Consider the following 115,343-nt stretch of genomic DNA (forward strand, 5'->3'; position numbering starts at 1 on the left):
GCTGCGCGAATATCACGATCAGTGATTGATACTAAACACCATTCCCTGAGCAAGCTCAGGTCCCACAGGAATAGCGCAAGAGCCAAAGGCCCCAAAACATTATCCGGTATTCGTAACATGGAGTTATTGCCAGAGGCCATTGAAGCACTAACAAGCCAACAGGCCATCACCGAAGCCAAAAGCGAGTTTGTGTTTGAAGAGCCCAAGCAAGGCAAGCCACTCACTGGTGCCGACCAAATCAGAAAGAACATTTGGGTGCAGGTACTCGAGCGTTCAAACGTCCGCTACCGCCACCCCTACCAAACAAGGCACACCTTCGCCACCATGCTGATCAGCCGCGGTGCTAACCTATGGTGGGTAGCCGACCAAATGGGCCACAATGGACCTGAAATGCTGTTCAGGCATTATGGCAATTACATTAAAGAGCATGACAAAAAGAGCGGACGGGGTTCAGTTCTCAGATAGATACCCATACTTAAACTAAACTAAATTACCCCCATTAGCTTTTGAATGTAAAACATTGATACAGTCACAGAAATGACTTCAGCAACTAATGAAATAATATGCCAAACCCCATTCAGCTTTAATTCAAATCAACTTGATTATTGTTTACATGTAACGAGCCTGTAGATTTTATCTTGAATAAAATTTAGTGATTTTTTGAGTCTCTTTATCGCACTCTAAGCCTTTAAAAATGGCCTTGCTAATGCATTTCCAACCCTGACATCACACTTTTTTTAAATCGAGTAATTCTACAGCTTCAATGCCTAAAACCGCGGCGAATTTATGCGTCCGACTGCTTTTGATTGTTATATGGTTTCATATCTAAGATCATGTTGAAGACAAATTCCTTCGCTTCTGAATTTGAAAAACACTGATAATCCCAGTTCTTTTCAAGATGGTAAAACTTAAAAAAACTCCAGAAATACTCATAGTTCTCATTTTCGGTAAAATCATATTCGTCATCATCGAACGTTGGAATAATGAAAACATACTTTAAAAACGTAAATTGAAACTCGCCTACAGCAAAAGGAAGTCGAGCGTCATCATCTTTTCTTAAATAGACTTTAAGCTCGGCTCCTTTTGAGAAACAATGATAGGATTTCAGCAACGCAATTTTAGGAAGATTCTTATAAAAAAAATCGTTTGATATCCAGCTTATAGTTTTACCGAACTTATTAACATCATCATTATCGATAACACTAAGTGAATACTTAACAAGTGCTTTATATATATTTTGCATTTTCACTTTGGCATTAAATTCAAGAGAGAATTTTTTAGGGGGTGTTGATTTATCGCGCTCCTCATTGTCGTCAGAAGGCATGTACATTAATATATGGTCTGGACCAAAACCTGTTGAATCATGAAAAAACTCGAAATTTTTTCCTTTTATTTTAGGAACTTTGTTATCCTTATTCTGCACCTTAAAAAAAGTTATCAAGGTTTTCAGATACGTATCTATGTCTCGCTCTATTGTTTCAGAAAAGTATTTATTGCAACCATCACATTCCTCATTAAGGATAATAGTTTTATTTCCCAATGATTCAGATATGGCATGAGCTTCCTGAGAGAATCTAGTCACCTTATCTCGTGTGTTATTGCAAAAGCGACAAACTCGATTACTTTTCAGCCCTTCCCCTATTTTTATCTTTTTATCTGAAATCTTCCCCTCTATTGAGTACTTATCAAGAAAGTCATCAAATGTTTCGGAGAACTTTTCTTTAATGTAAGTAAAGTCTACATCACCCCTTACATGAGATAAAAGCTCGTTGTAAGTCTCCATTTGTTGTTTTTGAGTAAGTTCTTTTATTCCAGGTAATAAGTAGAATTTTTCATTCTCATCAAGCAATCGAAAGAAGTCATTTAGTTTATTTATGACTGGAGAGTGACCTCGGTGCTTAGACACGTATTCATTAACGCGCTTTCTCAATGAACCAGTATTTTCTAAAAGAGAAGTTATTGTTATTTTAAAGCTATCCCTGTCAATTTCCGCACCAAAAACATGAAGTATTTCTAATATATGACCACCAATTTCATCAGGATGACCTGTTAAAGAAAAGCTTGATGTCTTTTTTAATGAAACTAGTGTAATCCATTCTTCAGTACTCATTGGAAAATCCTTTAATTGTGTGTACCAACATATAACACCTTATTAGACACCAAAGTGGGTTGATAAAACGCCCCAAAACGGCGCCTAAACCATACTCCCGATATTTACACTATTTTTATCCAAGGTAAACAGATGCTTACCAGTTTAGTTCAGCATCTCTGTTATATTCCGACAGAACGGTGATCAATAATGTTATGCTTCAGGGGCAGGCGTTAACTCATTTCTGTAAGAGAGTATTATTGAGGGTAAATTGTAAGATTGGGGCGCACTAGATAAACTGGATCATCGGAAGGCTTATGAATTGCTGTATCTGAACTTAGCCGCGCAATAGAGCCAAGCGCAAACCAAATAGCACGTTAGTAGCACGAACTTTTTGGTCAACGCGAATACTACTTTTAAAACAATCAGTTAAAAAGTTACTGATGCGGGTTCAACTCCCGCCAGCTCCACCACCTACACGATTAAAGACGCTTTCGGGCGTCTTTTTTTGTGCCTGAAATCCTTGTAACCACTGGCTTTATAGCAATTATTTATTCCTGATACGGTTATTAGCGTCTGGCCCGAAATCTTAAAGCAGACAATAAGTAAGCCCTATTCCCTGAGCAAGCTCAGGTCCCACAGGGGCTGCCCACTGCGCGAATATCACGATTAGTGATTGAAACTAAGCACCACTCCCTGAGCAAGCTCAACTCCCACAGGCGCAGCTCGCTGCGCGAATATTGCGATTAGTGATTGAGACTAAGCCCATTCCCTGAGCAAGCTCAACTCCCACAGGGCTCAGCTCGCTGCGCGAATAGCACGATTAGTGATTGATACTAAGCACCATTCCCTGAGCAAGCTCAACTCCCACAGTCGCAGCTCGCTGCGCGAATATCACGATTAGTGATTGATACTAAGCGCCATTCCCTGAGCAAGCTCAGGACCCACAGGCTACACTGGGTTAACAGCAAATGGGGATTTGCAAGGAAAAGGTAGCACCGCCGATGTCCGTTAGTTCAATGTCGCGAACCAACTCAATGAGTACTCCTTGCTCATCTAACACCAATCCTTGCTGCTCGGCGCAGCTAAACAAGGCTTCGATGGCGCTGCTGTAGCCCACATCCGACACCACATACACCTCGGCGCATAGGTAATACCCTTCGTTGATGGTGATGTCGTATTGGCGCGGCGCTACTTGCCAGTCACCTATTAGGGTGTGGATTTGTGACCAGCAGTTATCCAGCTGGTTAATCGGAGTCACGCCAAGTAGGCGCGCGGATTTTTTGCCAAAGCGCTCAAATAACTTGTCCCAATCGGGATTGGCTTTTTTTAGCTGTTTCATGCCGCGTTGCGGATACCAAATTAGCTCGGTTGGCATGGCTTGGCCTAGCTCGGCTTCGATGTTGCCATTGGCGCTATCCGTTGCACCAGCACTGGGGTGAGCCAGCTGCGCCATCAAGGCGATGGTTTGTTGCGGCGTGGCCTGTGTTGCCATGGTTTTAATTTGACTGGCGGTCAGTCCTAACTCGCGCTTTAGCGCCTTGGCCAAGGCTTGTGAGGAGGAAAACCCCGCCTCTTGGGCGATTTCTGTGGTGCTACGCGCTTGGTCACTGAGTAAGTAACTGACCGCGACTTGCAACCGATAGCGGCTTAGATAATGGCCCGGCGTTTCATTAAACAAGGCACTAAATTGGCGATGAAAATGATACGGTGAGATAGCGCTGGCGGTGGCGATTTGCTCCCATGTCAGCCCCTTATCGCCCGCTTGATGCATTAAGCTTAAGGCATGGTAAAACCGCTTGCGTTGATGGCTGGGTAAACGCTCCAATAGGGCGATTTCTGGCACCAATTGGTAGGGCTGAGGTGGCTCGTCGGCATGGTTTTTGATCATAGCTAGGTGTTCGCTGGCTCTCTCGGTTAGCTCATCAAGCATTTCGGCGCTTATCTTTTGCAGGGGCTCATCGGCAAATTCATGCTCAAGCGCCTCAACAAAGTCATCCACTTGCTCGCTGATAAATTCAGCTAACTCACTATTATCTGTTTTGCAGATAAAATCAATTAAGCTCAGCATGTTGAACTCCTTGCAGGTTATTTTCTTTGGCTGCCATGGGTGCAGTTTTTGCTGCTCGGCTAAACAATTTAAGTAACACGGGGATCAGCACTAAGGTAACTAAGGTGGCAAACAGCTCACCAAACACCAGCGATACCGCAGCGGGTTTAAGGTATTGCGCCTGCTCTGCGGTTTCCGCCAATAACGGCAATAAGCCACACACCGTGGTTAAGGTGGTTAAAAATATCGCGTTCAATCGCTGGCTGCCCGCATTCATTAGTGCTTGGTTAACATCCACGCCACGGCGGCGTTCATCATTAAATCGAGTCAGTAACACCAAAGAGTCATTAATCACTATGCCGGTCATTGCCATCATGCCAAACATAGATAATAAGCTAATGGGTAAGTCCATCAGGTAATGACCAAATATTGCCCCCGCAAAACCAAAGGGGATCACCACCATGATGATCAATGGTTGCCAATAGGATTGCAGCGGCACTGCCAACAACACATAAATCAGCACTAAGGTCAGCAACATGGCCGAGTTAAACCCTTCGCTCACCTCGGCTAGTTCGGCAAATTCGCCACCCGGCTTAATGTCGACTTGCGGATAGCGCAGCGCTAACTGAGCTAATGGCTCACTTAGCTGGGCTAAGGTTTGCTCCGGCGCTTGAATATCACGATCTTGTCGCCAATAAAGATTAATCACTTGGGCGCGATCGCGCCGATGGATCACTTGTGGCTGTTGCAGCGATTCAAACTCGGCCACATCCGCCAGTAATACGCTGCTGCCATCGTCTAATGACAGCCTAGTTTGCGCAAGTTGCGCCAAGCTGGCGGCGCGCTCTTTGGGGTATTTCAGTAGAACCTTGGTTTCTTGGCCTTGTTCTAGCAAACGATATAACTCACGCTCACCAAAGGCCTCACCCGCAAGCTCAGCCAGCTTAGCTTGGCTTAATCCCAACTGCTTGCCATATGGATTTAACCGTAAGTGCACTTCAGCTTGGCCGACTTTGGCGTCGTCATACACATCGGCAACGCCGGGTAAGGCGGATAAATACTGCGCTAACTCTTGGCTAACTTGCTTGGCCAGCGCGCGATCATGGGCTTGAATCGAGAGTAAAGGCTTGCCCGCAGGCGCTTCGGCAGCGCTAAATTGCACCGCATAAGCCCCCTCTATCACACCGGTTTGGCTGCGCCAACGTTGCAGTAAGATATTGGCGGGTAACAAGGTTAATGCTTCGCTGGTCAGCTCGGCGGTCACCTCTATTTCACCTGCGCCATCAGACCAAGCTAATAAGTTAACCACTGGCGATTGGCTCAGTTCAAACTCCTGTTGCAACGCCATCGCTACCTTGGTCATTTGCTGCTCTAGCTGGCTTAGCGCACGCTGTTGCAGTGGCGCGGGCGCATCATCTTCAAGCTCTACCTGAGCGCTAATATAGCGACCGGGAATATCGGGAAACACGGCGCTGCGAATAGTGCCCGTCGCCCACATGCCGTAGGCCAAGATCACCATGGCAATAAAACCCAATAAAAACGCCAGCGGATATTTAATGGCCTTGGCTAGCACAGGTTGATAGCAGCGCTGATTAAATGCGCGCAGCGCCCCCTGGGCTTTAGCTTGAGCGCGCCCCCACCAGCCAATGTCAAACTCACGCGCCGGCAAGTTAGCCAAATGCGCAGGCAAAATAAATTTACTTTCAAGCAGCGAAAACAGCAGCGCCAAAATCACCACCAGCGAAAACCCCGACAGCACCTTGGCCACTTCGTTATCTATCCACAGCATGGGCGAAAACGCCGCTATGGTGGTCAACACGCCAAACACCGTGGCCAGTGACACAGATTTCACCCCCAGCCACGCTGCTTTGCGGCTGTCGTTTTGCACTGCCCCTTGGCGAGTGCGCTGATGATGAATGGCTTCGCCCACCACCACGGCATCATCAACCAAAATCCCCAGCACCAAAATAAAGCCAAACAGAGTAATATCGTTAATACTGTGCGGGGTTAATTGCAGCGCCGCTAAGGTGCCCGCAAGGGCAATCGGAATACCCATGGCAACCCAAAAGGCCAGTCGCAATTGCAAAAACAGCCCTAATATCACCAATACGATCAACAGCCCCTGCCACGCATTATCGCCAAGACGAAACAGCTGCTCTTCGATGTAGGGAGCCATATCGGCCATGGTGGTTAGCATGATGTCATCGGGCAGGATTTTTTGTTGCTGCGCCAAGGTTTGCGCAATGGCATCGCTAACCTTTAATAAGTTATCGTTTTGGCTGGTACTGACCAAGAGAGCAATGGCGCTCTCACCGTTATTGCGCACTATCGCGCCGCTGTCTTCATAACCACGGCTTAGCTTAGCAATATCCCCCAGATAAACCGTGCCTTGCGGGCCAGATAAAATGGTTAAGCGCTGCAGCTTTTGCATATCATCGGCATAACCATCGCCGCGGATCACTATCTTGCCGCTGGCACTTTGCAGCTCGCCGCTGCGCGACAGCAGTGACATTTGCTCTATGGTTTGCGCCAATTGCGCTAGGCTCAAACCATACTTTTGCATCTTATCGGGATCAGGCTCAATCAGCAGCTGCGCATCGCGTTTGCCCCAGTTTGTAACATTGGAAATGGCCGGATGGCGCGTTAAGGCTTGCTCTACTTGCTGAGCAATGGGCTGCAATTCGCTGTCGCTGCGCGGCCCCGACACAATCACAAACGCGGCTAAGTTGGTAAACTCGTTGCGTGTTACTTGCGGTTTTTCTGCCTGCTGGGGAAAGCCATTAATGGCATCAACGCGATTGCGCACCTCATCCAATAATCTGTCTAAGTCGGAGCTGCTGGTTTTACGCACCACCACGCTAGCCAACCCTTCACTGGATTGACTGGTGACTTGCTTAATCCCTGCAATGCCACTGATGGCTTGTTCAATTCTTTGGGTAATGCTGGCATCAATTTGGCTGGCAGTGGCGCCCGGATAAGCCACATTGATCACCACCGCCGAGGGCGCAATTTGTGGAAACGACTCGACCCGTAATTTGGTCAGCGCCAATAGCCCGCTGATAATAATGGCGACCATTAATAAATTCGCGGCCACCTTATGCTCAATAAACCATTTTGTTAACGCGCCCATTAACGGCCTCCTTGCTGGGCGAGTAATGACGACTGTGCCAAGGGCTCAACGTGTTTGCCCGCTAACATAGACACCAAGGGATATTGCACCACTTGGCGCGTTGCACTGGGGTTTTGCGCAAAGCGCACTTGCACTTGTTCATTGGCTTGACCGTGCACACTGACCCATTCTTGTTGCAGTTGATTGTCTTTGCTTAAGGTCCACACATAACCGTCACGGGTGAGCGCACTGGCGGGCACGCTGGCAATATCCGCCAACTCGCCAAGGGTAACGCGCACCTGTACTTGTTGGTTTGGCAAGAGTGGCTGCTGCGCGCGATAAGGCTCACGCACGCTCAGCACCACTTGGCGCTGGCGGGTAACAGCATCGGCCTGAGGCGAAATATAACGCACCGTGGCCGGCCACTCCTGACCGTCTCGACTGATCACACTCAGCTTAGGTTTAGTCAGGGCATTTTGTACCTGTTGCCAATGCATTTCAGAAACCGGCAGCGCCACATTCAAAGAATCACTGGCGGCTATCTCAAAGGTCACTTGGCCTGCTTCTAGCCATTCGCCGGGACTAACATGGCGCGCCATGATCACCGCATCAAACGGCGCGCTAAGGGTCGCTTCTGCCAGTAACTTTTCGGCGCTGGCATAGTTTTGCTGCGCCCTCGCAAGCTCTGCCTTGGCCGCGGCCACTTGCGGTTTACGTCTGGCAAAATCAGAGCGTTGATTAGGTGACAGCATTTTTAACGCCACGGTTTGCTCATGCTTGGCTTGCAAAAGGTTAAGCTCGGCTTGTTTAACCTCGCTAAGAGCCTGCGCTAAATTAGCTTGCAGGGCTTGGCTATTTAACCTTGCCAAGGGCGTACCTTGCTTAACTAAGCTGCCCGGCTCGATGTTGGGATCTAGCCATGCCAATTGACCACTGCTGGACACCTTTAGCTGCATCGGCCAGCGCATCGAAGTGGTGGCTAACAGTTGCAAGCTGCCTTGATACGCCGCTGGCGTGACTTGAATAACGCTAACAACCGGCAAAGGCGGCGCACTGGTCGCCACAGCTAGCGGCTCGGGAGCCAGCTCATCGACCACAACAAGGGCGAACAAGATGGCGCTGCATCCTAACATCAGGGCAACGAGTTTTTTATACTTCATGAGAGTGTTCCTCGCTGAGCAAAATGGGCGTCGGCTGATTAAGGCGTTCGGTAATCTCCCATAATCGGGTTAAGGTTTGCAGCGCCATCGGCAATAGCACCGCGGCATCGACAAACTCAAGAGAGTAAGTCACGATGGCAAACACCTGCCCCGTGCTAGGCGCATCGAGTGCGCTGACCAGCCACAAGTTGACTAATACCGAAGATAACAGCACGGTAAAAATAAGACCGTAAACAACGGATTCCGTATCGGAGAGCTTGATTTCACAGCTTTTGAGGCGCTCAAAATGCTGCGCCAATAAACGCCAGCTGCGCCGCCCTAGCAAGGTCACTTGACGCTCTCGCTGATCATTTAGCGCGCTGTTTAGCTGTTTAAATTTCAAGCTAAACAAAGCAAACACCAACAAGCTGATTATCCCAGCGAGCAGCACCGACCAAGCCAGCCCAGCAGCAAAGCTGGCTAAGATAACAACCGTGGCAATAAGCTGGATGACAGCGGTCAACACCGTAGGAAGCTCATGTTCAAAAAAGTCCACCAGCTCGCGTGACATAGTCAAGCGCGCATCGGTTATCGACACCGAAGCACTGCGCAATTTACGCTCCACCCGCTGCGCCAACTTAACCCGAATAGCGCCATACACTCGGGTATCGTAAAAACGCCTTGCCACACTCACCGCCACTAGTATCAAGAGTAAGGCAGCAAACATCAGCAGCGGCTGCATTTGCTGTTGCAACACCCCATCAATGGCTTTGCCAATGAATAAGGGCAGCATAATTAATAGAAGGTTTTCAACTAGCACCATTAACCAAGTAACGGCCAGTTTAAAGGGGGCTAACGCCAACACCATAGACAATGAAATAGCTTGATTGAACAAAACCCACGCTCCGTTGTTGCAGATAACGTCAGTATTGCCCATCAAGCGGATGAAAAAGTGTCCCAGATTGCGGTGTTGCTGTGTCACTTGTCAGGGGGGATATTTTGAGCAGTTATGCCCCTTTTCAAGCTTCACAGAGTTATATGAGCACTAAAGCTTGATCATTATTAAGGCGAATAGCTACCAACAGGACGAAGGAAGGGGCAATCAAGATTGATCAATCTCTAAATCGTTTTTGGACAAAAATGAGTTAACACCTGCCGCATAACATTATTAGTCGCCGTTTTGTCGGAATATCATATTGATACCACAACCACATCGGTAAACTGCTGTTTACCCAAGATAAAATAAATGTAAATATTGTGGATATGTTTTAGTCGCCGTTTTGGGGCGTTTGATCCTCCCCTTTATAGGGTCTAATAAGCTGTTAGCAATAATCGAGTGGGTATATGGAAATTAGCTTTAGAGTAGCAACCGTGAATGATGTAGATTTAATAGGTTCTTTAGTTGTAGATCTTACTGCTGAAATATGTGAATTAACCAATACCGCACATTTTGATATAGATTTATCAGGCACAATTGAACGTTGTAAAACGTTAATTAACGATGGTCACTATGCCGCAATTATTGGAAGTCATAACGATACTCCCATTGCAGTCGCAACTATGTCAGAAACATATGCATTATATGCCGGTGGTAAAATCGGTGTCATACAGGAGTTTTACGTTTCACCTGATTTTAGAGCTTCAGGAATAGGTTCAATGTTAATTGAACAGGTGAAAAAGTATGGTAATAAGAATGAATGGTCATGTATTGAATTATGTACGCCGCCTCTACCTGAATTTGAACGTACGTTAAACTTTTATCAAAAAAACGGTTTGAGTCCTGTTGGTGGTCGTAAAATGAGACAAGCATTGTCGTAAGTTATTGCTAACAGAAAAGAATAGATGTCGCGCAGCCGACACGTTATTCGGGTGTTGGACAACGCAGGATTATCCCCGGAGCCTCGATAAGCTCGATTCCCCTCTTTATTAAGTAAATTACGCGATGCTGCGTTGGCCGCGCTTAGCCTGAGTGCTTTTTTCAAGGCGAGCGGGATGGATGCAAGGGGCGAGCATGTTTTTTATGCCAGCCTTATTGCGTCCTTGCGGGGGTGATTATCTCGGTCGCAGGATACAGATGCCGCGCATGCTGTCTTGGCAGCAAGGGCAAGTGCGCGAGGTTTGGCTCGGTGGCTCAATCCCCAGTAGCTGTTGCAACAACGGCAATAGCAAGCGCTGTATTTGGTGCAAGATGGCTTTAGCGTTACTCAGCATTTTTCTAGTCAGCTCAACTCATAATTGGGCAAAAACATTTTAGCTTACCTCCCACCTATGACCCGTTAGTACTTAGAAATGATCAACCTCGATTGTAAATGATCAAAGGATTTGAAGTCGTTCAGATATGATGACTTACCAACATCACTTAAAAGTGTGGCCATTGGCTTGCTGTTTAAGCCATCAATATTGGTCATAAAACCACCATCAAAGTTTAACCAAGTGGACATATCTAGATAAGCTGACTGTCACATTTTCTGCCTAGTTTATAACCAAATCACAGCAGAAGTTGATGTCATTATGTCGGTCATTTCAGTTCAGCAGCTCAACAAACATTTTAGTGATAACCATGCCCTTAAAGATATTTCTCTTGAGGTAGCACAAGGTGAAATGGTGGCGCTACTAGGGCCTTCTGGCTCGGGAAAATCTACCTTACTTCGTCACTTAAACGGCCTTGTTTGCGCCGACAAGACCTCTCCAAGCCAAGGTCAAGTTACCGTGCTTGGATTGGCAGTACAACAAGGCGGGCGCTATTGTCGCACGGTACGCGCCAGTCGCGGCCAAACCGGTTATATCTTTCAACAATTTAACTTGGTTAACCGGCTTACGGTATTGCAAAACGTGCTGATTGGCGCACTCAACTCAACACCGTTATGGCGCAGTTTAACCGGTCAATTTAGCCGCGACCAAAAAATACGGGCCATGGCAGCCCTGCAGCGGGTTGGCTTAGCCGAATTTGCTCAGCAGCGGGTTTCCAATTTGTCCGGCGGTCAACAGCAGCGCGTTGCCATTGCGCGCGCCTTAATGCAACAGGCCAAAATCATCTTGGCCGATGAGCCCATCGCCTCGTTAGATCCCGAATCGTCACGCATCGTGATGGAAATCTTACGCGACATAAATCAACAAGAAGGCATCGCCGTGGTGGTGACCTTACACCAAGTCGATTACGCCCTACGCTATTGCCCACGGGTAGTCGCCCTTAAACAAGGTGAGATTTTCTTTGATGGCAACAGCCAGCAACTAGACGAGGCCACGCTGGCCGCTTTGTATGGTAGCCAAGCCCCGAATACCCCTGAAACCGATTCTGTACCTCAACTCTGGGCCAAAACGGCCTAATAAAATAAAGGAACTGTGTAGATATGTTAAAGCTGATTAAAAATGCCACCTTGGCAACCACCTTGGCGCTAACTACCGCGGCTGCAAGCCCTGTTTTTGCCCAAGAAGAAATGGATACCATTAACTTCGGGATCATCTCGACCGAATCACAGCAAAACCTGAAAACTACTTGGCAGCCGTTTTTAGCCGCAATGGAGCAAAAAACCGGTTACAAGGTAAAAGCATTTTTTGCCCCTGACTACGCCGGCATTATCCAAGGCATGCGCTTTAACAAGGTAGACGTGGCATGGTATGGCAACAAATCAGCGATGGAAGCGGTGGATCGCGCGGGTGGCGAAATCTTTGCCCAAACCGTTGATGTAACGGGTAACCCAGGTTACTGGAGCGTATTGGTTACACACAAGGACAGCAAACTAAACAGCCTTGAAGACGTGCTAGCAAACCGCCAAGAGCTGATCTTTGGTAATGGCGATCCAAACTCAACATCGGGCTTTTTGGTGCCATCTTACTATGTGTTTGCCAAAAACAATGTTGATGTTTCTGAGTTTAAACGCTCGATGAACTCAAGCCATGAAGCCAACGCCCTTGCCGCTGCTGCTAAGCAAGTAGACGTAGCCACGGGTAACACCGAAAACATGGATCGCCTAAAAATGACGGCGCCGGAAAAGTTTGCCCAACTCAAAGTGATTTGGAAGTCGCCTCTGATCCCATCCGATCCGATTGTATGGCGTAAAAACCTACCCGAAGATGCCAAAGAAAAAGTCTACAACTTCTTTATGACTTACGGCACAACCGGCGACAAAGAAGAGTTAGCGATTTTAGAAAAACTACAATGGGCTCCGTTTAAAGCCTCTAGCGACCTGCAACTCATCCCTATTCGTCAGCTAGTGCTGTTTAAAAACCGCCTTAAGATCGAAAACGACCCAGAGCTGGCAGCGGCCAAAAAACAACAGCAACTTAGCGTTATCGATGCCGAGCTAGCTGAGCTAACACGCCAACAAAACGCCCTGATGGCCATGGCTAACTAAGCCACTTCCATCACACGGGTTAAGTTAGGCTGGCCTGCTGGACACTGCTTTGGCAATGCTGTCGGCAATGCCATCGGCGATGCTGTCGCCAAGGCCTAGCTTAACCTCACGCTAATCAATCAACGTCGGACTTGGCACCAATGCACAAGCTCCGACGGTTTTAAGTGGTATTTGCATGAACACTAACGTTACCGAGCCGCGCAGCGACGACTACTCATCTCACTTTGATCAACGCCGACTTTCTTGGTGGCAATTGTTTGCGATGGCGCTGCTTATCGCCATCTTATCTTGGTCTTGGCAAGGCGCCGAAATTGCGCCGATGAAAATTTATCACGATGCCGGCAATATGCTTGAACTGGGTGCTGATTTCTTTCGCCTAATTTCACCGATTTTGGTTACTACCTTGAAGAAATGTTAGTGACCTTACACATCGCCATTTGGGGCACGTTATTTGCCATTGTGTTGTCCATTCCGCTGGGATTAATGTGCGCCGAAAACATGGTGCCAGCTTGGGTTTATCAACCCACACGACGCTTAATGGATGCCGCCAGAGCCATTAATGAAATGGTCTTTGCCATGCTATTTGTGGTTACCGTGGGTCTTGGCCCCTTTGCTGGAGTGATGGCGTTATTTATCCATACCACAGGGGTATTAGCCAAGCTGTTTTCCGAAGCGGTCGAAGCCATCGACCCCGGCCAAGTCGAGGGCGTGAGAGCCACCGGCGCCAATAAACTCGAAGAAATCGTCTACGGCGTTATCCCGCAAGTATTGCCTTTGTGGATTTCATTTTCCCTGTATCGCTTTGAATCTAATGTGCGCTCGGCCACGGTGGTCGGCATGGTTGGGGCTGGCGGCATTGGCGTCATTTTATGGGAAAGTATTCGCGGCTTTATGTTTCCGCAAACCTGCGCCGTGATGCTGATCATTATTGTCACGGTCAGTTTATTAGACTTTGGCTCTCAACGTATTCGCAAACACTTTATTTAACAGCATTAGTGAACGAGACCTGCCATGGCACGCTATCAAGAAATCGCCCATAGCCTAGAGCAAGAAATTAGCCAGCGCTATCAAGCGGGTGAGTATCTACCGCCCGAGCAACATTTGGCCGACCGCTATCAAGTTAATCGCCATACCCTGCGCCGCGCGGTGGATCAGCTGGTGGCCAAGGGCTGGCTATTACGCCAACAAGGTAAGGGCATTAAAGTGATTAATAGCCCGATCCGTTACCCGCTGCATGCTGGCGCTAAATTCACCGATAACATTTTAACCTTGGGCGCCGCCCCCAGTAGTACTAGGCTGAGCTTAACCACATGTCCAGCCAGTGCTGAAGTGGCCGACGCATTAGCCATACCTGTACAAACCGACGTGATACAACTCACCACCTTACGCTGTTTAGACCAGCGCCCGGTCAGTGTCATTGTTCATCACTTTGTCTGCGGCCCTCATCAGGCGGCGCTGGCCCAGTATCAAACGGGCTCGGTGCACCAGTTATTGCGCAATCAATGCCATATTCAGCTAAGGCGTAAGCACACCTTGATTGGCGCGGCCATGCCCAGCGCCAGTGATTGTGACCACTTACACATGCCTATCAACCGTCCTTTGCTCACTTTGCGTAGCGTGAATATTAATCAGCAAGGTGAGCCGTTTGAGTTTTCTATTTCACACACCCGAGCTGAGCTGCTCGAACTGAGTTTGGAGCACCCATTATGACCGACCAAGCTAATCACCAATCTAATAGCCAAGCTAATAGCCAAGGTTACCACCAGCCAAGCCGCCAACATTGGCTATCGGTACTGGCTTGCGCCCCTTACGAGGCGGTGCTGAGCCATTGGCAAGATTTAAATTTAGATCCTGAATGTGAAGTGATACGCCAACCCGAAATTGGCCTAGCCCGCATTCAGGGCCGTGTTGGCGGCAGTGGCGAACGGTTTAATTTTGCCGATACCACGGTTACCCGCGCCGCCATTCGCTTAGCCGATGGCACCACCGGCTATGGCTATTTGCAAGGTAGAAATAAACACCATGCCTTGCTGATTGCCGTGGCCGATGCCCTATTACAGCAAAACCAAGGCCAAGGACAGTTACAAACGCAGCTAATAGCCCCGTTAGCCAACTTGATCAAACAACAACAGCAACAAGTGGCCGAGCAAATGGCCACCACTCAAGTTGATTTTTTCACCGTTGTCAGAGGAGAAGACGCATGAGCATCATCGCCCCCGGCTTTAGCCAGCCAGTTGAAAACAGCCAAGCCTGCTTTCGCCAATTGCTCAGTGCGATGAGTGAGCCAGGACGTGAGGTGAAGTTAGATAAACATGCGGGATTTCGCCCGCTCAGCGCCGCTGCCTCACAGATCATTTTATGCTTATGCGATCAGCAAACCCCGCTGTATTTAAGCCCCTATTTAGAAAACTTCGCCGTCGATAGCGATATCACCCAAGCGCAGCGCAACTTTACTTTTCATTGCAACACTAAGCCAAGCAGCTTGATCAACGCGCATTTTGCGGTGGTTGCCAGCCAAGAAAGTATTAACTTTGCCAAGCTTAATGCCGGTAGCGACGAACAGCCCGAGCACAGCACCACCTTAGTCATTGAATCAACGTCATTTAACCAAGGGCCAGCATTCACCTTATCTGGCCCCGGCATTGCTCAGCCACGCACCGTGCAACTGGGCGAACTGCACCCCAAAATCATTCATTATCTAACTCAGCCCAGTCACGCTTATCCCCTTGGCATTGATATGTTGTTCTGCTGTGAGCAGTCCGTTATCGCCATTAGTCGTACCACCAAAGTGGAGCTAGCCCCATGTATGTAGCAGTAAAAGGGGGTGAAAAAGCCATTAAAGCCGCCCACCAGCAGCAAGCCAAGCGACGTCGCGGTGATACTCGCATTGCCGAGTTAAGCGTGGCGCAAATTGCCGAGCAACTTAGCCTCGCGGTTGAGCGGGTTATGACAGAAGGCGGTATTTATGATCGCGAATTGGCAGCGCTGGCAATCAAACAAGCCAGTGGCGATCAAGTTGAGGCGATATTTTTACTGCGCGCCTATCGCACCACCTTGCCGATGTTGCTGACTTGTGCGCCACTGGATTGCGCCAAAATGCGAGTGCAGCGACGCATTTCCGCCATCTATAAAGACTTGCCCGGCGGCCAGCAACTGGGGCCAAGCTATGACTATAGCCACCGTTTATTAGACTTTTCATTACTGGCGCAAGCGTCGACAACCCAAGGCGCGCAAGACAGGTACTCACAAGAGAGCCTCGAGCAAGCAAACTCTGCCTGTTCCGAGTCAGCCTCAACCAAGCAGCAAAGCTTTAGTAAAGTGTTTCAAGCCCTTGAGCAACAGCAGCTTGCTCAACCCGAAGTAGACAGCGGTGCAACACCTGAAGATATCACCGCCCACGCCATAAGTTACCCTTGTTCGCGCTCGGCGCGACTGCAGCAACTAAGCAGAGGCGATGAAGGATATTTATTAGCGCTGGCTTATTCAACGCAACGGGGCTATGGCCGCAATCATCCCTTTGCCGGGGAAATTCGCTGTGGCGAAGTCGCACTGGAAATTAGCCCTGAAGAGCTTGGCTTTAGCATTGAAATTGGCAGTGTGCTGCTCACCGAGTGTGAGATGGTCAATGGCTTTCATAAACCCAAACAAGCTCCCGCCCACTTTACCCGTGGCTATGGTTTAGCCTTTGGCTTTAATGAACGCAAAGCCATGGCCGTGGCGCTGCTCGATCGCGCACTACAAGCTAAACGCTACGACGAGCCGGTTAACAGCCCAGCCCAAGATGAAGAATTTGTGTTAGCCCATGCCGACAACGTGGAAGCGGCAGGCTTTGTGTCTCACTTGAAGCTGCCGCACTATGTCGACTTTCAATCTGAGTTGGTGCTGCTAAGACAAATGCATCAAGCAGGTGATGAAGCAAGCGCTAGCAGCACGGCTACAACATCGACCAAAACCCATGCCGCCATCACAGATGCGCCCACACCTCATGTCACCTCAGCCCCTATCAGTGAGACCGCAGATGAAAAGCCTTAGTCAGCACCTAAACAATCAAAGCGCCAATACCGGATTTAATGAAGGGTACTTAGATGAGCACAGTAAACGCATGATCCGCCGCGCACTCCTAAAAGGGGTGGCCATACCGGGTTACCAAGTGCCTTTTGGTGGTCGAGAAATGCCCATGCCTTATGGTTGGGGCACGGGCGGGATCATGATCAGCGCCGCCATTTTAGGCCAGCAAGATACGTTTAAGGTCATCGACCAAGGCGCCGATGACACCACCAATGCGGTGTCGATTCGCCAATTTTTTGCCAAGGTCTGCCAAGTCAATACCACCACTCACACCGAGGCCGCCACTGTCATTCAAACTCGCCATCGGATCCCCGAACAAGACTTAAAAGCGGGGCAAATACTGGTATTTCAAGTGCCGATCCCCGAGCCCCTTCGATTTATTGAGCCGCGTGAAACAGAAACCAAGAAAATGCACGCCTTAGGCGAGTATGGGGTGATGCAGGTAAAACTCTATGAAGACATTGTTAAATACGGCTATATCGCCACCAGCTATGCCTACCCTGTGATGGTGAATCAACGTTATTTAATGGATCCCTCACCCATTCCTAAATTTGATAATCCCAAACTGCATCAGTCGAGCGCGTTAATGCTATTTGGTGCGGGGCGCGAAAAGCGCATTTATTGCATTCCGCCCTATACCGATGTCAGTAGCCTCGACTTTGACGACCACCCTTTTGCCATTCAGCAATGGCATGAGCCATGCCACTTATGTGGCAGTCGTGACAGCTTTTTGGATGAAGTGTTAGTCGATGATCAGGGTAGCCGTATGTTTGTTTGCTCAGACACCGATTATTGCCAACAACAACTCAACGCCGCGCAGGAGCCGCAACATGGATAACCTCGCTTACCCGCTAAGCCATGGCGAACAACAAGCACCCAGCCAAGCCGGGCTGCTTAGCACCGAGCAACCTTTGTTATGGGCCAACCAAATAGCCAAGCTCTATGGCCCAAATAAAGGCTTTAGTGCCCTTGATTTAACCTTATATCGCGGTGAGGTATTGGCCATCGTTGGCGAATCAGGCTCAGGCAAAACTACCTTATTGAAGACCTTGTCGGGACGCTTAGCGCCGCAACAAGGCGAAGTGTTCTACCAAAACCAAACCCAGTGCGCCAGCTTGTATCAAATATCGCAAGCGCAGCGACGTAAAATTATGCGCCATGAGTTTGGCATAGTGCATCAACACCCTATGGACGGTTTACGACCACGCATTTCTGCTGGTGGCAATATTGGTGAGCGCTTAATGGAAGTGGGTCATCGCCATTTTGGTGACATTCGCAGCCAAGCCAAGCATTGGCTTGAAGCGGTTGAGATTGATGTTACGCGCATGGACGATTTACCGATTACCTTTTCTGGCGGCATGGCTCAGCGCCTGCAAATTGCCCGCAATCTAGTTACCCAGCCCAATGTGGTGTTTATGGACGAGCCCACTGGCGGCCTTGATGTTTCGGTACAAGCTCGGTTGCTGGATCTGATTCGTAAGCTAGTCAGTGAGCTGCAACTGGCGGTGGTGATTGTGACCCATGATCTGGCGGTCGCCCGTTTATTGGGTCATCGCATCATGGTGATGAAACAAGGCCAAGTGGTTGAATCAGGGTTAACCGATCGGGTGTTAGATGACCCGCAACATCCCTACACCCAACTGCTTGTTTCTTCTGTGTTACAGCAATAAGGACACCGCCATGACACCATTAATCATCGCCAAGAACATTCATAAAACCTTTGTCTTGCATAACCAAGGCGGCGTGCAATTAACCGTGCTCGCCAATCACGAACTCACTGTGGCCAGCGGTGAATGCGTGGTGCTGAGCGGCAGCTCGGGTGCCGGTAAATCAAGCTTGTTGCGAACCTTATACGGCAACTATCAGGTCGATCAGGGTGAAATTTTACTGCGCCATCAAGACCAATGGCTGGATCTCGCCAAGGCCAGCCCAAGACAAATTTTACAATTGCGCCAACAAACCATCGGCTGGGTCAGTCAGTTTTTAAGGGTGATCCCGCGCTTATCCGCGCTCGACATCGTAATGCAGCCACAGCTAGAGGTAGGGATTGACCCAGTACAAGCCAAGGCTAAAGCCAGCCAGTTATTGAGCCACCTTAATGTACCCGAACGACTCTGGCATTTAGCCCCCGCCACTTTCTCAGGCGGCGAGCAACAGCGGGTGAATATCGCCCGCGGCTTTGCTTTGGATTATCCGCTGTTGCTTTTAGATGAGCCCACAGCATCGCTCGATCAACATAACGCCAATCAAGTCATCACCCTGATTGAACAAGCAAAAGCCAATGGCGCTGCCATCGTTGGCATTTTTCATGACACTTGGGTGCGCGATCGCGTGGCGGATCGCATTCACCCGATGCAATCCACCCCAGCCCCCATCAGCCAATAGGAAAACAAGATGATCATTACCAATGTCCACATGGTGCTAGCCAATCAGGTTATCCATGGCTCAGTTGAAATCAGTGATGGCGTGATCCGCACCTTAAGCGATCAACCAAGTCACGCTCCCAGCGCCATTGATGGCCAAGGCGGCTATTTACTACCGGGGCTGGTTGAGCTGCACACCGATAATTTAGAGAAGTTTTTTACCCCGCGACCTAAGGTTAATTGGCCCGGTGAATCGGCCATGGCCAGCCATGATGCCTTGATGATAGCCAGTGGCATTACCACCGTGCTTGATGCCGTTGCTATCGGTTACATTAACGATCAAGGCACCCGTTTGGCGAACTTAGATCGCATGCTAACCACCATAGTTAACAGCCAACATGCCGGCCATAACCGCGCCGAGCATAAGCTGCATTTACGCTGTGAATTGCCCAATGCCGATACCTTCGACATGTTCACTACCTTAGTGGATAAATTCCATGGCGAAGATTCTAGCATTGCCATGGTGTCATTGATGGATCACACACCGGGCCAACGACAGTTTGTTGACAGTGACAAATACCGCACTTACTACATGGGCAAGTATGGCCTCAATGATCAAGAAATGGCTGCCTTTGAGGCCGAACAAACCCAAGCCGCCCTGCGCTGGTCTGATAGCAATCGCCGCGCCATTGCCGAGCAAGCAAGAGCGCGACATTTAACCTTAGCCAGCCATGACGATGCCACCGTCGCCCACGCCCAAGAATCGGCGGAATTGGGCTGCCAAGTTGCCGAGTTTCCCACCACGGTTGCTGCGGCTAGCGCTTCTCATCAGCTCGGCTTAAAAGTCATGATGGGAGCTCCCAATATTATTCGCGGCGGCTCACACTCAGGTAACGTGGCGGCATCAACCTTAGCCGATGCTGGCGTGTTAGATTTGCTGTCATCGGATTATTATCCTGCCAGCTTATTGGATGCCGCCTACCAAGTCGCACTGTCCAATAGCAATCAATATACGTTAAGTCAGGCCATTAACATGGTGAGCCTTACTCCAGCTCAGGTAATTGGGCTTAACGATCGCGGTGAGATAGCCGAAGGCAAGCGCGCCGATTTGGTGCTGGCAATGCCCTATCAGCAACGTCTGCGCGTGATCCAAGTATGGCGTCAAGGAATGCGGGTGTTTTAATGGCACAGGTATCCACGCGCGGCTATTTGTTTTACCTTGTCGGCCCCTCGGGGGCTGGCAAGGATAGCTTGCTGGACTGGTTACGCCAGCAACCCAGCATGCAACAGCTGTATTTTGCACCGCGCACTATTTCGCGCCCATGCGATAACGGCATTGAACAACACCATTATTTACCGGCGGCTGAATTTGCCACCCAGTCACATCGTTTTGCTTTGCAATGGCAAGCCAATGGCCACCGCTATGGCATTGATAAACAGGTACTTGAGCGGCTAGCACAAGGTCAAAGCGTGCTCGTCAATGGCTCGCGCGCCGAGATAGCGCAAGCAAAGCGCGTCGCTGGTGAGCAGCTCAAGGTGATCCTGATTAATGTCTCTGCCGCCACCCTAGCCACGCGATTAGCCCAACGCGGGCGGGAAGACCACCAGCAAATTGCCCATCGTTTGGCGCGCCATCAAGACTTGCAGCATTGCCCTGCCGACATAGTGATAGACAATAATACTTCCCTTGAGCACGCCGGAAACTTATTGTTAACCTACATAAAGCAAACCTGCGACGCTATGCCTACTACGGCGAGCAGTTGCTCAAGGTGCTGATATCAGTTGCAAAATTATCGGCGACATTCATTAATCACGGGAAAGGATACTATGCAGCTGACGTTATTGGGAACCGGTAATGTGCAAGGCGCGCCGGTCTACGGCTGTGATTGCCTTGCTTGCCAACGGGCAATCGCACAGCCGCAATGGGCTCGCCAGTTATGCTCAGCGCAGCTAACTGTGGCGGGACGACACATTTTACTTGACGCTAATCACCCTCAATTGATGCAGCGTTTTCCCGCTGGGAGCATTGACGCTATCTTACTGACCCATTTTCACATGGATCATGTTCATGCCTTGTTTTCATTGCGCTGGGGCTTAGCCCCTAAGATCCCAGTTTATCGCCCCGACGATCCATTAGGTTGTGACGATTTGTACAAGCATCCCGGTTTACTGGCGTTCCAACCCGCCAATCAAGTGGGCATGCCATTTCATCTTAGCAATCTGCCTGAATTAACCATTACCCCGCTGGCGCTAAACCATTCACGGCCTTGTCAGGGTTATCTATTTGAATATGAATCAAACCAGCAACGAGATTGCCTAGCCTACCTCACGGATACCCAAGGTTTGCCCGATGCAACTTGGCAGCAGTTAATCCAATGCGCCCCTCGATTGATAGTGATTGATTGCTCTTACTCCCCCTTGATTGTGAATAGCAATCACAATAATTTAACTCAAGTCATCGATTTTGCTCGACGCTTACCGGACTCACAATGGGTGCTCACCCATATCAGCCATGAGCTGGATAGCTTTTTGTTAAACTCGACGCTGAACTCGGCTTATCCATTACCGCCTAATATCACTGTCGGCATGGATGAAATGATACTCTATATACCTTAATTCGTGGGGCTCAAGCGCCAGTATCGAGCGCCTTGGTTAATCAAGAGTGCGATCAGTACCATGAGTATCGAGCCTGCTAGCACAGGGTTTACTAAAAACGACCAAGCGGGCATCAACAGCATGATTAATATGGGGTTGGCTCCTGCGGGTGGATGGGTGGTTTTAGTCGCTAACATAGCAAACACGCCAAGCCCTGTTGCAACAGCAAGCGACCACGGCGTAACGCCGACCCAATGGGAAAAACATAATCCAATCATACTGGTTATTAAATGGCCAAAGATAACATTCTTAGGCTGGGCTAAAGGGCTCGCTGGCACACCAAAAACCAATACTGCGGTAGCACCAAAGGGAGCCATTAACCAAAGGTCGACGCCTTGCCAAGCGCGTAAGATGGCCAACAATAAAATAGCAATACCGGCTCCCACGCCTGCAAGCAAAGGTTGAATTAACTGTTTCATTATTCGTTCCTAGTTTTTGTAGAGTCAAGCTGTGTATGTCTTCCCCTGTCAGCTCAACCAATCACACTTAACCAGCCTTGGGGTTGACCTAGTCATAGTGACAAAATACGATTAGTAAAAGAATAACCAAGATAAACAAATCAGTGTTTCACATAATGAAACAATAGGAGCCCAGCTTGGACCAGTTACACTTGATGAGAGTATTTGTTGCCGTGGCTGAAAACGAAAGTTTTGCCGCAGCAGCCAAAGCCCTTGATACATCAACACCAACGGTCTCGCGCGCCATTGCCAGTTTAGAAGCGAACTTAGGTGTCACCTTGCTAAAGCGCACCACGCGCTGCGTGAGAGCAACCCAAGCAGGGCTACACTATGTTGAGGATGCTCGCCGTATTCTTGAAGACATTGAGCGCACTAATCAAGCAATTATGGGCATAAACTCTGAACCTAAGGGCAATTTGTCCATCACTGCACCTGTGTTGTTTGGTCAGCAGCATGTGTTACCTGTGGTATTAGAGTATTTACAAAGCTACCCCGAAACTAAGGTCAATGCCGCTTTTGTTGATCGTACTGTAAATCTATTGGAAGAAGGGTTTGATCTTGCTATTCGCATAGGCGAGCTTAAAGACTCAGGAATGCGAGCGCGAAAAGTCGGTGAAGTTAGCTTAGTCACGGTAGCCTCACCCGATTACTTAAAACGCCATGGCCAGCCAAGTCATCCCAATCAGCTAAAGCACCATACCTTGATAGCTTCTAATTCCAATGACTTTTCACGAGATTGGCAATTTATGGATAAGAGCAACAAATTCGCACAGCGGATCCAACCTAGATTAACCGTCACCACTAATCAAGCAGCCATTGAAGCCGCTATTTCCGGCTTAGGTATTACTCGTGCAGTTTCCTATCAAGTCGCAGACGCAATTGCGAATAAGCAACTCTGTTTACTGTTAAACGACTATCAAACTCGGGCGTTACCCATACATATTATCCATCAAGAATCCCACCATTCCTCCTCTAAGGTTCGCGCCTTCATTGATCTCATGGTACAACGCTTTCAACACCAAGTTTTTTTATCGCCGTCAGATTAAGATTTTAGGGCTGAGCGTATCAATAGCAGCCCTTGTTAGCCGACTACTATTAAAGACATCAACAAATATAACCAAGATATCATTTTTCTCATGTAGGATACTTGCATTTGCTGCCGTTACGGGGCAACCTCTTATGCTTAAAAAATCTCTCCTTAGGATGTCATTTATGAATTCTTTCAAGTTATTAACTTGTGCCGTGTCGCTAGCTTTAAGCGCCAGCGCGCTGGCTGAAGTACAACTAACTGTACCCAGTGATGTAGAAATATTAGCGGCCAATGAAGCAGACGCCGAACTCTCAGGCGGTTTGTTCGCCAGCGACAAAAAGCTGACTCTACCCGATGGCGAAAACCAAATCGTGTTTCGCTACGCACCTATTTACAGCCAAGGTGGCGATGACATTCAGTTGCAAAGTAAAACCATCATAGCCACATTTGAAGCGAGCGATGCTCGTTTAAACTTTGACTTACCTAAATACCGCAGTGCCCTTGAAGCTAAAAATAACATTGAAAACCTAGACTGGCGGCTACTTGATCAAGCCGGTAAGGTAGTGGCTGTTAAGGAAGATGTCTTAACAAAAGAAGGCTTTCAGATAGGTCGCAACTACGATGACGAAGCCAAAGCTTATAACCAAGCGGGCGGTAAAGCGGCGTTAACCTCGGCTTCAACCTCGGCAGTTGCAACAACCAGTGCTATTGCAGCAACCACTGTCGCTGCAACCACAGCTGCCGCGACAACCAAGTCAAGCACCTCAGCAAAGACCGCTGACAGCACTCATTCTTCAGCTAAACAAGCTGCACCCAAAGCGGATAATACCGCCGAGGAAATGTTGCACTTTTGGTACCAAAAAGCCGACAAAGAAACTCAAGAGCGCTTTAAGCAATACATTAATCAGCTTTAACCATTAAGTTGTTATGATATCTAGCGTCCCTTTTATTCAAAGGGGCGCTGTTAGCATGTCCCTGTTATCCGGCTCATCCAGCGCTATTAACTGACGCTCACCGAGCAAAAGCCACTCTCTACTCTTCAAAAAAAAACAGATTGTTAACTTCTAAAATTGTTGACATTAACCTTCCCTACAAGCCTCAAAATAAGTTAGTGCTGTAACAACTTACATTCATCTAGCCATTGAGATTATGTATCGCTTGCTCTTTATTAAGTAAACAACTTAAGAACACAGCTATGTTATCTAAGCATAGTTCTGTTATTGAGCAAGCTAAAATTATTTAGATAACTAAACATAAAATTTGAGTGTTAGCTTTGAGTATGAACTTTAGTATTAACTCGTTTTTAAGGAATCAACAAAAGCAGGCTGCTTTAGCAAAGAGGCCAAAGCCGGATCTTGTTTTAATTCCTCACGATAGCTTTCACTGCGACTAATGGCTTCTAATAAGTATTTTATCGCTTCATCAAACTGCCCCATGGCGGTATAAGCACAAGCTAGTTGATAAAAAGCATGACTATTTTCCTCATCTATCTTCAGCGCTTGGTGACAAAGATTGGCAGCCCATTGCGGTTCATCTAGCTCCAATACCGCATCCGCTTTATACGTTAAGGCCTCGCAATCATTGGGTCTGAGCTTTAATAGCTCGTCGTAAATAAGAATTTTATTAGCCGATGAGCTCTCTTGCTGCGCCCGTAACCAAAGGGATTGCACCTCTTGGGTTCGCTCTATTTCTTCACGGTTTTCTTCAATGTGCTGAGTTTTTTGCTGTAGTTGAGCCTCGATAGCTGCAAGACGTTTTTCATATTCATTGATCAGCTTGCTAATTTCTTCGTCAGCCAAGGTATGCACGCGGTCTTTGATTTCTCTAATCGATGACCAGCCAACTATCACTAATACCGATGTGGCTGCGGCGATCAAATAAAAGAAGTAAGTGACGGTATCAGTAGCATAGGCAACCGCCCGATCCACCGATTGATGTTCACGATCGACAATTTGCTGGATCAGCTCATGTTTGGTTTGCGCTTGTTCACTGCGTAATTGCTTTAATTCATCCAGTACATAACGCTCAACAAATGGGTTGTATAAGGGCTCTTCTAGCTGCTCGATAACTTGCTCGGCTTGCGAACTGATGTCCTGAGAAGTTTGGTCGGCTGCAGGATTAGCCAAGGTGCTCAAACTCACCCCAGCTAACACAATAGCCAACGCTAGCTTAATCCTTAGGATTAACTGGCTAGGCATATGGCTTGCCCATGATTATGCACTTCAACTAACGCTGCATGCAGGCTTTTCACTGCCACATCATAATCGGCTTCATTGACGACAAATTGCATATCCACTTCACGCATTGACTGATGCATGGCCAATACACTGATATTGCGGGTCGCAATGGCCTGAACCGTACGCGCTAAAATACCCGGAATTTTCAAGTCGCTACCTATCGCCGACACGATAGCCACGCGCTGCTGGTTAACCTCGGCTTCAGGAAACCGAGCTTCGATAGCGGCGCGAATTCTTTTCACGGTTTTTAAATTAGCCGATAAATAATGCGTTAAGGTATTGGCATTCATATCTTTAGAAACAATATGGCCTTTAAATCTGGCGATAATATCCAGCACCTCACGCTCATAGTGATACAAATTACCCGCCATATCTTGGTCATATAACTCAAGCGCATAGATGCGTTTACACCCTGCAATGATCTCAACACACGGAGATTCACTAACATAGTCACCGGTGATCAAGGTACCCGCGTGCTCTGGCTCAAAGGTATTCTTAACCCGTAATGGGATATTTTGTTGGCGCAGCCCTTTCGCCGCCTTTGGATGAATAGCTTCCATGCCTAAGTTAGCCAACTGATCGGCAACATCATAGTTAGTGCGCCCAATTGGAACCGCGTTGCGCTCACCAACCAAACGTGGATCTGCGCTGCTTAGGTGAAACTCTTTATGGATGATGGCTTCTTTTGCGCCCGTCAACACCGCAATTCGGCTGAAGGTCATTTCACTGTAACCACGATCAAAGGTCGACATTAAGCCCTTTTCGCTATGGGCATAACCTGTCACTATCGGCAGCTCAGCACTTAGATCTAGCTGCTTAAAAGCCTGCTGGACTCTTTGGTCTAGCGAAATATGTTGCTCACTTCTCCAGCCCGTTAAATCAACAAACTTGGCATTAACCCCATCTCGTTGCAACAAGGCTGCTGTGTTCCACGCACTGTGCGCTTCACCGATACTGGCCAGCATTTCACGAACCGTACTTAAATGTGATGCCAACTCAAAATGACCATGTTGACATAAGCTTTTTAAATCAAGTAGACATTGCTCGGCGTCGTCGAGTTTTACGGTGATAAAATCATTAGCCTGCTCTAGTAGCTCTCCAGCAGCAAATAATGACGCGTTGATATCCAGCAACTGCTGCTTTAATTCAACCAACTTTTGCTGCCAACCTGTATCCACCATGCTGTTGGCAAAAAGTGCATAAACGCCTGCTTGGCCTGTCTTTTTGTATTCCAATAATTGATCGGTTATGCCGCCGTATGCAGATACGACAAAGACACGTTGGTAAAGCTGATTGGCGCCGGGTTTTAGGATGATATTGTCGCGCACCGATTCGTAATCACTCATCGATGTGCCACCAATTTTTTCTACGGTATGCATGCTACTCCTATCTATCATTTAACATTCAATCAATGGCAATCATGGCCCTCAAACCTAGGTGGTTACTCAGTTAACCCTGAGTGACCGAAATTTGGCCACGATAGCGAAGTTAGATCACTTCAGCTTCTAGCTCATAAGCGCCTTGCGCGTTATGCACTTCTTTACCGTTTAGGGGTGGATTGAACACACAAGCGAGCTGCATTTCTTCGCTGCAACGTAAGATGTGTTTGTCATGCTTATCAAGAATATAAATGGTGCCAGGGGCGATACTGTGCTTGCTGCCGTCTTCTAGACTTTCAATTTCACCTTTACCTGAAATACAGTAAACAGATTCCAAGTGATTTTGATAATGCATTTGGAAATCGGCCCCCTTGTAAATAGTGGTGATATGAAATGAAAAGCCCATCTCATCTTGCTTAAGCAATAAGCGGGTACTTTCCCAATTACCATCTGGCGACACGATCCGACGATTTGATTGATTGGCTGTGGCTAAATCTCTAACTATCATGATTTCTTTCTTCTAATTTGGTTATCAACAGGGTCATGGGTGAACGCGCTGATACGGTGGCTATCTCTGTTGCCGGTATCGTTAATTTTGCGCCATTGCCCAATGACAAGATCTGGCTACGAGACATGATGCGCAAAGCACCTTGACCTCGTAGGCAAGTAAGCTGGTATGAGCCTGAGCTAGAGCAGCCATTTGGTAACAAACGGCGTTCGCCAGGCCCAACTTGTATGGTTTTGGTGGTGGTCATATTTGCGTTATGACGCTTTGAAATACACCACAGAAGCGGGAATATCGTCGACCTTAGCGCAAACCTCAGCGATGGCGGATTCAACGATATCGATACCTTTGCGTAAGTTATCGTCACTAATGGTCAATGGACAAAAGAACTTAATAATGTGATCGTCTGCGCCACTGGTTTCTATGATGACACCTTTGGCAAAAGCGGCTTTGGTAATTTTTCCTGCTAATTCACCGCTCACACAGTTGATGCCTTGAAATAAGCCTCGCCCCTTAATGGTAAAATTGCCGGTGCCATATTGCTCTACAATCTCGCTTAAACGCTCGGTAATGTAGCGGCCTTTGCGCTTGATATCATTGGCGAACTTATTGTCGCTCCAGTAATGGTCAATGGCCGCTTTGGCAGCGACAAAGGCCAAGTTATTACCACGGAAAGTACCGTTATGCTCACCCGGTTTCCATTGATCTAGCTCTGGTTTCATTAACACCACAGCCATTGGCAAACCGTAACCACCTAGGGATTTAGATAAGGTGATAATATCGGGCTCTATGCCCGCTTCTTCAAAACTAAAGAAATCACCAGTACGACCACAACCTGCTTGGATGTCATCGATGATCATTAAAATGTTATGCTTACGACACACCGTTTGCAGGTTACGTAGCCATTCAATGCTAGCGGCATTGATACCGCCCTCGCCTTGCACGGTTTCAACCAATACTGCAGCCGGTGAATTGATGCCGCTGCTTGAATCACTCAACACCTTGTCTAAGTATTCCGTGGTGTCAATGTTGTCACCTAGGTAGCCATCAAATGGCATGCGGTGCACCCCACTTAAGCTAACCCCTGCAGCATTTCGATGATGTGAATTACCCGTGGCAGCCAGAGCACCTAAGCTCACACCGTGAAAGCCATTGGTAAAGGTAACGATATTTTGCTGGCCGGTCACATTACGGGCAATTTTCATCGCCGCTTCAACCGCATTGGTGCCGGTTGGGCCGGTGAATTGCATCACGTATTCCATGCCACGCGGCTTTAGGATCTTGTCATTAAAGGTTTGTAGGAATTCACCTTTGGCCTTAGTGTGCATATCCAAGCCATGAGTAATGCCATCTTCTTTAATGTAATCCATCAAGGCTTGCTTAAATAAGTCATTGTTATGACCGTAGTTTAAGGTACCCGCACCCGCTAGGAAGTCGAGGTAGCGATTGCCAAATTCGTCCCACATAAATTCGCCTTTGGCACGGTTAAATACGCGCGGAAATGAACGTGCATAACTTTGCACTTCGGATTCCATTTCTTTGAATATATCCATCACTTGCGGGCAGTGATTAACCGGTTGATTATTGAATGGGCCAATGCGAACCAAAGATTCTGACGCATGCTCCCCTTCAAAATGCTCTTGCTCTTTTAGCCACACCTTAGATGTCATCTCGGCGCTGAGCTTATTGGCAAAACTTTCAAATAAAGACCATGAAGCTAGATTGTCTTGGGTGATAGTGGTTTCAATGTAGTGCACCCCTTTACAATCGGTACGATCTAAAATGTGCTGCAACATATCCGAAGCCAAACCTTGGCCACGAACAGAAGTGGATACAGCAACCTGCCAAATAAACAAGGTATCAGGGCGCTCAGGTACTAAGTAGCCCGAGATAAAGCCAACTAGCTCATCATCTAGCTTAGCTGCTACTGAAGTACTTAAAAAATGACCGCATTGTAGAAAGTTACAGTATCCGGAATTGGTATCTAGGGGGGGGCAAGATGCAACAAGTCGAGAAACAGCCATACCATCTGATAAATCCGGTTGGCTTAACACTATCTTTTGCATGGAAGACAAAATAACTCCTTATTTAGAACTGAAATAGTTAGGGTTAAATAATCTTTATAGATGTAAAAGAAAAACTATTGATTACAGCAATTTCATCCTTGGTAACCTTCCAACTAACTAGAAGTAAAGAAACAAAAAAACCAGGATAAAAGCATTCATTTATCCGTTTAAACCTATAAAAATAACTTAGAACACTAAATATAGTACACAAAGTATTTTCATTTCTCTACCCCTGATCTTTTTGCTCTCTTTGAAAACCCTGCTTCTTTTCGGATAATTTAGCCCACCAACAGCTAATGAATAAATCGTCTAAAACCAGGTTTAAACCATTAAAAATCAATCAACTATATAGAGTTGACACATTAAAGCTTGGGTCTCCTGAACTCACCGCCCCAGTAATGATTAATTTTTTATTAATTTAGTGAAAGTGATAGGCCTTAGATACCACGAAAATTTACTTAGTATTAAAACTAATTCGTTTTATACTCGCTGCTACGCTTAATGATTAGTGCTTGATTGGAGCCAAGATGAATAGCATAGAAGAAGTGTTGATAGCACTACGTCGAGTGATCCGCGCCACAGACCTACACTCAAAACATTTGGCCAAAACGACCGGTCTTACCGCACCGCAAATTTTGCTGCTGCAAACCATACGCGATAAAGGTCAAGTGACCATAGGTGAAATAGCCAATGATATGAGCCTAAGCCAAGCGACGGTAACCACCATCATAGACAGATTAGAAAAGCGGAACTTGGTATTTCGTGAGCGCTCTACGACAGACAAACGTAAGGTTCATGCCTTACTCACTGATCAAGCCTATGAAGTGTTAAAAGAAGCACCACTGCCGCTACAAGATCACTTTGCTAAACAGTTTCACGATTTAAAAGATTGGGAACAAACCATGATCATTTCATCCTTACAGCGGGTGGCGCAGATGATGAATGCGCAGCATATCGATGCTTCTCCCGTGCTAGATGTGGGGATGTTAGATCGCAGCAGCACAGTTTTGGATAAGCATGACGCCTTTGATGATAATGAATCACAGCCATAGCTGAGCCGATTATCCGCCTAATAACAGTACTCTAACCTCAATTCTGGTTAATGGTTCCAGCCAATGAATATCGTATGAATATGTAGCAAAACTTCGTTTTCAGGGATGAAAACTCAGAGCGTATAGGGATATATTCACCGCGTTTTTGCGGATTATTTATACGATAAAGCTTATCCAAAGCTCAGGTTACTCTACTAAACGTAAAAAGCCGAAGTTAATGCTTCGGCTTTTTCGTTGTTAGGTCACGCTTAGCGACTATTTTTTAGTCCAAGCGTCTTTCCATGCTGAGCCTTCGCCCGGTGCGTAAGCGGAGCCGCTACACCACAGACCAAATGGCCAGCCTTTACATTCGTAAACACTGCTTAAATTGCTTACAACGTCTCCCGGACCATAGCTGTTACCCGCTACATAAGGTTGAACTCCAGCAGGAGGCGCAGTAGGCGTTACCGTCGGAGCGATGGTTGGTACGACTGTTGGTGCAACTGTAGGCGCGATGGTTGGAGTAATAGTCGGTGCCACGGTAGGAACCGGCGTTGGCTCAGGCGTTGGTTGTGGAGTTGGCTCTGTGCCACATGATGCATTACCTACCGCTTTCCATACACCCCATGGGCCAGCATCTGAAGGATTATCGCCTTGAGTCCACCATTGTGCTTGCCATAATTTACCCGCCCAAACGACTTGCTGTTTAGCTTGATAAATTGAGTTGGCATTCCATTCATTTGAACAGCCACCTGTTGGCGGTGGTGTAGGCTCAACTTGTAGCTTAGCGGTTGCACTTACAACTGCGGTGTAAGCCGTGGTATTTTTATCAATTCCGAAGTTTAACGCCACCCCAGCTGTACCTGGGTTAGCCGCGCCAAATTCAACTCCAACCGAACAAGTTGCGTTAGGTTGTAGGGTTTTTGCACTACAGTAATCAAACGTAACAACAAGATCACTCGCTGTGCCTGTCGCCTTAGCGTTAATCGCATCCAAGGTAAATTCAACATTACCGGCGTTGTTTAGTTTAAAGGTGTGTTGCTTAGTCTCACCAACAATGAATGAGCTAAGTGTCTGTGCTTTGGTATAACCCACACTTACTAAATCTGTTTGGTCGTTGCCGACGATGCCATCAACCCAAGAGCGCAGGGCGGCGATATCGCTGTAAACACCGTATTTGCCGGGACGTGCACAACCAATACCCCAGCTAACAATACCTAATTGGATTACTTCACCGCCTTGGTTAATAACAATCGGGCCACCGCTATCACCTTGACAAGAATCTTTACCGCCTTGTGGATAGCCCGCACAGAAAGCAACATCACCTACATTTTGATAACTGCCACCGGCTTGACGACACACAGCATCAGACACAAGCGGCACATCCACTTCTTGCAATACCGTCGGTGATAAGCCACCTTCTTGAGTGCGACCTAAGCCAGCAACCGTTAATAGGTCGCCTTCACGAACGTATTGACTCAAAGCACCTTCTGCAATTTGCACTGTAACCGCACCTGGCAACTGGCGATCCAGCTTAAGTACCGCGATATCATGAGCTAAGGTGCTGGTATTGTATTGGGGATGAACAAAAATTTGCTCTACATTGGCACGTTGACCATCGGTTGCCCCATAACGATAACCACCCACTTTAACCGCAACTTTACTTGGTGCATCCCCCACCACACAGTGCGCAGCAGTTAATACATAACCATTACCTAGGTAACTCGCACCACAGTAAGAACGGTTGCCGGTACGACTCACTAATTGAGTATAAAATCCCCAATCAGCTTGATTCGCCGTGCCACCGCCAACGATACGAGGAGTCACCACTTGATCAGCATCAGAGGCCATCACTTGAGTTGGCGCTAATACGGCCGCGATCACCGCCGCTAATGCGGTGTGCTTAAACATCCTTGTTGAACTCATTTTTACCTTCCTTGTTATTACAATTAGCAATATTTCACTGCTGGATTAATCAGCAAAAATGATAGTTTTCATGCTATGGAACAACAAGTTCAAAAAGTATGAGTTTGCCACCACAGATGTAACAAGCGTCACAGAAATGTAAAAAACTTTAAACCAGACATGCTTTCATCAGTACGCACATATCTCAAATGATTAATTTCGCTTAGACATTGATACCAAGAAAACCACTAAAAACAGTGCATTATTCAACGCCTTTTGACAAACCTAACAAGCGAAACATTTAGTTAACATACCAATAACAAAGTCAGCCGTAGATTGCTGATCGTTCAGTTGATGACTAAAAATAAATTCTACTTGGCTGCGGGCTTGGGGAGCGATATCAGCAATATCAATTTCTTTGCCTATTTGATTAATGCGAATAGCGCCAAGCTCTGTATTCATAACACCTTTTATGCGCACAACATCAAGCTCTGCGAATAAAGCCAATAACCGTTTTTGGTCGAATCTAACCGTCGATTCAAACTGCCACCCCATACTAAAAAAGTCATTCTGCCTCGGCGGTTGAGTTAATGCAGAACTGCTAAGCTTGAGCATATCATGGGACAATTGCTGTACCGCAGGCTTAGCCACACTGAATTTGGGCAAAGGTTGGGGCGCAGATTTAACCAGCGCTCTATTACCTTGAGGCAACCAAGCTAGCGAAAGTTGAGCATGATGCAAAGGCCTTAACTGATAGGGCTTGTTAAACGTTAACTGTGATAAAAAGGTCTCTAGCTCGGCATACTCTTGAGCGAGATACAAATCGGCCTTACTGGCTAACACTAAATCAGCAATTTCAATTTGTTGGCGAAAAAGTTCATGATCTCGATAGCGAGGCTGGCTCAACACCCTAGCATCAACTAAGGTGGTAACCCCTTGAACATCCAGCACGCCTTGATACTCAGGTTTTAACAAAGCAGCTAACACCTGTCTAGGATGTCCCAGCCCCGTAGGCTCGATAAATAAGCGATGGGGTTTCACTGCGGCTAATAATTTATTGAGAGCAATAACCATAGGCACACCGGCAGCGCAACACATACACCCCCCCGCCACTTGCTGGATCTCGATGTTATCGGAACTGCCTTGTGCAGACGTCAGTAACGCCTTATCCAAGCCAATTTCGCCAAACTCATTAACCAATACCGCCCAACGTTCATCAGCTGGCCGCTGAGACAGCAAATGCGCAATGGCACTGGTTTTACCTGCCCCTAAGAAGCCGCAGATTAAATGGGTTTTCACATTTCTTATCATCGAGGAACTCTCTTGGATTGCAATATATTGATTTATCTAAAGAGAAATTAAGTATAATAATTTGACTTCACATCAAGGTGTTTAATAATAGCGCCTAGCCATTCAACCGCTCAACCACAGGGAACGTTTATGCTGCGAATCATTATCGCTGCCATTGCCTTAGCTATCGTTGATGCCGCCTTATTAGGTGGTAGCTTCTACTTTCAAGGTGCCAGCTTAGCACAAGAGTTAACACTGCAATTTAATCAAACCATGGAGTCATCCCTAACCGCATTGGGGCTAATTTTACAAAATACCTTACTCGGTGGCGATGAAGTGATGGCCGAAACCATTATCAATGCCATGTTTGATGGCAGCATGTTACAAAGTGTCACCCTGAAAGATTTGGATGCTCAGGTCGCCTTCAGTCGTACCTTTGCAGAGCCTATGGGTAATTACCCTCATTGGCTAGCCGAGCTTTACCCTATCACAGAGCTCAGCCGTGAGATGGAAATGACCGATGGCTGGAATATATTGGGGGATTTACATGTGGCCAGTCACCCTCACCACTTATACCAAGCCATGTGGAACGTGCTTAGCGATCGCTTACCGATCCAAGCAGCATTAGCATTGGGCGCTTGGCTACTCCAAGTGAGTATTCTTATTTGGCTAGCAGCAAGGAAACGCTAATCATGATCAAATCTACTTTTATTGCTTTGGGTTTTGCTACCTTAAGTATCATCAGCAACCCATTAGCTGCAGAGCAAATTCCACCTAAGTTAGTGACCATAGCGTCAGGCTCTACTCAAGGTATTTACTTTCAAGTAGCCTCTGAAATTTGTCGCCTCACCAGTGCCAACAAAGTTGAACATGGTTACCGTTGCGGTGCCATTCCAACCGATGGTTCAGAAGAAAATTTAAAACTATTACTGGCAGGTGAAGTTGACTTTGCCCTGGTGCAATCTGACACCCTTTTCTTTGCGGCGAAGCAATATCCAGATCAGTTTAAAGCCGTACTGGCAACCCACGCCGAGCCGTTAACCATAGTCACAACACCCGATACCGAAATTAAGCGGGCGATGGATCTAAGTGGTAAAACCCTAAATATCGGCAGCCAAGGCTCAGGTACCAACACTTCACTACAGCGCTTAATCAAGGTGCCCCAATGGGATGAGCAACCGCAAATTACTGAAGATAACTACCAAGATGCCTTTGAAAATCTTTGCCTTGGAGAAATAGATGCGTATGCGGTGATCATAGGCCACCCTAACCGCTTAGTGAATAACACCAGCAAGCGCTGTGATATCAAATTTATCAGCGTTGATAGCAAGGCATTAACCGATGCCGATGGCAAGCTACCACCTTATCTCATGGCAGGCTATATTCCTGGGCGCTTGTATCGCGGTAATAAAGAAAAAACCCCGACTATCTCTTTTTCGGCCAACTTAATCACCCGTAAAGATGTTGACCCAAATTATGTTGCTGCCGTGGCCAAGGCCATTTTTGACCAAGAGAAGTCATTTGGCAAAAACATTACCGCTTATGCCAATGTATTTCGCTCGATTGAAACCATGACCGGCGATGCGGTTGTGATCCCGCTTCACCCTCAAGTTGAACAACTGAAAGCTCAATCCGCCTCAGCGGAATAAGACTTACCGCCAATTTCAATTGGCGCTTAAAGATGAAAAAAGGAGGCTTAGCCTCCTTTTTTCATCTTTAACCCGTCTCGCCATCAAGTTATAAGACAGTGCGCGGCGATTTTAAGTTCTGTGAAGAAAAGCGAGACTTTACGCTTTTCCACTCCGATAATTTATCTGCATTACCCACCGGCTCACCTTTTTTGGCCTTGCCCATTACCCAAAGATGCTTGGCATTAAAACTGTAAACTGGGATAAGATCTTTGCGCTTTGATGCTGGTTTAATGTCGTACTCTAAGTTATCAAGGATGAAAGGGTTGGCTCTGCGACTTGGGTAATAAGCCAACACCATATGGAATTGGTCATATTTGACGGCTTTGACATAAACAAGACGAAGTTGATCTTCGGCGACGCCTAACTCCATCAAGCTGTAATATTTTGCAATCGCGTAATCTTCACAGTCCCCCCCTTTCGCACCAACAAATTCAAGTGGTGAAGCCCAGTAGTCATTTTGACCCCAGAGCTTTTTGTCTTGGGCATAAACTAACATATTAAAGAAGTTATTAATTTCAGATAACTTTTCTTTATCCGACATGGCTTGCGCATCACGCAAGGTATTGATTAACGCATCGGTACGCATAATGGCTTTATCACCATAGGTATCAGCCATCCGCTGACGGATAGATTCTTGGCTAAGAAAAGCCTCAAGATCCAAGGCTTGCACAACCGCAGGGAGAGCCAACAAACAACACAACATCGCTTTAACTAAAACCGAGGGGAGTAATTTCAAAATGCGCTTCCTTAGCATGTTCAACACAAATGATGGGTACACTTCCATGTCTTTACATTAGGTAAAGTATGTACTGCAAATTGTTAAGCATGAAAATCATAGCTCATTAAAGGTCAATTTTGAATCAAGCATTAATACCAAGGCATGAAAAAAGCGCCAATTGGCGCTTTTATTAGGGTCATACTTTGTAACATTAAAGCAGTGAATCCAATGTCATCACTATCATGTCGTTAAAGGTGGTTTGACGCTCATCTGAAGTGGTTTGCTCGCCGGTACGAATATGATCCGATACAGTCACCACACATAAAGCATTAGCACCGTATTCGGCGGCAACACCGTACAAACCCGCGGCTTCCATCTCGACCCCTAAAATCCCCATCTTTTCCATGTAATCAAACATTTCTGGATCAGGCGTGTAAAACAAATCGGCTGAAAACACGTTGCCAACTTGCACCGGAATATTGGCCTGCTCTGCGGCATTAACCACATTACGCAATAGGCCAAAATCGGCAATGGCGGCAAAATCATGATCTTTAAAGCGCATCCGGTTTACTTTCGAGTCGGTGCATGCGCCCATGGCCACGATAACATCGCGCACCTTAATTTTTTCACTCACTGCGCCGCAACTGCCTACGCGAATAAGATTTTTTACCCCGTATTCGGTGATCAGCTCTTTCGCATAAATTGAGCATGAAGGGATGCCCATACCTGAGCCCATTACGGAAACTCTTTTCCCTTTATAAGTGCCCGTAAAGCCTAACATGTTACGCACATCGGTCACTTGTACTGGGTTTTCTAGAAACGTTTCGGCAATGTATTTCGCACGCAGTGGATCGCCTGGAAATAACACGGTTTCAGCAAAGTCGCCTGCTTTAGCATTAATATGTGGAGTAGCCAATTTCAATATCCTCTCAATTCGTTTCGCAAAAATTAATAACCGCTGCTGTTTAGCTCATGCTGCACATCTAAGGTGGTTAGCAGATCTGCTAGCAGGCTAGAAGCACCAAATCTGAAGTGCGCTGCGCTGATCCACTCTTGCCCTAAAATATCCGCGACTAGGCTTAAATATTGCTCTGCTTGCGCCGCCGTTTTTACGCCACCAGCGGGTTTAAAACCGACATTAGGGTTAGTGTCTCGAATCACTTCGAGCATGACTTTGGCTGCTGCTAAGGTGGCATTTTCGGCGACCTTACCTGTGCTGGTTTTGATAAAATCAGCCCCCGCAGCAATGGCTATTTCACTGGCTTGTTTGATGAGTTCCGGCGATTTAATTTCGCCAGTTTCTAAAATCACTTTGAGTAATACTTGGTCACCACAAGCTTGCTTACAGGCTTTAACTAGCTCAAAACCTATCTCTTTATCGCCCGCTAAAAATGCACGATAAGGAAATACCACATCCACTTCATCGGCACCGTATGCCACAGCAGCCTTGGTTTCAGCCAGTGCAATGTCGATATCATCATTGCCATGAGGGAAATTGGTCACGGTCGCAATTTTGATATCCTTTGCACCGATTTGATGCAGGGTTTTTCGGGCGATAGGAATAAAGCGCGGGTAGATACAAATCGCTGCCGTATTTCCAGCTGGACTTTTGGCTTGATGACACAATTTAATCACATCCGCATCGGTGTCATTATCGTTAAGGGTGGTGAGATCCATAAGTCCCAACGCGGTGCGCGCGACTGATTTAAGATCTGTCATGTCTCTTCTCCATTCAAAAAAATGCACCTAAGGTGCAACGCTGACGGACTTGGTTCCTTGAAGACAGTTATTCCCTAACTATTTGAGGCAGCAGCTTTGTTAGCAAACTTGCTGCCACAACAAATGGTTGGGCTTATCATCAACTGTTGACGTAGCTATGCTGGTTTTAAAGCATGTTGTTGAATACATTGTTAAATCCATTTAACCGATCATGATTGATTTACAAGCCCAAATAGGCCTATTCATCTTACTTGTGACAACATAATTGACTTAATACCAATTATTTCAAAGTAGAAATAACTCGGCATAGGCCAATAAAAAACACAAGACGCTTACAATAGCGCCAGTTGTGAACCGACACAAGAGCGATATTTATGGGATTGATGAACTCTTAATCAAAAGTGATAAGGTTTGAATATAGCTCAAATTTAGCGCTGAAATACGCTTTGACTGGTTTGCCAAAGCACTGACTGAATATGCTCGCTAGACTCAGGTCTTAGCTGACACAAGGCTGCAAAAATGAGGGGGATATTTTGCGGCGTATTAAAGCGCCCCACTTGATTGGACAGTGGCATATCAGGGGCATCGGTTTCTAGCACTAACGCTTCTAAAGGGACACGGGCAAGGGTGGCACGGGTTTTCGCCGCTCGCGGGTAGGTTATCACGCCGCCGACCCCCAGCTTAAAGCCTAATTTGATAAAAGCTATGGCCATTTCATAGCTGCCCGAAAAGGCGTGCAAAACACCGCCGTGAGGAAAGCTTTTTAGTTCAGCAAGTAAATTGGCAGCGGTTTTGCGCTGATGCAATATCAGCGGTAATTGATGTGTGTGCGCCATGGTCACTTGGGCGCGAAACACCGATAGTTGCAATGCCATGGGGATATCAATGCAAGCATCAAGGCCAATTTCGCCCAAGGCTAATGGCCGCTCATCGGTTAACAGCTGCTCCAATTGAGTTAAATGCTCATCTTGAAAGGCATTTAAAAAATAGGGATGTAAGCCTAAGGCATAGTCGAGCGAAGGCCAGTGCTTACATAGCTCAATAAGCGCAGGCCAAGTGGCAGCCTTGACCCCTGGCACCATGATTTTTTGTACGCCTAATGCCGAAGCCTTAGCTAATACCTGATCACGGCAATCATCAAATTGGGCAAAATCAAGGTGGCAATGGGTATCCATAAAAGCTGACATAAGCTAGCTCGCAGGTTGATTGGATATAGACCAAACAATAACGGCGCCATTGGCGCCGCTGTGACTAAACAAACGAGAGCGATTAGTGCTCGCGGGTTTTTCTAAACTTGATATCTGGGTAGCGCTCAATAGCTAAGTTTAGATTAACCATGGTAGGTGCGATATATGTCAGGTTGTCGCCGCCATCAAGAGCCAAGTTATCATAAGCTTTTTTCTCAAACTCATTCATCTTGGTTTGATTGTCGCTTTCTACCCAACGCGCCGTTGCTACGCTGATGCTTTCGTAGATAGCTTCTACCTTGTATTCCGATTTCAAGCGGGCGGTGACCACTTCAAACTGCAGCACACCTACCGCACCAACAATTAAGTCGTTGTTACGAAGCGGTCTAAATACTTGCACCGCGCCTTCTTCAGACAACTGCACTAGGCCCTTAAGTAATTGCTTTTGCTTAAGTGGATCTTTTAAACGAATACGACGGAACATTTCAGGCGCAAAGTTAGGAATACCGCTAAATTTCAGATCTTCACCTTGAGTAAAGGTATCACCAATTTGGATAGTGCCGTGGTTATGCAGACCAATAATGTCACCTGCGTAGGCCTCTTCAGCCGCACTGCGATCGCCTGCCATAAAGGTTACAGCGTCAGAAATAGTGACATCCTTACCAAGGCGGACGTGGCGCATCTTCATGCTCTTTTCGTACTTACCTGATACCACACGCATAAAGGCAATGCGGTCACGGTGTTTGGGATCCATGTTTGCTTGGATCTTAAATACAAAACCACTGAACTTCTCTTCACTGGCCGCCACGGTACGCGCTTGGGTTTCGCGCGACATAGGAGCAGGCGCCCACTCGGTTAGACCTTCTAGCATATGATCAACACCAAAGTTACCCAATGCGGTACCGAAGTAAACCGGCGTTAACTCACCGGCTAAAAATAGCTCTTTATCAAATTCATGGGCTGCACCTAATACCAGCTCGATCTCTTCACGTACCGATTCTGCTAGCACAGAGCCAATTGCGGCGGTGACTTCAGGGTTATCTATGCCCTTAATAACACGACGCTCTTGAATGGTATGACCTTGACCCGATTGGTATAAGATCACTTCATCACGATGAATGTGGTAAACACCTTTAAATTCCTTACCACAGCCAATCGGCCAAGTGACCGGCGCACAAGCCATTTTCAGTTCGTTTTCAACTTCGTCAAGCAGTTCCATTGGGTCGCGTGTATCGCGGTCCAATTTGTTCATAAAGGTAACGATAGGCGTATCACGTAAACGCGTGACTTCCATTAATTTGCGGGTCCTGTCCTCAACACCTTTAGCGGCATCGATAACCATAAGACACGAGTCTACCGCCGTTAATGTACGGTAAGTATCTTCCGAGAAGTCTTCGTGTCCTGGAGTATCTAGTAGGTTAACCAGACAATTATTGAACGGAAATTGCATCACCGAGGTCGTGACCGAGATGCCACGCTCTTTTTCCATTTCCATCCAGTCCGACTTAGCATGTTGGCTACTGCCCTTACCTTTTACACTTCCCGCAGTTTGAATAGCGCGCCCGTGCAATAGCACTTTTTCGGTGATGGTGGTTTTACCCGCATCCGGGTGCGAGATGATAGCGAATGTTCTTCGCTTATTGATTTCATTAAGAAATTGCTTGTCGGCCATGGAATAGTTCTTTTTTTTGCAACAGCTAGAACAGAGTTTACACGCCAGAAAATGGCGGCATTTGGTGTCAAAACTGTTTTGTTAATCGAAATTGCCGGCTATTTTCGCTTATCTAGCTTGTATAAACAATCAATGCTTCCTGAATCGTTTGCATTTGCTTCTTAGCAAACGCCATGACTCAGCCTGCTTTGTGCGCAAAGTGCAGCCACTACTTGAGGTAGAGCCGCACTAAAGGCTTTATCACCATGAGCCTAAATACTGGCTACTTCTAGTGGTGACAATGTGAAACATTCGTCACACCTTACTCCTATTGCGGTAACCATTGACCCTGATAAAACCGCTCTATCGCGCCATTTTCATCCCAACGCAGCAGATATAACCATTCGTTATCAATGAGGTGGCGCACGTTGTCATGCTTAGCACTGATTTGCTCAATCGGCTCACGAGGAGCGGCTACATACACAGCTAAGCGTTGTGGTTGGTGCATCCATTTTTCACCGTTGTGCAGCGATTGCATAGATAGACCAATGCGTAAGTCGCCGCCATTACCTTCAAATACGCCGATATGTCCGCCGACCGCGTTATGTAACACCTTGTTACCACTGCCGTATTTATCATTATCTGTCACGGAGGCATTGTATTGACTGTTGATCCAGTTAGTGACCACCATAGGTGCAGTTAAAATCAACTCAAGCACTGAAAAATCAGGGTCTTGCTGGTATTGGTAATCATGTAAAAATGCGCGGCCATGTAAGTTTACTTGGCGACTCCAACTGCGCGGCGCAACAATAAAAGCGGCATTGTTGGCCAGCCCCCATTCAGGGCGCACCTGCGACCAGTCTTGACTGCGCTTGATCAACGCTTTATCTCGTTCTTCATCGGTTGCATTAACCAAGCCCGTATCCAATAAGGGCGCGCGCTCTCTTTGTGCAGCCGCTGTCGCCCCTTTTAACCAACATCTCACCGTGTCACTTAGCTCGGGCGCAAAACAATCAATATGATCTGTGGTGGTGTTATGCAGCGCCGCGACAAAGCGAGTCTGCTCTGGGATCTCCACCCCTTGAAGAGCTAAGCCTTGGCGCACTTCTGGCTCATTTAATAACTGCGCCAATACACGCACGTTCACTTCCCCTGTTTGGCCACCGCAAGCGCCGCAATCAAGGCCTGCAGCATGCAGGTTATTGGCGCTGTGACTCCCGTGACCAACTAATAGCACAGTGGGCGCAAAGCAAGTTAGCCCGATGCCATGTAGTATGCCTTTTGCCAAGCTCGTTTTATCGGCAATAGACAGCACCTCACCTTGCTTGCTCATCTCCCAATTCGTTTGATGTGAGAGACGATTGACTGGATTGGCTTCGCCGCTGGCAAAAAACGCTTGTTTGAGCATTTTTAAGCTATAAAGCCAACCGCTAGATTCCACCATGGAAAATGCCGAAGGCGCGGCTTTGGACCAGCTTTGCCAGCGCGCACGCAAATTTAATTTCGCTTTCTCGCGTTGATTATCACAGCGCTCCGTGACACGAATAACTGGCTTTAATAAACCGGGCAGTTGCGGTCGCGTCAGCTCACTTGGGCTCGGTTGATATTCCAAAGGTAAGCCAAAGAAACCTGCAAAACCAAGGGTTTGAATATTCTTATTTTGTGACTCTAATGCTCTTCGCATCACTTCTGAACGCACATCAATACAAAATACAGCTTGCAGCTCAGGTGCAGCCACTGGCTGAACAATGGCGTTTTGTAGCTGTTGATTGAGCTGATGTTGATAGCTCAACTCGGCGGCTTTTACCCATATCCAAATAGGTTGTTGTCTTTGCTGATCCCCTTGAACCATTGCCGACAGCTGCGCTTTCTCACGCTGCCATGACACATTCAAATGCGCAAATTGCAGTGGTGATTGCGCTTTTAAATAGCGCCAAATAACCAGATCCCATGCCATGCGAATAGCAAGAAGTTGGCACATTTCATCGTTAGGTTGCTGATTAAGCTCGCCCTGCCAACGTAAGTAAGCAACCCAAGACGCCCATCCATTTACATCAAGTAATAATGCATGGCTATAGGCGGCCAAGGTGTCATTATCCAGCTCAAATAACTCGATAGCTTGCGCCAACAAAGCCTCGTGCGTATCGGGTAATTGGGCAAAAAACTGATGTAAGCCGGGCTCATCCATGACAATACTAAGCCCTTTGTCACAACGCGTTACATCTAACCAATGACGATATAAATCAATCTGCTTACGGGTATCACCGCGGCGTAATAACGGCTCTAATTCTTGATAATGGGCAGCGCAAAACTGACTGATCTGATGAATGATTTCGTCGCGCCACGCCATTTTATGTGGGTCTCGCTGACTGTCTAACAAATCGGCAATATTATGCCAGTGCACACTTTTATCTTGCTGCTTTAAAAACTGCTCTAATTGTTGCACCGACAAGTCACTTGCTAGCTCTCGAGCCGCCTGCTGCAATGCAGCTTGGCTTATCTCACCTGATTGATACAGGTGGAGATAATATTGTTTAGGCATGTTTAACTGTGCGCGGCCTAATACACCTAATTGGGCTGCAACTTGCTCAATGCGCTGATCACGCATTTGCCAAAATGGATTCACCGCGATCATTTGATCTAATGGCCAGCTTGGCGCAATCTTTTGCGTAGCAGCAAATACGATTGCCTGTTGCTGCTTTGATAATGACGGCTTCGACAATGACGGGTTGATAAGTGATGCGCTTGCATTATTCATTGATACAGCTCCTTTAGGTTCTTTTCTTGCTCGACTGCTAACACTTTCCCCTTGGCTCTTACTGGTAACCGCACCGGCCACAGTTTTAGTGTCAGGCGCGTGAGCCATTCATCAAGATACAATCCGGCAAACAGCGCGATGGATATCCGCTGCATGGCAGCCTTATGCCCTTGGTAGCGAAGTAAATTGCTCATCACAAACAAGCTAATAAACAAGCTCGCCACCCAAATATCCGCCATACTGAGGCTGGCAACGCTTAACCCCGATGACGATGGAATAAACTGCGCGATCAAGGTTTTCATTAGGCTATAACTAACAATCACCAATGCCGCTAAGCCTAAAATGGTCAATAAATGGGTTTTATTATTGCTGCCACTGCGCTGGGCTATTAATAGGGTTAATGCAACAATCAATAGCACCCAGATACTCCAAGCACCTTGATATTCAAGGGCTGTGATTGCGATAAGTACGAAAACCGTGGCAAAGGTACCTGCTAAAAACCAGTCAAGCCGTGATGGATTTTTTGACGGTGCTAAGCGGCGTTGCATGTCTTCATTCACTGCATTACCGGCATTTAAAAAGGCATAGGCCTTGTAAGCGGAATGGGCAATCAAGTGCAGTAATGCCAATTCGAATAAACCAAGAGCACATTGCAGCAACATCAATCCCATTTGCGCACTGGTTGACCAGGCTAAACGCACCTTAACGCTGATCCTTGTGGTCATAATAAGTGCGCATATCACCGTAGAGCCCCCCGCAACCACCAGCACCAACCACTGAGCTAGCGGCACTTGAATGAACAAAGGGGCAAATAAGATAAGCAGCACACCACCAAGATTTATCACGCCCGCATGCAATAAAGCACTGATTGGCGTCGGTGCCTCAACCACTTGCATTAACCAACCGTGAACCGGTAATTGCGCGCACTTGATCAGCGCAGCAAGGGCAATCAACACACCAGCAAAGTGATCAAAAGGGGTTAACACCAATGCACTATCGAACTTAACTTGAACAAAATGTGCCAGTAAGTAGTCAATAAATAAGGTGCCATGTTGTAAATAAAGTAGCGTAAAAGCGCCTAACAACAGCAACTCTGCTAACCGCGCCAATAGAAACTTTTTATGGGCAGCCAGCACCGCGCGTGGTCTCTGGGGATAAAAGGTCAGTAATTTGTGCAAAGACAAACTAATGGCGACCCAGCCCAGCCAAAACATCAGCAGATGATTACTAATCAGCACCAAGGTGACTGCCGCCAGCGTATTAAGAAGCCAGCGCCAATAAAAACCAAGGCGCGCCTCTCCCGCCATATAGTTGGTAGAGAATTTGATCAGTATAAGAGCCATAAACAGCACCAGCCCTAATATCACCGCACTAAGGTTGGAAAAGCTAATCAAATGCGCCACTGGCATCTCGGTTGATAAAGTCGGTCGAAGGGCAACGCCAGCAATATATACGACGATCAAAACAAGGCTCAATCGCAATAGGATCGCCCCCACTTTTTCCTTTGGTGCTTGTAAGGCCCACCATCCTGCTAAAGCAAGGCTCAGTGGGATACTGAAAAATAAGAGTGAAGATACCAACATAGTTTTTTGCTCCCTATTTAAGTCGGAGCAAGTATGTCAGAGCTGTAAATATTAAAAAAATAGATATAATAAAAACATTCGTTCTATAAAAGTGAACCAAAAATGAGTCGTCTTAACTATCATCACTTGTTCTACTTTTGGCGTGTTGCTGTTGTTGGCAACTTAACCCAAGTCGCGCGCGAGCTGCATATTTCACAATCAGCCTTATCGGTACAAATAAAACAGCTTGAGCACAATATGGATGTCACCTTGTTCGAGCGCAGCGGGCGCAGCCTAAAGCTAACCGACATGGGCACACGGGTGTTAGCTTATGCCAATGATATTTTCAGCAAAGGTGAAGAGCTGGAATCGTTTCTAAATAAGGGCATGGAAGCCGAGATACAGCATATCTCGATTGGCGTGCTAACCACCCTATCAAGAAATTTTGTTGAGCATTTCATCACTCCCTTATTAGCAAATCCTAAGGTGAGCTTTTCTCTAACAGCGAGACGAATGAACAACTTACTGGTTGGGCTCGCCAATCACGAGTTAGATCTGGTGCTGACCAATCGCCCTGTTGCATTAGATAATCAAGATGCCCTATGGCAAACCCAGCTAGTCTCCCGCCAACCGCTGTCGATTGTCGGGCCAAAGGCCAACAAAATTGACACCCCATTTCCCCAAGGTTATGAGGATGTGCGCTGGGTTTTACCTGGCAAAACCACTGAAATTCGCAGTGCCTTCAATTCACTTTGTGCCAGTTGGCAATACCAACCCGATGTGAAAGCCGAGGCCGATGACATGGCAATGCTGCGCCTACTCGCTCGTGACAGTGGAGCCCTCGCTGTATTGCCCACTGTGGTGGTCAAAGATGAAATAGCACAAGGCATATTAGAAGAGTATCAATGCTTGCCTAATGCATTTGAACATTTCTACGCGATCACAGCGCAACGTAAGTTTCTTCCAGAAGCGCTGCTGTTGTTATTGCAACAGCAGCGCAGTTAACATGACTCGAGTAGGATTGGAACAATGTGGGCTACGCCTCACCAAACATGATCACCTAACAAAGTTAACCTCAATCATTCAACACCTTGAGATTTAGCCGCAGTAAGGCACAAGTTGGCGAGCAAAAATAACCTTACTCTTTATGGGTGGTTTGACTTGCGGCTAAAGGTTAGCTGGTTGCGCGAGATAAGCGATCATTCACGGCGCGCCACTCGTCACCTTGCGGCGGTTGCTCGATGATAATTTGCGCTGCACCTAGTTGATCAATTTGATACAAGGTGACATACAGCTGCTGGCCAAATTCGGCCGCCGTGGTTGGCATCACGCGCCACTGCACTTTGGTGTGCTTGGTTTCAAGTTGCTTTTGCCCTTGCTCTGACCAAACCAAGAAATAGCTATTACCACTCGCTAGCTCTGGCGCCTGCGCTAACAGCTGCTCGGTAGACAATAATTTAGCGGGCGTGGTCGGCTGATAATGGGCTTTCACATTGCCCGGCACTACTTCTACGTGTTGTACAGGTAACTCAACCTTGCAACCTAGGGCATCACTTAATTGCTGCTGACTAATGGGGCCAGCACGTAAAACGCGGGGCTGTTCACTGACCAAGTCCAAAATGGTGGATTCTAAACCATGATCACACGCACCACCTTCTAATACCGCAGCAATTCGCCCGTCTAGCCCGCGAGTCACTTGCTCTGCGATGGTCGGGCTTAGCTGCTTATAGCGGTTCGCCGAAGGCGCTGCCAAGCCGCCATCGAGTCCGGTTAAAACCGCTAAAAACAAAGGATGAGCAGGCACTCGTAAGGCAATCGTATCTAGCCCGCCGGTCACGCAGCTATCTACATGAGGAGCTTTTTTTAATAGTAAGGTCAGTGGCCCCGGCCAAAATTGAGCCGCCAAGGCATAAGCTGTCTCAGGAATATCCACCGCCCAACGGGTTAAATGAGATACATCCGGAATGTGCACGATAAGTGGATGATTTTTTGGTCGCCCTTTCGCGGTGAAAATTTTATCGACCGCATCCGGATTTGACGCATCGGCAGCCAAGCCATAGACAGTTTCTGTAGGCAGGGCGACACATTCTCCTTGCTGCAATAAACTCACAGCTTGATTCACTGCATCTTCTCCCGTTAATAACACGGTGTTATAGCCCTGGCTCATGTTGGTTTTCTCACGGATAACAAAATTGACAACGCGGATGGCTGAGCTTGCTCAATGCAATAAGCAAAACGAAAGCGATAAACAACCACCACAGATTCAAGCGGCGAATTTTACCTGATGTGTGGTCAAACTGCACATAGAATGCGCTAAGTCAGACGTTATTTAGCTGCCCCCATAAAAATGGGTTAACGAAGAGGGTCGAAACTAGCAACAAGGCGGAGAAATGGCCGCTGGCCAGCTCCGCCTTAATGAGATTATGAAGCTAAATTATGCCGCGTCTTCTTGCTGTTTCACCTCTTTTTCCGTTTTATGCTCTAAGGCTTTACTGGTTTGGCTATTGATCGCAATACTTTTCGGTTTCATCGCCTCAGGGATTTCTTTAACTAAGCTGATGGTGAGTAAGCCATTAGCTAAATCGGCGCCAGTCACCTCAACATAGTCGGCCAAGTTAAATTTGCGTTCAAAGGCCCGATTAGCAATGCCTTGATAAAGATACTTGCGCGTTTCTTTATCTGCCTTATGACCTTTAATAGTCAGTACGCCTTTTTCCACCTGAATATCAAGCTCTTGTTCAGCGAAACCCGCAACGGCTAAGGTGATAGCGTAGCGATTTTCATCGAGCACTTCGATGTTATAAGGCGGATAACCTGTACCGCTGGCATCCCCAGAAAGGGCGCTGTCGAGTAGCGAGGCCATGCGATCAAAACCAATGCTACTGCGATAAAGTGGGGTTAAATCAATTGAGTTCAGAATATACCCAAGTTACCTCAAGATGCTTGTTCAGCGAGAATTTGTAGGCTGTTAGGCTAGGCGCTGATTTGAGACATAGTCATTCTACGTTGAAAATCAGCAACAAAGCATAACAGCCTACAAAACTCGCCCTTTGGGAGTCGCTTATTATGTCCATTTTTTCGTTAAAAAACCTCGAAAGGGTTGACCATTCCTTCGGCTTTTTGCCTCAAACTGAACATAATGAGCGGCTCTGAATCTCGCATCTTGAGGTGTCTTGGGTATATATCCTCTTTAAGCAACATAAAATAAAACAACTAATTTGGACTAAGACTCAAACAGCTGACGCCCTAGTCTCGATTCTTTTTTAGGGGCAAACAACAGCACTTCAAGGGGGGGATATAAAAAAATTTGGCTATGGTAGATGTGGCCATGATGCAAGCTGCCACATCTACTTTATTGGCTCGCGACTCTTTATTCGACAAGATAATCTTCGATATCAAAGGCATGGTTTAGCAGTACGTTAAGCTGCCTTTGCTCAGTGGCAAACTGAGGGTGGCGAACCAAGGTAATATAATGCGGTAAAGACTCGGGCGCTGGCACGGTATCTTCGTCGTCATCGTAGTAAATATCGGCTTTCAATGTATCAATGCGATCCGGCACCCAGTAATACGCTGTCTCAACGGTTTCACTATAGCCATCGGCTAAGGTTCTTAAACCTTCGGAAAGCTCAGTAAGCAATTCGGCATCAGGCGTATTTTGCTCGGCGACATCATCGAGTAGATCGGCACTGATGCCGGTCATTTTAGTTACACCAAATTCGAGCATTTGAATAAATTCGGTAGCAGCTATCACCAACAAATTGTATTCACGCTTGGCAGCTAAGCTATCAGGCATGCCAATATTACGCGTCACGTCATTTAAGATGCGCGTGCGGATCTGGCAAAGTAAGGTATGCAAAGGAGAAACTTGCGCATTATTACCTCGTAAACTGGCCAGATGTTGAGAGAGGGTGAGCGTGCGCTCATCAATGCGTTTGGTTAAATTAGCCACTTTTGCTTCAAGCATTTTGATTTGCTCGTCCTTGGCTTGAAGTTGCTCAGCCAACACGCTGGCATTGGCTAAAGATGATGGTTCCATGCTGTCATTACCTCAACCGCTTTACTGTCAATTTAAAGATTCAATATATTAAAAGGCTGTCTTAAAACACGCTAGTGTTTTTGCTCGTGATAGATCACGACCTAAGGTCATCAGTTACAAGCTTGGATGGCTGCGCGTAATACAGGCTACTTTGGCAAATAATCAACACTTTGGGTAGGTCAAATGTATTTTTTTATGACTATGCCATCAAATTAGCCATCCCTCTTATGCATCATCTTTAAATAACATTAAGATGCACTTTAATCAGCTTGCCATTAAGCTAAGGTTTAGCCTAGCTCATTTAGCCTAGAGCACACAGTAAGTGGATGTAATTCAATATCAAGTCGTACGCGCTGGCCTAACTTTCAGTGGCTAGGCGCATCATGAGGCATTTATGAAAATTTTATTAGTTGAAGATGACCAGATTCTTCGCCATCACTTAAAAACCCAGCTCGAAGCCATTGGCAATCAGGTATACGACGCCGAAAATGCCAAAATGGGAGATTATTACGCCCATCAATATCCTATTGATGTTGCCATCGTCGATTTAGGCTTGCCCGATCTAGATGGCTTAGAATTAGTAAAAAACTTTCGTGAACAAGAGCTTAGTTTTCCTATTCTGATTTTAACGGCGCGTGGTAACTGGCAAGAAAAGGTAGCTGGCTTAGAAGCCGGTGCAGATGATTACGTCGTTAAACCCTTTCAACAGGACGAACTTTGGGCACGCTTAAATGCCTTAGTTAGGCGCAGTGCAGGTTTTATCAAGCCTCAAATCGAAGCTGGGCCTTACCTGCTTGATCTGGCGAAAAAAAGCTTGCGCGTTGCGGAACAAGAAGTGGAACTGACCGCCTTTGAATATCAAATACTTGAATACCTGATGCGAAATCATGGTCAAGTGATTTCAAAGCAGCAACTGCTTGACCAATTATACAGCGATAGCGAAGGCGATCCCAACGTGGTTGAAGTCATGGTCAGCCGGCTTCGCAAGAAGATGGACAAAGACGGTAGTTTGAAACCCATTAATACCATTCGCGGCCAAGGTTATATTTTTACACTGTCATGCAAATAAAAATATCTTTAAAATTTAAGCTATTATCTACTAGCCTTCTGGTTTTACTGATAGGTTTGTACACCTTTAGCTATTATCAAATTGCGAACCACAGAGAGCAATTGCTTCAGCAACAACAAAACTTGCTGCAAAATATTATGACGGGGTTGTTCTCCGAAGGGTTAATGCAAGATGAAACCATTATCATGCCAAAGCGCGTCTCCTATGGCGCCTTAAACACCCCTAATGCCAATCTGGTCGCCATTGTTTGCGATCAAGCAAGCCAAACCATTCTTTGGAGCTCCATCTCGGGCTCGCATATTCCCAGAGATGGCCAGGCTTGCCCCTTGCTAAGCAATCTGGTTGGTGATGAGCTATCGCAAATGTTAGCTTTTAATATCAATGGCGTGGAAAGCCGCTACGGCGAGCTTGAAATAAACCAAGAGCCGATGATTATTCAACTGGCGCAATTGCAACAAAATCGTGGCGATACGAATAAAAGCTATATCATAGCCGTTGCTAAGGATGCCGATGATTTAGAGCAAGCCATGTCGGCATTCACTGCCAAAGTGTATCGGCGCAATGCCTTGCTATTTTGTTTCTTTACGGCATTGTTTTATTTGACGATTAAATGGAGCCTATCCAGTTTAACCAAGCTCACCCGCGAACTAAACAGCATTAAAGCCGGAGAGCGCGATGCGCTTTCACGCCATTACGAACCCGAATTACAATCATTAACCTCTGCCCTAAACCAACTACTGCATAGTGAACGAGAGCAAAAAGTGCGTTATCAACACTCGATGAACGATCTCGCACATAGTTTAAAGACTCGGCTAGCATTATTAAAAGCAGTTAGTGAGGAGCAAAACAGCACTAGCGAAGCCTTTAACCACACCTTGAATGATCAAATTAGTCAGATGGATCAAATTGTTCATTATCAATTGCGACGCGCTGTATCGGGACGTCAAAGCATCATAGGTAAGCCCGTTGCGATTGCGCCAGAAGTGACTAAACTAATGAATACATTGGATAAGGTGTATCGACATAAGAAGATCCAATTTAGTTTACGTGACCCTGATAACGCCATCTTTTTTGGTCAACAAGATGACTTAATGGAGCTAATGGGCAATTTGCTCGATAATGCCTGTAAATTTACCCTAAGCCAGATCCAAGTCAGCGCAACATTCGAGAAAAATAAGGGCCTGACACTGATTATTGAAGACGATGGATTGGGTATAGATATTGCAATCCGCAACCAGATCCTAAAACGCGGAGTGCGTGCTGATACCTCTGGTGGGCAAGGCATAGGATTGGCTGTCACTAGCGAGATAATTCATTCTTATGGTGGTGATATCGACATTTTTGACAGTGAGTTGGGCGGTGCGGGCTTTAAAATATTCTTCCCGCTAGCCTGAGTCATCGTATGAACAGGCGAAGCTAAACAGATAAAATGAGCCAAAAAAACACTCAACCAGTTTGTATAAAAAGGAATTATCGATGAATAGACGCCAGTTGGTGACACGCTTACTGATTTTACTCGCCTTTGCTGTTGCCGCTAGCCTCTATTTGTTGTTTTTTCATGTAAAGTCACAGCATCATGTGTCAGCAAAAGACGGCTGGTTAATCGGTTTAGAGCAACTCCCCTATGCCAGACAACTCTCGGCCCAACAAAACAAGCCCTTGTTTATCTACTTTACTCGCACTCCTTGTAAAGACTGTGATGATTTTGAAGATGAGTATTTAACCTTACAGAGCATTCGTGCCCAGCTGGACCCGGCGATAAAACTGAAAATCAAGGTGGATAATGACAACACCCAAATGCAAGCTTTATTAAAGCGCTATCAAATTATTCGTTTACCCGCCATGGTGATCAAACACAGTCCCGAGACAGAAGCTATTCGAGTGCATGTTTTAATGGACTTACAACAAGTATGGCTACCCATACCCGATTACAAACGGGGCAACTACACGCCGCTATCCGAAACAACCCTAAATGTTGCAGTTGAGCGTACCTTTGCTATTGCCAAAGATTTAGCCGTACAGCAAACCGAGCCGAAATAAACGCTTGATGGAAATAAGAAATCTAACTAAGAAATGGGGTAAAGCGAAGTCAATGGCAATCCTTGCCGTTAGCGACACAATATAATTAAATTGCCGACTACTTTTTCAATTCAATATGTAAAGGTGCCACGTTCGCCGTATTCAGATTTGCATTGACCTGCAAGCGGCTGGTATCAGCATTTACCGGTGTTGTCTCGGCTTGAGTCATAAAGGTATGAAGTAAAAACAAGCTTACAAAAATGATCCCACCCACGTTTCTCAGTAAATGTAACAGCGACATGACATACCTCCCTTGATGATTTTTACTTTGTTATTGACATAAACAAGTTTAGATAAAAAAACATCAAGGGGGACTTCATTGGTCGCTTAATGCTGCCATTCGTCGGGTTGAACGTGATAGTAGGCGGCTAAAATTTGGTATAGCTCTGGGTGTTTTTGCTTAAGTTGAGCCGGCTTTTCAAAAAACGTTTCCGTCACTACGGCAAAAAACTCGGCGGGCTCACTTGCACCATAATCATCCATCACGCTTTTTAAGCCATGCATATGATTTTGTTGCAACTGTGCAAACTCTTTGGTCATTACCTTAGCCCAAGTTTTATAAGCATTCGGAGATTCCAAATAAGGCGCGCCATTGGTTGAACCGTCTTCTGAGTCCAACTGATGAGCGAACTCATGCAACACGACATTATGGCCATCTGTAATATCCATAGCGCCTTTTTTAACATCGTCCCAAGATAAAACAATCCGTCCATTGCCCCAAGATTCACCCGCAAGGCCTTTTTCGGCAACACTAACTAAGCCATTTTCATCCACTTGAGTATGAGCGGCGATAAACGCCGCAGGGTAAACCAAAATGGATTTTAACTTCGCAAACTCACTGGTTTTACGATTCAGCAATAGCAAGCACGCTTGCCCTGCTATGGTCACCTTGATTTCATCGGTCATTTCTAAATCTTGGCAAGGGTAGAACTTTTTCCGATGGATAAAGCTGTTAACCAGCAAATGTAATTGCATTTTTAATTCATCGGGCAAAGCACGATACAACGGCACATTGCGCATAAGAATGTCCTGCCACTGGGCAGGAAACTCGGCAAAGCGCGCCTTTCTATCCTTATAAACGGGTAGAAACAGCAAAATGCTTAAGATGATTAAACCAAAGGTGATAAACACGGCATTCATGGTTGGTTCCTATTGCTTAGACGATTTAACATTGCTCAAGAGCAGCGCTAAAGTCATCCAATAAATCTTGCGTATCTTCAATACCAATAGAGCAGCGGATCATGTTTTCACTGATGCCCATGGCTTGGCGTGCCGCTAACCCCATTTCAAAATAAATAGTAGAAGCAACGGGTAGCGCTAAGGTGCGGTTGTCACCTAAATGAGTAGCACTGATAACACATTGTAATTTGTTTAAAAATTCACAACAGTCAATGCCATCAACTAAGTCAAAGCTCAAAATGGCACCAAAATCACGGAATAAGTTTTTTGCTCTTTGATGCTGAGGGTGATCGTTTAAGCCCGGGTAATACACCTTAGCAACCTTAGGGTGCGCATCCAATAATTTTGCTAAACTCATGGCGTTATGACACTGACGTTGCATTCTTAATGCTAACGTATCCGAGCCAACGGAAAGCAGATGAGCCGCCTCAGAGCTTAAACTTCCGCCCATATCCCTAAGCCCTTTCTTCTTGATTTGGTTAATCCCCCACAGCTTGCTATCGCCCTTACGGTAACCGGCAAAAATGTTGTCGTATTGGCTCCAATCAAACAATCCTGTATCGGTGACGCTGCCACCAAGGGCATTACCATGGCCGCCAAAGTATTTTGATAATGAGCTAATGATCAAGCTGGCATGAACCGATTTAGGCTGGAATAAATATGCCGAGGTCATGGTGTTATCAACGGCGTAGATAAGGCCCTCGGCCAAACAAAACTCACCAATTTCAGCCAGTGCGGCAATTTGAGTGACTGGGTTAGCGATGGTTTCAACAAACACCATTTTGGTGTTGGCCTGTTTGGCGGCTTGCACCTCTTCTATGTTGGTGGCATCAACTAGGCTAACTTCAATACCATAACCTTGCAAAGTTGCCATCACACTCGATGTATTACCAAACACAAAACGACTACAAATCAGGTGGTCACCCTTTTTTAATAAGGTTAAAAATGCAGCGCAAATGGCCGCCATGCCAGTGCCAAAGACTAAAGTGGCCACGCCCTGCTCTAACTGACAGATTTTATGACTTAACGCATCCATAGTTGGAGTAGACTGGCGAGCATAGGCGTGTCCCGCTTGCTTGCCTTGAAACACATCCACGAGATCGTTAACGTCTTGATAGCCATAAGGCACCGAAGGGTGAATTGGCGCATGGATCGCACCGTATTCCAGCCCAAGTAAGCGATCACTATGAATAAGTTGAGTGGTAAATCCTTTGGATGACATTTTTTTTATCCTTGACCGTGAGTTCATGTTAAGAGAATGATAAACTGACTCGCAGCTTTATTATTAATCTTGAGCAAACAATTTACTCCAATCGCCATCATTATGAAAAAAAAACTAGCGATGATCGGTAAGTAATTAAAAATTTAAGCGTATACCCAAGTTACTTCAAGATGCTTGTTCAGCGAGAGTTTGTAGACTGTTAGGCGCGACGCTGATTTGAGACATAGTGATTCACGGTTGTTAAACTACGTTGAAAATCAGCAACAAAGCATAACAGCCTACAAAACTCGCCCTTTGGGAGCCGCTCATTTTGTCCATTTTGTCGTTAAAAAGCCTCGAAAGGGAATGCCATTCCTTCGTCTTTTTGCCTCAAACTGAACAGAATGAGCGGCTCTGAATCCTGCATCTTGAAGTGTCTTGGGTATATAAATAGCATTATCAGCACAAAACAATAAGCCATAGCTGTAATGCAGCCACATCAAGGATGTTAAAGTGAAGTACCAAATTATTGCCGGGATTATTTTATCTCTTGGCGCCGCTCTCTCTGTTGGTTCATGGCACTATCTTAAACGCTACGAAAATCAAGTTATTGGTTCGGAAGTGGCCAGCCAAAGCCACAACATTGCCAAAGTCATCAAGGTGCAGCTCACCGAGCAAGTGCAATCTTTAAAACGCATGGCAAAGCGCTGGGAATACAACAACGGAACCCCGTTCGATCAATGGCTGTTTGATGCGATGAATTTTATGACTTACGAGCAGGCCTATCACAGCTTAGCTTGGGTCGATAAATACAATCAAATCCAGTGGGTTGCTCCCATCAGGCAGGTCAGCGAAGTAAAAAAATTGCTTAGTGAAGTGAGCCAATACCACAATAATGCCTTGGCTCAAGCCAAACAAAGCCAAACCGTTGCGATTTCACAAAGCTTAGAGCTAGCCCAAGACGGCAAAGGCTTTGTGGTGGTTCTTCCGCTTTTCCCCAAGGGCGAATTTGATGGTTATCTCATCGGTATCTTTAGCTTTAATCAATTGATGAGCGTGATCCTTGAAACGGGTCATTTTGATACGCCGATAACCATGATGGAAGCGGGCCAAATTGTTTATCAACAAGTCCCAGAAAATACTCGCGTCGACCAAAACATGTTACAAACTAAACTGCCTGTATTTGGCCGCCAATGGGAAATCTATAACTGGCCTTCTCAATCTGTGTTATCGAGAAGCAAAAGCCTATTGCCCGCCATGGTATTAACCTTTGGTTTATGCATTTCCTTCTTACTTTCATTTTCTTTCTACTTTGCCAGACAAGTTGAGCGTAAAAAGCACGAGCTAGAGATGAAAAATGAAGAATTACGACTAAAAAACAAAGAGATTGCCAACACACAATCACAATTAGTGCATTCGACTAAATTAGCTTCGTTAGGTGAAATGGCAACCGGTATTGCCCATGAGCTTAACCAGCCCTTGCAAGTCATCAGCATGAACGCTGAAATGGGCCCCGAATTCCTTGCCCAAAATAAAACCAATCGCGTGGTCAAATCGTTCACCGACATTATGCAGCAAGTCGACAGGGCACAAAGTATCATTAAGCAGCTACGTTGCTTTGGCCGTGATTCGGCTCACGATGAGCATCAAAGTATCAGTTCTGAGGAGCTAATAAAAAGCAGCTTAATGTTTCTAAAACGCCAATTTACCAGCAAGAATATTGAAGTCAGAGAAAATATAGCCCCAGCCTTGCCGCAAATAAAATGCAACAAGGTTCAAATCGAGCAAGTACTGTTAAATCTTCTCGTTAATGCCCGCGATGCCGTAGAAAATAGCGAAGTAAAAGTGGTTGGGATTAAAGCCTTTCAAAAAGACCGTCGACTGTTAATCGAAGTCTATGATAGCGGCTCGGGGATCCCAAGCGATGCGATAGACAGGATATTTGATCCTTTCTTCACGACCAAAGAGGTAGGTAAAGGCACGGGACTGGGCTTGTCTATCAGTCATGCCATCATCGAGCAACACGGCGGTGATATCTCGGTAGAAAGTGAACAAGGAAAAGGGACACAATTCCTCGTTCAATTACCATTGAATTAAAGAACACCAGATCTTGAGAGAGCAATAATGTTAATTTACGTTGGCAGTTATAACTTAGCCAATCAACCCAGTATTCACGGGATCAAACTGTGCCAAATTAATGAGCAATGGCAGCTACAGCCACAGACCACTGTTGACTCGATAGCAAGCGCCAGTTATTTACATTTTGATAAGCCAAATCAACAGTTATTCGCCGTGAGCGAAATTGATACCGCCGCTGATCAAGCCAGTGGTTGGATCGCTCAGTTTGATTTAAGCCAACCGCTACAGCCTAAACTTATCGCGCAACAGCTAAGCCAAGGCAGCCATCCTTGCCATTTAGCCTTACATAAACTTGGCCTAGTTTGCTCAAACTACAGTGGCGGTAATCTTGCTTACTTTAACATCTTAGGCCAAACCCCACTCGATAAGGCTGCGCAACTGTTTCAACATCATGGTTCGAGTATCATTTCAGAGCGGCAAAGCCAAGCCCATATACACAGCGCAAGCATATCACCGAATGGCGCTTGGATTGTGGTTGCAGACTTAGGCTGTGATACCTTAACCACCTATGGTTTTGACCAAAACCAAGGGTTACAAAAGGTGGCAAGCTTTAACATGCCCGCGGGAAGCGGACCACGCCATTGTGCGTTTCACCCAAGTGGAGCCTACCTTTATGTTGCCAATGAACTCAATAACAGCATCAGCCAACTCAGCATTTCTGAAGCTGGCGAATTAGCTTTGATAGAAACCTTAGCCGCCACCGACACAGATACCCTTAACTACCCTGCAGAAATCGCCTTAGATAGCGCGGGGAAATTTTTATATGTCAGTAATCGCGGTGACGATTCAATTAGTTGCTTTAGCGTAGAGCCAACTCTGCTGCAACTTAAATACATGGCAAGCTGTCCAAGTGGCGGCAAGTTTCCTCGTCATTTTGCCATCAGTCCAGATCAGTGTTCATTAGTGGTCGCTAACCAGCAAAGTAATTCCATTAATTTACTGTTAAGGGATCCTGATACAGGCCATTTAACCCTGACCGACACGGCTTATGAAGTTAACGCCCCGTCTTGTATTTGCTTTATCGATTAGCCGAGAAAAAACCAACGCTTAGAGTGAGTAGAGCGCACACAAAAAGCCCAACCCTTAGGTTGGGCAAAGGGCATAGCAGTTGACAAGCACTTTGCTTACAAATTAGAGAACACACAAAATAAATTGAGCAGAGCAAGCAAAAAAAAGCCCAACGCAGAGGTTGGGCAAAGGGGATGGTGACAAGCACAATAGAAACAGGATATACAAGTAGAACTAAAAACAATTAACGCAAAAACAAATTCAAACACACAACAAACTAATCATTACATGGGGTTGATGACCTTCTCGCCATTACTCCATACCACTTTGTCTTTACTTGGCCGCTTAGCTCCGCGGACAGCAGTAATACACAACAAAACAACTCCCATGAACAGCTGCAAGCCGAGTAGCAAAACTAAAAGTGGCAGTGCTAAGACAAATAAAGACACTAAAACAAGGCTTCTTAGCACGGCCTGAAAACCACCACCAGATTGACTCTGACGCAGTACTTGCACATAAGACGAATAAGATTTCATAACGCTCCTTTATTGCTCACTTTTACCCTTTACGTTTTAGTTCAAGTAAAAAAGCAGCAACCTTGATGAAGTTGAGCTCATCTTATAACCCCATTAGTAAATATCCGGTGTTTATAGGATTAACTTTCGTTAATTAGTAAAAAGAATAATCAACTAGAAAGAACAACTGGTTGTAAAGATTGTGATGACTATGGGATCGCCATAAAAACGACAACTAAAAGTCAAACACGTAATTGCGCCAGCTATACATAGCTGATATAAACAAGCATTTATTTTTGATTAGTTGATCATCTTTAGCATAAAAATTTTTTTATCCGAGGTAAGGATTAGATAATGAGCATGTTTTTAAATCTTGCATTCAGTTTTCCAACTGCCATCTTTACCGCCTTTGTGCTGCTTTTTTCGCTTTATTGGCTCGCGACTGTCATCGGTATGACAGAAATCGAGATGCTCGACTTTGACGTCGACGACTCATTCTTAGATTTTTCGGGCTTGATGGCAAAGCTCAAACTAGATGGCGTGCCCGTCACCATCGCGTTGTCTTTACTGTTTTATTTTTCTTGGGTAGTTAGCTTAATTATCCAAAACCAACTTAACCAACTTGTTGAACCCGGTTTGGCTTACTACGGCTTAGGTGCTATCGCCATGTTATTCAGCCTATTAATCGGTGATGTCATTGCCAGTCAATGCGTTAAGCCGTTACGCAAGGTGTTTCGCGATCAAGAAGTGTTAAGTAAGCAAGATCTTGTCGGTCAAGTGGCCATTGTTCGAAGTACCAGCGTCACCGATAGTTTTGGTGAAGCCAACTTCAATGATGGCGGCGCAGGAATCATTATAAAAATCAGAGCACACCAACCCAATCAACTTAATCGTGGCGACTCAGTGTTACTGGTGGAATACTTGCGAGAGCAAGATTCCTACATTGTCACAGCCCATTTGTAATCATTGTTTTAGGGAAAAACTATGTTAGATATCACTACCATATTGATCATCGTCGGCATTGGCTTCGGGATTTTGTTAGGCTTTGCTTTATTAGTCAAAGCGTTTTACATCAAGGTGCCACAAGGTACCGCCTTAATCGTCAACACCACACAAGCCATTCCTAAGGTACGCTTTACCGGTGCTCTTGTGATCCCCGTGATCCACAAGATGGAAAAAATGCGTATTTCATTGATTACGCTTGAAATAGATCGCCGAGGTAAAGATGGCCTTATCTGTTTAGACAACATGCGCGCCGACATTACCGTTGCCTTTTATTTACGGGTTAACGAAACAGCGGAAGATGTGCTAAAAGTTGCTAAATCCATCGGTGCCGATCGCGCTTCCGATAAAGATGCAGTGAACGAGCTATTTAATGCCAAATTCTCAGAAGCCTTGAAAACCGTAGGTAAAAAAATGGAGTTCTTGCAACTATTTGAAGAGCGAGCATTTTTCCGTGATGAAATTGTTAAAACCATAGGTAATGACTTAAACGGTTATGCGCTGGAAGACGTCGCCATTGATTATCTAGAGCAAACGCCGAAATCAGCCCTCGATCCAAACAACATCATGGACTCGGAAGGTATTCGTAAAATCACTGAAGTCACTTCAAGAGAAAACGTCAAAACCAACGAATACATTCGCGATGAAGAGCGCGCCATCAAGAAGAAAAACGTTGAAACCATTGAGCATTTACTAGTGCTTGATCGCCAAGAGAAAGAAGCGCGAGCGAAACAAGAGCGTGAAGTCGCCAACATTAAAGCGCGCGAGAAGTCTGAACAGCTTAAGGTGGAAGAAGAAGAGCGCCTCAAGGCCGAATCAGCACGTATTCAAACCGAACAAAATATTGCCATTCAAGAAGAAAATAAATTACGTGAAATTGAAGTTTCACAGCAAAACCGCGAACGCGCCATCGGCGTGGAGCAAGAGCGAGTGCAACGCGCTAAGGATCTTGAAGTGGTCTCACGCGAGCGTGAAGTCGCGCTGCAAACCATAGAGAAAGAGCGCGCCCTCGAAGTTGAGAAGAAAGAAATCGCCAACGTAGTACGTGAGCGTATCGCGGTTGAGAAAACCGTGGCAGAAGAAGAAGAGCGCATTAAAGAAGTACGTGAAGTGTCTGAAGCCGATCGTAATCGTCAGGTTGTTATTCTGCAGGCCGAAGCGCAAGCTCAAGAAGAGCTAGTGAAACAGGTTAAACAAGCCGAAGCCGATGAAATTAAAGCCCGTCACGAAGCGCAAAAAATCATGACCATGGCCCAAGCCGACCTCGAAGCCGCAGCGAAAAATGCCGATGCCATGAAGAAAATGGCCGAAGGTCTCGAGGCTGAAAACTCAGCGCCTGGTTTGGCTGAAGCGCGTGTGAAAGAAGCCCTAGCCGATGCCCTAGAGAAAGAAGGCTTAGCCAAAGCTAAGGTTGAGCAAGAAACCTTAATCGCTCGTGCTCAAGGTGATGAGCAAGTCGGCCTAGCGAAAGCGCGCGTACTGGAAGCCAACGCCAGTGCCAAAGAAAAAGATGGCCTTGCGGAAGCGAAAGTATTGGCAGAAAAACTCAGTGCACAAGCGCAAGGTGACAAAGATATCGGCCTTACTCAGGCCATGGTATTGGCTGAGAAACTCAGCGCGCAAGCCAAAGGTGATAAAGACATTGGCTTGGCCAAAGCCCTTGCTTCTCGCGAGCTAGGTGTCGCAGAAGCCGAAGTACTGGCACAGAAACTGTCTGCGCAAGCCAAAGGTGATAAAGAGCAAGGTATGGCGGAAGCAGACGTGTTAAGTGCGAAATTCCACGCCGAAGCACAAGGCCTGGTTGAGAAATTCAGTGCCATGGCAACCATGTCCAAAGAGGCTCGCGAGCACGAAGAGTTCCGTATGCAGCTTGAAAAAGACTTTGAGCAAGCTATGCAAGCCATTAGCGTTAATAAAGACGTTGCAGTGCAGCAAGCTCAAGTACTGTCTTCAGCTCTTGAAAAAGCCAACATCGACATTGTGGGCGGCCAAGGCGATTACTTTAACTCATTAAGTAAAGCCCTGACGGTCGGTAAATCCATCAATGGTCTGGTCGGTAAAACGCCTTCGGTTGCGGCATTGCTGAATAAATTCATTGGCGGTGAAGAACCATCACAAGTATCACCAGAGCAAACAGCAAAGCAAAACTCATCTGATGTGTTAGGTGGCTTATTAAACGAAAAAGCCAAAGCAAACCAAGCAACCACTGAGTCTAAAGACGCTTAGGTTGCGATTGTTTGTCTGCCGACTTGAGCTTTCAAGTCGGCACTAATGTAAAGGGCACAAAAGAAAGGATGCATGATGTCGGATCACACTGTTGCAGAGAATGAACAAGATCTTGCCGCCGTTGCCGAAGGCGGTGCCTACCAAGTCATTCGCGCTCGCCTTAATCAACAAGGTACAGAGCTAGAGCAAAAGACCCAAAAACTCAATCAAGCCAGACTGAAAGAATTTGGCCGCGAAGATATGCACGTACTTGGCCGAGTACGAGTTCGCACCGAAAACAACTGCCAAGCCCGCGATATTGTATGCGCAGGCGATTACTTGCTATTTGGCTACAATGTTTTCATTGGCCTGAAACAAGAAATAAAAATATCCGACGTCTTTGGACTCTACAAGCTCAACCAGACCGACGCCGGTTATGAGATGCACCATGAGCCCATCTCAGGTAGCTTTTTAGACAACCCCAGATTTGACCAAGATTTCACCGAGCTTTATACCTATTACAAAGAAGCTCGCCTACTCAGACTCACCATACGTGATGGCAAACTCTTAGCCAGCTTCCAAATTGGTTTGAAAATGTCTGATGTCAGGGTTTTTCGCTGGAGCATAAGTAGCGATGGTAAAACCCTAGAATACATAGATAATCGCGGCGAGCGTGACCTTATCCCGCCCGCTCAATATGACTTTGAGTGGCGCGAATGTAGCCGTGAAAACGAAGTGGCGGGCCGTTTCCCCCACATGAATATTTTAGACACCTTGTTTGTGGAAACCACCCAAGGTGATCTGACCATCAAGATTGAAAACAATACCGATTCAGGTCTGGGTATTTACGCCGAAGATGTTGAGGACGACAATCAATCTCTTGATGATGCCCGCTTTTTATATGCCGAAGTCGGCTCGCTGATTCTGTTAAAAATACTGCCTTATCGCGAAGAAAAGTGGCGTTACTTAGTATTTAACCGCAATACGGAAACCGTGGTCCGTATTGACAATATTGGCCATGCCTGTCGCCAATTACCTGAAAATCATGGCGTCATTTTCCCCGGCGGTTATTACCTGCAAAACGGCGAATACAAAACCTTCGATGATGATATAACTGGCCTAGAATATCGCCAAACCATCAAAAGCCCCAACGGCGAAGACGTACTTTATGTCTTTTATGAGCCTGTCGAAGGCAAGGTTGGCCTGTATGCCTATAACCTGATCAATAAAAGCCTAGAAAACCCTTTATTTGGTCATGGCTACGCCGCCCTAAATGATGGCCGCGTGGTGTTATTTTATGCCGAAGATGAGCCAACTCGTGTACATCCGATGCAAATTTGGCAAACACCATTTTGCTCCGACGAATACGCCAGCGCCCAGCCAACCAAGCAAAGCTTTTACGGCAAGATAGGTAATGCCGAACTGGTACGAGGTATCTCGGAATTATTTAGCACAGTTAAAGCCATTAACAATCAAAGCGTTTCAACCAAGCTCTACGGCGAATTGATAAAAAGCGTCAATCGCATGTTTGATAGCTATCATTGGATGGCGGCCAAGCAAGTCGATGGCATCGAAGACCTGCTACGCCAAATTTCAGCCACTGCTGAGTTGGTGTTAGATGAGTTTGAAAAAGTAGAAACCATCCGCCAGCAAGCGCGCCAAGCACTACAGCAAGCTCAGCAGCAGCAAAATAAGATCCTATCTAGCATTACGCCCGACTCTTGGCAAACTCCAGAAAATTTTGTTGGCGGCCTCGATGCCATTCGCAAACAAAAAGGCCATTTGCTCACCATCAAAACCATGCGTTATATGGACGCCGAGCCGTTGGCTGAGATGGGCAAAAAGCTGGAGCAAGCAGAAGCAAGCCTTAGCCAAAAAACCGTGGAGTTTCTTGCCAAAGAGTCTTCACTGGCACCTTATAACGACAAACTCGTTAACTTAAACAATGAGTTAGAAAAAGTCGTGTCGGTGGCCGAGCTTGAGCCCGTTGCCGAGCAACTTGAGCAAATGGCTGCCGGGCTGGATTTATTATCCGAGCTAATGGCTACCCTAAAGGTGAATGATGCAACGGTGCGCACCCGCATCATAGATACGATTTCAGAAATTTATGGCCGTTTAAACCAAACCAAGGCCAACGCCAAACATAAAAAGCAAAGCCTAGGCAGCGCCGAATCCTTAGCGCAGTTTTCTGCCCAATTTAAGCTGTTTAGTCAAAGCATAACTAATGCCCTCGGCTTAGCGAATACACCCGAAAAAGCGGATGAGCAATTATCACGCTTATTGGTGCAACTCGAAGAGTTAGAAAGCCAATTTAGCGAGCAAGAAGAATTTCTAGCCGACATTCTGACCAAGCGCGAAGAAGTTATTGAGAGCTTTGAAAGTCATCGACAGCGTATGGTTGAAGCCCGCCAGCGTAAGGCCAGCACGCTAAAAGATGCGGCCGAGCGGATCTTAGCCAGCATCACGCGTCGGGTGCAAAAGTTTAGCGAGCTAGAGCAGCTCAATACCTTTTTTGCTTCCGATGCCCTCGCCCTAAAAATTTACGATTTAGTGGCGCAGCTGCGCGAGATAGATGACTCGGTGAAGGCCGATGACATCGAAGCCAAGTTTAAAAACAGTAAAGACCAAGCCATTCGCTCGCTGCGCGATAAAAGCGAGATCTTTGAAGACGGTGGTAACGTCATTAAACTCGGCCCACGCCATAAGTTTACCGTTAACACTCAAGAGCTGGATCTCACCTTGCTACCTAAGGGCGAGCAATTAGTTTTCCACTTAACGGGAACCGACTATTTTGATGTCGCCAGCGACCCCGAGCTGAACCGACTAAACGCGTTTTGGAGCCAAGAAATTGAGTCGGAAACCAAACAGGTTTATCGCGCAGAATACCTAGTTAAACAAATTCTCGATTGCGCCGAGCGCAATGAAGCGGGCCTAACTCAAGAGCAGCTGCGATTAGCACAAACCGATCAAGCCCAATTAAACCAACTGGTACGCGATTTTGCCGCGCCACGTTATAAAGAAGGCTATGAGCGGGGTATTCATGATCATGATGCCAGCCTAATATTGAGCCAACTGTTGCCCGCGTTAAGCCAAGCCGACGTGCTCAAATTCCCACCATTAAGTAGAGGCTTTGGCGCTATTTTTTGGGCTAACTGCCAACAGCAAGAGCAAATGCAAACTTGGCCAGAGCGCGCCAAGTCAGCACTTAGAATGGAATCCATCTTTAATTCCAGTGACGCCCGGCATTTACTTGAGCAAGAAATAACACAAGCTCAACACGCCTTTGCCAAGGAAACCGAGTTACCCTTGGATGCCACGTCGATCAATCTCAGTGCGCGTTATCTAGTGCAAGAGCTGGCCAAAGAGCCGGTTGTATTTGCCACCAGCAAATACGCCGATCATCTGGCGCAAGAGTTACGGCGCGCCATGGACACCGAGTCTTGGCACTCCTACCAACATAGCTTGGAAAAACTCAAAGGCAAGATAGGGCAGCGCTGGGCTCTGACTCAAGCTTGGCTGCAAGCCTTAGTCAGTAATAAAGCGATGGCCAAATGGCAAGCCTATATTCCAGAGGCCATTGCCCTGATTAACGGTGAGGGCCGACTCAGCCGCCGCGTTCACGAAGTAGAACTTGAATTTCAGGTGGATGGTTTGATGGGGCAACACAGCCGCATCAAAGATCGCAAATTAGATATCTCACTGGACGACTTTTTACAACGCCTTGAGCATCACCAGCAAAGCGTGTTGCCCGGCTATGCCGAGTTTTTAGCGGTGCGTAACCAAGTCACGCAAAAGCAAAAAGCGCAGCTGCGCCTCAATGAGTTTAAGCCAAGACCGCTATCTTCTTTTGTGCGTAACAAGTTAATCAATGATGCCTATTTACCCATCATAGGTGATAACTTAGCCAAGCAAATGGGCACCGTCGGCGAAAGTAAACGCACCGATTTAATGGGCTTGTTGATGCTTATCTCGCCACCGGGTTATGGTAAAACCACCCTGATGGAATACATTGCCAGCCGGTTGGGATTGATTTTCATGAAAATCAACTGTCCGTCCATCGGTCATGTGGTGGATTCACTCGATCCCGAGCAGGCACCCAACGCCACCGCGAAAGCCGAGTTACTTAAACTCAACTTAGGCTTAGAAATGGGTAACAACGTGATGCTGTATCTGGATGATATTCAGCACACCAACCCTGAATTTTTGCAAAAATTCATTTCGCTGTGTGACGGCACCAGACGGATTGAAGGTATCTGGCAAGGCCAACCAAAAACCTATGATTTACGTGGCAAAAAATTCTGCGTGATCATGGCGGGTAACCCTTACACCGAATCGGGCGAAGCGTTTCAAATCCCCGACATGCTGGCTAACCGTGCCGATATTTATAACCTAGGTGATATCTTAGGCGGCATGGATGAAGCCTTCGCCTTGAGTTACCTTGAAAACGGCATGACCTCAAATCCAGTACTCGCGCCACTTGCTACTCGCTCACAGCAAGACTTCTATAAACTGGTTGAACTTGCCAAAGGCAACCAAGTGGATAGCAGTGAACTTGAGCATGGTTACAGCGGCGCTGAGCTCAATGAAATCACCGGTGTGTTAGCTAAGTTACTGCAAATCCAGCAAGTGGTGCTCGCGGTTAACCAAAGCTATATTGCGTCTGCTGCTCAAGCAGACAAATACCGCACCGAGCCGCCATTTAAGCTGCAAGGCAGTTATCGCAACATGAACAAGATGGCCGAGAAGGTATCTTCGGTGATGAATGATGCCGAGCTGATGCAGTTGATTGAAGATCACTACCTAGGTGAAGCGCAAATGCTCGCCGCGGGGGCGGAGGAGAACCTGCTCAAATTGGCCGAGCTGCGCGGTAACATGACCCCAGAACAAAGCCAGCGTTGGCAACAAATTAAAGCTGACTTTGTTAAACATAAGACCCTTGGTGGTGATGGCGATATGACCCTAAAAGCCGTGTCTCAACTACTGGATATGAATGCCAACCTTAACAGTATTAACGATACCTTAAGCCAAACCCGTTATCGCTTTAAGCGCAGTACCACGGAAACCGGTAAAACTCAGGTGAGCATCAGCAAAAAGCCCAAGCATGTGAAGGAATAATTGATGGATCAACAACAAATAGAGCAAATACTGCTCGCCAGCCTTGAGGACAACAAACTCGACAGGGATGAAAAGCACGCCTTGGCCGAGTTAACTCAAAGCTTACAAACCCAGCCCGACAGCATCAGCTTTATCCGCAATAAAGCCTTTGCCTTGCTGTTGGCAAACAATGAATTTGATGAACAGCAATTTCGCGCCATCAAATGGCTCGAAAATGTGGTGAAAACCTTAGATAAAAATAGCCAGCAGCCCAGCATAGTGGCCGATGCTTGCTTTAGTCCCGGCAGTGATTGCCTTAACCGCATTGTCAGCTTATGCCAGCAGGCACGCCATAGCATAGATATTTGCGTGTTTACGATTTCTTGTAATGAAATCACCGACGCTATTTTACAAGCCCATCAACGCGGCATTGCCGTGCGCATCATTTCCGACAATGATAAACGCAATGACAAAGGCTCAGATGTTTATCGCTTAAGTGATAGCGGCATACCTGTGGTGGTAGATAGAACCGAACACCACATGCACCATAAATTTGCCTTGTTTGACCAAAAAGTGCTGCTTAATGGTAGCTTTAACTGGACCCGCAGCGCCTCTAAATATAATCAAGAGAATATAGCCACCACGGATAATCCCAAATTGGTTAATGCCTTTCAGCGCGAGTTTGAGCGCCTTTGGCACAAGCTAGGTTAGTCGACGCTACGTTTAGGTCAGCTAACCTCAGTGCTGACCTAAACGTAAACAATCCAATTTAGGCTCGCAGCCTAAATATAAACAATCTAATTTAGGCTCGCAGCCTAAATATAAACAATCCAGTTTAGGCTCGCAGCCTAAATATAAACAATCCAGTTTAGGCTGCGAGCCTAAATATAAACAATAATTAAGTTTTCCCTCACAGTATAAGTTGCTATGTTAGCCTGCTGACTCAAATGTTCGTCTAAACAGGCTTCACCGAGTTCAAACTTTAATCGTTAGTCACTTTACTTTTAACGCCAGCATTGCAGAATGAGCAAGGTGCTCGCTTGGCAAGTTATCTGTCTCAGGGAAATGTATGCTAGACCGGAGTTGTCGTAATCTCATTCGTTATTATCGCGCTTGTTATCAAGCGGATAATCGAGATTTAACTCTATTTAATGTTTATCATCGAGATTGTGAATTCACCCGCTTTATGCAAGGGCGCGAGTCACTCGTGAGTAATGACATACCTCGCCTCCCCCTAGCGAAAAGCTACGGTGAAGCCTTGTATCAAGCACAAAACATCTACCAAAGAGAGAAAACCCTACTCTACTGCAGCTTTTTCTTACTCGGTAAATTACCGTCGAGCTATCCAGGTAAACGTAAAGTTTGTGCGCCGCTACTCTATTACCATGCCCAAGTCAGTATGGATAATAATGAGTACTACCTCACTATTGATAAAAGTAAGCCAATCGTTAATTGGCCCTTACTACGCTGGACTCTGGCGGAAGGCAAGCAACCTAACGAGCCAGAGTTTATCAGCCAAGGCATCACCGAGTTGGATGTTGCTAAGCTAAGCCATTGGCTCAGCTCACTCAGTGATAAGATAAATTGTCTTGAGCTTTATCATTACCCCAACCTGAGCAGTGAAGACGACATCGAAGCTAAGCAGCTTCATAGCCAAGATGACAAGTATAGTCTGATCTCGGCATCGGCGATCACCTTAGTCAAATATTCACTGGCATCGCGCGGCATTTTGCATGATCTCAAAGCCATGGCGGTTTCTTCATACCTGCCGCAGTCGGTCAATATGTTATTAACGGGCATAGAGCAAACCGCTTCGGTTCAGCGTCAAAAGTCAACGGTATCCCCCGCCACTGGGCGAGAATATCTTAGTGGTTTAACCGCCGCTGATCCCGATAATATTCCTGCATTACTCAGTCATGCACAGCGCCAAGCTCTGATCAATGCGGCACGTTTTCCCGTTAGTCAGATAGTGGGCCCTCCGGGCACAGGGAAATCTTATACCATCGCTTGCCTCGCCTTAGAGCGTTACCTGCAGGGGGAGTCTGTCTTAGTAGTAGGGCAAAACAATGAAAGCGTGAACATTGTCGGCGACAAGATAGAATCTATGCTAGGACAGCAAGATTTTGTCGTGCGCGTAGGCGATGCTAGCTACCATAAAAAATTAAAGCGCTATCTTAAAGATTTACTCAGTGGTTATCTGACCCAACAAGATACGCCAACGAAAAAGCACTCCAGTGAGAGTTTGCTCAAGCAAAAACTCAAAATGCAGCGCTTAGAAAAACAGTTTGCCAAGCGCTGTCAAAAAGCCATTCGTTATGGCATGCACACTTGGAAAGCCCAACAGCACGACTCCTTGTGGAACCGTTTCAATGCTTGGTGGGCCAAACGGGCCACATTAAATCAAGACATATTGTTTGACGTGTTTGCTGAAATCACCAAACAACAACGTATTCGCCACCTTGCCCTTGGCCATTATATTAGTGATAGCCGCCGTCGCCGGTTGCACCATGTATTACATAATCATCGAGCCCAGCTTAGTCGCTTTAGAGAGGCCATCAACGCCACAAACTCAAGTGAACAAGCCAGCCGCTTTGATTCGATCGATTACAATATTTTGCTCAAGGCCATGCCGGTCTGGCTTGGCACCTTAGGAGACCTACATCGAAGCCTCCCATTAAAAGCAGAGCTATTTGATTTGGTGATCATCGACGAAGCCAGCCAATGTGATATAGCCAGCACCTTGCCTGCGATTTACCGCGCCAAACACGTGGTCATTGTCGGCGATGATAAACAACTTAGGTTTATCTCGTTTTTATCCAAAGACAAACAAGCGAAACTGCAAGCGCGTTATGATCTCGTGAGTCAAACCAACGAATTCGACTATCGCAATGTCAGTGTGTTAGATCTCGCAAATCGTCACATTAAGCAGCAACAGGCGATTGTTGTCTTAGATGAACACTTTCGCAGTAAAAGTGCCCTAATTGATTTTAGTAACCGTAAGTTTTACCACCAGCGGCTCAAAATCATGCGCCATAAACCGGGCAACACCCCCGACTATCCCTTGTCGATCATGCCTTGCCAAGGGCAATATAAAAACGGCAAAAACCAGCAAGAAGCACTGGCAGTGATGGCGTTTCTGCAAACTAAGCTACACCTACAAAGCGCGATGGGACTGAACTCTAGCATAGGTATTTTGTCGCCATTTCGCGAGCAAACCTTGCTGCTGCAAAAGTTAGTTACTAAATATGCCACGCCCGACCAAATCAAAAATCACCGGATCAAAATTGAAACCGCATACGGCTTCCAAGGCGAAGAGCGCGATATCATGTTGCTAAGCATGTGTGTCGATGAGCAAAGCAGTGGCCATCAATTTCGTTATATCAACCGCAGCGATGTGTTTAATGTTGCGGTTACGCGCGCCCGTGATGAGCAATATGTCTTTTTATCGAGTCGTCCCCATCGTTTGCCATCACAATCATTATTATTTGAATATGTGCACAGTATTGAGCGCAATCATCAATACTCTTTGGATGACAACACTGACTTTGATGCTTTTCAGGCCGAGGTATCGCGCTTATTAACACTAAATGGGATCAACACGTGGAAAAACTACCCTATTGCAGGGGCTGAGCTAGATTTAATGTGTGAATACGGCGATAAAACCTTAGCCATTGACTTAATTGGCTATCCCGGCGAATCACAAGACTATTACCATCTCAGCCGTTACCAAATATTTCAACGTGCAGGTTTAACCCTGTATCCCCTCACCTATACCCGATGGGTCAATCAAAAACATCGGGTATTACAGCAAATAATACAGTTACTGGGGGCCAGTGAAACCGGCCTGACCAGTCAAGAAAACAGTATTTACTGATCGCCTTGGAGTAATTGTGGCGATAGGGTGACCGTTCCTAACTCGGAGCTGACCAACACTTCACCATCTTGTACCGACACCTGTATATCCATGGCTTTTTGGTACAACTCGGCGAGGGCTTGGGTTTGCTCATAGGCAAGATTATAAACAACCAACTTGTTCAGCTTCGCCAGTTGCTTATGATTTTGTTGCCACCAAATATCGGCGCTACCACCACCATAGGTATAAAGCACCACTTGTTTGGCTCTAGCGCAGGCCTTTTTCAAGCGTTTTTCTTCTGGCGTCCCTAGCTCAACCCAGAGCTCAATTTCATCAGTGAGGGACTTAGCCCATAACTCCGGCTCATCATCAGCACATAACCCCTTGGTAAAGGAGAGGTTTTCCCTTGCTTGTAAAGCAAATGCCAGCAACCTAACCATCAAACGCTGGGCGTTTTCCGAAGGATGTTGGGCCAAGGTTAAGTTGTAGTCTTGATATAAATGAGAGTCCATATTGGCAAGCTGTAATCTTGCCTTGATAATCGTTGCACCAATTGCCATGTATCATTCCTATTAGCCACATTAAAAGTGGCTTTATAAAAGGGGCTAAACCCTGCCCCAAAAAAGCGAGACTAACTCCCCAAGATTTTTAAAGGCAATCCTAGCATGGCATCACCTGTGCCGGCTAAGTACCAAATAATAGCCACAAAGCTTGCTACCGTAGCCACATACCAAATCAAAGAAACCCATTGAGCGTAACGGTTTAATGGCAGTAGATGGCTTTGATGGCGCATTTTCCATTCCATTAGTATTTCAATGGAGCCAATCAAGAGTAAAAAGCCAAGTAACGCGAGGCCGAAGTGATAACTTACCCAAACACCAAGTCCAGCGCCCACCACACAGGCCAGCAGGCCGGTTACGCTATTCATGGAAAAGCTGATGCTTTTCAAGATATGACCACCGTCTAATGGCAACACAGGCAGTAAGTTAAATAAATTAAGGAGCGCATTAAATGCCGCTAACCCGGCAAAAAAGAGATTGCCCGTAAGCCAATAGGCCAGTAAGCAGACCAGCGACATGATCAGACCGAAAAATGGCCCCATGATAGAAATCACCACATCTTGCCAACGGGTGTTAATTTTTTCATCACTTAGCGCCAAGCCCCCGAGAAAGGGAATTAAGTAAATGCCTTTGGTTTTCATACCAAAATATTTCATCGCTCGGATGTGGCCATATTCATGAAATACCAAACAGGCTAACAAAGCCAAGGCAAATTGAAATGAAAACAACCAAGAGTAGGCGGCAAGGCTGGCTCCCGCAAAGGCTACTTTGATCATTTTTGCACTTTTGAACAACTTAAACCCTAAAGATAATAAGCCAAGGGTGCTCCATTTTTTCTCAACCATAATAGGCTGAGTGGGCTGCTGTTGCTCTATGTCTTTTTCGCTGCGCTCACCTTGGGCTTTAATCATACCATTGCTGGTTAAGCAGTAGATCAGTTTAAACGGCTGCCAACTGAGACTCACTTCCAGCTCAACCACGATAAGGTTATCGCCTTGGTCATTGAGCTCAAACCTATGGACTAGCTGAGAACGAGAGGTCACATCCTGCTGTAACACCGACACCAGTTGTCCCTGCCAAAACAGTTTCTGTTCACCATTGGTTGAGGCTTCTAACCGTAAAGGTTGCTCAAACAAAGTTAAATTAAGTAATTCCAAATTTTGATATCTCATTGTGACTTGAGTTTGATGGCCTGCATTATGCCTAGTGAGCCAAGAATCGCAATGGTTTGCCTTTCACACATAGGTTTATCTCGCCATAAAGCAAGTTAACTCAGGAATTAAATATTTAACTCTAAGTGATTTGTTTTTGACTAAACTAGCAATAAGGATGTCGAACAACGAGTGATACGGAGTATTCATTGCTAGCAGCGCTATTTTATACCAGTGCAGGGATCTGTTTTTTTGCTGCTTTGTTTAGTGGCTTTGTCGCCCTATTGAAAGAGAAGCCTAAAACCTTTATCCACTTTGCATGGATTTGCTTTTGCATTAGCGGGTATCAAATACTGACCTTGCAATACTTCCAAGCCAGTGGGCTGAGTCCAGCTATTGAGTTACTGCGTTGGCAATTATTTTTTATTTTAATAATGACCCCTTCTTATTTTGTCTTTATCGCCACCTACACAGGACAAAAGATACTGCAGCCTTTTTTACTCTTAATTTGCATCATCAGCGCCTTGTTCCTCTTCATTAACTTCAGTCACCCACTGACTATTCGATTTAGCCAAGCTATTGATTATGTTCAAGCTACTGTGCCATGGTCACTACAAATCTCATTGATTGAAGGCAAAGTCTCGCTCTGGGGCAAACTGTTACATGGCTTTTATTGGTTGCTAATGGCTTGGGTGGGCTTTCGCAGCTGGTATCTGTTTCAAAGAAAAGAGCGCAGAGTCGCGATCTTTTTTAGCATTTATCTCATCGCTCAAGTAGCCACCGTAGTGATGGGGGTAATGATAGATGCTGGAACGATTAAGTTTTTTTATGTATCGGGATTCTCCTTTGTTATCTTAATCATGCTGATGTGCTTTAGCTTGGCGATTGATTTTAAAAAAGCCAATCAGCGCATCTTGGCTCAAGCCATAAAGCTCACCACCGAACGCCGCCAACGCTTAATGGCACAAAAAAACCTCAATATGATGGCCCAAGTAGTAGATCAATCACCCTCAGCCTTGATGATTTTAGACCTCAACGGCACCGTGATTGAATCGAATCAAGCATGCGATCATTTCTGGCAACGCTCACTATCGATGGAAAGAATTAACTTTATTGATTTCTTATGTTTGCTCTATCCCGATAAGAAACACGTCATTACCGATATAGGCCATCAAGAGAAGGTGCAGTTGCCACCTATGTCAATGAATGAGGTTTCCACCCCCTATTTTGCCGCCAGTCGCAAGCAATCCATCTTAACCTTTAGAGTATTTATTACCCGTGAGTACAACCAAGCAAAACAAATTGTGGTGTCGTGCTCAGATGTCACCGCAGAGCAACAGCAAATGCAAGCTATACGCCATATCGCCTGTGGCGTCACCTCATCGGAAGGTGGCAATGTTTATCATGATTTAATCACCAACTTAGTAAAATTGTTTAACGCTAAATACGGTTTTATCGGGTTTATTCAAAATCAAGATCCGCAAATTATCCGTACTTGCTCTGTTATCGGAGAGGGAAAAATCATAGGTAACTTTTCTTACCCCTTACTTGACTCCCCATGTGTACACCTTGATAGGAGTAATATTTGCCATTTTCCTCAACACGCTCAAAAGCTATTCCCAAACGATGCCTTGATTAGCAAAATGGGCGTTGAAAGTTATATTTGCACCAAAATTACGGATGAAACGGGGATAGCCAAAGGCTATATGGTGCTAATGCATACCGAGCCATTGCAAGATGATGCAAGGTTACGGGATATCTTAGATATATTCTCCACCCGAGCTGGCAGTGAGATGCAGCGTAACGAAGCGCAAGATAAGATAAGAAAGATGGCGTATGAAGATTACCTGACTCATTTACCCAATCGGGCCTTACTACTCGATCATCTAACCGAACAGATCAATAAGCACAAAACCAATCAAACCCAAGCGCTCCTCGTGGTGATGGATCTCGATCATTTCAAATCTATCAATGACGTATTAGGGCATGACATAGGCGATAATATATTACGCTGCATTGGAAAATTGCTATCTGAGCATTGCCTGCACGACTTTTTTATCGCGCGCCAAGGTGGTGATGAATTTGCCTTAATCAGCCGTAAACCTTGTTTGAACCAAGATCAACTCTTCGAAGCCATGTTCAAATTAGAAAAAGTGCTGAATCGACCGCTCCAAGTAGGTGAGCATAAAATAGACATCGGCGCTAGCTTTGGCGTTTGCCTGTTCCCTAAAGCCAATGAAAGCGCATTGGATGTGATAAGACACGCTGAGCTCGCCTTGCATAAAGCCAAGAGTAGTGGCAGAGGACGCTTCAAGTTGTATGAACATAGCTTAGAAATAGTGGCTCAAGAACGCATGGAAATGCAACAAGCACTCAAAAATGCCATCGCCAATGAAGAACTCTCACTTTATTTCCAACCTCAGCTAGACAGCAAAGGGCAATTATTTGGCACCGAAGTATTACTGCGTTGGTTTTCTCCTCGATTTGGCTTTGTTTCACCCGCCAAGTTTATTCCGCTAGCAGAAGAAACTGGGTTGATCCACAGCATAGGTGAGTGGGTATTTACTCAGTCTCTAATCAGCTTAAGGCAATGGCAAACCAATTCCATTCCGTTTCAAGGCCACTTATCCATTAATGTTTCTGCTTGGCAATTTGCCTTACCGCATTTTGCCGAAGACGTCATTAGCAAAGTTCAAACTCATGGATTATCACCCCATAGCTTGATGCTTGAAGTGACTGAAACGGGGCTGCTGGTTGATATCCCCGACACGATACAAAAACTATCACTGATTCGTAATTTTGGTATTGAGATCGCCCTAGATGATTTTGGTACTGGCTACTCCTCCATGGCTTACTTAAAAGAGCTGCCGCTCGATTTACTCAAAATCGACAAGACCTTTATTGACGAGCTGGTTGATAGCGATCATTCCGCAATAACAGAATCGATTATTTCTATTGGCAGAAATATGCAATTAAAAGTCATCGCCGAGGGCGTTGAAACACTAGACCAAGCAACCCGACTTGCTGAGCTGGGCTGTCATATTTATCAAGGTTACTATTTTGCCAAGCCGATGCCTGAACAAGATTTTATCGCTTGGTTATTCAAGCATAGAGAGAAGCAATTAAAGGCTACATCGTTTTCTCGCCACTTAAATCAAGCTTAACGGCCTATCTAGGGTTGACACAAACTTGAATTACCCGCTAAATTGTCACTTCATTCATTAGGGATTGTGTCATGTTGTTATCGCGCATACACAAAATTTGGATTTCATTGTTCGTCATGGCTAGCTTAGCTATGTCGGGTATGGTTTCTGCCACTATGCTATCCATGCCTATGATGATGACATCTACCCCAACCGCAGAGCTTCATCATTCTGATGCTAGCGAGACGAGCAATCAAGTTGATTGCCATTCCTTAACATCGCAAAACACCAGCATGGCTCAGTCAACTGACGATAATAGCCAGCCTCATTGTGACAAACTCATGGCCAGTAGTTGCTGCCCTGCCGTTTGTGTCAACCTAGGATTACTATCGCCAACAACCCAATTATTGGTACGTCAGCCATACCGTTGTAAATTATCGACCGAAGCCAGTGTCTCGGTTATCGAACGTCCATCTTCTTTATATCGCCCTCCAATTAGTTAATTCCAATACGCCTTTTTCCGTGGAGCCTAGCTACACGTAAATCGAGTCAAAAAATCACGACTCTCATTAAGCTTGGTGCTGTTAGCAAAACCAGCTTGATTTAACGTATGTTTTTGATAATTGGATAATACCGTGAAAACAAAACGATCTTTAATCGCATTGGCTTTAGGTGCTAGTGCGTTGTTGATATCTCCTATTTGGGCCGCGCCGAACACGACAACGCAGGCCATCGAAAGTACTAAGGCAACGATTAGCCTTAACCAACTGATTGAATTTGCACTTAATCGCGACGCAACGCGTGAGCAATTACTTACTCAGTCGATGGCACTCAGAGAAACCGGAGTAGCCAGTGCCAGCTTGATGGATCCGAAAATGAAAGTGGGCATTGGTGGCTTACCTACCGACAGCTTTAGCTTTGATGATGATCCCATGACCAATGTCTCGATTGGCTTTATGCAACAATTTAGTCGCGGTGATACCTTAGCATTGCAACAACGAAAGCTAAATCAACAAGCAGATGGCGTCGAGCGTCAACTTGGCGCGCGTGAATTAGAAGTGGCCAACAACATCACCAAACTATGGTTAGAGCTGGGCTATCAGCAGCAAGCCGCCGACATTCTCAAACAAAATCGCAGCCTAATGCTAGAAATGCTTGGCTTTATCAACACCAACTACGCCATCGGCAAAGGTGAAAGCCAAGATTTATTGCAAGCACAATTACAAGTTAGCCAGTTAGACGAAAAATTGCAGGCAAACCAGCAAATGCAAAGTCGAATAATGGCGCAGTTATCACAATGGCTAGGACTTGAATGGCTTAAGGATGAACGCCCATTTGTAGCAAGCCATGCCTTAAGTTGGCAGCAGCTAGAGCGTAAACTCAATCAATTTGGCCAAGGTGATGATTTCTATGCCGTATTGCAACATCATCCATTGGTGCAAATGAGCAATAGCAATATAGCTGGCAATGAAACCCAAGTCGCCATTGCCGATGAAGCCTATAAGCCTGAATTTGGTGTTGAGGTTATGTATGCCAATCGCCAAGCCAATGGCATGGGAGGTAAGCCTGCTTCGGACTTAGTCAGTGCTTACCTCACCATTGATATTCCGCTATTTACCAACAATCGCCAAGATCGCAATTACGCCGCAGCGCAATATCAACTCGGTGCAGCTAAATTGCAGCGAGATCAACTATTGCGCCAAATGAATGCTGAGGTGCATTCCCTATTGGTTGACAAATATAACCTCACCGAGCGGATCGCGTTATACCAAAACACCCTGCTCAAGCAAGCACAAGCAACTACTAAAGCGGTAGAGCGAGGCTATGAAAATAATACTGCGCAATTTAACGACGTTATCGCCGCCCTGCGCACTGAGCTGACCTTAAGCCTAGAGCAAACCCGTTTAATTACCGATCTCAATATTAGTCAGAGCAATTTAGCGGCCTTATTACAGGGGTTTGAATATCAAGTAGCGCAACCTGACATCGCCAAACCCAGCGCCAGAATGAAGTGAGAAATAATAAAATGAAGACCTTTAGTATTGCCACCATCACCTTAGTTATCGGCGCTGCCCTTGGCTATGTCGCCAGCGATGCAGGCCAGCCGTTACTTAACCAAATGCTTGGAGCCCAAGGGCATCAAGACCACCAACAATCATCGGCCGCATCCAATGAGCCACTATATTGGGTGGCGCCAATGGATCCCAATTACAAACGTGACAAACCGGGCAAATCCCCCATGGGCATGGATTTAATACCCGTTTATGCCGAAGATCTAGCAGGAAGTAATGATGCGCCAGGCACCGTCACCATTAGCCCTGCGGTTGAAAATAACCTAGGCGTAAAAACCGCCGCCGCCAAAATGGCGCCTCTTAGCCCACAAATCGAAACCGTGGGATACGTTGCGTTTGATGAAAGCCGTCTTTGGCAAACCAATGTGCGCGTCAGTGGCTGGGTAGAAAAGCTCTATATCAATGCCATTGGTGAGCGAGTCGAGCGCGGTGACGTGCTATTTACCTTGTATTCACCGGATCTGGTAAAAGCGCAAGAAGAGCTGCTCAATGCATATCGCACCGAGCGCAGCGGTTTAATAAAAGGCGCAACCGAACGCTTGGTAACCTTAGGCGTTGATCGCGAACAAATTAAACAAATCGTTCGCAGTGGCAAAGCACTGCAAAATATCCAAGTAAAAGCCTTAGACAGCGGCATTATTGCCAGCCTTAATATACGTGAAGGCGGCTATTTATCACCCGCTCAAGCGGTGATCAGCGCCGGCCCCATAGATCAAGTTTGGGTCGACGGCGAAGTGTTTGAACGCCAAGCTCATTGGGTGAGTGCAGGCAGTCAAGCCGTGATGACCCTGGATGCCATCCCCGGCCAAACTTGGCAAGGCGAAGTGGATTACGTTTACCCTATTTTAGATGCCAAAACCCGCACCTTAAGAATGCGTTTAAGGTTCGACAACCCAGACTTTGCTTTAAAGCCTAATATGTTTGCCAATATCACCTTGCAGCCTAAAACCCAGCAGGCCGTATTGACTATCCCACGCTCCGCGGTGATCCGCTCCGGTGATATGACCCGCGTGGTACTGGCCCTAGGGCAGGGTAAATTTCGCTCGGCGCGCATTGAAGTGGGCCGTGAGGCTGGCGAACAAATCGAAGTGTTAGCTGGTTTAAATGAGCAGGATCTCGTCGTTACCTCAGCGCATTTCTTACTGGACTCAGAATCGAGCCAAAGTGCCGATTTGTCACGTATCAATGGCATCGACGTCGCTGCCAAACGCGTTTGGGCCAAAGGCGAAATCACCAACGTCATGGCTGGGCACAAGATGCTCACCATCAATCACCAACCCGTCAAAGAATGGGACTGGCCCGGCATGATCATGGATTTTAGTGTCAGCGAAGGTCTTGACTTGAGCGCTGTTGAAACGGGTCAAGGGATCGAATTTGAAATGCAAAAAACCGCAGCAGGCGGTTATGAAATTACCGACTTTAAACTCAGCGAAAGCAGTGCGCCAAGCGAAGTTTGGGTAGCAGGCAAGATCACCATGTTAATGGCAGACTTTGGCATGATCACCTTAGCCCACCAAGTCGTTTCAGAGCTTGGCTGGGAAGCCGGTGAAATGAATTTCAGCGTGGATGACAAGGTTGACTTAACCCAGCTCAGCGAAGGTCAAGCAGTGCGATTTTTACTGCAAAAACAGGGCAGCGAATTTCGCTTAATCCAGGTCGTGGATAATGGGAGCAAACTATGATCCCTAGTATTATTCGCTGGTCTATTCATAACCGTTTTTTAGTCTTAGTTGCCACGGTATTTTTGGTGTTAGGTGGTTTATACAGCGTTAAAAATACCCCCGTTGATGCCCTGCCCGATCTTTCCGATGTGCAGGTCATTATCAAAACCAGCTATCCGGGACAAGCGCCGCAGGTCGTGGAAGATCAGGTGACCTACCCTCTCACCACAGCCATGTTAGCGGTGCCGGGCGCGGAAACGGTGCGCGGCTACTCGTTTTTTGGTGACTCCTATGTTTACATCATTTTTAACGATGACACCGACATGTACTGGGCGCGTTCACGCGTGCTGGAATATTTAAGCCAAGTTGCGCCTAAACTGCCGGCCAGCGCCAAGCCCACGCTTGGCCCTGATGCCACTGGTGTAGGTTGGATTTTTAGCTATGTATTACAAGATAAAACCGGCCAACATGATCTTGCTGAGCTACGTAGCTTGCAGGACTGGTTTTTAAAGTACGAGCTGCAAACCGTTGATGGCGTGTCGGAAATCGCCACCGTGGGCGGCATGGTCAAGCAGTACCAAGTGCAAATCGATCCCGCCAAATTGCGCGCCTACAACTTGACGCTACAACAAGTCAATATGGCCATTAAAAACGGCAACCAAGAAAGCGGGGCTTCGGTGATTGAAGTGGCCGAAGCCGAGCATATGGTGCGCACCACGGGATACCTCTCAAGTATCGAAGATATCCAATCGCTTCCGCTGAAAGTCACAGATAAAGGCACGCCGTTGTTACTGGGTGATATTGCCGATATTAGCTTAGGGCCGCAAATGCGCCGCGGTATTTCCGAGCTTAACGGTGAAGGCGAAGCGGTTGGTGGTGTGGTAGTGATGCGCTTTGGTGAGAATGCCAGCGAAGTCATCGCTAAAGTCAAAACCAAACTCAGCGAACTGCAATTAGGCTTGCCGGAAGGGGTCGAGATAGTGACCACTTACGATCGTTCAACGTTGATCAACGCCGCTGTCGATAACCTTTGGACCAAGTTGGCCGAAGAATTTATCGTGGTCGCCATCGTTTGTGCGTTATTTTTATTCCATATTCGCTCATCTTTAGTGATTGCGTTAAGTTTACCGGTTGGGATCTTGTCGGCTTTCATTGTCATGCATTGGCAAGGCATTAACGCCAATATCATGTCCCTTGGCGGGATAGCCATTGCCATTGGCGCCATGGTGGATGGTGCAATCGTAATGATAGAAAACGTGCACAAACACATAGAGCGTACGCCACTTACCGATAAAAACCGCTGGCAGGTGATTTCTAAAGCCGCCGAGGAAGTCGGGGCGCCACTGTTTTTCTCATTGCTGATCATCACCTTGAGTTTCTTGCCCGTATTTGCTTTAGAAGGCCAAGAAGGCAAGATGTTCTCGCCACTGGCCTTTACCAAAACCTATGCCATGGCGGCGGCGGCAGGTTTAGCGATCACCTTAGTACCTGTGTTGATGGGCTACTTTATTCGCGGCAAAATTTTGCCGGAGCACAAAAACCCCGTGAACAAGGGCTTAGTAGGCATGTATCGCCCTCTGCTAAAACTTAGCCTGCGTTTTCCTAAGTCAATGATCTTGCTAGCCTTGATACTCATGGCCTCGGCTTATTACCCCATGTCTAAATTAGGTGGTGAATTTATTCCACCGCTGGATGAAGGGGATTTAATGTACATGCCCACCACCTTTCCGGGCGTGTCCATCGGTAAGGCCCGCGAGTTATTACAGCAAACGAATAAGCTGATCAAAACCCTCCCCGAAGTTGAAACGGTTTGGGGTAAGGTCGGTCGCGCTGAATCAGCAACGGATCCAGCCCCTTTAACCATGATCGAAACCGTGATCCAGTTAAAACCCAAGGATCAATGGCGTGAAGGTATGACACCGGAAAAGCTGCGCAAAGAATTAGATCAGCTTATTCAATTTCCAGGTTTAACCAATGCTTGGGTAATGCCAATCAAAACCCGTATCGACATGTTGGCCACGGGCATTAAAACCCCTATCGGCATTAAGGTTGCAGGTCCCGATCTCAAACAAATCGAACGCATTGGCGCCGCCCTTGAACCTATCTTAAATCAACTTGATGGCACGGCATCCGTCTATGCCGAGCGTGTGGCAGGCGGGCGCTACGTAACGATAGATATTAAACGCCACCATGCTGCTCGTTATGGCCTAAATATCAATGAAGTTCAGCAAGTTATCTCCACTGCCGTGGGCGGTATGAATGTCAGTGAAACCGTGGAAGGCCTGCAGCGCTATCCCATTAATGTCCGCTATCCACAAGATTATCGAGACTCTGTCATTAAACTGCAGAATTTACCCTTGGTCACCCCTAACGGCGCCCGCATCGCGCTGGCCGATGTTGCGGATATTCGCTACGAAGATGGGCCCCCCATGATTAAGACCGAGAATGCACGACCTAATGGTTGGGTGTTCGTCGATATCGAGGGACGCGATCTTGGCTCGTATGTGGCCGAGGCCAAACAAGCCGTGGCCGAGCAGTTAGATTTGCCAGCGGGCTACTCCTTAGCTTGGTCGGGGCAATATGAGTATATGGAGCGCGCCAAGGCACGATTAAGCATAGTTACGCCTATCACGTTAGCCATCATTATGTTGCTGCTTTACCTAAGTTTCCGCCGCTTGGGTGAAGTGCTGATCATCATGGCCACCCTGCCACTCGCTATGGTGGGAGGTCTGTGGCTAATGCATTATTTGGGCTACAACTTCTCTATCGCGGTTGGGGTTGGCTTTATTGCTTTAGCCGGGGTTGCCGTTGAAATTGGCGTGATCATGCTGGTGTATTTAAACCAAGCTTGGCACTACAAAAAGCTTGATGCTAAAGAGCGCGATCAAGCACTGAATGCCGCAGATTTGGCCAGCGCTATCGAGCAAGGAGCCGGCCTTAGAGTGCGCCCAGTTATGATGACAGTACTCACGGTGATCATTGGCTTGATCCCTATTATGTATGGCACAGGAACCGGCTCAGAAGTGATGCAACGCATCGCTGCGCCGATGATCGGCGGCATGGCCTCGGCATTAATGCTGACCTTATTGGTCTTACCCGCCATTTTCCAGCTTTGGAAAAGCCGAGAACTTAAACTAAATCCACTAACAGATAAACAAAGCAACTGATTTTAAAAGAGGAAATAAATATGAAAAAGTCACTATTAGCCCTAAGCCTAGCCCTAGTTGTCAGCACTAGTTGGGCTGCTGAAAAAATGGATCACGTAGACATGGACCACAGCAACATGAACCATGGAGAAATGAATCACGGAGAAATGGATCACTCCAATATGGATCATAGCAAGATGGATGCCGAAAGCATGGCTGCCATGCCAGGGATGACAGATGTGGGCATGCCCGCGCCAGGCGCCAAGCCCGATAAGGTAGTGCATGTGATCTTAAGCGATGATATGAAAATCACCTTTAAACAAGAAGGCACTATCAAGCCCAATGATGTGGTGCAATTTGTGGTAATGAACACGGGTAAAATCGACCATGAATTTGCCATCGGCTCGGCAGCAGAAATGCAAGCGCATCGAGAAATGATGAAAACCATGAAACACCATAATCACGATGCAACAAACGTGGTAACGGTGGAACCAGGTAAAGCTAAGCAGTTACTTTGGCACTTTCATGGCGAGCCAAACGTAGAATTTGCCTGCAATATTGCTGGTCATAGCGAAGCGGGCATGGTGAAAAAAGTCACCTTAAAATAAGCCAACATCACAGAGCTCCAATACTTAAGTATCTAGCGCTCTGCATTAGCCTAGCAGGAATAAAGATGAAACAGTTGCTCGTTCTAACCATGCTTTTTCTACTTAGCACGCCTAGCCATGCCGATAAGGAATTATATTTTAAAGCGGGTGGCTATGGCTGCGCCGCTTGCCACGGTAAATATGCCAATGGGGGCAACAATGTGGGCGGAAATATCCGTGGTGCTGATTTGGCAAAATTGGATCGTGCTCTCGCTAATGAGCCGACCATGCAACTGCTTGGCCCAACACTAGATGAGCAGCAACGCGCATCCTTGGTGCAATATTTGGCCGAGCTAGATCAATACCAATTGATAGAATGGCAACTCAAAGCTGACTCAAACACAGTCAAGGTGACCTTTGAGCAAGACAAACCGCTACAGTTGGTTATCTTTAACAGCACCTTACAAGCCGTCGACTTAGATTTAACGCCCATCGGGCTAGACTCAAGTCTAACTATCGCCGCCTATGACACCCAAAGTGTAGAGTGGCAAGCCAGCGAGCCCAACTATACTTTGACCATAAATCATCAACAACTTGTTTTAAATAAGCAATAAGAGAGAAACAAATGAAACGAATCAAGCAGTTATTTAGCTTAACCTTACTCTTTTGGAGTGGCTGGGTGTTCGCAGATCCCATTATTGAACTCTACAAATCCCCAACCTGCGGTTGTTGTACCGAATGGGCCAATATCATGGAACAAAAGGGATATGAAGTGAAGGTTCACCATCGCTCTGATTGGACCGACATCAAACAAGCTCATGGTATGCCACCGCAATTACAATCTTGTCATAGCGCGATCATTGATGGCTACTTAATCGAAGGACACGTTCCTGAAGCAGATATAGCTCGGCTATTGAAAGAGCGCCCGGTAAACATTAAAGGGCTAGCGGCCCCGGGGATGCCGATGCATTCTCCAGGAATGGCAAAGCCAGGTGAAGCTTATAAAGATTTTGATGTAATCGCTTTTTCTGAAGACGGTCTTAGCATTTATCAAAAATACTAACCCTGTGTGGGGGTAGTTTTCTATCCCCTTCTTCACCGTGACCAAGGAGTCGGTTTTGCGTCTAACATACTTTTCCTCGCTGATTTTTATCAGCATTATGGCTATCAATACCAGCTTTGCTCATACTCAACTACAGTCCTCACAGCCCAGTGCGGGAGCAAGTCTGGTACAAGCCCCTCGTTCATTAGAGCTGACATTTACAAATCCCATTCAGTTGATTTCAGTTAGCTTGTATAGCCCACAGCAGGAAATTGAACTTGATTTCAAACCCCAAACGAACGCGCAACAGACGTTGCAAGTCCCGTTACCGAATTTGCTGCCAAATCAATATCAGGTTAAATGGAAAGGCTTAGGGGAAGACGGCCATCTGATGAAAGGAGATTTCGGCTTTGAGCTGAAATAACCATGGATGCCGTTATGACTCATTGGGAAATTGCAATACTTATATGTCGGATCCTTGTTTATGCCAGCATTGCAGGCGCCATTGGCGGCGGCATTAGTTGCTTAATCACTCGACCGGAGTTTAGCCTTTACGCCGCCTTGCGCCGCTACTGCGGCGTCAGTTGTATGATGGGGATCATCGCTAGTAGCGCCTTGCTACTTTTGCGTAACGGCGAAATGTTGGATGATGGATGGTCAGGCATGTTCGATACGGACATGTTGGCTATCACTTGGCAAAGCGCCTTAGGTAATGCGTTGCGTCCACGCTGGCTTGGCTTTGCACTTATATTGCTGTGCCTAATGCTGTTAAAGCGACTGCCCAAAGCACTCTGTTGTTACGTTATCATCTTCGCCAGTTTGATGCTATGTGGTGCATTTACTCAAGCTGGGCATGCCATTGGTCAGCCCAACTGGCACAGCATTGCGTTAGTCATTCATAGCCTAATGGCCGGTCTTTGGCTTGGCTCATTTTATCCAGTTTGGCTAGTCTGTCGTTATTTACCCTACCAACAAAGTCACACAATATTAACGGTATACGGCCAATGGGCAAGGGTTCCTATGCTGCTTTTGTTAAGTGCTGGGCTGCTAATGAGTTATCAATTAACCCATTGGCAAGGGCTGAGTGACACCTTATATGGCAACACCTTGATAGCAAAAATCACACTCGTTAGCCTGATGCTGTTTATCGCAGCTTGGCATAAGTTTTATGCCACCAAGCAGATCCTGATCCAGCGTCACTGCCGTGTTTGGCTGCGCAGCTTTTACCTAGAAGTCATCCTAGCTATCAGTATTTTGGCCATCACAGGAGCACTTACCAGCATGATGGGACCATCCCACTAAACGGCAACACAGATTATCAAAGTCGACACTAGCTTCTGGCAGGAAAGCAGCAACCATCATTACATTAGCTAAATCTCATCTATACTGAAATGAGATCCCAATCTCAATGAATCTACAGGAGGGGATGATGAGATGGTTGTTGCTATTGTTATTGCTACTCAGTAGCTCATCTTGGGCTTGTGAGTTAAAAATGGGCTACCGGACAACACAGCGCCCTCCTTTTATCGCTGGAGCGCCTGACAATACGGGCTTATATAAAGAACTTTATGAAACAGCGGCCACCAAAATGGGCTGCAAACTAACCATAGTTCGCAGTAGCAAAAGCCGTATTTTGGCAAAAATTGACACCGGTGATATCGACTTTTATCCCGGACTTACGCCAACACCTGAGCGAGCCCAATATGTGCACTTTTTTCCTAATGGTTTAGTTGATGGCTATATGGGCATATCCCATCTCGACTTAGCTGAAATCACCCATTATGGCCAGTTGTCCGGTAAAACCTTACTTATCGCCAAAGGCGGACCCAGGCTAGTTAGTGACGACCTCAATGTTATCATCAAGGAGCCACCTGAGTTGTCGGTTGCCATGGCAGCTGAAATGATTGATCAAAAAAAAGCCGATTTTTATATTTATAATTTCACTTCGTTAATTGAATTCATAAAACAGAATAAGGATCTAAACATTAAACTACACCGACATTGCTGCGGTGAGTTTCAGCCTATGCAACTTGGCTTTTATCTTAAATCAGCCAAGATTAAAACCAAGCCAAATGAAACATTAAACACTCGCTATCCCCATAACAATCAACAGCTAGATGACCAGTCAACAGCGAGACTGTTAAAAGAAACATTAGCGGAAATGGCACAAGATGGCACGACCGCGGGCATTTTTTACAAACACTTTAACCACCCAATGCCGCAGATGGCTGCACTCAATAAACAAGCAGACTAATTAGCAACGGTAACATTATGTAACACTTGACCCCTTTATTTGCCCATTTTAAAAGGATAAACTACTAACTGAATACTTAGTTACCCTATTCCCTTCTGGAGGTGCCATGCCTGTGCTTTTTGTTAGTGATCTAGATGGAACACTATTACAAGAGGATCACTCTTTAGCAGCTGAAACCATTGCTGCTATTCGTAACTTACATGATGCAGGACGCACCTTCGCAATCGCGACCGGACGCCATCATACTGATGTCGCCGATTTAGCTAAGAAAATTGACCGCCCTATCGGCATGATCAGCTGTAACGGAGGCATGGCCATCGCCCCAAATGGCGATATCATTGCCAGTGCTTATATCCCCGATAGCATAACTCAAGATCTCGTTCACCATCCGATGCCGGAAGGTGTCTTTTTAAATATGTACACCGACTATAACTGGTACGCAACCGAGACTAACCCTAAGTTAGAAGCCTACAGTGAAAAAGCCGGCTTTAAATGTGAGCTAGTAACACCGCAATTTATTCAAGACAAACGCGCCGTTAAGTTTTTCTTGTGGGGCGATAGAAACGGCTTATTAGCGTTGCAAGCCGAGCTTAAAACTAAGTACAAAGGCCAATTAGATTGCTTGTTTTCTTTACCCCATTGTTTGGAGTTAATGCCAAAAGGGATATCGAAAGCCACCGCCGTTGATGCGCTATGTAAGCACTTAAACCTCACCGCCACACATGTCATGGCATTTGGTGATGGTGAGAATGATATCGAAATGTTGCAATATGCGGCTCATCCGAAAGTGATGCTAAATGCAGCTGAATCCGTTAAAGCGGCGGTGCCTCACGCCGAAATCATCGGCCATGCTCATCAGCTTGGTGTAGCCAACTACCTCTCTACAGCCATTTTAGCTAACTTAGATCAAGCTAGCTAAACTAACCGTACCCAGTAAGGATCAAGGCTTTCAGCTTTGATTCTTGCTGATTAACCACAGAAAATGTCATCCTACTCGCTTGGTTTTGCCGCCACTTAGGTATAATGGTGATCCGCGTAAAATAGGATAGCAACATGAAGTGGTTACTAAAAATATGCCTTAGTTTGATCCTGACGATACTCATAGGCAGTGTCCTTATTACCCTGCCTTTAAAGTTCATCAATCCTATTTTTTGGAGTTGGCAATTACAGCGAGAGTTCAACCCACCAGCCACCTACCCGCAAGATGCCAAATACGCTTGGGTGGAGATAACCGACATTGCTAAGCACTTACAACTCGCCGTTATTGCCGCTGAAGACCAACAATTTAATAATCATAGTGGGATTGACCTAGCAGCAACCGAGCAGGCATTCAATGATATGCTGGCAGGAAAGTCCATGCGCGGAGCCAGTACCTTAAGCCAGCAAACCGTTAAGAACCTTTATCTCTGGCCAGGTAAAAGTATGCTTAGAAAGGGAATTGAAGCTTGGTTGGCACTATTGATTGAATGGCAATGGGATAAACAACGTATTCTTGAAATTTACCTTAACATAGTCGAATTTGGCCCAGGCATTTATGGTGCCGAGGCCGCAAGCCAACATTACTTTGGCGTAGCCGCGGCGCAATTAACGCCAGCACAAAGCGCTCGCTTGGCGGCAGTATTACCCAACCCGTATCGATTTAGTGCAGCTCAACCTTCGGCCTATCAATTAAAACGCGAGGGCTGGATCCGCAAACAAATGGGTCAGCTGGGATATGCTTACCTAGCCACTTTAGAACAACAATAGTGCTCACCTTTCAAGCCACCATTGTGTTAAAAATGACCTTCAAAAGCTAAGCCCATAAAAGTGATAGCAACCAAAACTAAGGTTAAAAACAAACTTAAATACCCCATAATTAGGCCTGCTAACGCCATGCCATCACCCGCCAATTTCCCGTTACTTTGACGAATATTACTGCGGGCAATATGGCCACAGATAACCGCTATTAGTGAACCAAAAAAGAACAAGCCAAGAATACCGAAGATCAGACTAACAATAGCGAGTGAAGAGGTATCTGCTGGACGAGGTACTGCATTGGCAGTTACCTGAGCACCTTGTTCAAATTGCTCTGTGTTTCTAGGCGTAGCTGGAGAGCTAACAACTTGTGAGCCAGTCAATAAAACCCGTTGAATTTCGCCTTGCTCAAGCATCACATCGACTTTATCTAAGGCTCGCGGTGGCATTGCACCTTGCCAAAGAGACAAAGCAAACTCATAACGCTGGTCATCTTCACCTTTTAACAGACCTTTCTGCTCGGCTTCATTAATATCCAATATCGTTGCCTGAAGAGTTTGAGGCGCGAAATGAGAAGGGGCCAATTTAGCTGGCTCTAATGTCGCGAGCTCTGGTTGAGACACAGTACTAGAGTATTCGGCATTATCCGCTTCTATATTCTGTGAGACAGCTGCTTGCGGCTGCGAAATTTCAGCATCATCAACATGGCTAAATGTTAACTTCTTGGCTGCAACAAATTTTACAACGCCCTGTTCAACAAAAAACTCAACTTTATCCATCACACGAAGCGGCGAACGCTCTTGCCAAAGCACTAAAGGAAAGGGATATCTCTCACCTTCTTCGCAACGTATAACCCCTTCTTGAGTGACAGAATTAACATCTATAACGGTACCAAACATGAAATCACTACTTCTTCTAAAAACAATCAAATTAATATATTAAAGCAATAATACGAGTGCGAGCACAATCGCCAACTTAAGCGTAAAACTTGCTGTTAGCTCACTATTCATCGAGGGCTTTAAGGATTAGATCATTGACCCCCTCAGCATTAGCCATAATAATGCCACTTTTTGGGTAATACTTTGAGCAGTAAAATTCTTTATCAAGGGCAGGATGATTGGGGACCGTTGCTGGTTGTCGAAGAAGACGGCATTCGTAAATTGTCTTTTGGCCCAGGTGATGAGCAAAGTCGCCAAAATAATCAATCGCCCGCCCTGCCAGAGCATGAGTACATTCAAGCCATGCTAGTGTCTTTACTCTTTGTCCAGCCTAAAAGAGCCTTAGTGCTGGGACTCGGTGGCGGCTGTTTAGTGACAGCATTACATCACAGCGTTGCAGGCATAAAAATCACCGCAGTTGAGCTAAGAAGCACAGTGATTGAACTTGCTAAACGCTTTTTCCGCCTTCCTCAGGGTAAAAAAATCACCTTAGTCAATGATGACGCTAATCACTATTTAACCCAGCCAAACAAGAAAGTGGATTTGCTCTACGCGGACATTTACCATGCGACTGGCGTCGATGAAACCCAATTAAGCGACGTATTTCTGCAATCCTGCAACACCCATTTAAAGCAGCAAGGCTATCTTGTTTTAAATTGCTGGCATGAACACAGTGAGAGCCAACAGTTTGCTACCAATTTGCGCCAACATTTTTGTCATTTATATGGCTGTCATGTTAGCTCAGGCAACTGGATCGTATTTGCGAGCAACAGTCCACAACCCCTTGTGCTCGCTCAGCTAAAATCTCAAGCCGCGCAGTTAAAGCAAACTTCAGACATAGATTTAACTCGTTTTTTAAGCCAGTTCAAAAAAATTTACTAAATTAATTTACACATTGAATAAAAAAATATTGAACCTTTGGACTTAGTCATAGTCATACCTTATACAATTGCTCCAAAGACTCAGCACCTTTTCAGCAATCATTGGCTAGCTAGATTAGCTCTCTCGTAGTAATTAAAGCGTCACTTCAAAACAGGTACCTAATCCCCTTATGGGTACCTTTCAGGCCTCAAACGAGGCCTTTTTATTGCCTTTTTTGCGCAGTATCACGCAGTAATAATGAGCGATTCCATATATACTAAGCAAATATGCTTAATTCAGCAGATAACTCAACACAATAAAGAAGTCGAAATGCGTTTATTCAGTTTACGTGTCTGGTTAACACTCTCTCTCCTGCTTATTGCTAAGGCAAGCTTTGCAGAGCCTGAAATTACTATTCGTTACAAACACATAGGCTTTTATGGCCAAACAACCGAGGCTGTCCTTGAGCAATTAAGTAAACAAAACGCTAAGTTCGCACAAAGTAAAGTTTTTCATAACCCCAATCATTGGCACAAAAGCTGGGTCTTTATTACCGAGAAATCAGATAAAGGCTGTCGGATCTCACACGTAAATACCTTATTAAAAGCCGATTACAATTTACCTAGGTGGTTAGATCAAGCGAGTGCACCAGCTGCTGTACAGGCTCCTTGGCAAGATTTTTACCAAGCTGTACTTGAACACCTAAACGGCCATAAAAAACTTGCAATTCAAATACTTGTAGACATTGAGAAAGAAGTACTTAAGCTTCCCGTGCAACCAGACTGCGACACCATCAAGGCGCAAGCAGAAACGTTAGCACAACATATGCTTGAGACAGAGCTTCCCGCGCGAGAAGCCCATTATGATAACGAAACTCAATATGGCTTAACCCAAGGCGCGTATTGGCCTTGATTTAGCCAAACTAGTTTGCGCTGTGTCGCTTAAAATTATCTATGATGATGGCGCCAGCCATCGCCACATTAAGTGACTCGGCCTGACCGAAGTTAGGTATGGTTATTTTGTGGCTAACGAACTCGGCAACATCTGCGCGAATACCATGAGACTCACTGCCTAAAACGATGATGCCAGAATCGCTCAGCGTCGCTTGATGAATGTTTTCACCTTCCAAAAAAGCGCCATAAATGGGGCAAACCTGTTGGCTAAGAAATTCAGCTAAATCCACCCGATGCAAACGCACCCGACAAAATGATCCCATGGTGGCACTGATAACCTTAGGGTTGTAAAAATCCGCGCAATCTTGGCTAACGAGAATATCGCTAATACCGTACCAATCGGCTAAACGGATCAAGGTGCCTAGATTTCCGGGATCAGAAACACCATCCAAGGCAAGCAATAAATTAGCTGCATTAACCGGAGCCTCTGCGGGAGTCGGAATTTTAACTAGGGCCAGCGCGCTATTGTTTGAACTAAAGGTGCCCGCTTTAGCTAAAGCATCTGATGTAGTAACGACGACATGCGCACCGTTTAATTGGTCTTGATACTGAGTTACCAATGCTTGAGTGGCAAATACTTGGTGCAATTCATACTCGGAACGAAACAGCTCTGCCACATTTTTTTCGCCTTGCACTAAAAACAGTCCATGCTGCTTACGGTATTTTTTTTGAGCAAGAGAATTAATTAACTTAATTTGGTTTTTAGTGATCATTGGCGCTGGCTCCTTGGCTATCGGCGAGATTATTCCACTAAATGCGCCATTAAGCAAAATCCCCTAAATATTGCCGACAAAGCCAGAAATAACATCCTCGGGCAAGGCTAAGAGCCGTCACGTAAAAATCTTGGTTAAGGAGTTCCTGAAGCCAACTTCATGGCTTTATCTGGAGCCACAGCTTGACCTTCAATATCAAGTAGAAATGGCACGGCGACGAGTTCGCCGCCTTGGTTAATTTGCACCGCAAAATGCAAGTGAGGTCCCGTACTAAAACCCGTATTGCCAGAAAGCGCTAAAGTTTGCCCTTTACTAACCTGCTGGCCAACCCGCACCTTGGATGAAAACGTTTTTAAGTGGGCGTAAACCGTCATGCTGCCGTCATCGTGCGCTAGACGCACCACATTTGCTTTAGTTTTGGCAAAATCCGCCGTGGCAGCGCCGCTATTATTTTCTACCACTTCAACCACTACCCCCGAACGAGCGGCCACCACTGGCGTACCTTCAGGTAAAGGAATATCGATAGCATAACGACTATGAGGCTCACTATGGGTAAATGAACCATTAAAGCCTTGGGAGATTTGCGTTGTTCGGTCGAAATTAAACGGAATTTGATAGGCATAGTTGGCATCATAATCCGGATCAAGTAGACCGGGAGTGAAACTGTATTGATATTGGAAACGCCACTGGCCTTGAGCTACGGGCAACACCTCAAGGATCGCTTCTCGAGTGTTAGCATTGAGGTTAAATTGCTCAGTTGCTGGTTTGGAAAGTTTGGCATTTTCAAGTTGAGTAAAGGACAAACTCAAGGTAACCGGCATCGCGTAATTGTTAACGGCAACAATTTGCGCCGATTGATTTCCTTCGCTCACTTTATGCAGCACTCGCACCGGTAAAATTTCTGGCTCGGCCACCTGTTGATGCGATACTTCAAACTTCACTTCAGGGCGAATATCACTAAACACCCAATTGCCGTCATTATCTTGATATTTATAAATATCACGGGCAGCATTGAGGCTTGCACTGGTAAACAGCAAAGCCAACACCGCCAGATTAGCAAGAGGTTTATAGGTAGCAACACATAATGATGGCATCTTCGCGTCCTTCTTGCGCTGGGTAGTATCCTTTTCTCCGATCGACTTCGACAAAACCAAGCTGGTGATACAGCTGACAAGCAGCCGTGTTAGAAACTCGCACTTCGAGCCAAATCTCTTGCAACTGTTTTTGCTTTGAAAGATCAATCAAATGTTGTAACAGCAAACGGCCATAACCCGCCCCCTGAAAATCAGGATCCACTGCAATATTTAATAAACTCGCCTCCACCCCAGCCTGACTGGCAATGTAGTAACCAATCACCTTCTGCTCTATTAGCAAGATATGGTTGTAATAACGCGAGCCAAAATTACCACTTAAGGTGTTGTCACTCCACGGCCAAAGGTGAGCGCGCCGTTCAATTTCAGATATCGCGGGCAGATCATTGAGTGCCATCGGGGCGATAATCACATTCGTCGTTTGGGACGCCATCATCCTTTCCTCTGCGCGGCTAAATGAGACTTAATTTGACGCCATAAAGCATGCTTAGCATCTTGGTCTTGGCTGGTTTTTATTATGCTTGGTGAGTTGATAACCCGACAATTTGGCATAGCAGCCACGTCACCTTGAGTCGACCACAACCAGTTCGGCATACTGCCTTGATAGGCTAAAAACTCAGCCATGGATAACACCTTAGCCTGAGTTGGTTTAAGCTGCATGGATTTGAGAACGGCGACCACAAAATCTGAACTAAGCACTGTCGGCTCGCCGATAATGGCAATTTCATACGTCGATAAATCCACAGGCGCTATGGCAGGCGTTTCTTCTGGCTCAGATGGGGTTAACGCAGCGGCCTGCGAAGCATTCGACTGCCAAGTTGTGATCCCCATTTCATGGAGTAAAAATGCGTGATACTGATCCATTGCTGCCCACATATCTCAAAATGAGCATTAATCTTATCTAAATTAGCAACAAAACACGACTTGAAAAGAGGACAGGTAAGGGATCAAGAGCCTGCATATCAGTTGATATAGGCTGAAACGAAAAAAGCCTGACTTAAGAGTCAGGCTTTTAGAATTTGGCAGGGGTGGAGAGATTCGAACTCCCAACATTCGGATTTGGAATCCGACGTTCTGCCGTTGGAACTACACCCCTGCTGAACAACGAGGCAGATAATACCAAATGTTTTTTAAAGGTAAAGCCTTTTATGACAAATTATGTTTAAGTGCTGAATTAATCGCCGATATCCCTCTGCACCACGGCTATTTCAGTTTTGCCCGTTTCTTTACTGATGCATTTACTAATGTAAAAGCTGGTCAACCCGATCTAATAACTCTTCTAAAGCAATATCATCAAGCCCTAAATACTCGGCAATCGATTCTTGTACCGCTGACCATTCAGACTCAGCGCTCTTGAGCGTAACATAGCGGGCTATTTTCAAAATAGTGAGTAAATCTAACGCAATCGCAGGAAGCTCACCACTGTGGTATAAACCTGCAGCATCTTGCTGATAATAAATAATTTCTACCAAGGCTTTAGGCAACAACCATTGCTGAGACAATAAGGCTCCGATAGTCGTATGCGCGGTACCAAAGGCTTTGTGCTCTTGCTCGGTCATTTCAGGCCAGCCAAGCTCTTCGACTTTCTGATATAGGTCAGGGTATTGCTCAAAACCTAGCATCATGACAGGTACGCCAGACATATGAAACAGCCCAAGCATATAGGCATTATCTATAAGCTCTTCTTTATCTAGCAACTTAGCTACCGCAGAGCAAGCTTGTGCGATGGCCGTTGCTTGCTGCCAAAAATCATCCAATAAAGGATGGTTGGACATACTTGATTTGAGCGCAACCGCTTTAACCAATGGAATAATACGCTTTAGACCTAACATCATCACCGCTTGCTGAATCGACTCTATTTCCTTGGCTCGACGAAAGGCTGCTGAATTCACCACTTGCAGAACAGCGGAAGCGATTCCGACATCAGAACTAACCGCTTGTGCAATCACAGCAACATTTGGCTCAGGCTTTCGAGCTTCTTCTGAAACAGTCAATAAGACTTCTGGCCGTGGAGGGATACTGATCGTTTTCAACAAAGCTCTTTCTTGCTGGGTGATATTGATTGCCATGGTTGCATCCTTTTCTCGTTTTTATTATAAGCCTTAAATGCCAAAGCCCTTGCTAAAACTATAGATTAAAGTAAAAGCTTCGTGGTATTTTGAGCGCCATTAGCGATATCTTTAATTAGCTTGAATGCGGGTACACAACAAACCACACAGTAGCGCTAAACAGAACAGAGATAGTCATTTATTACAACAACCTATACAAAAGTGGTTTGAAGTTTCAGCTAGCCGTTAAATCTTCAACTCTAGTAGTAAGCTGGCACATATAAGCGAGGCGATAAGGCTAATTTCGCCATGACTTCAAGTCACAACAAAGTAAGCACAACAATATAGACACAACATCTAAAATCGAAAGGAACCTGGGCAGATATGACCACATTAAGCAAACCCACTAACCCTAACTTTTCTTCTGGTCCTTGCAGCAAACGCCCTGGCTATAACCTTGGCGCTCTGAGTACCGAGACTTTAGGGCGTTCACATCGCGCCGCTATCGGTAAAAATGCGCTGCAAAAAACCATTGAAGACACAGCTAAATTGCTAGGTTTACCAAAAGATTACCGCGTTGGTATTGTGCCAGGCTCAGATACCGGAGCGATGGAAATGATTATGTGGTCGATGTTAGGTGCCCGAGGCGTAGATATTGCGGCGTGGGAATCGTTTGGCCAAGAATGGTATACCGACATTAGTCAGCAACTAAAATTAGCCAACATCAACACTCACTTTGCTGAATACGGTCAACTGCCCGATCTTAGCGCTATCAACCAAGATAATGACGTTGTATTTACATGGAACGGCACCACTTCAGGCGTTAAAGTGCCCAATGGCGATTGGATAAAGTCTGATCGTCAAGGCCTGACTATTTGTGATGCTACCTCAGCAGTTTTTGCCATGGAAATGCCATGGGAGAAGCTAGATGTGATTACCTTTAGCTGGCAAAAAGTGCTTGGTGGTGAAGGTGCCCACGGCGTAATAATTCTTAGCCCGCGCGCGGTTGAAAGACTAGAAAGTTATCAACCAAGCTGGCCTTTACCTAAAATTTTCAGATTAACGGCTAAAGGCAAGTTAATAGAAGGCATCTTTAGTGGTGCAACCATTAATACCCCATCCATGCTTTGTGTCGCTGATTATCAAGATGCCCTCGATTGGGTTGAATCAATCGGCGGTTTACCAGCGGCAATCGCTAAATCTAAAGCAAATTTGGCGGTACTAGAAGAATTTGTCGCCAGCCATGATTGGATTGATTTTCTTGCTGCTACGCCCGAAACACGTTCAAACACCAGTGTTTGCTTAACCTTAAAAGCAACGCCGGAACAGGTGAAACAGTTTATTAAACTGTTGGAAAATGAAAAAGTCGCTTACGACATTGGTTCATACCGTGATGCGCCCGATGGCCTACGTATTTGGTGTGGTAGCACGGTAGAAGAAGCTGACTTAAAAGCCTTAATGCCTTGGCTTGAGTGGGCTTGGCAACAAGTACAATAAGCTGTTGAATACGTGATAAAACAAACTAACCCAAGGGCAATAGCCTTGGGTTAGTTGTATTTATTTAGGACTTAATTATTCTTCTTCACTTGCAGCTAGATTTTTTACTTTATTCGTTTCATTGCTGTAAGCTGCAAAAAATTCAGCCATGGCTTCTGGGGTTAACTCCCCCTTTTCTTCAAGCGCTTTTAGCTTAGCGACAATCGCACGCTGTTCCTCTATGCTTGGCAATGGCGTTTCGTTGGCGGCTTCGTCTTCCATTGCTTTCAATTCTTGTTCAAAATCACTCATGTTATGGCTCCACTTCTTACCACGGGCATGCCAGTCACCTTTACATGCCTCAGTCAAACTTAGTATTACAAGAGATAGTAACGCCTAATGCCATCCGTTACCACTAAGCCTACAAAATACGCCAACGAAAAAACGCGGCCAAAGGCCGCGTTGATGTTTAGGATAAGAGAACTTAGCTCACCTTAAACTTACGTATTTGTTGCTCTAAATTATCGGCCAAATCCATAATTACATTGGTTGATGCTCTGTTTTCTCTCGCTAATTCGGCGGCTCTGTGAGAGCTGTCTGCAATAGAGTTAATGCGATGAGAGATATCATCACCCACTTTAGTCTGCTCATCCGCAGCGCTCGCAATTTGATGATTCATTTCGGTAATGGTGCCCAATGAATCCGCAATTTGTTGTAGCGCTTGCGCCGCTTCTTGTGCGCCTGAAACCGTCTCAATACTCGATGTTTTACTGTTTTCCATCGAGTTAACGGCTTTTTGTGAGCCCGTTTGCAAGCGCTCAATCATTTGCTGGATTTCTGCAGTACTGTCTTGGGTGCGTTTAGCCAGATTACGAACTTCATCAGCAACCACCGCAAATCCACGGCCCTGCTCACCCGCTCGCGCAGCTTCAATCGCCGCATTCAACGCAAGTAAATTAGTTTGTTCAGCAATGCCGCGAATAACATCTAAGACCGATACGATGTTATCAACATCACGTCCTAGCTCACCTATGACTTGAGCTGCTTCATCAATCTGAGAGGCCAAGCCCTCAATTGAACTCACCGAGCTTAATACTATGCCCTGCGCTCTTTGCCCCTCGACATCAGCTTCTTGAGTGGAAGCGGCCGCATTATTAGCGCTCTCAGCCACAGTACGCGCCGAAGATGACATCTCGGTCATGGATGTTGCAACCATATCGGTTTCACTGCGCTGCGCATCAGAAACTTGGTCTACTTGGCTAGAGCGACTATCAGCATTAGTTGCTTCGTTTCTTAGCTCTTGCGTGGCAGTTGCAACACTATTCATGATCTCACGAAGTGAAGCCTGCATTGATACGACTGAACCATAAATACTTGATTGACTGTAAGTGTCAGCGGATTTAACTGGTGTTGAAAGATCGCCTCCAGCTACGGCTCTTACCAACGTAAGCACTTCCTCTGGCTCACCGCCTAAATCTGTCATGATCTTACGGATTGTCGTGATTATGATAAAGCCCAATACCGCCGCAATAACCAAACATAAAATCAGCTGTACCTTGGCGGAAGCCCAAAAACGCGCATCCACCTCGGTAGAGCGAATGCCTGTACCCACCGCCCATTTCCAACGCTTGGAAATTTGCGCAACAGAAAGTAACTCAGCTACATCACCTTCTGCATTACGCGAAGTCCATTCATATTCTACAATGCCGCTAGGTTGCCCTCTCACCGCATCCAATAGAATTTGACCAACACTGCCGCCTTCGGCATCCTTGAAGTCGTGAAAACTGGTACCGTGCAACTGAGGGTCATGGGGCGCAGCAACAAAGTCCATGTTTTCATCAGCAACGTAAACGTATTCAGAATCGTTATACTTATTCTCACGCAAAATCTGCGCAGCAAGCTCCTTACCTTGTTCATCACTCATTTTTCCAGCCGCAACATATTCTTCAATTTGATTGACGGTTGAGTAAGTGCTTTTGAGTAGCTGGTAAATCCGTGATTTGTTATCGGCATCACTGGCTTGCCGGAGAGTGTAAAGGCCCATTAGCATTACACCGAGCAAGGCAACTAAGGTCAAAATTGCCATGCCCCATACTTTAGTCTTTAACGTCATGTTGCATCCTTATAATTATCGCAGCAGTCTGGTTCGATTTATTGAAGCAAGCTAAGTCCGCTCACTCTTCACTTGATGGTGAAGCTGAGCTATCACTGAGCTACTTCTAACCATACTAACTCATTGGTCAGCTTTATTATTAATCTAGAGTTAAATCGGCCGTCACGCCAATTTCTTTAATTGAAATAGCAAAGCAATAACAAAAAATGAAGCCTTTATCACGAGAGCACATTGATTACCTTTAACTTGACGAGAATTAGGCTATTTCCATGCACAGGCCTTTCAATTGTTAAATAAAACATAAAATTGACAATCAAACATCAAGTCAAAAATATCAGTAAAAAATCATATTTTTTTATTGCCTCACTAAGAGAAAATAGCTAGGTTTATAACATCATTATTATTTTGTAGTCCCCTGTAAATAAAATATAAGGAAAACCAATGAAAAAACTACTTTTAACAGCCGCTGCTGCTGCCGTTCTTGCTGGTTGTTCTACAAGTAAAAGTGTCGAGCCAATTCAACAAACAGTTGATCAAGTTGAAGGCGGTTCAATTGGCCAGTGTATTGTAGCAATCCATCAAACTTCTTTAGCGTTAGAAGAAGCTAAAAGACTATTAGCTGAGGCTAAAGGTGGTGAATTGTACGAAGTTCAATACGATGCAGCTCAAGCTGCAGCGGATAAAGCAGCTCAACACCAAGCAGATGCAGATATGTACTGTACTGAAGAAGTTAAGCGTATTATCGCTGAGTTTCCAAAAGATACCCAATATGTACAGGTTGAAAACCTACCTGGCGTAGTATTTGCTGAAGGCTCTGCTCAACTAACACCTGAAGCAAAAGCAATCCTAGAAGCGGTTGCTTCTCGCCTAGTTCGTGAAGAAGGGATGCTTGAAGTAGCGGGCCACACTTCAAGCACAGGCAGCGCCGAGTTCAACATGATGCTATCGCAGAAACGTGCAGATGCAGTAAGAGACTTCTTAATCAGCCAAGGTGTTGAAGCGTCTCGTCTAACTGCGCAAGGTTACGGTGAAGAACAACCAGTAGCGACCAACGATACAAAAGAAGGTCAGCAAGCTAACAAACGTGTTGAAATTCGCTACAATCGCTAAGTAAAGCTGAAATAGATAAGCCTGTTTTAGCGGGCTAAATAAATGCCGAGCAACCGCTCGGCATTTAATATTTTTAAAGACTAAATATTCATCACCTTATTGGCGAATATGACCATCGCCTAAAACGACCCACTTCTGCGATGTGAGGCCTTCTAAACCAACCGGACCCCGAGCGTGAATTTTATCGGTCGAAATGCCTATTTCTGCTCCCAATCCGTATTCAAAGCCATCAGCAAATCGCGTAGAAGCATTTATCATCACTGAACTTGAATCCACTTCGGTGATAAATCGACGTCCCTTAGAGTAGTCTTGCGTAACAATGGCCTCAGAATGTGCCGAGCTATACTGAGCAATGTGATCCATTGCCTGATCCATATCCTCAACTATCTTAATCGACAAGATCGGAGCAAGGTATTCCGTGGCCCAGTCTTCTTCTGTTGCGGGATTAGCCTCGATAATCTGACAAGTCGCTTCACAACCCCTGAGCTCGACCCCCTTTTCACCATAACCTAGCGCCAAACGAGGTAAGATTTCATCAGCAACATCTTTGTGTACCAGCAAGGTTTCCATTGCATTACACACGCCATAGCGATGCGTTTTGGCGTTGATGGCGATGTTGTACGCTTTATCAAGATCGGCTTGATCATCGATGTAGACGTGGCAAATGCCATCTAAATGTTTAATTACGGTTACTTTTGCGTCACGCGAGATGCGCTCAATCAAGCTTTTACCACCACGTGGTACTATCACATCAACATACTGATCCATAGTGATCAATTCACCTACCGCAGCCCTATCCGTTGTTTCAACGACTTGAACCGCTGTCTCGGGTAAACCCACTTGTTGTAAACCTACTTTGATACACTTTGCCACCGCGCGATTTGAGTGTATCGCTTCACTACCGCCTCTTAGAATAGTGGCATTACCGGATTTTAAACATAAGCTAGCCGCATCGATGGTCACATTGGGACGAGATTCATAAATAATCCCAATCACCCCCAGCGGCACACGCATTTTACCGACTTGGATCCCTGAAGGCATATAGTTTAAATCTGTTATTGCACCACAAGGATCAGGTAAAGCGGCCACTTGACGTAAGCCTTCAATCATCTTGTCAATCCCTTGTGATGTCAGCGCCAAACGATCAATCATGGCTTCATCTAAGCCTTTGTCACGCCCCGCTTGTAGATCCTTTGCATTTTCAGCAATTAAATAATCTCGGGTGTCATTTAACGCATCGGCAATTGCCAGCAGTGCACTGTTTTTTGTACCGGATGTCGCAGCAGCCACTAGTCTTGATGCAGTGCGAGCATCTTTACCTAGTTTTTGCATATATTCTTGCACACTCATGGTGAATCTATCCTTTTATAAATCTAGCTTACCCTTTGCACATATCCCTTCAAGCTCAGATACGCCGACAGCGAAAGCTTGGTTGGGTATTTTATGGCGATTCTGGCAGAATAAAGAATAATAATAGCAAGGGCAAGTCACGCTAGTTGCCCCTCGATGTAAATTAGTAACTGTAGGAAATTCAATGCGTTTTTCATTACCACAACAAGGCAACTATTCCTTAACGCAACTATTAGACCAGCTTAGCGACCACATTAAGGTACACAATACGGTTCCATCTAGCTTACTTAGACGAACGCTAGACGCTTGTTTTTCATCGGGTTTAACCTTAGATGAGGTCGAAACGGCACTGCAATGTGAGGTCGACCAGCTAGAACAAGTCAGCGTATCGGGTGCACAACAACTAATTCAGCTTCTTCAGCAAAGACAGCTATAATTGCTCAGAAGAAGTTTAACAATGCTCCCTTTACTTGCTGAAGCTCACATAGCGAATTGTTGTAACTAGGTTTTCGATATAGCACATGCTATATTCTTGCAATTAAATGTGTTAAACATTAAAACCTATTGTTTATAAAAGATATTTATATCTTCAATAGCTTTGTATAAGGAAGTTAAACCATGTTGTTGCACGATTTAGGCAAATACCGCGGTATTGTGGCTGCAATTACCCTATTTCTTGTTTTAGATACCTGTGTGTTAGCGCTTAACTATTTCGTGTCTAAGGAAATCCAGCAAGAAACTGAAAGTGTTAATTTAGCTGGTCGACAAGGTATGTTGACGCAGAAATTGCTCAAATCTTTGTACGAATTACAAGATGACTTAGCCGTTAACCTTGATGTAACCGAAAACTTTCAAGAATTCGCCGATACTTTTGAATTATTTGATGTCACCTTAGTTGCCCTCAAAGAAGGCGGCATGGTGCCGGTTACCGATATCAATGATACTGAAATGATTGATGTAAAACCGGTTAACTCCGAAGCAGCAATGCAATCGGTTGATGCGGGTTTACAGTTGTGGCAGCAATATCGAGAAATATTAGGCCCTATCATCAATAATGGCAGTGACCAAGTTTCACTTCTTGATATTCACGAATCTATCGCGACGGTTAAAGAAACCAACGCCACCCTACTTAAATTCATGAACGACTTAACGCGTTACATGGAGCAGCAAGCAAACGAAAAAACTCAAATGCTGCAATATGTTGAGGCTGCGGCAGTACTGGCGGCAATCCTTAACTTCTTCGTAATCATGTTTATCTTCGTTGGTCGTTTGAAGAAAAACGATGAAGAACTAGAGCTTGCGCAAAAAGAAAACTCTGAAATTTTAAGTACGGTAAAAGAAGGTCTATTCCTACTTGACCAAGACTTAATCATTGGTTCGCAATACTCACGAGAACTGGTTAATATCTTTGGCCGCGAAGATTTAGACGGTAAAAAGTTAGCTGTATTATTGAAAGACATGGTGTCAGACAGTGAGCTACAACTGTCGGAAGACTACATCGGCTTATTATTCAAAGAGCACGTTAACGAAAACCTCATTCAAAGCTTGAACCCACTTAAGCAGATCGAAGTAAACCTGCTAAGCAACACAGGCTTATTTGAAACCAAGTATCTGTCCTTCCAGTTTAACCGCGTAAGGGTGAATAAGTTAGTATCTCACGTACTGGTAACCGTAATGGACCGTACCATCGAGGTTGAACTTGAGCGTGAACTAGAAGAAGCCAAAACGAAAGCGAAGGGTGAAGTTGATAGTCTAGTAAGCATTCTAAGCATCGAGAAAGGTGCGTTCATTGATTTCTTGGACAAAGCCAGTGACGGCATTAACCTAATCAATGAAGAGCTAAAATCATCGAATCAAGACCATAAAGCTTACATGGCAAAAGTGGTGCAGTTCCAACGCATTATCCACTCAATTAAAGGTGATGCAGCGGCTCTTGAAGTGTCACCCGTTGAAAAGAAAACCCATGAAATGGAAGACGTGCTCACTGAAATTAAAAACAGTGATGAAATCACGGGTAACAGTTTCTTACCATTTACAGTTAAACTTGATGAGTTGTTCTCTCAGGTTGGTAGCCTGCGCCTACTCAGTGAGCAAATTGCTAATATCAATGACCAACATTCTGAAGTACAACCTGCTGCCAACACGAGTATGCAGTCGTTCTCTGAAATCAATACGTTAGTTAAACGCGTTGCCGAAGATGAGAACAAGATGGTTAACCTTATCACGCAAGGTTTGGATAGCCATCATGTGCCACCAGCTTATATTCGTAAGGTACGCGAAGTTGCAGTACAGCTGGTTCGTAACGCCGTGGTCCATGGTATTGAAGAGCCGAATAAACGAGTTGAGTTAGGCAAATCACCACAAGGCACAGTAAAAGCTATCTTCCAACAAAAAGAGGATGGCAACTACTCATTAATCATAGTGGATGATGGTGCTGGCTTATCAGTAAATAGAATTAAACGTCACGCGTTGAAAAACGATTTGGTATCCGAGCAAGATATTGAGAAAATGTCTAACGCGGAAATTTTAAACCTAATTTTCCAACCTGGCTTCTCTACTGCAAATGATGTATCTATGCACGCAGGTCGTGGTGTAGGCTTAGATGTCATCAAACAATCTGTCGTTGAGTCTGGAGGTAAGATGAAGTTAAGTTACAAGCAAAATAAAGGCTGTCGCTTTGAAATCATATTGCCGGGTAAAATTACCACGACAACAAAAACTTATAACGAAACAGAACAAAATATTGGGGTAGAACAGGTCTAGCATGAAGTTGTTAATAGTTGACGATTCAAATATTATCCGTCGTAAAATTCGACGTAGTAATAAAGTTGGTGATCTTGAAGTTGTTGGCAGTGCATGTAATGGGCTGGAAGCGGTAGAGCTAGTTAAGCAAACACAGCCAGATCTAGTCACCATGGACTTAACCATGCCAGAAATGGATGGTATTGAAAGTATTGAAAAAATACTTGAAGTAAAACCTGACACTCGAATTTTAGTGGTGTCAGCTTTGGCCGACAAAGCAACAGCTATTCGCGCTCTCACAATTGGCGCACGAGGTTTCATTTGCAAACCGTTTACGGAAGACGAGCTCAACGATGCTTTTGAGCAATTGCTAGAGGATTTATAAAAAGAATGAAAGAAGAACAATTACAGGTATTTATAGAAGGAACCAAATACTTCTTTAGCACTTTTGCCGGACAACAAGTTGAGGTTGGCGTACCTTACCTTGTATCAAGCGATACCAAAGTGGCTTTTGATTACACAGGCATTATCGGTATAGCTGGTGCTCGTAAAGGTTGTGTATATTTTTCAGCACCCGGTCGCCTACTCGCAAAATTACTCCAAGCATTAGGTGAAGATGATCTTGAAGATGACAACCTATGTGACGTGGTTGGTGAAGTAGCAAACACGGTTTCTGGTAATGCAAGACGCGACTTAGGTCCAGAATTTGTTATTTCTGTTCCTGTCATCGTCAAAGGTCAATTAGAAGATATTAAGCTACCACGAGAAATTCGCTCTTTCGTTATCCCTATTACTTGGGGTCAGGACAAAGCGGCACTTGTAATCTGCTTAGAATAATAAAATGAAGCGGTGCAGCCATGGCTGCACTGCTCGCTGTATCACAGTCACCAGAGAGTGAGCAGACATGTTTGGCATTGAATTTAAGGTACTTCCCCACCTCGATAGCACCGTCTATCAACCCCTTTGCAATCAATTTAAACAGATCAGTTGTCAAGCAAGTGTAGGTCATTACCGCCCTACCGGCGCATTGGCGCGTTATGATTGGCTGCTACCATGCGGTGTGACTATGCAACTGACTCAACCTTTTTTTGAAACACAAGTTGAGCCGGCACGGGCGTCATTTATTGCGCCGTTAAAGCAGTTGATTGAAACCGAGCTGTATCAAAAAATGATCCATGCCAAAGATCCTTTCCAACTTCGCAATAAAGACGGCTCGGTAAAAACCACCATTTTTTCCATGCACACTTGCCTAAATTACACCATGACAGGCAAACATGATGAAATGAATTTGCGGTTAATGTTTCCAGTCCACTGCACGGCAAGCTACTTTAAAGACGCAATTTTCTCGTTCATGCAAATGTTAGAAGACGTGCATCTGGCAAACTCAACCGACATGTTTTTAGACATGTTGCGTAGCGCTGACGGCCAGGGATTTGGGACTCGCGTGCTCTGGTATAATGCAGAAACAGGCCGAACGGAATTTATTGATGTTGAACGCAGTCAAAAGTCCAACACAGTTGTAAAAAAACGTATTGCCTAGTAGGTAGTCAAGTATCACGCCATGCTAGCGATGGCGTGATACTCAGTGCATTACAAATCAACACTCGCAATATTTTGCTTTAAAACATCGGCTGATTGGCGTAGCTTCTTCAGCTCATCATTGCTTAAATTTAGTTCCACTATTTGCTCAACCCCTTTAATGCCGATTTTGGTCGGAACACTGATACAGACATCATTAATGCCATATTCACCGTTTAAACGCACACTTATGGGTTGAACCGACGCTTTATCTGCAAGCAATAACGAAACTAACTTCGCAATTACCACGCCGATGGCCCAATTGGTGTACCCCTTACCATCAATAATTTTATAGGCTGCATTTTTAACTTGATCATACAAGTCTTCGATTTGATCTTGATGATAAGGAATACCAAGAACTTCATTACCTGCAACAGGAATTCCACCAATGTTGATCGTACTCCATGCGGCAAACTCTGAATCACCATGCTCACCTAGGATATAACCATGAATGGATGCGGGATCAACATCATAGTGTTCACCCAGTAAAGACTTTAATCGACTGGTATCTAATACCGTTCCTGTACCAATTACCTTAGTATTAGGGCGCTGTGTTAACTGCTGGAAAATGTAAGTTGTGATATCGACGGGATTTGACGCGATAACTACCAGCGCTTGCGGTGCAAATTGATCAATTTGAGCCGTGATATCTTTAAAGATGGCTGCATTTTTATTGAGTAGATCTAAACGCGTTTCCCCAGGCTTTTGAGATGCACCAGCCGTTATCACCACCACATCACAGCTTGCTAGATCGGCATAATCACCCGCTTTTACCTTAACTCGTCCGGTGATGCCTTGCCCATGCATCAGATCCAAAGCCTCCCCTTCGGCGCGAGCCTTATCAAGATCAACCAACACTATCTCACTGCAAATTTGCTGTAAGTAGATAGCATAAGCCCCGGCCATACCTACATTACCTGTTCCAACAATACCAACTGACTTAGATTTCATCTGAGTTCCTTTAAGTAAAAGTAATTTGTTACTGGATTAACTGATCTGTATATCCTGCCGCCACTAAGGCTTGATATGCCAAATCAGCTTGTTCTGAAACGGGCATAGCGATTTGATACCCCAACTCAGGGTAGCGTTTCATTCGCTGCATATCACCCACTAAGGTGTTTATTAATAGCTTTTTATCTATCGAATCATTAGGGTAATCAGCATAACTAAGATTAGGTCCTGTGACCATCACCGGAATGTCTGGAAAATGCTGCTTAAAGGTTGCATAAGCCCGTTTGGTAGCAAAATCCTTATGCACTAAGATAACTTGTTGCACATCGATATTGCGCTCAGCTAATAATGCCATGGAAAACTTAACATTTTCTCCAGTATTCGTGGCCCGTGGCTCCAACAATATTTGCTCCTGCGCCACCCCCACTAAGCGCGCTTGCTCGGCAAACAATTGCGCTTCGGTGGCGGTAAAGACCCCTTCGGTATTGCGCCCACAATTTCCCGAAAACACGATATAAGGCGCTAAACCCGCCAGCATTAAGGCTGCGCCATGTGTTGCACTGCGAATATCAACGGAGCCAAGCACAATAATGCAACTGGCAGGAGCTAAAGGGGAGTGCAGTGTCATCTCTTGCCAAAGGCAATTTGCATATTGATCTATCTGTTGCTCAGAAATCATTAATTCATACTCATGTTAACAAATAATGACAGGGTGACCATGTTGTGGGTGCCCGATGACTTGTGCATCTAAGCGAAACACGTCATGCAATAATGGCGCAGACAAAACTTCATGGGGCTTGCCTTGCGCCACCAAGCGTCCTTGATCTAACACCATGATCCTGTCTGCGTAGCGAGCCGCTAGATTTAAATCATGCAAAATGACAAAACATCCCACCTGATGCTCACGAAGCAGTTGTAATTGTTGCAACAATTGGTGTTGATGGAAAAGATCCAGTGCTGCGGTCGGTTCATCCAACAATAAATAGCGTCCACCTTGAGCAGGAGGCTCCCAAATTTGAGCCACAACACGAGCAAGTTGTACTCGTTGCTTTTCACCCCCTGATAAACAGGTATAAACTGCATTAGCTTTATACGCGATATCAAACATTTCCATCACTTGGCTGACGACAACATCATTTTCACTGTGGTGGGCGCTCTTATTCATCCGGCCAATATTAACGACTTCATGAGCACGAAAGGGAAAGTTTAATTGCGAAGATTGGGGCAACACGGCCATCTTTTCAGCCAACATGAAACCTGACCAATGTTGGCGGCATACGCCCTCAATCAAAACCTCCCCTTGGCCCAATACATCACCGCAAATGAGATTAAAAAGACTACTTTTCCCGGCGCCATTTGGCCCGACCAAGGCGACTATTTCATTGCAATCAAGAGCAAAATTAATCTCATTCAAGATGACTTTGTTATCACGAACTAAGTGACCATTAATGACTTCAAGCATACTAAACCATGTGGTTGCGCTGCTTTAACAGCAAATAGATGAAAAAGGGGGCGCCAATAATGCCCATGATCACTCCAACCGGCAGCTCAATGGGCATTAACGCAGTGCGCGCAATGAGATCGGCCGTTAACAATAAGCACGCCCCGAGTAAAGCGGAAAGCGGCAGGACAGCGCGATGGTCAGGCCCAACTAATAAGCGCACCAAATGGGGCACCACTAAACCCACAAAACCAATAAGCCCAACACAAGCGACACTCACGCCAACAGCTAAAGCCGTCAAACAAATCAGCATGTATTTCAGTCTTTGAACATTAACCCCTAGGTATCTAGCTTCAGATTCACCCAAGAGTAAAGCATTGAGAGGGGCTGCGGTATTACGTATGCTCACTAATAACAGTAAACAGACAAACGCCGCCAAGCTCACCATGATCCAATTCGCTCCCACTAAACTGCCTAACTGCCAAGCCACAATATTGCGCAGCACAGTGTCGTCAGCAAAATAATAAAGCATTGCGATACCCGACCCAGAAAGAGCGGTAATAGCAATGCCAGCAAGCAGCATAACGCTTACCGAAGTGCCAAGACGTGTGGTCGCGATGCGTAACACTAATAATGTCACCGCTATTCCACCGATAAACGCAGCCCCAGCGATATATATCTCTTGGCCTAGACTCGGTAACCCCGAGAACAAAATATGACTGGTGTAAATTGCCAAGGCGGCACCAAGGGCTGCCCCACTAGAGACCCCAACGATAGCGGGATCTGCCAAAGCATTTCGAAATAATCCTTGCATCATAGCGCCACAAACGGCCAAGTTGGCACCGATCAAGATACAAAGCAAAGTACGGGGTAAGCGTAAGCTTTCCATCACGATAATGTGCGTTGCGCTGACTCCTTCGAAAAATGGAAATACGATAGCGGTTAATGTTTGAATGCTTTGCCAGGGCCCAAATGCCAATGGCCCAATCATCAAAGAAGCTAAAGCAGCAATCAATAACAACGCCGAAAAAAACCAATAACAACGTGAGATACGACTACTTTTCACGCAAACCCTAGTGCTTAGATAAATGATAAGACTATGATACCACTATCAAGTAATGGGATCTTTTAAATGACGGGAGAAGCCGTATGATGCAGCCACTAAAAATTGCCTTAGTCGGACTTGGCGATATCGCACAAAAAGCTTGGCTGCCAATTGTTTGCCAACATAGCGAGATCACTCCGATCCTGTGTACCCGCAATCCCCAAGTGCTGGAGAAACTGGCAGCACAATATCGCGTTAGCGAAACCTATGATAATTATGACAAACTAATAGAAAGTAAGCCTGATGCCATCATGATCCACAGTGCCACTGTGAGTCATTTTGAACTTGCTCAAGCCAGTATCAAAGCAGGTATCGCCACCCTGGTCGATAAACCCATTAGCGACAACTTGCAAATGGTCGCCGAGCTTGTCAACTTAGCGCATAAACATCAGGTTATTCTCTACACTGGCTTTAATCGTCGATTTGCACCGCTACTCGCGCCAATCAAGCAAGTGCCGTTACGCCATCTGCGCTGGCAAAAAAATCGCCATGATCTGCCCGGAGATATTCGCAGCTTTATCTATGATGACTTTATTCATGTATTAGATAGCCTGCTCTACTATGCTGATTTCCCAGCTATAGAGGTTGAACAGCTGGATATTCAATTTCAAATGAAGCAGCAGCAACTCGCCGCTATCTACTTACGGATCAATACCGCACACACTCTATTAGAAGGCAGTATGAATCGCCTTGCAGGTGCCACATTTGAGCGCATAGAAGCCTTTGCGGAAAATCAACATTGGCAGATTGATGATTTACGTCAAGGCCAACATAGCGCCTTAGGCACAACGACTGCGATAGGATTTTCAGATTGGCAAAGCACTCTCTATAAACGAGGCTTTGAAAGCTTACTAGCGGATTGGTTAACGCTGGTTAAAACAGGCAAACAGCCTTCTGTCGATCTGGACAGGCTGTTAACCAGCCACCATATTTGTGAATACATAGTGAATTATATCCAAGCAAAGACAAGCAATTAGGTAATTCGCTGCTATATTTCAATAGAATTATAAAAAATTTTATATTTCGTTATCATTGCCTAACTTAACGCTAGCGAGCAACCTTGGGCACGAATGGATGGATTTATGTCAATTAGCAAACGTTTAATTAACAATAACTCTGAGTTAGAAATAATCATTCACGGTCGTTTTGATTATTCACTGCATCGTGAATTTCGTGCTTGCTATCAAGAGCAAAGCCCAGACTTAACTTACAACCTTAATCTCAGTGAAGCCCAGTATATGGACAGCTCAGCTTTAGGCATGATGCTATTGCTCAAGGAGCATACTGAAAAGTCAGATCAGGGACGAGTTAAGATCACACACCCTTCAGAAACCGTACTGAAAATTCTAAAAATTGCGCATATAGATAAGCTCATCGATATTGAGTGTTAGTGAATAATTCAGCTAACTGCAATCAACTACAGCAAACTACAATGGGCTAAGCAAAAACGGCTCTGTCTCTGCCACTTAATTTGGCCTGATATAAAGCTTTATCAGCCATTTCGATGAGGGCATCAGGAGACAAAGTCGGATCAGGGAAAATCGTCGCAACTCCAACACTGATAGTCACATTATCCCCTATATCACTGGCACTATGTGTGATGGTTAGCTCCCTCACCCCTTCAATAACGTTTTTGACCACTTGTGCCAACTCTTGTTCCGAAACACTAGGCAATAAAATCGCAAACTCTTCACCGCCGTAACGCGCCACCATTTCTCCAGAACGACGTGCATGTTTAACCAAGCTTTGAGCCACTTGTTGCAGCGCTTTATCGCCTTCAATGTGGCCATAACAATCATTAAATTCTTTAAACTTATCGACATCTATCATCAGTAAAGACAAGCTTTTACTGTGCCTTAGTGCGCGATCCCATTCGGAAGCCAAAGAGGAATCAAAAAAGCGGCGATTGCTAACGCCCGTCAATCCATCCATCATGGATAAGCGCTCTAACTGCGCATTGGCTGATTCTAACGCCCGATTGGCATTTTCTAGGGCATGATTCGCCGAGGCTAGCTCTGCGGTGCGCTCTAACACCCGCTGCTCTAGTTGTTTGTTAAACTCAAGTAGCTGCTCATCTTGACGCTTACGGAAAATTAATTGAGATAAGTTTGCCGCATAGAGCTTCAATACTTCTTTGTGGTGTAACTCTAATGGCCTGTGGTTGATCAGATTATCTACCGCTATCCAGCCTAAAGCTTGCTCGCCATCCCAAAGCGCCACCATTGCATTCCAACCGCGTCCGACTTCTTTTTTATTATGTTGCAGCGCGGTATCTTCAATCACAATCACGTAGTCTTTACGGCGCAGGGTTTCTTGCACTACAGGGTGATCAGGAATCACACTGCTATAGTAGCTTTCATCCACGACCTCACCATCTTCATTGGTGCCAAAAGTACCAAACATGCGATTACTTTCCTGATCAATCAAGAAAATAGCCATGCGATCTATCTGCAAGTAACGCAGCGCTAAACTAACCGAGCTGTAAAACAAGTCATTAAGGGTTTTGCTACGCGAGAGTTCAATCGTGACTCGATGCAACTCGGTCAATAGCGAAAGAAAGTGTTCTGACTGAAGCATCTTATCATGTAATGCTCTCGCGTTATCGGCACTTTCAGCTAATGCTAATTGGGCCTGCTCGGATAAAAATCGCTTTTCAAATTCGATCCCAATGGATTGAGCATACATTTTAATAATGTTTTGTTCGTCGATAGCTTGAACATCAATATCCATAGTGGTTTCAAGGAATAAAACCGCGATCACGGTTTGCTCATGAAAAATAGGCACCGCCACCTGTAAGCTTTCATGAATATCAAGATACTGGGTTTGCCATATATCATCTTCTGCTTGGAAGTTGATTTGGTAATCAAGAGATTTAGAGTAAGCCGCGGATTTGATGAAAGTGGCAGGCAAGTCATGATGTTTGCTTAATGCCGATTCGCCTGCAAAAAATTGCACCGCTTGGCCTGAATGCTTCATGGCCAAAACTTGAAATCCTTGATGAGCTAAAACCACCGCACTGAGTCTTGCCTTGGTATGAAGCTCAAGCTCTTGCAGTGTTTGCTGATAGACTTCAGCCATGTCACCGGCATTGGCAACCTGTTTTGATAGTAAACTGTAAAATCCGTTTTCAGTATTCATATATTCCAAGCGAGTTTTTAGCTAAACCACTTTATTCGAGGACATAGTCAGCTGGTTCCGTTTTAACTACTTGTCAAAGGGCTTTAACCCATAGCAATACGTTGATATGAAAGATAAAACACACTAAAACTCAAGCTAAGCTGATACTTGTCTGGCAGCATGCACAATTAATCTGAAGCTACCGATTGAATATAAGCCATAAAATCGAAAAAAACCGTTAGCTGTCGCTTAAATCGCTAAGATTATGAGCCCAACATAGCTTTAAGAGACAATAATTTGACTTACCGCATGTTTAGAACATGGGGCTGTCTTGCTGATTTCAGTGCTGCTTGTCGCAAAGCTATCAGATATACTTACGGATATTTTTTTAGAAGTGCCCATTATGACCAGCATTAGCTCTAGCCCAACTCCAGCCAGCCAAGTATTGGCACGTAACTTACATCTTTTTACCGCTAAAAGGGTACTTGTTGCCGGCGCGATTGAAGACACCTACCCTATTGAACTCGCAGATAAATGCGAATCAGTAAGAGTGTTTACTAGCCTTTATCCAACCTATTGTGCGTTAAAGCACAGTGATCGTATCGATTGCCAATTTAGCGCCAGTTATCAAGCTGACGACATTAATGCGGCGCACTTTGATGTCATCATCCTCTATGTGCCAAAAGCCAAAGCCGAAGTGGAATACTTACTTGCTAACTTAATGCCACACCTCAAGCTCAATGGCATGTTATATCTAGTAGGTGAGAATCGCGGAGGCATAAAGTCCATTGATAAACAACTGGCTCCCTATGCAAGCCAGACTACCAAACTGGATAGCGCCCGCCGCTGCAGTTTATTAGCGCTCGAAAAAAACCAAGCGAGCCCAGACTTTAACCTCGAAGATTGGCTAAGCCATTACTCGATTGAGATAAAAGGCGAGCAACTTGAAATCATCAGTCTACCTGGGGTGTTTAGCGCCAAGGAACTAGACCTAGGTACTCAGGTTTTGTTAGAGCATATCGCCCCATTAAAAGGCAACGCCCTAGACATAGGGTGTGGGGCTGGCGTCATCGGCAGTTATTTATTAAAACGTAACCCTGATCTCAGCTTGGATATGACAGATATTAACGCCCTTGCATTAGAGTCAACCCGACGAACCTTAGCGGCTAATGGTGTAACGGCCAACGTCTTTGCGAGTGACGTTTATAGTGATGTCAGCCAAAGGTATAACACACTCGTATCAAACCCACCGTTTCATGCAGGTCTAAACACCCATTATGGTGCGGCGGAGCAAATTATTAATCAAGCTCGCCAGTACCTGAAAATCCGTGGACGTTTAATCATCGTTGCTAACAAATTTTTACGCTACGAGCCAATATTCGAACAAACCTTTAGTCATTGCGAAACCCTGTTTGCCACCACCAAATTTAAGCTGCTCAGTAACTACCCAGACTAAATATTGTCATATCAATTAATTCATCATCATAGTCATCGCCTTGTAACTCATTATTCCAGTGTTCTGATTACAAGGTGATCCCTCTCTCAATCCCCACCAAAGCAGCAAAACAACCAGCAATAATTTTGAGAAAAAAATATCAGTGTGAAAAATCTATACTAATATTAGTGATTTATCTGAGTGTATTTGTCGTCTTTACCGTGGCTAGCTCTCATCATTTGCCATTTATTTACATTAAGTATTCACAATATCAGCAAAAAAAGATAAAACTAGACTCAAGTAATAAAAATGTCAGAATTCATTTAAGTGTCATGTTATTTCACTTAAATAGACTTACACACACTACCGTATGGTAGCTAAGTAAACATGATAATGGAGAAAATATGGCTGGTATCCTTGCGATGATCCTTGCCGGTGGTGAAGGCCGTCGCTTACACCCCTTGACTGAAAACCGTTCCAAGCCAGCAGTTCCTTTCGGGGGAAGCTATCGACTACTGGATTTTGCGTTAAACAATTTCGCTAACGCAGACATTCTAAAAATTTACGTGCTGACTCAATTTAAGTCGCAATCCCTCAACATTCACCTCAATCAGGCTTGGCACCTTTCGGGGATCACCGAGCGCTTCATTGATCCTGTACCAGCCCAGCAACGTGTTGGCAAGCGCTGGTACGACGGCACCGCAGATGCGATTTATCAAAATGAAAAGTTTATTGAAATCAACGAACCTGAGCATGTGTGTATTTTTGGCAGTGACCATATCTACAAAATGGATATTCGTCAGATGGCAGACTACCACAAGAAAAAAGGAGCTGATTTAACGGTTGCTGCGATCAAGGTTAGCAAAGACCAAGCGTATCATTTTGGTATCATTGAAGTAGATGAAGAAGGCCGGATGATTGGCTTTCAAGAAAAGCCAAGTGTTGAAGATGCAAAAACAATTCCAGGAGATGACCAACATGTCTTGGCATCGATGGGGAACTACATTTTCGAAACCAATACCCTATTACGTGAACTAAGACGCGATGCCGAACTAGAGGACTCTGACCACGACTTTGGTAAAGACATCATTCCGCACCTGTTCCCGCAAGGTAAAGTGTTTGTTTACAACTTTAATGACAACAAGATCCCTGGCGAGCCCGATGGCGTTTACTGGCGAGATGTGGGTACCTTAGATGCTTATTGGGAAGCGCACATGGACTTACTTCAAGATGAAGCGCCTTTCTCACTTTATAACCGAAAATGGCCGCTGCATACATTCCACCCTCCTTTACCACCTGCCACCTTTAAAGATTGTGGTGGCTTCAAAACCAAGGTGAGCCGTTCCTTGCTCTCTGCGGGTTGTTTTATCTTAGGTTCAGTTATTGAAAGCAGTGTATTAGGTTTTCATACTCATGTTCGCAGTGGTTCAAAAATTACCAACTCGGTGATTTTGGGTAGCGTGAAAATTGGTGAAGGATGCCGCATTAACCGAGCCATCATTGATAAAGAAGTTGAGATCGCACCTGGCACTATCATAGGTGAAGATATCGAGCAGGATAGAGCGCGTTTTCAAGTTTCCGATAATGGCATTGTTGTCATTGCGAAAAACTCAAAGATTGGCTTTGATTAAACATCAAAGCATCGCCTCAGATTATACTAAGGCAACGTAGCAAATGAATAAAATGCAGCAAACAAAATAATAAAAGCTGCTTGAAGAAACACTTACAGGGCCAAGTTGGGGTAACTCCCCTTATTGAAATGAATTAACATAAAGGATGTATTAATGGCACGAATTCTATCCATGGTGCTGGCAGGAGGTGAAGGAACTCGTCTTTACCCCTTGACCCAATCTCGCTCAAAGCCCTCGGTTCCCTTTGGTGGCAGCTATCGATTGATTGACTTCGCATTAAATAATTTCGTCAACTCTGACTTCATGCGTATTTACGTGTTGACGCAATTTAAATCTCAATCTCTCTATATTCACTTGCGTAAAGCATGGCGTGTGACCGGTATTTCAGGTCGATTTATTGACGCCATTCCTGCACAAATGCGCATGGGCAAACGCTGGTACGATGGCACTGCAGACGCCATTTACCAAAACTCTCGCTTTATCGAGTTAGACGAGCCTGATCACGTTTGTATTTTTGGCAGTGACCATATCTACAAAATGGACATTCGACAAATGGTCAACTTTCATCAAAAAAATGATGCTGAGTTGACAGTTGCTGCGATCCAAGTCCCCGTCAGCGAAGCTCATCATTTTGGCATTATTGAAATAGATGAAGAGGGTCGCATGATCGGCTTCCAAGAAAAGCCAAAGTCAAATCCGAAAACGATCCCTGGCGACCCCGACCACGTTTTAGCATCAATGGGTAACTATGTGTTTGAGGCAAAAACCTTAGTCAACGAGTTAAAAATTGATGCCGAAGACGAAAACTCTAGCCACGACTTTGGTAAAGACATCATTCCCAAGATGTACCCAAGAGGCAAGGTGTTTGTTTACAACTTTAATGACAACAAAATTGCGGGTGAACAAGAAGGTTCGTACTGGCGTGACGTGGGTACCATCAACGCC

Annotated in this window: 101 protein-coding genes, 1 tRNA gene and 1 pseudogene (1 of these 103 running past the window's edge); 59 read left to right on the forward strand and 44 right to left on the reverse strand. The window is 45.7% G+C overall.

The genetic code is table 11. The annotated features are described in order from the left end of the window. On the forward strand, positions 1-465 hold a 465-nt coding region (locus tag ACK8OT_RS04260; protein ID WP_410195271.1), incomplete at its 5' end, for a tyrosine-type recombinase/integrase. A gap of 319 nt (positions 466-784) precedes the next feature. On the opposite strand, the gene ACK8OT_RS04265 is transcribed toward ACK8OT_RS04260, so the two are convergent. From ACK8OT_RS04265 to ACK8OT_RS04285, 5 genes are all read right to left on the reverse strand, one after another. Next, a complete protein-coding gene (locus ACK8OT_RS04265; RefSeq protein WP_410195272.1) occupies positions 785-2,110 on the reverse strand; it encodes an HNH endonuclease in 1,326 nt (441 codons plus the stop codon). 940 nt (positions 2,111-3,050) lie between these two features. Further along, complete coding sequence (locus tag ACK8OT_RS04270) at positions 3,051-4,160, reverse strand: helix-turn-helix transcriptional regulator (RefSeq protein ID WP_410195273.1); 1,110 nt, start codon at positions 4,158-4,160, stop codon at positions 3,051-3,053. Continuing rightward, entirely contained in the window at positions 4,144-7,269 is a 3,126-nt protein-coding gene (locus ACK8OT_RS04275) for an efflux RND transporter permease subunit (RefSeq protein ID WP_410195274.1), read from the reverse strand. Before ACK8OT_RS04275 ends, ACK8OT_RS04270 begins: the two co-directional genes overlap by 17 nt. Next, positions 7,269-8,408, reverse strand: coding sequence for an efflux RND transporter periplasmic adaptor subunit (locus ACK8OT_RS04280; protein WP_410195275.1), 1,140 nt, complete (start codon positions 8,406-8,408; stop codon positions 7,269-7,271). Before ACK8OT_RS04280 ends, ACK8OT_RS04275 begins: the two co-directional genes overlap by 1 nt. Further along, positions 8,398-9,282, reverse strand: coding sequence for an ABC transporter six-transmembrane domain-containing protein (locus ACK8OT_RS04285; RefSeq protein ID WP_410195276.1), 885 nt, complete (start codon positions 9,280-9,282; stop codon positions 8,398-8,400). The genes ACK8OT_RS04280 and ACK8OT_RS04285 overlap by 11 nt, the downstream gene beginning before the upstream one ends. Before the next feature lie 449 nt (positions 9,283-9,731). On the opposite strand from ACK8OT_RS04285, the gene ACK8OT_RS04290 reads away from it, so the two are divergent. Then, complete coding sequence (locus ACK8OT_RS04290; RefSeq protein WP_410195277.1) at positions 9,732-10,205, forward strand: GNAT family N-acetyltransferase; 474 nt, start codon at positions 9,732-9,734, stop codon at positions 10,203-10,205. Positions 10,206-10,439: 234 nt separating this feature from the next. Here ACK8OT_RS04290 and ACK8OT_RS19390 read toward each other — a convergent pair. Next, positions 10,440-10,589, reverse strand: a pseudogene (locus ACK8OT_RS19390) (IS91 family transposase); the annotation flags it as partial. 309 nt (positions 10,590-10,898) lie between these two features. Here ACK8OT_RS19390 and phnC point away from each other — a divergent pair. The 14 genes from phnC to phnP all read left to right on the forward strand — a co-directional run bounded on the left by phnC (position 10,899) and on the right by phnP (position 21,789). Continuing rightward, positions 10,899-11,714: a phosphonate ABC transporter ATP-binding protein gene (phnC, locus tag ACK8OT_RS04295; protein WP_410195278.1), complete on the forward strand. Its 816-nt coding sequence runs from the start codon at positions 10,899-10,901 to the stop codon at positions 11,712-11,714. Positions 11,715-11,737: 23 nt separating this feature from the next. Then, the gene (gene phnD / locus ACK8OT_RS04300; protein WP_410195279.1) at positions 11,738-12,742 is read left to right on the forward strand and encodes a phosphonate ABC transporter substrate-binding protein; all 1,005 of its coding nucleotides are present in this window, start codon (positions 11,738-11,740) and stop codon (positions 12,740-12,742) included. A 175-nt stretch (positions 12,743-12,917) separates the two neighbouring features. Next, positions 12,918-13,160, forward strand: coding sequence for a hypothetical protein (locus ACK8OT_RS04305; RefSeq protein ID WP_410195280.1), 243 nt, complete (start codon positions 12,918-12,920; stop codon positions 13,158-13,160). Continuing rightward, entirely contained in the window at positions 13,160-13,729 is a 570-nt protein-coding gene (gene phnE, locus ACK8OT_RS04310; RefSeq protein WP_410195281.1) for a phosphonate ABC transporter, permease protein PhnE, read from the forward strand. Before ACK8OT_RS04305 ends, phnE begins: the two co-directional genes overlap by 1 nt. Positions 13,730-13,753: 24 nt before the next feature. Then, entirely contained in the window at positions 13,754-14,452 is a 699-nt protein-coding gene (phnF, locus tag ACK8OT_RS04315) for a phosphonate metabolism transcriptional regulator PhnF (protein WP_410195282.1), read from the forward strand. Beyond that, positions 14,449-14,946 (forward strand): phosphonate C-P lyase system protein PhnG, encoded by a 498-nt coding sequence (gene phnG / locus ACK8OT_RS04320; protein WP_410195283.1) that lies wholly within the window; start codon positions 14,449-14,451, stop codon positions 14,944-14,946. Before phnF ends, phnG begins: the two co-directional genes overlap by 4 nt. Beyond that, positions 14,943-15,554: a phosphonate C-P lyase system protein PhnH gene (gene phnH, locus ACK8OT_RS04325; protein ID WP_410195284.1), complete on the forward strand. Its 612-nt coding sequence runs from the start codon at positions 14,943-14,945 to the stop codon at positions 15,552-15,554. Before phnG ends, phnH begins: the two co-directional genes overlap by 4 nt. Then, entirely contained in the window at positions 15,545-16,774 is a 1,230-nt protein-coding gene (locus ACK8OT_RS04330) for a carbon-phosphorus lyase complex subunit (protein WP_410195285.1), read from the forward strand. The genes phnH and ACK8OT_RS04330 overlap by 10 nt, the downstream gene beginning before the upstream one ends. Then, the gene (locus tag ACK8OT_RS04335) at positions 16,761-17,648 is read left to right on the forward strand and encodes an alpha-D-ribose 1-methylphosphonate 5-phosphate C-P-lyase PhnJ (RefSeq protein ID WP_410195286.1); all 888 of its coding nucleotides are present in this window, start codon (positions 16,761-16,763) and stop codon (positions 17,646-17,648) included. Before ACK8OT_RS04330 ends, ACK8OT_RS04335 begins: the two co-directional genes overlap by 14 nt. Further along, on the forward strand, positions 17,641-18,480 hold the full coding sequence (gene phnK, locus ACK8OT_RS04340) for a phosphonate C-P lyase system protein PhnK (protein ID WP_410195287.1): 840 nt from the start codon (positions 17,641-17,643) through the stop codon (positions 18,478-18,480). Before ACK8OT_RS04335 ends, phnK begins: the two co-directional genes overlap by 8 nt. A 10-nt stretch (positions 18,481-18,490) precedes the next feature. Continuing rightward, positions 18,491-19,195 carry a phosphonate C-P lyase system protein PhnL gene (phnL, locus tag ACK8OT_RS04345; protein ID WP_410195288.1) on the forward strand — a complete coding sequence of 235 codons (705 nt, stop codon included), beginning with the start codon at positions 18,491-18,493 and terminating at the stop codon, positions 19,193-19,195. Positions 19,196-19,204: 9 nt separating this feature from the next. Then, positions 19,205-20,356, forward strand: a complete 1,152-nt coding sequence (gene phnM / locus ACK8OT_RS04350) for an alpha-D-ribose 1-methylphosphonate 5-triphosphate diphosphatase (protein WP_410195289.1) — start codon at positions 19,205-19,207, stop codon at positions 20,354-20,356. Further along, positions 20,356-20,949 carry a phosphonate metabolism protein/1,5-bisphosphokinase (PRPP-forming) PhnN gene (phnN, locus tag ACK8OT_RS04355; protein ID WP_410195290.1) on the forward strand — a complete coding sequence of 198 codons (594 nt, stop codon included), beginning with the start codon at positions 20,356-20,358 and terminating at the stop codon, positions 20,947-20,949. The genes phnM and phnN overlap by 1 nt, the downstream gene beginning before the upstream one ends. Positions 20,950-21,000: 51 nt before the next feature. Next, the gene (phnP, locus tag ACK8OT_RS04360; RefSeq protein WP_410195291.1) at positions 21,001-21,789 is read left to right on the forward strand and encodes a phosphonate metabolism protein PhnP; all 789 of its coding nucleotides are present in this window, start codon (positions 21,001-21,003) and stop codon (positions 21,787-21,789) included. Here phnP and ACK8OT_RS04365 read toward each other — a convergent pair. Beyond that, complete coding sequence (locus ACK8OT_RS04365; protein WP_410195292.1) at positions 21,786-22,247, reverse strand: HPP family protein; 462 nt, start codon at positions 22,245-22,247, stop codon at positions 21,786-21,788. The genes phnP and ACK8OT_RS04365 overlap by 4 nt on opposite strands. A 176-nt stretch (positions 22,248-22,423) precedes the next feature. On the opposite strand from ACK8OT_RS04365, the gene ACK8OT_RS04370 reads away from it, so the two are divergent. Then, positions 22,424-23,332, forward strand: a complete 909-nt coding sequence (locus tag ACK8OT_RS04370) for a LysR family transcriptional regulator (protein WP_410195293.1) — start codon at positions 22,424-22,426, stop codon at positions 23,330-23,332. Between the two features lie 166 nt (positions 23,333-23,498). Then, positions 23,499-24,230: a DUF2057 family protein gene (locus ACK8OT_RS04375; protein WP_410195294.1), complete on the forward strand. Its 732-nt coding sequence runs from the start codon at positions 23,499-23,501 to the stop codon at positions 24,228-24,230. A 378-nt stretch (positions 24,231-24,608) separates the two neighbouring features. Here ACK8OT_RS04375 and ACK8OT_RS04380 read toward each other — a convergent pair whose 3' ends face one another. The 4 genes from ACK8OT_RS04380 to ectB all read right to left on the reverse strand — a co-directional run bounded on the left by ACK8OT_RS04380 (position 24,609) and on the right by ectB (position 29,503). Beyond that, the gene (locus ACK8OT_RS04380; protein ID WP_410195295.1) at positions 24,609-25,514 is read right to left on the reverse strand and encodes a TPR end-of-group domain-containing protein; all 906 of its coding nucleotides are present in this window, start codon (positions 25,512-25,514) and stop codon (positions 24,609-24,611) included. Beyond that, a complete protein-coding gene (locus ACK8OT_RS04385; RefSeq protein ID WP_410195296.1) occupies positions 25,499-26,932 on the reverse strand; it encodes an aspartate kinase in 1,434 nt (477 codons plus the stop codon). The genes ACK8OT_RS04380 and ACK8OT_RS04385 overlap by 16 nt, the downstream gene beginning before the upstream one ends. 109 nt (positions 26,933-27,041) lie before the next feature. After that, complete coding sequence (locus ACK8OT_RS04390; protein ID WP_410195297.1) at positions 27,042-27,440, reverse strand: ectoine synthase; 399 nt, start codon at positions 27,438-27,440, stop codon at positions 27,042-27,044. Positions 27,441-27,694: 254 nt separating this feature from the next. Then, on the reverse strand, positions 27,695-29,503 hold the full coding sequence (ectB, locus tag ACK8OT_RS04395; RefSeq protein ID WP_410195454.1) for a diaminobutyrate--2-oxoglutarate transaminase: 1,809 nt from the start codon (positions 29,501-29,503) through the stop codon (positions 27,695-27,697). Between the two features lie 527 nt (positions 29,504-30,030). Here ectB and ACK8OT_RS04400 point away from each other — a divergent pair. Further along, on the forward strand, positions 30,031-30,555 hold the full coding sequence (locus ACK8OT_RS04400; RefSeq protein WP_410195298.1) for a MarR family winged helix-turn-helix transcriptional regulator: 525 nt from the start codon (positions 30,031-30,033) through the stop codon (positions 30,553-30,555). Positions 30,556-30,810: 255 nt separating this feature from the next. On the opposite strand, the gene ACK8OT_RS04405 is transcribed toward ACK8OT_RS04400, so the two are convergent. Both ACK8OT_RS04405 and ACK8OT_RS04410 read right to left on the reverse strand, forming a co-directional pair. After that, complete coding sequence (locus ACK8OT_RS04405) at positions 30,811-32,460, reverse strand: trypsin-like serine protease (RefSeq protein WP_410195299.1); 1,650 nt, start codon at positions 32,458-32,460, stop codon at positions 30,811-30,813. A gap of 264 nt (positions 32,461-32,724) precedes the next feature. Continuing rightward, positions 32,725-33,750: a CobW family GTP-binding protein gene (locus ACK8OT_RS04410; protein ID WP_410195300.1), complete on the reverse strand. Its 1,026-nt coding sequence runs from the start codon at positions 33,748-33,750 to the stop codon at positions 32,725-32,727. Between the two features lie 129 nt (positions 33,751-33,879). Here ACK8OT_RS04410 and ACK8OT_RS04415 point away from each other — a divergent pair, with 129 nt between their 5' ends. Next, positions 33,880-34,419 (forward strand): LapD/MoxY N-terminal periplasmic domain-containing protein, encoded by a 540-nt coding sequence (locus ACK8OT_RS04415; RefSeq protein WP_410195301.1) that lies wholly within the window; start codon positions 33,880-33,882, stop codon positions 34,417-34,419. 2 nt (positions 34,420-34,421) lie between these two features. Continuing rightward, positions 34,422-35,378 (forward strand): TAXI family TRAP transporter solute-binding subunit, encoded by a 957-nt coding sequence (locus ACK8OT_RS04420; protein WP_410195302.1) that lies wholly within the window; start codon positions 34,422-34,424, stop codon positions 35,376-35,378. A gap of 88 nt (positions 35,379-35,466) precedes the next feature. On the opposite strand, the gene ACK8OT_RS04425 is transcribed toward ACK8OT_RS04420, so the two are convergent. The 7 genes from ACK8OT_RS04425 to ACK8OT_RS04455 all read right to left on the reverse strand — a co-directional run bounded on the left by ACK8OT_RS04425 (position 35,467) and on the right by ACK8OT_RS04455 (position 45,036). Then, a complete protein-coding gene (locus tag ACK8OT_RS04425; RefSeq protein WP_410195303.1) occupies positions 35,467-36,156 on the reverse strand; it encodes a transglutaminase-like cysteine peptidase in 690 nt (229 codons plus the stop codon). Between the two features lie 193 nt (positions 36,157-36,349). Continuing rightward, positions 36,350-37,054, reverse strand: a complete 705-nt coding sequence (gene deoD, locus ACK8OT_RS04430) for a purine-nucleoside phosphorylase (RefSeq protein ID WP_410195304.1) — start codon at positions 37,052-37,054, stop codon at positions 36,350-36,352. A gap of 32 nt (positions 37,055-37,086) precedes the next feature. Next, entirely contained in the window at positions 37,087-37,857 is a 771-nt protein-coding gene (gene deoC / locus ACK8OT_RS04435; RefSeq protein ID WP_410195305.1) for a deoxyribose-phosphate aldolase, read from the reverse strand. Positions 37,858-38,285: 428 nt separating this feature from the next. Then, on the reverse strand, positions 38,286-39,044 hold the full coding sequence (locus ACK8OT_RS04440; RefSeq protein WP_410195306.1) for a TatD family hydrolase: 759 nt from the start codon (positions 39,042-39,044) through the stop codon (positions 38,286-38,288). A gap of 82 nt (positions 39,045-39,126) precedes the next feature. After that, positions 39,127-40,716, reverse strand: a complete 1,590-nt coding sequence (gene prfC / locus ACK8OT_RS04445) for a peptide chain release factor 3 (protein ID WP_410195307.1) — start codon at positions 40,714-40,716, stop codon at positions 39,127-39,129. Between the two features lie 307 nt (positions 40,717-41,023). Continuing rightward, entirely contained in the window at positions 41,024-43,453 is a 2,430-nt protein-coding gene (locus tag ACK8OT_RS04450) for a YbcC family protein (protein ID WP_410195308.1), read from the reverse strand. Next, entirely contained in the window at positions 43,450-45,036 is a 1,587-nt protein-coding gene (locus ACK8OT_RS04455; protein ID WP_410195309.1) for an NADH-quinone oxidoreductase subunit L, read from the reverse strand. The genes ACK8OT_RS04450 and ACK8OT_RS04455 overlap by 4 nt, the downstream gene beginning before the upstream one ends. Positions 45,037-45,138: 102 nt before the next feature. Between ACK8OT_RS04455 and ACK8OT_RS04460 the strand changes: the two genes are divergently transcribed. Beyond that, complete coding sequence (locus ACK8OT_RS04460; RefSeq protein WP_410195310.1) at positions 45,139-46,020, forward strand: LysR family transcriptional regulator; 882 nt, start codon at positions 45,139-45,141, stop codon at positions 46,018-46,020. 169 nt (positions 46,021-46,189) lie between these two features. Here ACK8OT_RS04460 and ACK8OT_RS04465 read toward each other — a convergent pair whose 3' ends face one another. The 3 genes from ACK8OT_RS04465 to ACK8OT_RS04475 all read right to left on the reverse strand — a co-directional run bounded on the left by ACK8OT_RS04465 (position 46,190) and on the right by ACK8OT_RS04475 (position 49,051). Next, a complete protein-coding gene (locus tag ACK8OT_RS04465; RefSeq protein WP_410195311.1) occupies positions 46,190-47,182 on the reverse strand; it encodes an L-threonylcarbamoyladenylate synthase in 993 nt (330 codons plus the stop codon). 267 nt (positions 47,183-47,449) lie between these two features. Continuing rightward, positions 47,450-47,932 (reverse strand): Hsp20 family protein, encoded by a 483-nt coding sequence (locus ACK8OT_RS04470; protein WP_410195455.1) that lies wholly within the window; start codon positions 47,930-47,932, stop codon positions 47,450-47,452. Between the two features lie 453 nt (positions 47,933-48,385). Next, complete coding sequence (locus tag ACK8OT_RS04475; RefSeq protein WP_410195312.1) at positions 48,386-49,051, reverse strand: hypothetical protein; 666 nt, start codon at positions 49,049-49,051, stop codon at positions 48,386-48,388. 394 nt (positions 49,052-49,445) lie between these two features. Between ACK8OT_RS04475 and ACK8OT_RS04480 the strand changes: the two genes are divergently transcribed. From ACK8OT_RS04480 to ACK8OT_RS04490, 3 genes are all read left to right on the forward strand, one after another. Continuing rightward, entirely contained in the window at positions 49,446-50,120 is a 675-nt protein-coding gene (locus tag ACK8OT_RS04480; protein WP_410195313.1) for a response regulator, read from the forward strand. 101 nt (positions 50,121-50,221) lie between these two features. Beyond that, positions 50,222-51,514, forward strand: a complete 1,293-nt coding sequence (locus ACK8OT_RS04485) for an ATP-binding protein (protein ID WP_410195314.1) — start codon at positions 50,222-50,224, stop codon at positions 51,512-51,514. An 82-nt stretch (positions 51,515-51,596) separates the two neighbouring features. Beyond that, a complete protein-coding gene (locus ACK8OT_RS04490) occupies positions 51,597-52,160 on the forward strand; it encodes a DUF6568 family protein (protein ID WP_410195315.1) in 564 nt (187 codons plus the stop codon). Between the two features lie 97 nt (positions 52,161-52,257). On the opposite strand, the gene ACK8OT_RS04495 is transcribed toward ACK8OT_RS04490, so the two are convergent. The 3 genes from ACK8OT_RS04495 to ACK8OT_RS04505 all read right to left on the reverse strand — a co-directional run bounded on the left by ACK8OT_RS04495 (position 52,258) and on the right by ACK8OT_RS04505 (position 54,600). Continuing rightward, complete coding sequence (locus tag ACK8OT_RS04495) at positions 52,258-52,440, reverse strand: hypothetical protein (RefSeq protein ID WP_410195316.1); 183 nt, start codon at positions 52,438-52,440, stop codon at positions 52,258-52,260. Positions 52,441-52,526: 86 nt separating this feature from the next. Beyond that, a complete protein-coding gene (locus ACK8OT_RS04500; RefSeq protein WP_410195317.1) occupies positions 52,527-53,339 on the reverse strand; it encodes a M90 family metallopeptidase in 813 nt (270 codons plus the stop codon). A gap of 25 nt (positions 53,340-53,364) precedes the next feature. After that, positions 53,365-54,600, reverse strand: a complete 1,236-nt coding sequence (locus tag ACK8OT_RS04505; RefSeq protein ID WP_410195318.1) for a cystathionine gamma-synthase family protein — start codon at positions 54,598-54,600, stop codon at positions 53,365-53,367. 492 nt (positions 54,601-55,092) lie between these two features. Between ACK8OT_RS04505 and ACK8OT_RS04510 the strand changes: the two genes are divergently transcribed. Together ACK8OT_RS04510 and ACK8OT_RS04515 are read left to right on the forward strand one after the other, a co-directional pair. Beyond that, on the forward strand, positions 55,093-56,676 hold the full coding sequence (locus tag ACK8OT_RS04510) for an ATP-binding protein (RefSeq protein ID WP_410195319.1): 1,584 nt from the start codon (positions 55,093-55,095) through the stop codon (positions 56,674-56,676). Positions 56,677-56,703: 27 nt separating this feature from the next. Continuing rightward, on the forward strand, positions 56,704-57,747 hold the full coding sequence (locus ACK8OT_RS04515; RefSeq protein ID WP_410195320.1) for a lactonase family protein: 1,044 nt from the start codon (positions 56,704-56,706) through the stop codon (positions 57,745-57,747). Between the two features lie 263 nt (positions 57,748-58,010). Here the strand turns inward: ACK8OT_RS04515 and ACK8OT_RS04520 are convergent, their stop codons facing one another. Continuing rightward, positions 58,011-58,262 (reverse strand): hypothetical protein, encoded by a 252-nt coding sequence (locus ACK8OT_RS04520; RefSeq protein ID WP_410195321.1) that lies wholly within the window; start codon positions 58,260-58,262, stop codon positions 58,011-58,013. A 333-nt stretch (positions 58,263-58,595) separates the two neighbouring features. On the opposite strand from ACK8OT_RS04520, the gene ACK8OT_RS04525 reads away from it, so the two are divergent. The 5 genes from ACK8OT_RS04525 to ACK8OT_RS04545 all read left to right on the forward strand — a co-directional run bounded on the left by ACK8OT_RS04525 (position 58,596) and on the right by ACK8OT_RS04545 (position 70,416). Continuing rightward, positions 58,596-59,204, forward strand: a complete 609-nt coding sequence (locus tag ACK8OT_RS04525; protein ID WP_410195322.1) for a hypothetical protein — start codon at positions 58,596-58,598, stop codon at positions 59,202-59,204. A gap of 21 nt (positions 59,205-59,225) precedes the next feature. Next, positions 59,226-61,469, forward strand: coding sequence for a hypothetical protein (locus ACK8OT_RS04530; RefSeq protein ID WP_410195323.1), 2,244 nt, complete (start codon positions 59,226-59,228; stop codon positions 61,467-61,469). 75 nt (positions 61,470-61,544) lie between these two features. Then, positions 61,545-66,563: a DNA repair ATPase gene (locus ACK8OT_RS04535; protein ID WP_410195324.1), complete on the forward strand. Its 5,019-nt coding sequence runs from the start codon at positions 61,545-61,547 to the stop codon at positions 66,561-66,563. 3 nt (positions 66,564-66,566) lie between these two features. Continuing rightward, positions 66,567-67,253 (forward strand): phospholipase D-like domain-containing protein, encoded by a 687-nt coding sequence (locus tag ACK8OT_RS04540; RefSeq protein WP_410195325.1) that lies wholly within the window; start codon positions 66,567-66,569, stop codon positions 67,251-67,253. Positions 67,254-67,611: 358 nt separating this feature from the next. Then, positions 67,612-70,416 (forward strand): AAA domain-containing protein, encoded by a 2,805-nt coding sequence (locus ACK8OT_RS04545; RefSeq protein ID WP_410195326.1) that lies wholly within the window; start codon positions 67,612-67,614, stop codon positions 70,414-70,416. Here the strand turns inward: ACK8OT_RS04545 and ACK8OT_RS04550 are convergent. Both ACK8OT_RS04550 and ACK8OT_RS04555 read right to left on the reverse strand, forming a co-directional pair. Further along, the gene (locus tag ACK8OT_RS04550) at positions 70,410-70,955 is read right to left on the reverse strand and encodes a YaeQ family protein (protein ID WP_410195327.1); all 546 of its coding nucleotides are present in this window, start codon (positions 70,953-70,955) and stop codon (positions 70,410-70,412) included. The genes ACK8OT_RS04545 and ACK8OT_RS04550 overlap by 7 nt on opposite strands. 71 nt (positions 70,956-71,026) lie before the next feature. After that, positions 71,027-72,127: a site-2 protease family protein gene (locus ACK8OT_RS04555; RefSeq protein WP_410195328.1), complete on the reverse strand. Its 1,101-nt coding sequence runs from the start codon at positions 72,125-72,127 to the stop codon at positions 71,027-71,029. A 188-nt stretch (positions 72,128-72,315) separates the two neighbouring features. Between ACK8OT_RS04555 and ACK8OT_RS04560 the strand changes: the two genes are divergently transcribed. From ACK8OT_RS04560 to mtgA, 13 genes are all read left to right on the forward strand, one after another. Continuing rightward, on the forward strand, positions 72,316-75,270 hold the full coding sequence (locus ACK8OT_RS04560; RefSeq protein ID WP_410195329.1) for an EAL domain-containing protein: 2,955 nt from the start codon (positions 72,316-72,318) through the stop codon (positions 75,268-75,270). A 71-nt stretch (positions 75,271-75,341) separates the two neighbouring features. Then, positions 75,342-75,752, forward strand: coding sequence for a hypothetical protein (locus ACK8OT_RS04565; protein ID WP_410195330.1), 411 nt, complete (start codon positions 75,342-75,344; stop codon positions 75,750-75,752). A 132-nt stretch (positions 75,753-75,884) separates the two neighbouring features. Further along, complete coding sequence (locus ACK8OT_RS04570; RefSeq protein ID WP_410195331.1) at positions 75,885-77,264, forward strand: TolC family protein; 1,380 nt, start codon at positions 75,885-75,887, stop codon at positions 77,262-77,264. 11 nt (positions 77,265-77,275) lie between these two features. Continuing rightward, complete coding sequence (locus tag ACK8OT_RS04575) at positions 77,276-79,003, forward strand: efflux RND transporter periplasmic adaptor subunit (protein WP_410195332.1); 1,728 nt, start codon at positions 77,276-77,278, stop codon at positions 79,001-79,003. After that, complete coding sequence (locus tag ACK8OT_RS04580; RefSeq protein ID WP_410195333.1) at positions 79,000-82,149, forward strand: efflux RND transporter permease subunit; 3,150 nt, start codon at positions 79,000-79,002, stop codon at positions 82,147-82,149. Before ACK8OT_RS04575 ends, ACK8OT_RS04580 begins: the two co-directional genes overlap by 4 nt. Positions 82,150-82,169: 20 nt before the next feature. Beyond that, a complete protein-coding gene (gene copI, locus ACK8OT_RS04585; RefSeq protein ID WP_410195334.1) occupies positions 82,170-82,736 on the forward strand; it encodes a copper-resistant cuproprotein CopI in 567 nt (188 codons plus the stop codon). Positions 82,737-82,801: 65 nt separating this feature from the next. Next, positions 82,802-83,329 (forward strand): c-type cytochrome, encoded by a 528-nt coding sequence (locus tag ACK8OT_RS04590; protein WP_410195335.1) that lies wholly within the window; start codon positions 82,802-82,804, stop codon positions 83,327-83,329. Positions 83,330-83,340: 11 nt separating this feature from the next. Further along, positions 83,341-83,778: a DUF411 domain-containing protein gene (locus tag ACK8OT_RS04595; protein WP_410195336.1), complete on the forward strand. Its 438-nt coding sequence runs from the start codon at positions 83,341-83,343 to the stop codon at positions 83,776-83,778. Between the two features lie 55 nt (positions 83,779-83,833). Then, positions 83,834-84,181, forward strand: coding sequence for a copper resistance CopC family protein (locus tag ACK8OT_RS04600; RefSeq protein WP_410195337.1), 348 nt, complete (start codon positions 83,834-83,836; stop codon positions 84,179-84,181). Positions 84,182-84,195: 14 nt separating this feature from the next. After that, the gene (locus tag ACK8OT_RS04605) at positions 84,196-85,059 is read left to right on the forward strand and encodes a CopD family protein (protein WP_410195338.1); all 864 of its coding nucleotides are present in this window, start codon (positions 84,196-84,198) and stop codon (positions 85,057-85,059) included. A gap of 124 nt (positions 85,060-85,183) precedes the next feature. Continuing rightward, on the forward strand, positions 85,184-86,011 hold the full coding sequence (locus ACK8OT_RS04610) for a substrate-binding periplasmic protein (RefSeq protein WP_410195339.1): 828 nt from the start codon (positions 85,184-85,186) through the stop codon (positions 86,009-86,011). 106 nt (positions 86,012-86,117) lie between these two features. Next, positions 86,118-86,930 (forward strand): HAD family hydrolase, encoded by an 813-nt coding sequence (locus tag ACK8OT_RS04615; RefSeq protein ID WP_410195340.1) that lies wholly within the window; start codon positions 86,118-86,120, stop codon positions 86,928-86,930. A gap of 134 nt (positions 86,931-87,064) precedes the next feature. Continuing rightward, positions 87,065-87,757 (forward strand): monofunctional biosynthetic peptidoglycan transglycosylase, encoded by a 693-nt coding sequence (gene mtgA, locus ACK8OT_RS04620; RefSeq protein ID WP_410195341.1) that lies wholly within the window; start codon positions 87,065-87,067, stop codon positions 87,755-87,757. A gap of 26 nt (positions 87,758-87,783) precedes the next feature. Here the strand turns inward: mtgA and ACK8OT_RS04625 are convergent, their stop codons facing one another. Continuing rightward, positions 87,784-88,644 (reverse strand): DUF4190 domain-containing protein, encoded by an 861-nt coding sequence (locus tag ACK8OT_RS04625; RefSeq protein ID WP_410195342.1) that lies wholly within the window; start codon positions 88,642-88,644, stop codon positions 87,784-87,786. A 183-nt stretch (positions 88,645-88,827) separates the two neighbouring features. Here ACK8OT_RS04625 and ACK8OT_RS04630 point away from each other — a divergent pair, with 183 nt between their 5' ends. Both ACK8OT_RS04630 and ACK8OT_RS04635 read left to right on the forward strand, forming a co-directional pair. Beyond that, complete coding sequence (locus tag ACK8OT_RS04630) at positions 88,828-89,565, forward strand: spermine/spermidine synthase domain-containing protein (protein WP_410195343.1); 738 nt, start codon at positions 88,828-88,830, stop codon at positions 89,563-89,565. Between the two features lie 237 nt (positions 89,566-89,802). After that, on the forward strand, positions 89,803-90,456 hold the full coding sequence (locus tag ACK8OT_RS04635; protein WP_410195344.1) for a DUF922 domain-containing protein: 654 nt from the start codon (positions 89,803-89,805) through the stop codon (positions 90,454-90,456). 10 nt (positions 90,457-90,466) lie between these two features. Here ACK8OT_RS04635 and ACK8OT_RS04640 read toward each other — a convergent pair whose 3' ends face one another. The 6 genes from ACK8OT_RS04640 to ACK8OT_RS04665 all read right to left on the reverse strand — a co-directional run bounded on the left by ACK8OT_RS04640 (position 90,467) and on the right by ACK8OT_RS04665 (position 94,370). Further along, positions 90,467-91,210 (reverse strand): TrmH family RNA methyltransferase, encoded by a 744-nt coding sequence (locus ACK8OT_RS04640; RefSeq protein WP_410195345.1) that lies wholly within the window; start codon positions 91,208-91,210, stop codon positions 90,467-90,469. Between the two features lie 134 nt (positions 91,211-91,344). Then, on the reverse strand, positions 91,345-92,304 hold the full coding sequence (locus tag ACK8OT_RS04645; protein ID WP_410195346.1) for a M23 family metallopeptidase: 960 nt from the start codon (positions 92,302-92,304) through the stop codon (positions 91,345-91,347). Then, positions 92,276-92,737: a ribosomal protein S18-alanine N-acetyltransferase gene (rimI, locus tag ACK8OT_RS04650; RefSeq protein WP_410195347.1), complete on the reverse strand. Its 462-nt coding sequence runs from the start codon at positions 92,735-92,737 to the stop codon at positions 92,276-92,278. The genes ACK8OT_RS04645 and rimI overlap by 29 nt, the downstream gene beginning before the upstream one ends. Further along, positions 92,734-93,165: a DNA polymerase III subunit psi gene (locus ACK8OT_RS04655; RefSeq protein WP_410195348.1), complete on the reverse strand. Its 432-nt coding sequence runs from the start codon at positions 93,163-93,165 to the stop codon at positions 92,734-92,736. The genes rimI and ACK8OT_RS04655 overlap by 4 nt, the downstream gene beginning before the upstream one ends. Before the next feature lie 156 nt (positions 93,166-93,321). Then, positions 93,322-93,397: transfer RNA gene (locus ACK8OT_RS04660), tRNA-Trp, on the reverse strand. Between the two features lie 145 nt (positions 93,398-93,542). Beyond that, positions 93,543-94,370, reverse strand: coding sequence for an HDOD domain-containing protein (locus tag ACK8OT_RS04665; protein WP_410195349.1), 828 nt, complete (start codon positions 94,368-94,370; stop codon positions 93,543-93,545). Positions 94,371-94,733: 363 nt separating this feature from the next. Between ACK8OT_RS04665 and ACK8OT_RS04670 the strand changes: the two genes are divergently transcribed. Beyond that, on the forward strand, positions 94,734-95,846 hold the full coding sequence (locus ACK8OT_RS04670; protein ID WP_410195350.1) for a phosphoserine transaminase: 1,113 nt from the start codon (positions 94,734-94,736) through the stop codon (positions 95,844-95,846). A 75-nt stretch (positions 95,847-95,921) separates the two neighbouring features. Here the strand turns inward: ACK8OT_RS04670 and ACK8OT_RS04675 are convergent, their stop codons facing one another. Both ACK8OT_RS04675 and ACK8OT_RS04680 read right to left on the reverse strand, forming a co-directional pair. After that, positions 95,922-96,137 (reverse strand): hypothetical protein, encoded by a 216-nt coding sequence (locus ACK8OT_RS04675; protein ID WP_410195351.1) that lies wholly within the window; start codon positions 96,135-96,137, stop codon positions 95,922-95,924. Positions 96,138-96,309: 172 nt separating this feature from the next. Beyond that, a complete protein-coding gene (locus ACK8OT_RS04680) occupies positions 96,310-97,938 on the reverse strand; it encodes a methyl-accepting chemotaxis protein (RefSeq protein ID WP_410195352.1) in 1,629 nt (542 codons plus the stop codon). A 441-nt stretch (positions 97,939-98,379) separates the two neighbouring features. Between ACK8OT_RS04680 and ACK8OT_RS04685 the strand changes: the two genes are divergently transcribed. Next, positions 98,380-99,048, forward strand: a complete 669-nt coding sequence (locus ACK8OT_RS04685; RefSeq protein WP_410195353.1) for an OmpA family protein — start codon at positions 98,380-98,382, stop codon at positions 99,046-99,048. Positions 99,049-99,144: 96 nt separating this feature from the next. On the opposite strand, the gene ACK8OT_RS04690 is transcribed toward ACK8OT_RS04685, so the two are convergent. Next, positions 99,145-100,398: a glutamate-5-semialdehyde dehydrogenase gene (locus ACK8OT_RS04690; protein WP_410195354.1), complete on the reverse strand. Its 1,254-nt coding sequence runs from the start codon at positions 100,396-100,398 to the stop codon at positions 99,145-99,147. A 184-nt stretch (positions 100,399-100,582) separates the two neighbouring features. On the opposite strand from ACK8OT_RS04690, the gene ACK8OT_RS04695 reads away from it, so the two are divergent. The 5 genes from ACK8OT_RS04695 to ACK8OT_RS04715 all read left to right on the forward strand — a co-directional run bounded on the left by ACK8OT_RS04695 (position 100,583) and on the right by ACK8OT_RS04715 (position 104,680). Then, entirely contained in the window at positions 100,583-100,834 is a 252-nt protein-coding gene (locus tag ACK8OT_RS04695; protein WP_410195355.1) for a hypothetical protein, read from the forward strand. 182 nt (positions 100,835-101,016) lie between these two features. Continuing rightward, on the forward strand, positions 101,017-103,161 hold the full coding sequence (locus tag ACK8OT_RS04700) for an ATP-binding protein (RefSeq protein ID WP_410195356.1): 2,145 nt from the start codon (positions 101,017-101,019) through the stop codon (positions 103,159-103,161). A 1-nt stretch (position 103,162) separates the two neighbouring features. Further along, positions 103,163-103,525, forward strand: a complete 363-nt coding sequence (locus ACK8OT_RS04705; protein WP_410195357.1) for a response regulator — start codon at positions 103,163-103,165, stop codon at positions 103,523-103,525. Between the two features lie 5 nt (positions 103,526-103,530). Next, positions 103,531-103,977 (forward strand): chemotaxis protein CheX, encoded by a 447-nt coding sequence (locus ACK8OT_RS04710; RefSeq protein ID WP_410195358.1) that lies wholly within the window; start codon positions 103,531-103,533, stop codon positions 103,975-103,977. A gap of 67 nt (positions 103,978-104,044) precedes the next feature. Next, on the forward strand, positions 104,045-104,680 hold the full coding sequence (locus ACK8OT_RS04715; RefSeq protein WP_410195359.1) for a hypothetical protein: 636 nt from the start codon (positions 104,045-104,047) through the stop codon (positions 104,678-104,680). A gap of 50 nt (positions 104,681-104,730) precedes the next feature. Here the strand turns inward: ACK8OT_RS04715 and ACK8OT_RS04720 are convergent, their stop codons facing one another. From ACK8OT_RS04720 to ACK8OT_RS04735, 4 genes are read right to left on the reverse strand one after another with little or no spacing between them, the layout of a single operon-like run. Continuing rightward, positions 104,731-105,669 carry an L-lactate dehydrogenase gene (locus ACK8OT_RS04720; RefSeq protein WP_410195360.1) on the reverse strand — a complete coding sequence of 313 codons (939 nt, stop codon included), beginning with the start codon at positions 105,667-105,669 and terminating at the stop codon, positions 104,731-104,733. 28 nt (positions 105,670-105,697) lie between these two features. After that, positions 105,698-106,348 (reverse strand): YdcF family protein, encoded by a 651-nt coding sequence (locus ACK8OT_RS04725; RefSeq protein WP_410195361.1) that lies wholly within the window; start codon positions 106,346-106,348, stop codon positions 105,698-105,700. 15 nt (positions 106,349-106,363) lie between these two features. Further along, positions 106,364-107,131, reverse strand: coding sequence for a heme ABC transporter ATP-binding protein (locus ACK8OT_RS04730; protein WP_410195362.1), 768 nt, complete (start codon positions 107,129-107,131; stop codon positions 106,364-106,366). A gap of 1 nt (position 107,132) precedes the next feature. Continuing rightward, positions 107,133-108,176, reverse strand: coding sequence for a FecCD family ABC transporter permease (locus ACK8OT_RS04735; RefSeq protein WP_410195363.1), 1,044 nt, complete (start codon positions 108,174-108,176; stop codon positions 107,133-107,135). 83 nt (positions 108,177-108,259) lie between these two features. Here ACK8OT_RS04735 and ACK8OT_RS04740 point away from each other — a divergent pair, with 83 nt between their 5' ends. Both ACK8OT_RS04740 and ACK8OT_RS04745 read left to right on the forward strand, forming a co-directional pair. Beyond that, positions 108,260-109,192, forward strand: a complete 933-nt coding sequence (locus ACK8OT_RS04740) for a Gfo/Idh/MocA family protein (protein WP_410195364.1) — start codon at positions 108,260-108,262, stop codon at positions 109,190-109,192. A 105-nt stretch (positions 109,193-109,297) separates the two neighbouring features. Beyond that, positions 109,298-109,606, forward strand: a complete 309-nt coding sequence (locus ACK8OT_RS04745; RefSeq protein ID WP_410195365.1) for an STAS domain-containing protein — start codon at positions 109,298-109,300, stop codon at positions 109,604-109,606. Positions 109,607-109,652: 46 nt separating this feature from the next. Here ACK8OT_RS04745 and ACK8OT_RS04750 read toward each other — a convergent pair whose 3' ends face one another. Beyond that, positions 109,653-111,353 (reverse strand): sensor domain-containing diguanylate cyclase, encoded by a 1,701-nt coding sequence (locus ACK8OT_RS04750; protein ID WP_410195366.1) that lies wholly within the window; start codon positions 111,351-111,353, stop codon positions 109,653-109,655. Positions 111,354-111,735: 382 nt separating this feature from the next. Between ACK8OT_RS04750 and rsmC the strand changes: the two genes are divergently transcribed. The 3 genes from rsmC to glgC (ACK8OT_RS04765) all read left to right on the forward strand — a co-directional run. Further along, positions 111,736-112,788, forward strand: a complete 1,053-nt coding sequence (gene rsmC / locus ACK8OT_RS04755) for a 16S rRNA (guanine(1207)-N(2))-methyltransferase RsmC (protein WP_410195367.1) — start codon at positions 111,736-111,738, stop codon at positions 112,786-112,788. 383 nt (positions 112,789-113,171) lie between these two features. Then, positions 113,172-114,398, forward strand: a complete 1,227-nt coding sequence (glgC, locus tag ACK8OT_RS04760; protein ID WP_410195368.1) for a glucose-1-phosphate adenylyltransferase — start codon at positions 113,172-113,174, stop codon at positions 114,396-114,398. A 153-nt stretch (positions 114,399-114,551) separates the two neighbouring features. Then, positions 114,552-115,343: the 5' portion of a glucose-1-phosphate adenylyltransferase gene (gene glgC / locus ACK8OT_RS04765; protein ID WP_410195369.1), read on the forward strand. Its footprint extends 429 nt past the window's final position; the window shows 792 of its 1,221 coding nt (coding positions 1-792); its start codon is at positions 114,552-114,554; its stop codon lies off the right edge, out of view.

Origin of the sequence: Motilimonas thetidivivens (assembly GCF_046452435.1) — a bacterium.
In the GTDB taxonomy this organism is placed as follows: domain Bacteria; phylum Pseudomonadota; class Gammaproteobacteria; order Enterobacterales; family CBDFNC01; genus Motilimonas.

Excerpts from the sequence above, each read along its gene's own strand:
- rimI (WP_410195347.1), bottom strand. The coding sequence starts at position 92,737 with ATGATGGCGTCCCAAACGACGAATGTGATTATCGCCCCGATGGCACTC.
- ACK8OT_RS04420 (WP_410195302.1), top strand. The coding sequence starts at position 34,422 with ATGATCAAATCTACTTTTATTGCTTTGGGTTTTGCTACCTTAAGTATC.
- ACK8OT_RS04500 (WP_410195317.1), bottom strand. The coding sequence starts at position 53,339 with ATGAATGCCGTGTTTATCACCTTTGGTTTAATCATCTTAAGCATTTTG.
- ACK8OT_RS04635 (WP_410195344.1), top strand. The coding sequence starts at position 89,803 with ATGAGCGATTCCATATATACTAAGCAAATATGCTTAATTCAGCAGATA.
- mtgA (WP_410195341.1), top strand. The coding sequence starts at position 87,065 with ATGAAGTGGTTACTAAAAATATGCCTTAGTTTGATCCTGACGATACTC.
- ACK8OT_RS04655 (WP_410195348.1), bottom strand. The coding sequence starts at position 93,165 with ATGGATCAGTATCACGCATTTTTACTCCATGAAATGGGGATCACAACT.
- phnC (WP_410195278.1), top strand. The coding sequence starts at position 10,899 with ATGTCGGTCATTTCAGTTCAGCAGCTCAACAAACATTTTAGTGATAAC.
- ACK8OT_RS04555 (WP_410195328.1), bottom strand. The coding sequence starts at position 72,127 with ATGAGATATCAAAATTTGGAATTACTTAATTTAACTTTGTTTGAGCAA.
- ACK8OT_RS04625 (WP_410195342.1), bottom strand. The coding sequence starts at position 88,644 with ATGTTTGGTACCGTTATAGATGTTAATTCTGTCACTCAAGAAGGGGTT.
- ACK8OT_RS04680 (WP_410195352.1), bottom strand. The coding sequence starts at position 97,938 with ATGACGTTAAAGACTAAAGTATGGGGCATGGCAATTTTGACCTTAGTT.
- ACK8OT_RS04535 (WP_410195324.1), top strand. The coding sequence starts at position 61,545 with ATGTCGGATCACACTGTTGCAGAGAATGAACAAGATCTTGCCGCCGTT.
- ACK8OT_RS04675 (WP_410195351.1), bottom strand. The coding sequence starts at position 96,137 with ATGAGTGATTTTGAACAAGAATTGAAAGCAATGGAAGACGAAGCCGCC.
- ACK8OT_RS04290 (WP_410195277.1), top strand. The coding sequence starts at position 9,732 with ATGGAAATTAGCTTTAGAGTAGCAACCGTGAATGATGTAGATTTAATA.
- ACK8OT_RS04280 (WP_410195275.1), bottom strand. The coding sequence starts at position 8,408 with ATGAAGTATAAAAAACTCGTTGCCCTGATGTTAGGATGCAGCGCCATC.
- ACK8OT_RS04405 (WP_410195299.1), bottom strand. The coding sequence starts at position 32,460 with ATGAGTTCAACAAGGATGTTTAAGCACACCGCATTAGCGGCGGTGATC.
- ACK8OT_RS04685 (WP_410195353.1), top strand. The coding sequence starts at position 98,380 with ATGAAAAAACTACTTTTAACAGCCGCTGCTGCTGCCGTTCTTGCTGGT.
- ACK8OT_RS04390 (WP_410195297.1), bottom strand. The coding sequence starts at position 27,440 with ATGATAGTTAGAGATTTAGCCACAGCCAATCAATCAAATCGTCGGATC.
- phnK (WP_410195287.1), top strand. The coding sequence starts at position 17,641 with ATGGATAACCTCGCTTACCCGCTAAGCCATGGCGAACAACAAGCACCC.
- phnF (WP_410195282.1), top strand. The coding sequence starts at position 13,754 with ATGGCACGCTATCAAGAAATCGCCCATAGCCTAGAGCAAGAAATTAGC.
- phnL (WP_410195288.1), top strand. The coding sequence starts at position 18,491 with ATGACACCATTAATCATCGCCAAGAACATTCATAAAACCTTTGTCTTG.
- ACK8OT_RS04725 (WP_410195361.1), bottom strand. The coding sequence starts at position 106,348 with ATGATTTCTGAGCAACAGATAGATCAATATGCAAATTGCCTTTGGCAA.
- phnP (WP_410195291.1), top strand. The coding sequence starts at position 21,001 with ATGCAGCTGACGTTATTGGGAACCGGTAATGTGCAAGGCGCGCCGGTC.
- ACK8OT_RS04475 (WP_410195312.1), bottom strand. The coding sequence starts at position 49,051 with ATGGAACCATCATCTTTAGCCAATGCCAGCGTGTTGGCTGAGCAACTT.
- ACK8OT_RS04575 (WP_410195332.1), top strand. The coding sequence starts at position 77,276 with ATGAAGACCTTTAGTATTGCCACCATCACCTTAGTTATCGGCGCTGCC.
- ACK8OT_RS04710 (WP_410195358.1), top strand. The coding sequence starts at position 103,531 with ATGAAAGAAGAACAATTACAGGTATTTATAGAAGGAACCAAATACTTC.
- ACK8OT_RS04460 (WP_410195310.1), top strand. The coding sequence starts at position 45,139 with ATGAGTCGTCTTAACTATCATCACTTGTTCTACTTTTGGCGTGTTGCT.
- ACK8OT_RS04690 (WP_410195354.1), bottom strand. The coding sequence starts at position 100,398 with ATGAGTGTGCAAGAATATATGCAAAAACTAGGTAAAGATGCTCGCACT.
- ACK8OT_RS04700 (WP_410195356.1), top strand. The coding sequence starts at position 101,017 with ATGTTGTTGCACGATTTAGGCAAATACCGCGGTATTGTGGCTGCAATT.
- phnG (WP_410195283.1), top strand. The coding sequence starts at position 14,449 with ATGACCGACCAAGCTAATCACCAATCTAATAGCCAAGCTAATAGCCAA.
- ACK8OT_RS04450 (WP_410195308.1), bottom strand. The coding sequence starts at position 43,453 with ATGAATAATGCAAGCGCATCACTTATCAACCCGTCATTGTCGAAGCCG.
- ACK8OT_RS04305 (WP_410195280.1), top strand. The coding sequence starts at position 12,918 with ATGAACACTAACGTTACCGAGCCGCGCAGCGACGACTACTCATCTCAC.
- ACK8OT_RS04605 (WP_410195338.1), top strand. The coding sequence starts at position 84,196 with ATGACTCATTGGGAAATTGCAATACTTATATGTCGGATCCTTGTTTAT.
- ACK8OT_RS04580 (WP_410195333.1), top strand. The coding sequence starts at position 79,000 with ATGATCCCTAGTATTATTCGCTGGTCTATTCATAACCGTTTTTTAGTC.
- ACK8OT_RS04615 (WP_410195340.1), top strand. The coding sequence starts at position 86,118 with ATGCCTGTGCTTTTTGTTAGTGATCTAGATGGAACACTATTACAAGAG.
- ACK8OT_RS04590 (WP_410195335.1), top strand. The coding sequence starts at position 82,802 with ATGAAACAGTTGCTCGTTCTAACCATGCTTTTTCTACTTAGCACGCCT.
- ACK8OT_RS04740 (WP_410195364.1), top strand. The coding sequence starts at position 108,260 with ATGATGCAGCCACTAAAAATTGCCTTAGTCGGACTTGGCGATATCGCA.
- ectB (WP_410195454.1), bottom strand. The coding sequence starts at position 29,503 with ATGCAAAAGATAGTGTTAAGCCAACCGGATTTATCAGATGGTATGGCT.
- ACK8OT_RS04665 (WP_410195349.1), bottom strand. The coding sequence starts at position 94,370 with ATGGCAATCAATATCACCCAGCAAGAAAGAGCTTTGTTGAAAACGATC.
- ACK8OT_RS04465 (WP_410195311.1), bottom strand. The coding sequence starts at position 47,182 with ATGAGCCAGGGCTATAACACCGTGTTATTAACGGGAGAAGATGCAGTG.
- ACK8OT_RS04495 (WP_410195316.1), bottom strand. The coding sequence starts at position 52,440 with ATGTCGCTGTTACATTTACTGAGAAACGTGGGTGGGATCATTTTTGTA.
- ACK8OT_RS04330 (WP_410195285.1), top strand. The coding sequence starts at position 15,545 with ATGTATGTAGCAGTAAAAGGGGGTGAAAAAGCCATTAAAGCCGCCCAC.
- ACK8OT_RS04670 (WP_410195350.1), top strand. The coding sequence starts at position 94,734 with ATGACCACATTAAGCAAACCCACTAACCCTAACTTTTCTTCTGGTCCT.
- ACK8OT_RS04520 (WP_410195321.1), bottom strand. The coding sequence starts at position 58,262 with ATGAAATCTTATTCGTCTTATGTGCAAGTACTGCGTCAGAGTCAATCT.
- ACK8OT_RS04275 (WP_410195274.1), bottom strand. The coding sequence starts at position 7,269 with ATGGGCGCGTTAACAAAATGGTTTATTGAGCATAAGGTGGCCGCGAAT.
- ACK8OT_RS04415 (WP_410195301.1), top strand. The coding sequence starts at position 33,880 with ATGCTGCGAATCATTATCGCTGCCATTGCCTTAGCTATCGTTGATGCC.
- ACK8OT_RS04515 (WP_410195320.1), top strand. The coding sequence starts at position 56,704 with ATGTTAATTTACGTTGGCAGTTATAACTTAGCCAATCAACCCAGTATT.
- prfC (WP_410195307.1), bottom strand. The coding sequence starts at position 40,716 with ATGGCCGACAAGCAATTTCTTAATGAAATCAATAAGCGAAGAACATTC.
- ACK8OT_RS04695 (WP_410195355.1), top strand. The coding sequence starts at position 100,583 with ATGCGTTTTTCATTACCACAACAAGGCAACTATTCCTTAACGCAACTA.
- ACK8OT_RS04565 (WP_410195330.1), top strand. The coding sequence starts at position 75,342 with ATGTTGTTATCGCGCATACACAAAATTTGGATTTCATTGTTCGTCATG.
- ACK8OT_RS04595 (WP_410195336.1), top strand. The coding sequence starts at position 83,341 with ATGAAACGAATCAAGCAGTTATTTAGCTTAACCTTACTCTTTTGGAGT.
- ACK8OT_RS04645 (WP_410195346.1), bottom strand. The coding sequence starts at position 92,304 with ATGCCATCATTATGTGTTGCTACCTATAAACCTCTTGCTAATCTGGCG.
- ACK8OT_RS04385 (WP_410195296.1), bottom strand. The coding sequence starts at position 26,932 with ATGCATACCGTAGAAAAAATTGGTGGCACATCGATGAGTGATTACGAA.
- ACK8OT_RS04545 (WP_410195326.1), top strand. The coding sequence starts at position 67,612 with ATGCTAGACCGGAGTTGTCGTAATCTCATTCGTTATTATCGCGCTTGT.
- ACK8OT_RS04640 (WP_410195345.1), bottom strand. The coding sequence starts at position 91,210 with ATGATCACTAAAAACCAAATTAAGTTAATTAATTCTCTTGCTCAAAAA.
- ACK8OT_RS04530 (WP_410195323.1), top strand. The coding sequence starts at position 59,226 with ATGTTAGATATCACTACCATATTGATCATCGTCGGCATTGGCTTCGGG.
- ACK8OT_RS04525 (WP_410195322.1), top strand. The coding sequence starts at position 58,596 with ATGAGCATGTTTTTAAATCTTGCATTCAGTTTTCCAACTGCCATCTTT.
- glgC (WP_410195368.1), top strand. The coding sequence starts at position 113,172 with ATGGCTGGTATCCTTGCGATGATCCTTGCCGGTGGTGAAGGCCGTCGC.
- copI (WP_410195334.1), top strand. The coding sequence starts at position 82,170 with ATGAAAAAGTCACTATTAGCCCTAAGCCTAGCCCTAGTTGTCAGCACT.
- rsmC (WP_410195367.1), top strand. The coding sequence starts at position 111,736 with ATGACCAGCATTAGCTCTAGCCCAACTCCAGCCAGCCAAGTATTGGCA.
- ACK8OT_RS04400 (WP_410195298.1), top strand. The coding sequence starts at position 30,031 with ATGAATAGCATAGAAGAAGTGTTGATAGCACTACGTCGAGTGATCCGC.
- ACK8OT_RS04705 (WP_410195357.1), top strand. The coding sequence starts at position 103,163 with ATGAAGTTGTTAATAGTTGACGATTCAAATATTATCCGTCGTAAAATT.
- ACK8OT_RS04380 (WP_410195295.1), bottom strand. The coding sequence starts at position 25,514 with ATGCCTAGCCAGTTAATCCTAAGGATTAAGCTAGCGTTGGCTATTGTG.
- ACK8OT_RS04270 (WP_410195273.1), bottom strand. The coding sequence starts at position 4,160 with ATGCTGAGCTTAATTGATTTTATCTGCAAAACAGATAATAGTGAGTTA.
- phnM (WP_410195289.1), top strand. The coding sequence starts at position 19,205 with ATGATCATTACCAATGTCCACATGGTGCTAGCCAATCAGGTTATCCAT.
- phnH (WP_410195284.1), top strand. The coding sequence starts at position 14,943 with ATGAGCATCATCGCCCCCGGCTTTAGCCAGCCAGTTGAAAACAGCCAA.
- ACK8OT_RS04720 (WP_410195360.1), bottom strand. The coding sequence starts at position 105,669 with ATGAAATCTAAGTCAGTTGGTATTGTTGGAACAGGTAATGTAGGTATG.
- ACK8OT_RS04440 (WP_410195306.1), bottom strand. The coding sequence starts at position 39,044 with ATGTCAGCTTTTATGGATACCCATTGCCACCTTGATTTTGCCCAATTT.
- ACK8OT_RS04335 (WP_410195286.1), top strand. The coding sequence starts at position 16,761 with ATGAAAAGCCTTAGTCAGCACCTAAACAATCAAAGCGCCAATACCGGA.
- phnN (WP_410195290.1), top strand. The coding sequence starts at position 20,356 with ATGGCACAGGTATCCACGCGCGGCTATTTGTTTTACCTTGTCGGCCCC.
- ACK8OT_RS04750 (WP_410195366.1), bottom strand. The coding sequence starts at position 111,353 with ATGAATACTGAAAACGGATTTTACAGTTTACTATCAAAACAGGTTGCC.
- ACK8OT_RS04730 (WP_410195362.1), bottom strand. The coding sequence starts at position 107,131 with ATGCTTGAAGTCATTAATGGTCACTTAGTTCGTGATAACAAAGTCATC.
- ACK8OT_RS04375 (WP_410195294.1), top strand. The coding sequence starts at position 23,499 with ATGAATTCTTTCAAGTTATTAACTTGTGCCGTGTCGCTAGCTTTAAGC.
- ACK8OT_RS04540 (WP_410195325.1), top strand. The coding sequence starts at position 66,567 with ATGGATCAACAACAAATAGAGCAAATACTGCTCGCCAGCCTTGAGGAC.
- ACK8OT_RS04265 (WP_410195272.1), bottom strand. The coding sequence starts at position 2,110 with ATGAGTACTGAAGAATGGATTACACTAGTTTCATTAAAAAAGACATCA.
- ACK8OT_RS04480 (WP_410195313.1), top strand. The coding sequence starts at position 49,446 with ATGAAAATTTTATTAGTTGAAGATGACCAGATTCTTCGCCATCACTTA.
- ACK8OT_RS04715 (WP_410195359.1), top strand. The coding sequence starts at position 104,045 with ATGTTTGGCATTGAATTTAAGGTACTTCCCCACCTCGATAGCACCGTC.
- ACK8OT_RS04505 (WP_410195318.1), bottom strand. The coding sequence starts at position 54,600 with ATGTCATCCAAAGGATTTACCACTCAACTTATTCATAGTGATCGCTTA.
- ACK8OT_RS04550 (WP_410195327.1), bottom strand. The coding sequence starts at position 70,955 with ATGGCAATTGGTGCAACGATTATCAAGGCAAGATTACAGCTTGCCAAT.
- ACK8OT_RS04365 (WP_410195292.1), bottom strand. The coding sequence starts at position 22,247 with ATGAAACAGTTAATTCAACCTTTGCTTGCAGGCGTGGGAGCCGGTATT.
- ACK8OT_RS04410 (WP_410195300.1), bottom strand. The coding sequence starts at position 33,750 with ATGATAAGAAATGTGAAAACCCATTTAATCTGCGGCTTCTTAGGGGCA.
- ACK8OT_RS04745 (WP_410195365.1), top strand. The coding sequence starts at position 109,298 with ATGTCAATTAGCAAACGTTTAATTAACAATAACTCTGAGTTAGAAATA.
- ACK8OT_RS04490 (WP_410195315.1), top strand. The coding sequence starts at position 51,597 with ATGAATAGACGCCAGTTGGTGACACGCTTACTGATTTTACTCGCCTTT.
- phnD (WP_410195279.1), top strand. The coding sequence starts at position 11,738 with ATGTTAAAGCTGATTAAAAATGCCACCTTGGCAACCACCTTGGCGCTA.
- ACK8OT_RS04455 (WP_410195309.1), bottom strand. The coding sequence starts at position 45,036 with ATGTTGGTATCTTCACTCTTATTTTTCAGTATCCCACTGAGCCTTGCT.
- deoC (WP_410195305.1), bottom strand. The coding sequence starts at position 37,857 with ATGACAGATCTTAAATCAGTCGCGCGCACCGCGTTGGGACTTATGGAT.
- ACK8OT_RS04610 (WP_410195339.1), top strand. The coding sequence starts at position 85,184 with ATGATGAGATGGTTGTTGCTATTGTTATTGCTACTCAGTAGCTCATCT.